Raw genomic sequence first — 85,620 nt, 5'->3', positions numbered from 1 at the left:
CGGATGGTCGAACACACGCGCACAGGCCCCAGACTCTACAACCTTCCCAAGATAAAGAACAAGCACATCGTCCGAAATCAAGCGGACAACCGATAAGTCATGGCTGATGAAGATCAACGTGAGCCCAAACTCCTTCCGAAGCTTGCGCAGCAGTGTGATCACCTGGCCCTGGATCGACACGTCGAGGGCCGAAACCGGCTCGTCGCAGATGATCAGCTTGGGCTTGGTTACCACGGCGCGAGCGATACCGATGCGTTGTGCCTGCCCGCCGGAGAATTCGTGCGGATAGCGGTTGATCATTTCCGGGACGAGACCCACCGCTCCCATAATCTCCTGCACCCGCTCGGTCCGTTGTGTCTTTGTGAGCTTCGGCTCGAAGACGGTCAGCGGCTCGGCGATGATATCGCCAACCGTCATGCGTGGATCGAGCGAGGCGATCGGATCCTGAAAAATGATCTGCATGTCGCGGCGCGTGGCGCGCATCTCCTCCTCGGTCAGGTCGAGCAGGTTGCGGCCTTGCCAGAGGATGCGGCCCTTGTGTGACTTCAGCAGCCTCAGGATCGAGCGCCCGAGCGTGGATTTGCCGCAGCCGGACTCGCCGACGATACCGAGCGTCCGGCCCTCGGCGAGATCAAAGCTGACGTCATTGACCGCCGTCAGGATCAATGGCGGTTTGAAAAAGCTCTTTGAGGGAAGCTCGAACTGTGTCGTCAGATTCTCGACCCTGAGAAGGGAGCGCTCAGCCATGGTTCAGGACCTCCTCGAGGCGGGGGAATGCATGGAAGCAGGCGGCGGCATGGCGCGGCGCCAGCGTTTCGAGAGGCGGAGCAGCTTCGATGCAGTCATCCTGGACCATCGGACAGCGCGGCGAGAAGCTGCAGCCCTTTGGCAGGTGCTGCAGGTTCGGCGGCCGGCCGGGAATGACGGCCAGCTGGTCAACGTCCTGGTCCGGCCGCGGAATGGAGGCATGCAGTGCTGCGGTATAGGGGTGCGCCGGATTGTCGAACAGCTCGTCAACCGGTGCCTCCTCGACAATCCGGCCCGCGTACATGACCGCGACGCGGTCGGCCAAACCCGCGACCACCCCGAGATCGTGCGTGATCATGACCAGTGCCGTATTCATCTCGGCCGTCAGGTCGTTGAAGAGATCGAGGATTTGCGCTTGGATGGTGACGTCGAGCGCCGTCGTCGGCTCGTCCGCAATCAAGAGCTTCGGCTTGGTGAGCAAGGCCATAGCGATGACGATGCGCTGGCGCATCCCCCCCGAAAGCTCGTGGGGGTAAAGATTGAAGCGCCGCGCCGGGTCGGGAATCCCGACCCGCTTCAGCATATCGAGCGCTTCGGCGGAAGCGGCGCGTGCGGTAAAGCCGCGATGGACCTCCAGCTGCTCCGTCAGCTGCCGTGAGATCTTGAGCGAAGGGTTCAGCGCAGTCATGGGATCCTGGAAGACCATGGCCATGTCCTTGCCGCGGACGTGGTCGAGTTCGCGCGATTTCAGCGAGAGGACGTCCCTGCCTTCCAGGAGAGCCTGGCCCGTGGTCCTGCCGTTTCTTGCAAGGAGCCCCATGACGCCGAGAAAGGTCTGGCTCTTGCCGGAACCGGATTCGCCGACGATCGCGATCCGCTCGCCGCGCTTGATCGAGAGGTTCATGCTGGACACCGCCTTCACCTCGCCATCCGGCGTTCGGAAGGTGATCGAGTAGTCCTTGAGTTCCAGCAGCGTGTCGCTCTTTGGGTCAGTGTGCATCGTCAGCGATCCTTCGGGTCGAACGCATCGCGCAGGCCGTCGCCGATGAACAGCAAGCTCATCAGCAGGGCAACGAGGAAACAGGCGGGGAAGATCAGCAGCCAGGGCATGCTTTCCATGGCATCGGTGCCTTCGGCGATCAGTGTGCCGAGAGAGGTCAATGGCTCCTGGACCCCGAAGCCGAGATAAGAGAGAAAGCTCTCCGTTGCGATGATCTCGGGGACGGTAAGCGCCGCAAAGATCACGACCGGACCGATAAGGTTCGGAATGATATGCTTGAGAATGATCTTGAACGGCCTTTGGCCGGAGGCGCGTGCTGCCTCGATGAATTCGCGCTGCTTGATCGACAGGGTCTGCCCGCGCACGATGCGCGCCATCGTCAGCCACTCCAGCGCCCCGATCGCCGCGAACAGCAGATAGACGTTACGGCCGAAGATGACCATCAGCAGAATGACGAACAGAATGTAGGGCAGCGCGTACATGATATCGACGAAGCGCATCATGATGGCATCCAGCCTGCCGCCGATATAGCCCGAAACGGCGCCGTAGAGCACGCCAATGACGACGGAGACCAGCGTTGCCGTGGCCGCCACCGCAAGTGAAACTCGTGTGCCGTACAGAACGCGGGCCAGCAGGTCGCGGCCGTTTGGATCTGTTCCGAAATAGTGGCCGCTCGCGAAGTCGGGCGCCATCCGGAATGCTTCCCAATCCGGCTCCTCGTAGTCGAAGGGGATCAGATACGGTCCGATGAAGGCCGCGAGAATGAGACAGAGCAGAACAGCAATGGCGACCACCGCTGCCTTGTTGCGCGACAGGCGACGCAACGCATCGCCGGTCAGCGATCGACTCTTGTGGGTCAGTCCTTCGGCTTCAAGAAGTTCGGCCGCAAGCAGCTCACGCTTTGCAGGATTGAGGATCATCGGCTTCTCACTTTCGGGTCGAGCCACGCATAGGCGATGTCGACAAGGAGATTCAGAACGACGATCAGCACCATGTAGAAGATCACCGTTCCGAGAACCATGCCGTAGTCGCGGTTCAGTGCCGCGTTGATGAAATAGCGGCCGATACCGGGCAATCCGAAGATGCTTTCGACAACCAGCGAGCCGGTGAGAAGATAGCTTGCGGCCGGCCCGAGATAGGACACCACCGGCATCATGGCTGGCTTCAGCGCATGTCGCATGACGGTGAGCCGCGGACCGATCCCCTTGGCTTTGGCCGTGCGGATATAGTTCTGCCCCATAACTTCGATCATCGATCCACGGGTCATGCGCGAGATACGGCCCGCATGCGGCAGGGCCAGGACCACGACCGGTATGATCAGATAGCGGATGGAACCATCCCCCCATCCACCAACCGGCAGCCAGCCGAGATGGATGCCGAAGATCAGCTGCAGGATCGGCGCAATCAGGAAGTTCGGAAGGACCAGACCGATGAGAATGAGGAGACCGAGCAGATAATCGGGCGCTTTATTCTGATAAAGCGCCCCGAGACAGCCGACGAATACACCGATCACGATCGAAAGGATAAAGGCGGCGCCGCCGATGGTGAAAGTGTAGGGCAGGCCTAGCAGGAGCTGCTGGGTAACGGTGAAATCCTGATTGGCGAAGGAGGGACCGAGGTCGCCCTTCAGCACATCGAACATGTAGATGAGGTACTGCTCGATCAGCGGCTTGTCGAGATTGTAGTGGGCTGCAAGGTTTTTCAGAATCACCGGCGGCAATGGCCGTTCGCCATCGAATGGGCCGCCGGGGGCAAGGCGCAAGACAAAGAAGCTGAGCGTCACGGCGATCCATAGGACCGGAATCGTCGAGAGCAGGCGACGGAGTGCGTATTTGATCATGGGCGCGGACCGGCCCTTCCCTCAGGCGGAGGAAGGGCCGATATCCCTATTCTTTGACAGACAGCCAGCGCGTGCGGTGGATGTCCTGGATATTGTCCTGGAAGCCCTGGACCTTCGGTGACACCACGTTCTTCGAGACGTAGTAGTAGAGCGGGATCGCGGCGCTGTCATCGAGTGCCAGCTGCTCCGCCTTCTTGAATATCTCGGCGCGCTTCTTCAGGTCAGTCTGAGCGTTCGCTTCCTTGACCAGCTTGTCGTAGTCGGCGTTGCTCCAGCGACCGTAGTTCATGGAAACGCCGGAGACGAGGAGGCCCAGGAAATTGTCAGGGTCGTTGTAGTCGGCGATCCAGCCGGCTCGGCCGATCTCAACCTGACCATGTTGCATTTCGTCGTAATGCACCTTCGTCTCGGTGTTGTAGAGCTCGATCTGGACGCCAAGCGGCTTCCACATGGAGGCGATCGCGACGGCGACGCGCTTGTGATTGTCGTTGGTGTTGTACCGCAGCTGAGCTTTCAGCGGGTGGTCAGGGCCGAAACCTGCTTCCTTCAGGAGCTTCTTCGCCTCTTCCACCTTTTCCTTGTAGGGCATGTCCTTCCAGCTCACATAGGCGGGCTCGCCATAGTTTGCCGTGCCCGGCGGCACCCAGGAATAAGCCGGCAGTTCACCCGTGCCGAGGATCTTCGGTCCGATCACTTCACGGTTCACGGCCATGGAAAGCGCCTGGCGCACGCGCTTGTCGTTGAACGGCGGCTTCTGAGCATTCAGCACGTAGTAGTAGCTGGCGAGAAACGGCGTGACATGCGCCTGCCCGGGCAGGTTCTTCTTCATCCATTCGTACTGGTCGGTCGGGAAGTCCGTCATGATATCGAATTCGCCGGCGCGGTAGCGCTTCAAGGCGGCTTCCTGATCCTCCAGGGTGAAGAACTTGACGCCGTCGATCTTCAGATCCTTGGTGCCATAATACTGGTCGTTCTTGACTGTCGTGACAGATGCACCCGGGATCCACTCGGTCGGCTTGTAAGGGCCATTGGTAACGATGTTCCCGATCTTCACCCAATCATTGCCCTTCGCCTCGACAACGTGCTTCGGCAGCGGATAGGCCGTGTAGTGCATCAGCGAATTGATAAAATAAGGGGTCGCGTTCTCTAGCGTGATTTCGAGCGTCTTGTCGTCGATCGCCTTGACGCCGAGCTGGCTGAAATCCGTGATTTCGCCCTTGTTGATCTTTTCCGCGTTCTTGATGGTGAACTGCAGATAGGCATATTCGGCTGCGTTCTTCGGATCGAGGAGGCGCTGGAAAGCGAAGACGAAGTCGCCGGCCGTCACAGGCTGGCCATCAGACCATTTGATTCCGTCGCGCAGCTTGAAGGTATAGACCTTGCCGTCGTCCGAAACTGTCCAGCTTGCGGCCTGTCCAGGGATCGGGTCGTCCTTCGCGTCTTCCGTTACTAGCCCCTCGAAAATGTCACCCGCGATGCGGTTCTCATAGTCGCTCGAGAGCTTCTGTGGATCGAGCGACTGCGGATCACCACCATTGTGGATGTTCAGGGTCGCCGCGTGCGCGGAAACGGCGAGCAGCGAACCAAACACTGCCGTCGCTAGAATTTTTTTCGTAAGGAAGTTCATGATGGGGGCCACCTTTCCCAGCTTTTCGCTTTTTTTAGTCGTTTGTTCCCGTGCTTGACCTGTTACGTTCAGGTCAATGAGCAGCCTAGCGAAAAGAAATGCCGTTGCAACCCCCTTTGAATGTCGCGATTTGACACTCGCCCATTCGCGCCTAGATTGGTTTTGACAATCAAGGAGATGACAATGAGCGACCAAAACCCGCCTTGGGAAGGTGGATGCCGCTGCGGTCAGGTACGGTTGAAGATCACGGCCAAACCGCTGCTGACCATGGCGTGCCATTGCACCGGCTGCCAGAAGATGTCGTCAAGCGCATATTCGCTGAGCGCTGCCATCCCTGCGGAGGGGTTCGAAGTAACCTACGGCGAGCCTGTCATAGGCGGGCTGCACGGCGCCTCGCGCCACTATTTCTGCTCGCACTGCATGACCTGGATGTTTACCCGGCCGGAAGGAATGGACTGGTTCGTCAACCTTCGTCCCACGATGCTCGACGATCCGCGCTGGTTCGCGCCTTTCATCGAGACGTGGACGCGTGAGAAGCTGGCCTTTGCCGAGACCGGCGCGGTCCACAGCTATGAGGCTCTTCCGGAGATGGATGCCTATGAGGGGCTGGTGAAGGAATACATGGCCTGCAGCTGAGGCAGCCCATAAAATTCGGCCCGGCCATGCGCTTGCACGACCGGGCGGAATGAATGTTGCTACTCGTCGCCCATCTTGAGCGCGGCGATGAAGGCTTCCTGCGGAATCTCCACCTTGCCGAACTGGCGCATGCGCTTCTTGCCTTCCTTCTGCTTGTCCAGAAGTTTGCGCTTGCGGCTGGCGTCGCCGCCGTAGCACTTGGCCGTCACGTCCTTGCGCAGAGCCGAGATGGTTTCGCGGGCAATGACGTTGCCTCCGATCGCGGCCTGGATCGGGATCTTGAACATGTGCTTCGGAATCAGGTCCTTAAGCCGTTCGCACATATCGCGACCGCGCTTTTCGGCCGACGCGCGGTGGACGAGCATGGAGAGCGCATCAACCGGCTCGCCGTTGACGAGGATCGACAGCTTGACGAGATTGCCTTCACGGTAACCTTCGAGGTGGTAGTCGAACGAGGCATAGCCCTTCGAGATCGACTTCAGCCGATCGTAGAAGTCGAAGACGACTTCGTTGAGCGGCAGCTCGTATGTGACCAGCGCGCGGGTGCCGACATAGGTGAGTTCGGTCTGGATGCCGCGGCGATCCTGGCAGAGCTTGAGAATACCGCCGAGGTAATCGTCCGGCGTCATGATCGTCGCCTTGATCCACGGTTCGCGGATCTCGTCGATCTTGACGACGTCGGGCATGTCTGCCGGGTTGTGCAGTTCGCGCTGGCTGCCGTCGGTCATCGTCAGCTGGTAGACGACGGAAGGTGCGGTGGCGATCAGGTCGAGATCGAATTCGCGCTCCAGGCGTTCCTGGATGATTTCGAGGTGCAGGAGGCCGAGAAAGCCGCAGCGGAAGCCGAAGCCGAGCGCCGCGGACGATTCCATCTCGAAGGAGAAGGAGGCGTCGTTGAGGCGAAGCTTGCCCATTGCGGCGCGCAGGTCTTCGAAGTCCGCGGCATCAACGGGGAAGAGGCCACAGAAGACGACCGGTTGCGCCGGCTTGAAACCGGGCAGGGCTTCAGCCGTCGGACGCTTGTCCTCGGTAATTGTATCGCCGACGCGCGTATCGGCAACTTCCTTGATGGAGGCCGTGATGAAGCCGATTTCGCCCGGACCGAGGCTGTCGACATTGACCATCTTCGGCGTCAGCACGCCAACGCGTTCCACCTGATACTTGGCATCGGTCCCCATCATGCGGATCGTCTGGCCCTTGGACAGCACGCCGTCGATGATGCGCACGAGAACCATGACGCCGAGATAGGTATCGTACCAGCTGTCCACGAGCAGCGCCTTCAGCGGTGCCTTTTCGCCGCCGGGGCTCTTCGGAGCCGGCAGCTTCTCGACAATCGCTTCCAGGACATCGGGGATACCGAGGCCGGTCTTCGCTGAAATCAGGACCGCTTCGGAGGCGTCGATGCCGATCACTTCCTCGATCTGTTCCTTGATGCGGTCCGGTTCGGCCGCCGGCAGGTCGATCTTATTGAGGACGGTGACAAGCTCGTGGTTGTTGTCGATCGCCTGATAGACGTTGGCCAGCGTCTGAGCTTCCACGCCCTGCGACGCGTCCACGACCAGCAGCGAACCTTCGCAAGCCGAGAGCGACCGGGAGACCTCGTAGGCAAAGTCGACGTGCCCGGGGGTGTCGATCAGGTTCAGAATATAGGTTTCGCCATTCTTCGCCTTGTAGTGCAGGCGAACGGTCTGGGCCTTGATGGTAATGCCGCGCTCACGCTCGATATCCATGTTGTCGAGCACCTGTTCGGACATCTCGCGCTCGGCAAGGCCGCCGGTCGATTGGATCAGGCGATCAGCAAGGGTCGATTTGCCGTGGTCGATGTGGGCCACGATCGAGAAGTTGCGGATATGGGAAAGCGGAGTTGTCGGATTGGTGCTCATCCGCGCCATATAGCAGCGCATCCCCTTGCAGCAAAGCGGAAAAGCAGCGTTTCGTTTACGATAAATCGCGATGGCGCCGCCGAAAAGATTGGGCTTGATTCCAGCATCGGACTATGCATTTCTATTATAGTGGAAATGACGGACACGATGATGGAACAGGAACTTGAAACGGCGATCGGCATTCGCATCCGCGGCCTCAGGATGGACAAGAGCCTGACGCTGGACGATCTTGCGAATGCTTCCGGCGTTAGCCGGGCAATGATCTCGCGCATCGAGCGCGGCGAGGCCAGCCCGACGGCCTCCTTGCTGGCGCGGATCTGCGCGGCCCTCGGCCTCTCGCTTTCCGCCTTCTTTGCCGAAAAGGGAGAGGCGTCGCCGCTGGCTCGCCGCCAGGACCAGCAGGTCTGGCGCGACCCGGAGACGGGTTACATGCGCCGCTCTGTTTCGCCGCCGGGTACCGGCTCGGATGTCGATATCGTTGACGTCGAGTTTCCGCCCGGGGCGCGCGTCAGTTTTCCGCCGCACGCCGCAAGCAGCGGTATGACCCAGCACATCTGGCTCTTTGATGGCGAGATGGAGATGACGGCGGGGGAAACGGTTTACCGTCTCCTGCCCGGCGATTGCCTGTTCATGCCCGTGTCCGAAGGCCACGTTTTTCACAATCCCGGCAATACGCCGGCACGTTACTGCGTCGTGCTTGATCGGCGCGGGCGCTAATTTCATCCCAGGAGTAGACCATGACCACCATTCGCCTTCTCGATGCGGCGCAAGCCCGCGCGGCCATTCCAGACCTTTGCGACGTGCTCGTCGATTGCGTCAACGGCGGCGCATCCGTCGGCTTCATGCAGCCCTATGGGGTAGGGGACGCGGAGCCGTATTGGCAGGGCGTTGCGGACGCAGTCGCGGCCGGCGCCACTTTGCTATTCGTCGCGGAACTGGAGGGAAAGGTTGTCGGTACCGTCCAGATCGGTGCGGCCCAGATGCCGAACCAGCCGCATCGCGCCGACCTGAAGAAGCTGCTCGTCAATCGGTCTGCCCGAGGCAAGGGATTGGCGCGTCTGCTGATGGATGCCGCGGAACGAGAGGCTGCGAGCCGTGGCAAGACGATTCTCGTGCTGGATACCGCAACGGGCAGCGATGCCGAAGCGATTTACCCGCGTCTCGGTTGGGAACGTGTTGGCGTCATTCCGGATTATGCGCTCTGGCCGGAAGGCGGCTTTTGCGCCTCGACCTTCTTCTACAAGCGGGTTGCCTGAGCACAGCTCAGGCCGGTTTGCGCTGCGGATCGTCCATCGCCGGATTGTAGAACAGCGATAGCGTCAGGCTCTTGGCGATCCGTTCAGCGGTCGCCATGAACCAGGCTTTCGCTTCGGCATTCGGCGCGATGTCGTCGAGCGTGTCCGAAAACAAGGCCAGCCATTGCGGAAAAAGCGCCGGCGTCAGATCGGCAACGCCGGTATGGGCCTGCACAGGCTTGCCGCCATAGGCGCCGCTGCGGAAGGCGACGGACGACCAGAAGCTCTTCATCTTTGCCATGTGTTCCGGCCAGCGTCCTGAAAGCTTGGCATCGAACACCGGGCCGAGAACGGGGTGCTTGAGCACGCGTGCATAGAATGTCTCGACCAGCAGATCGATAAACGCCGCATCGACGCCCATCGCCCTCATGTCGGCCTCGGCACGCTCGCGTATTGCCGCCACGTGGGCGGCTCGCCCCTGTATCTCAGTATTCATCGTCCGCTCCCGGGCGTCGCAATCCATCCGTATCCCATTTAGGCGCGAGCCGGCAATGGTTTAAGCCCAATGGCGACATGGATCGCCATTAATTGGTTCTGAGAACAGGGCTCTACGTCTTGGTGCGGCTTGCCTTCGCGCGCTTTGGCGGAGCTTCCGCGCCATCGGTCGCGGTTTGTTGCAAGCGCAGCGCTTTGAGCATTTCGGTCTTCTTTTCCCTCGCCTTGGCCTCTGCGGCCACAATTTCCCGCGCGGCCTGATCGGTCGCGTCGGCTTTGTCGCGCGCAGAAAGCCTGCCGGCATTGGAGGGTTCACTATTGGAGCTTGTCACCGCTTGTCCCTTTCTGGGCGCGAAGATCGCATAGTCAAAAGGTTAGGCGCCGGGATCAGCGGGCACGTACGAGCTTCTTCGGCATAGGCAGAAGACCCTCGCGCTGAAGCTTCTTGCGCGCAAGCTTGCGCTGGCGGCGAATTGCTTCCGCCTTTTCGCGCGCGCGCTTCTCCGATGGCTTTTCGTAGGCGCTACGCGCCTTGATTTCGCGGAACAGGCCTTCACGTTGCATCTTCTTCTTAAGCACGCGAAGTGCTTGATCGACATTGTTGTCTCTGACGAGAACTTGCAAAATTTTATCCTTTCGGCGGCGGTTAAGACGAATGGTTGTGGTCGGCAAAACAAAAAGCCGGGCTCGACCCGGCATCTCTTGTCATTCAGCGTCTTGCTGGCAGCACATCCGTGGTCAGGAAACGCGAATGGCCATTGGCAAAGCACGTATGGCGTTTGATATGCTCGGCTTGGAACTGCAGTCGCGAGCAATTCTATAAGGCGAATATAGACTTATCGCAGGATGGGGCAATGGCGGGATCGGAAATAACTTTCTTGCCATCCGCAGCCCCACGGCTTAGCTCTCTGCGGTCAAGAATCCGGATAAAGCATGCCGCACAAGGTCTCATTGTCTCGCCTGAAGCTGACTGACTTTCGCAATTACGCGTCGGTCACGCTGCCGCTTGACTGTCGGCATGTCGTGCTGACTGGCGACAACGGTGCCGGGAAAACGAATCTCATGGAGGCGGTCTCCCTGCTTTCACCGGGACGTGGTCTGCGTCGCGCCACCTATGCGGATATCACGCGCGTTGGCGCCGCTGCCGGCTTCTCGATCTTTGCCGAGGTCGAAGGCATGGAAGGCGAAGTGGAGATCGGTACCGGTGTCGAAACCACCGATGACACCGCCACGCGCCGGCTGCGCATCAATGGAACGCCGGCGAAGACGGCCGATGAGCTGACCGACCATCTGCGCCTGCTCTGGTTGACGCCTTCCATGGACGGCCTGTTCACTGGCGGATCATCCGATCGCCGACGCTTTCTCGACCGTCTCGTGCTGTCGCTTGACCCGGCCCATGGCCGTCGCGCCAGTGATTTCGAGCGTGCCATGCGCAGCCGCAACAAGCTGCTTGACGAGCGGCGCTTCGACCCGTCCTGGCTTGCCGGCATCGAGGAGCAGATGGCGAGCCTCGGCATCGCCATGGCCTTGGCGCGTCAGGAAATGCTCGGCCTTCTTGCCCGGCTTATCGACGAGGCCCGGGAAACCTCTCCGTTCCCATCCGCCTCGCTTGAACTCTCCGGCTTCATGGATGGACAGTTTGGTCGGCCCGCCGTCGACCTCGAGGATGAATATGCGGCGATGCTGGCGGAAAGCCGGTATCGCGATGCCGCTGCCGGTCGCACGCTCGACGGTCCGCACCGCGTCGATCTCTTGGTCCGCCACCGCGACAAGCAGATGGATGCCGCCCGCTGCTCGACCGGAGAACAGAAGGCGCTGCTGGTAGGTCTCATCCTCGCCCATGCGCGCCTCGTCGCCAATCTGACCGGCCATGCCCCGATCCTGCTGCTGGATGAAATCGCAGCGCATCTCGACGAAGGACGGCGCGCAGCCCTGTTCGACCTCATCGATGCATTGGGCGGTCAGGCCTTCATGACCGGCACGGATCGCAGCATGTTTTCTGCCCTCGGTGACCGGGCGCAGTGTTTCACCGTTGCCGATGGAAAGGTTTTCGAATGACGGATCCGGCTTTTCCTGTTCACGAAAGCCATGTTAGCATCGCGCCCATGGAACCCTTGAGCCCTGAAGAGATCGCACGATACCAGCGTCATATCCTGCTTCCTGAAATCGGCGGCGCAGGGCAGCAGAAGCTGAAAGCAGCGCGTGTTCTGGTCATCGGCGCGGGTGGCCTCGGAGCGCCTGTCCTTCAGTATCTCGCGGCTGCCGGCGTCGGCACCGTCGGTATTGCAGACGACGACCGGGTGTCGCTTTCCAATCTGCAGCGCCAGGTGATCCACGATTCCGGCACGATCGGCGAGTTGAAGACGGAAAGTGCTGCCTTCGCGATCGCCAGGCTGAACCCGCATGTGAAGGTGATCCGATTCGAAGAGCGCTTCTCGGCAGAGTCGGCCAGACGTCACCTTTCCGGCTTCGACCTTCTGATCGATGGCTCGGACAATTTCGACACGCGCTATACGGCTGCCGATGCGGCCGAAGCGGCGCGGATCCCGCTTGTGACCGGTGCCGTCGGCCGCTTCGATGGCTCGGTCACGGTCGTGAAGCCCTACGAGACCGGGCCGGATGGAACGCTGAATCCGAGCTATCGCGATCTTTTCCCGGAAAAGCCGCCAGCCGGTCTCATTCCGGTATGCGCCGAAACCGGTGTCATCGGCGCGCTGACCGGCGTCATCGGCACATTGATGGCGATGGAGGCGATCAAGCTTGTCACCGGCACCGGCGAGCCCCTGGTCGGTCGCCTGTTGCTTTACGACGCGATGTCGGCGCGTTTCGATACCATCCGCTACAGGCGCCGGCGTCCGAAACAAAACCAGGCGTCATGAATATCCGGCGCATCGATTCCGGCTTCGATCGTTGGGATGATCTGCTGGCGCTGATCCTCTCGTCGTTCGCCTACATGAACTGTCGGATCGATCCGCCGTCATCCGCGATCGCCTTGACCCCGTCCTCGCTTGCAACGAAGGCGCAAGCCGAGATTGCCTTTCTGGCGCTGGAGGGTGAGATGCTGGTCGGCTGCATCTTTCTTCGGCCGGAAACTGATTGCCTCTATATCGGCAAGCTCGCCATCAGGCCCGACGCACAGGGGCAGGGCATCGGCAGGCGGTTGCTGGAGGTTGCCGAAGAGACGGCGCGGTCCCTGAAGCTATCGACGCTGCGGCTTGAGACGCGAATCGAGCTCGTCGAAAATCACGCCACCTTCGCGCACTGGGGCTTTGCCAAGACAGCGGAAAACTCCCATGCGGGCTTTGCCAGGACGACATCGATCGAGATGCGCAAGATGCTTCCGGCCTAGCGGCCCGGCAACACCCGGTTCGGTGGACGATGGCCGTCGATGAAGGCGCGGATATTGATGATCACCTTCTCGCCCATATCGATGCGGCCCTCGATCGTTGCCGAGCTCATGTGCGGCAGCAGCACGACCTTGCCCTCGTTGGCGAGCTTTATCAGCTTTGGATTGACCGCCGGTTCGTTCTCGAACACATCGAGCCCGGCGCCAGCAAGCCTGCCTTCGCGCAGGCTCTTGATCAGTGCTGCTTCGTCGATCACGTCGCCGCGGGCGGTGTTCACGAGGTAGGCTGTCGGTTGCAGCAGCGCCAGGCGCCGCGCCGACAGAAGGTGGAACGTCGCGGGCGTCGACGGGCAGTTCACGGAGACGATATCGACGCGGGCAAGCATCTGGTCGAGGCTTTCCCAATAGGTCGCCTCGAGTTCGTCTTCCGTGGCCGGGCTGACGCGCTTGCGATTGTGATAGTGGATCGAAAGGCCGAAAGCCTTCGCGCGGCGGGCGACCGCGGTGCCGATGCGGCCCATGCCGACGATCCCGATGCGCTTGCCGTGAATGCGGCGGCCCAGCATCCAGGTCGGCGACCAGCCGGCCCATTCGCCGGGATGGTCGGTCAGTACACGCGCACCTTCGCCGAGACGTCTCGGCACGGCAAGAATGAGCGCCATGTTCATGTCGGCAGTATCTTCGGTCAGGACGTTCGGCGTGTTGGTGACCGTGATCCCCTTGCGGGCAGCAGCCTCGACATCGATGTGATCCGTGCCGTTCGAGAAGCTGGCTATGAGCTTGAGTTGCGGCCCTGCTTCTTCGATCAGGGCGGCATCGATCCGGTCGGTAACCGTCGGAACCAGCACGTCGGCCGTTTTCATGGCTGCCGAGAGTTCGGGCACGGAGCGCGGTGTATCATCGATATTGAGTTCGGCATCGAAGAGTTCGCGCATGCGCGTCTCGACCGCATCCGGCAATTTGCGTGTGATGTAGACCTTCGGTTTTTTCTTCGTCGTCATGCTGCCGGGGCTGCCTTGTTCAGAGGTCCTTAACCAAGACGCGGGATAATTTTCCCGTTCCGGGCAATTTCTACCAGACCCGTGCGCGAAGACAAACAAAACTCGTCCAGCGTGCGTCCGAATGTCGAAGTCCGGAAATCAGGCAGCAGAACTGCCCTGAATTCGAGCGAACGGAAGTCCCCATGCGTAGCACAGTCCTGAAATCATGCCTCGCCCTCGCGATCGGTTTTGTGCTTTCGGCGGGAACCGCCGATCTGGGCCACGCCCAGGCGGCAAAGGGTCCAAGTGGCCTGCCGCTGCCGCGGTTCGTCACGCTGAAGTCCAAGCGCGTCAATCTGCGCATCGGTCCCGGGACCGACTATGCGGCCTCATGGATGTACCTGAAGGCCGGTCTGCCAGTCGAGATCATCCAGGAATACGATAACTGGCGGCAGGTTCGCGATGCCGATGGCACCGAGGGCTGGGTCAATCAGTCGCTGCTCTCAGGCACACGCGCCGCGATCGCGGCGCCGTGGATGAAGGGCAAAGGCAAGGGCGTCTTCGTCAACATGCGCCGCGAGGCGCTGTCGTCGGCAAGCGTGGTTGCCAAGCTCGAGCCGGGTGTGATGATGAACATCGGCGAATGCAACGGTGACTGGTGCTTCGCCAAGACCGACGGCGCCGAAGGTTGGGTGGCGCAGTCGGAAATTTGGGGCGCCTATCCAGGCGAAGCCTTCAAGTAAGGCTTGCCTTCTTCCCGGCGTCAGCAAGCGACACCATCGGCCGTGGGCCGATCTGCTGGATCACGATGCCGGCGGCGAGGCAACCGAGCTTGCCGCAGTCTTCCAGAGTCCGGCCCTGAGTGTAGCCGTAAAGGAAGCCGGCCGCGAAGAGATCGCCGGCACCTGTGGTATCAACGAGCTCGCGGATCTCGATCGCATCGACGTAGTAGCGCTCGCTTCCCTTGAGAATGACGGCACCGTCTTCGCTCATCGTGACAGCTGCGATCTTGCAGTCCTTGGCGATGCTGACGAGCGCCTGCTCGAAATCATCGGTTTCGTAGAGCGCCAGCGCTTCCTGACGGTTGGCGAATACGATATCGACCGTGCCGGAACGCATCAGCTCCAGAAATTCGCCGCGATAGCGGTCGACGCAGAAGCTGTCCGACAGTGTCATCGACATTTCGCGACCGTTCTCGTGGGCAATGCGAGCGCAATCGCGGATCGCTTCCTTGGCCCGCGGCGGATCCCAGAGATAGCCTTCGAAATAGGTGACCTTGGACTGGGCAACGACGTCGGGCTCGACGTCTTCCGGCCCGAGCTCGACGCAGGCGCCGAGATAAGTATTCATCGAGCGCTCGCCGTCTTCCGTCACGAAGATCATCGAGCGTGCCGTCGGCGGGAACTTGCCCTTCGCCGTCGTCTGGTAGTGAACGCCCTGCGCCCGGATGTCGTGCGCGAAGATCTCGCCCAGCTGGTCTTCCGCAACCTTGCCGAAATAAGCGGCCTTGCCACCGAAGCTCGCGACACCGGCGGCCGTGTTGCCGGCGCTGCCGCCCGACGCTTCGAGTGCAGGTCCCATATGGGCGTAAAGCAGCTCGGCGCGCTCGGCATCGATCAGGTTCATCGCTGCCTTGGTGATCTTGTGATCGATGAGGAACTGGTCGTCGCAACGCGCAATGATATCAACGATAGCGTTGCCGACAGTCAGAACGTCGAATTTGGTCATGAAAGGGAAGGTCCCGGTTTTGGTGATAGCCGGTAGTCGGTCTTAGCGAATTTTCACCGCATGGGAAGCAGAAATGCCAGTTCCGCCGCTCTTCTCTTCGCAAAAATGCCCTGGCCACGTCATGCACCTGTCATTTTGGATGGCTATAACGGCGTCAACGAGATTGGCATATGCAGCGTCTACGCTGCAGCCAATTGAGAAGGGATGATGCCCTTCGACGATACCGGAGCGACGCTGACCACGGATGAACTGGCAGCTTTGCAGACCGGCTATCCGGCAGGACCGGATGCGGAAAAGCGGGCATGGCCCGCTTTTTTTGTCCTTGCGATAAGCCTTTGGCGTCATTCACGTTTGTCAGGCCCGCCGATTTGCTGTTAGACCTTTGCTATCAGCATGCAAGGCGCCGCTTTCCGATGTCAGCCATCATTTTCGACGTGCTTCCCATCTTCATCATGATCCTGATCGGCTGGCTGATCGTCAAATCGGGATTGATGAAAGCCGAGATCGGTGATGCGCTGAGCGAATTCGTCTTCAAGATTGCCGTTCCGCTCTTGCTCTTCCGCACGATTGCGCAGGCTGATTTTCACGGGGCGTCGCCCTTTCGGCTCTGGATCGCCTATTTCTCCGGCGTTGCGGTCACATGGTTTGCTGCTCACATTGCTGCGACGCGTTTCTTCGGGCGCGACGACCGTATCGGCGTTCTGGCAGGTGTTTCGTCGGCCTTCGCCAACACGATCTTCATCGGCCTGCCTCTCGTGCAACGAACCGTTGGAGACAAGGGGCTTGTGCCGCTTTCGATCCTGATTGCAATCCATCTGCCGGTGATGATGATCATCGGCACGATCCTGATGGAGCGGGCCGAGCATAAGATTGCTGGCGGGCACGAGCGGAGCATCGCCAAAGTCATCCGGCAAATTGTGCAGAACCTGATCCGCAATCCGCTGGTGATTGGGCTCGCAGGCGGCGCGGTCATGCATATGTTGGGGCTGACAATGCCGGGGCCGGTCGAGATGATCGTGAACCAGATCGCAGGAGTGGCCGGTCCGGTCGCCCTCATCTCGCTTGGCATGGCGCTGCAGAAATACGGCATCTCCGGCAATGTCGGAATTGCCAGCGTCACCTCCGCTTTCAAGCTGCTGCTGCTGCCTGCCTGTGTCTGGACCGCGAGCCATCTTGTGGGGCTCGCGAGCGACTGGACGGCCGCGCTCGTGTTGATTTCGTCTGTCCCGACGGGCGTCAATGCGTGGCTGATCGCCAATCGCTTCGGCGTCGGTCATGGCCTCGCCGCATCCACGATAACGGTGACGACCGCGCTCGGTGCGATTTCCGTATCCTTCTGGGCCTATCTGCTTGGGCCGTGACAAACAAAAAGCCCGGCTTGTGGCCGGGCTCCCGTCATTTTCATGATGCTGTAAAGCTTACTGCGTAGCCGAATCCGGCGCATTCGGGTCCGGCAGCGGAACCGGCGAATCGGCCAGCGTGTGCAGGTAAAGGATGACATTGGCGCGGTCCGCGTCCTTCGGCAGGCCGGCGAAGCCCATCGCCGTGCCGGCAACGTACTTCTTCGGAGCTGCGAGGAAGTGGCTCAAGTGGTCGAACGTCCACTTCTCGCTGCCACCCTTGGAGAAGTCCTTCATGGCCGAAGAGTAGGCGAAGCCTTCATGCGAGGCTATCGGACGATCTACGACACCAAAGAGGTTCGGCCCGACCTTGTTCGGTCCCCCTTTAGTGCCGTCATGACAGGCCTGACACTTCTTGAACACAGCCTCGCCAGCCTTCGCATCGGCCTTGGCGAGCAATTGCGCGATCGGAACGGCTGCGGCCGGTGCGGCCTCACCACCGCCAGCGGCTGATGCTTCTTCCGCAACGATTGCGAAGCCTTCCTTCTCCGGCTTCTCGGAATGAAAGATTCCCTCCGACGCGATGGAGACCGTCATCAGAACGAAAATCGTCCCTAGCAGCGCCCCCACTGCCGTATTCACGTATGAATTCATCTGCAATGCTCCCCTCGCAGCCGGCAGACATAAAACCGGACCATCTTGAAATCGCGCGGAACCTATGTCTTTTGGCTATCTGTTGCAACAGTCTAAATGGTCTACTGCGTGAGACTTTTTGACACTTTTCCGCCCGGATTTGAAGGCCTGAACAATGACCAGTCCAAATTTAGATAACGTCCTCGTGCTCATCCCCGCGCGCTTGGCGTCGACCCGCCTTCCGGGCAAACCGCTTGCCGATATCTGTGGCCTGCCGATGATCGTGCAGGTGGGCTTGAGAGCCAAGGAAGCCAATATCGGTCGCGTCGTTGTCGCGGTTGATGATCAGCAGGTTTTCGACGTTGTGTCCCAAGCCGGCTTCGAGGTCGTCATGACCAGCAAGGATCACCAGTCCGGGTCGGATCGCATCTACGAAGCGCTGATGAAGATCGACCCTGAGGGCAAGGCGCAGTACATCGTCAATGTTCAGGGCGATCTGCCGACCATCGAGCCGGAAACCGTACGTGCATCGTTGCGTCCGCTGGAAGACGAGCGCGTCGATATCGCCACGTTGACCATCGAGATCGACAACGAGGCAGACAAGAAGGCGCCGCATATTGTCAAGATCGTCGGTTCTCCACTTTCAGAAAACCGCCTGCATGCGCTCTATTTTACCCGTGCGACCGCACCCTATGGCGAGGGCCCGCTCTACCACCACATCGGCCTTTATGCCTATCGGCGCAGCGCCCTAGAGCGCTTCGTCTCGCTCGGCCCCTCGGTTCTGGAAAAGCGTGAGTCGCTCGAGCAGCTGCGGGCCCTGGAAGCCGGCATGCGCATCGATGCCGAGATCGTTGACACGGTTCCGCTCGGTGTCGATACTCCCGCCGACCTTGAAAAGGCGCGGCGCATACTCTCCGCAAAATCGAACTGACGAGTTTCCTATGAACATCAAGACCAACAGGATCGCCTTCCAGGGCGACTTCGGCGCGAATTCGGACATGGCGTGCCGCGACATGTTCCCGACGATGGAGCCGCTGCCCTGCCAGACGTTTGAGGATGCCTTTGTCGCCGTCGATAACGGCGAGGCCGATCTCGCGATGATCCCGATCGAAAACACGATCGCCGGCCGCGTCGCCGACATTCATCATTTGCTTCCGGAATCGCGCCTGCACATCATCGGCGAGTACTTCATGCCGATCCGCTTCCAGCTGATGGTGCTGCCCGGCGTCACCAAGGACGAGATTCGTACGGTTCACAGCCATATTCATGCTCTCGGCCAGTGCCGCAAGATCGTGCGCGCCAACGGCTGGAAGGCTGTTGTAGCGGGCGACACGGCCGGTGCCGCAAAGCTGGTGCAGGAAACCGGCGATCGCTCGATGGCCGCCCTTGCCCCGCGTCTTGCCGCGGATCTCTATGGCCTCGATATCGTTGCCGAAAATGTCGAAGACACGGAAGACAACGTTACTCGCTTCGTCATCCTCTCGCGCGATGAAGAATGGTCGCATCGGTCCTCGGACGAGGAGAAGCTGGTAACGACTTTCGTCTTCAATGTCCGGAACATCCCGGCGGCGCTTTACAAGGCGCTCGGCGGCTTTGCCACCAACGGCATCAACATGACGAAGCTTGAAAGCTATCAGCTGGGCGGACGGTTCGTCGCAACCCAGTTTTATGCCGATATCGAAGGTCATCCAAACGACGCCAATGTCCGGCGAGCCCTGGAAGAACTGCGGTTCTTCTCCGAAAAAGTCCGCATCCTCGGCGTCTACAAGGGCCACCCGATGCGTGGCCAGCTGCAGAAATAAGATGGGGCGCCAGTGGCGCCCTTTTTGTTACTTGTCCGGCTCACAAACCCGTAGCCGATGCCCGTCCGGATCGAGAACGACGAAGGTCGGCCCGAAATCCAGGTCGGTCAGGTCCTGCGCGATCGGCAGGTGGCGGCTGCGCCAATCTTCGTAGAGGCGCGAGACACCGTTTTCTCCGGGAACCATGAAGGCGATCTCGGCCCGGCTGCCGGTGGCCGAGGGTTGAGGCGCGACCTTGCTCAGCCGCCAGAGGCCGAGGGTGAAGCCCCCGTCGAGCGCGAAGGCGACGAAATTCGGCGCGGCCGCCACCGGTTCGCGGCCAAGCAGGCCCCGATAGAACGTCGCGCTTTCGGCGGGATCCTTGACGTAAAGAATAATCAGGTTCGGACTGTTCATCATTTTTCCCTCTCAGTGTTAATTGGTCGCAATGTCGCGGAGGCCGCTGCGGCCGCAGTCGAATGCGGCCCGGATCGGTGTCGGGAGCGATGCTATTGAGCTATCGTTCGGCGTCGCAGAGACGCCAATCCGTGAAGCCGAATTCGCGCCTCATGTTCTCGGATATCGTCCGCGGATCGAGGTGCGGATGGTGGTTTCTGGCCATCCGGCGCGAGGCGTTCATCATCATCCGCAGCATCAGGGATTGCGGATATCCGACCTCGCTGGAAGCGTCTTCGGCGAGTCGGTTGCCGCACTTTGCTTCTGTGTGGTTCAGGCTCGTCATATCAGTTCCTCCTGTTTGGATGAGACTGATATTAGCGCTACATGCTGTCAGTTTATGGCAGTAGTGTTTGGCGTTCTGGCGGAATGTGTTCCCGGTCACGCCACTCCTGCAGAAGCACCGCGCGGCGTCGCGGATACCGCACGTCCTGCGTCGTCATTTCAACGATACGGTCTGTGCGGAAGTGGCGATAGTCTTGCCGTAGCTCGCACCATGCCACCACCATGCGGACCTGCTCGAGGTAGCTGATCGCAAACGGCCAGACATTGCGGATCGAGACGGTGCCGCCCTCGTCCGTATAGGTCAGCTTCAGAACCCGCTCGTTGCGGATCGCTTTTCGAATGATGCTGAGATCGGCCTTGCTGGCGATGGGTGGGCGCATATGGATCAGAAGCGGCGAAGTTTCGATCTCGTCACGGATCTCGCGCGGCAGCACGTCGGCGATTTTTGCCAGGGCATCGGCGCCGGCTGCCGCCAGGCGCGGATCGGCTGCACGCGCCACCCAGCGGGACCCCAGAACCAGTGCTTCGATCTCGTCTTGCGAGAACATCATCGGCGGCAGCATGAAGCCCGGCTTCAGGATGTAGCCGAGCCCGGGTTCGCCCTCGATCAGCGCACCCTGCGCCTGCAGGCTGGCGATGTCGCGATAGAGCGTGCGGATGCTGACGCCGGTCTCTTCCGCCAGAACGGCACCACTGACCGGCCGCCGGTAGCGGCGCAACGTTTGCAGCAGGGTCAGCAGGCGTTCGGAGCGCGCCATGGCACGAGCCTATCGGTTTTTCCACTCCACCCAGTCACGCATCAGGCGGTGGGCAATGGCGCCCTTCGGTGGCGGTGCCTTGCCTGTGCTGCCCGGGCGTTCGAGCATCTCGAGCGTTTCCTCGCGCGTGAACCAGCGGCAGTCTTCCAACTCCTGCTCGTCGCGCTTGATCTCGGTCGACTTGGCTTCCGCATAGCAGCCGATCATCAGCGTATGCGGCATCGGCCAGGGCTGCGAGGCGTGATAGCGGATCCGTGCCGTGTGGATGCCCGATTCCTCAAGCGTCTCCCGGCGAACCGCGTTCTCGATCGTCTCTCCCGGCTCGACGAAGCCGGCGAGACAGGAATACATCCCCGGCGCAAAATGCGGGCTGCGGCCGAGCAGGCAGAGATCACGCTCCTCGTCCACCGCCAGCATGATCACGACGGGATCGGTACGCGGAAAGATCGTGTGTTCGCAGGCGGTGCAAATACGCTTGTAGCCGCCGATGTGGATCTCCATCATCGAGCCACAGCGACCGCAGTACTTGTTGTCCCGGTTCCATCGGATGAGGCTTGCCCCCTGGGCGAATTCGCCCAGCAGGACCTCGTCGATCAGCATTTCTCGAAACAGCGAGCGGCCGTCGGCCGGCTTGTACTGGCTGGCTAGCTCTTCTTCGGAGACACCAACGGGAACGGCAAGGCGCGGCTCTCCGGTCTTACGGTAGCCGAGCAGAACGGTCTCGTCCCAGTTGGGTTTCAGGTCCTTCAGTTCGTAGCGCGCAAACAGCGGATCAAGCACCTGTCCGTCGTGCTTCAGAACCAGCTTGTCTCCGGTGAAGGCAAAGATATGCGTGCCTTCCTTGGCAAGCGCGGCGTCCACGGACGTCTCGTCACGGTGCTCGGAGTCGCGGATCAGGTCATTGGCGGCAAAGGCGGTCAGATTGCTGGGTTCCGGATGTGGGACATCCGAATCGAAAAGCGAACGGCTCATGATGAAAGGGCTTCCCGCAACGTCTCTATGAATTCATCTCTCTTTGCGTCTTCGTAGGCTTCCGCCTTGCCGAATCCCCAGACGGGACCCGGCCAGTTGGCATCGCCTTCGAAGCGGGCAATGACATGAACATGAAGCTGCCGAACGATGTTGCCAAGGGCCCCGATATTGATTTTCGTCGCGCCGGTGATCTTCTTCAATGCCGTTGCCGCAAGCTCCGTCTCGAAGGTCAGCATCACCTGGTCGAGAGGCGTCAGCTCGAAGACCTCGGTGACATCGGCCCGCCGAGGCACCAGAATCAGCCACGGCCAGCGGGAATCCTTGGACAGGCGGATGTCACAGAGCCCCGTCCGCATGACACTGACGCTGTCGTTTTGAAGCCGATGGTCGAGCGTGAAGACGTCCAACAGGTATTCCTCCAGAGTTTTCCAAAGGCTAGCAGTTTTTTTTGAGCTTGGCTTGCTTTTGATGACGATATTGCCGATATGTGCATCCGGGAGGTTGGTGGTGGACGAGCCACTCGCCAACCGGGTCAGGTCCGGAAGGAAGCAGCCCTAACGAGCCCGGCACGGGTCATCGTGCCAGCCTCCCACCCTTCTCTCCATTCTTTGCCCGAGCAGTCCGGGCGCTAAGCAGGGCGATGAGCGACACCGAGCGACAATCACAAGATGCCGCCTCGACAGGCACCGGATACCGGGTGCTGGCACGCAAATACCGCCCCAAGGATTTCACGGATCTGATGGTCGGCCAGGAGCCGATGGTCCAGACCCTGACCAACGCCTTCGAGACCGGCCGCATTGCCCAGGCCTACATGCTGACCGGCGTCCGCGGGGTCGGCAAGACGACGACGGCCCGCATTCTGGCGCGTGCGCTGAACTACAAGACCCCAGAGATCGACAAGCCGACGATCGACCTCCGCATCCCCGGCGAACACTGCCAGGCGATCATGGAAGGCCGCCATGTCGATGTCATCGAGATGGACGCCGCCTCTCACACCGGTATCGACGACATCCGCGAGATCATCGAGCAGGTGCGCTACCGGCCGGTGTCGGCGCGCTACAAGGTCTACATCATCGACGAAGTGCACATGCTCTCGACGCAGGCCTTCAACGGCCTGCTGAAGACGCTTGAAGAGCCGCCGGAACATGTGAAGTTCATCTTCGCCACCACCGAAATCCGTAAAGTTCCGATCACGGTTCTGTCGCGTTGCCAGCGCTTCGATCTGCGCCGCATTAGCGCGTCTGATCTCGTCGGCCTGTTCACGACGATTGCTTCGAAGGAAGGGATCGACGCACAGCCCGATGCACTTGCGATGATCGCCCGCGCTGCCGAAGGCTCCGCCCGTGACGGCCTCTCGCTGCTCGACCAGGCCATCGCCCATGGCGGTGGTGCCGTGTTGACGGAAGCCGTGCGCGGAATGCTCGGCCTTGCCGACCGCGCCCGCATCGTCGATCTTTTCCAACATGTCGTCAGAGGCGATGTCGCTGCCGCGCTTGGCGAGTTTGGAAGTCAGTATGAAGCAGGCGCGAACCCTGTCGCGGTCCTGACCGATCTGGCTGATTTCACGCACTTGGTGACCCGCCTGAAGTATGTCCCGGATGCGGCCAACGATCCGTCGCTCAGCGAAATCGAACGCACCAAGGCGGCGGAATTCGCAAAAGGCATCGCCGTCACGACGTTGTCGCGTATCTGGCAGATGCTTTTGAAGGGCATTCCCGAGGCCGAGGCATCGTCGAGACCTGCCGGTGCTGCTGAAATGGTGCTGATCCGTCTGGCCCATGCCGCGCACCTGCCGGCGCCGGAAGATGCCGCGCGTCGTCTCGCCGAGTTCTCCGAAAACAATGGTGGCGGTGGTCGCTCTCCCGCACCATCAGGAAATGGTGGCGGCGCCACGGTCAATTACCAGGGCAATGTGATGGCCCGCGCCACGGAAGCCGCGCCGCCGCGACCGCAGGCACCGGGCCCGACCGCCATGCTTCGCGCGGTCCCCAACCTCGATCCGCAGTCGATGCCTGTCGGCCGTATCGAAGCGAAGCCGGCCGAGGCGCCGAAGCCGCTGGTGTCGGTCAATTCCGTCAGCGACATCGTCGATCTCGCCGGCGAGAAACGCGACGTGAAGATCAAGGCGCTGGTGCGCAACTTCGTGCGGCCCGTGCGCGTCCAGCCCGGTATCCTCGACGTCAACCTGACGGAAGGCGCGCCTGGCACGCTGCTCAATGAGTTGGCGGTCAAGCTCAAGGAATGGACTGGTATCCACTGGATCGTCAGCCTCAGCCGCGAAGCCGGCCAGCCGACCATGGTCGAGGCGGAAGCCCGCGCCAAGGAGCAGCAGGTCAGCGATGCCCGGCAGGACCCCGATGTTGCCGCGATCCTCGCGCAGTTCCCCGGCGCCAAGATCATCGACGTTCGCGTCAGGGCGCCGGAGCCTGAAGAGGAGGAGGTCAAGGCACCCGCTGCCGCCGAATCCGAAGAGGGCGATATCCTGCCCGGCGACGACATAGAATTCTGAGAGACCAAGAAGGAGCAAGACGATGCGCGACATCATGGGCATGATGGGCAAAGTCAAGGAAATGCAGGCCAAGATGGAGCAGATGCAGGCGGAAATCGCCGAGCTCACGGCCGAAGGCAAGTCCGGCGGCGGTCTGGTGACCGTTGTTCTGAGTGGCAAGGGCGAAATGAAAAGCCTGAAAATCGATCCGTCGCTGTTCAAGGAAGACGATGTCGAAATCCTCGAGGACCTGATCGTCGCGGCTCACAAGGACGCCAAGGACAAAGCTGAAGCCGTCGCGGCCGAAAAGACCAAGGCGCTCACAGCCGGCCTGCCGATTCCGCCCGGCTTCAAGATGCCGTTCTGAGATCGCGCAGGGCTTCAGCGCAGGGGAGGCGATATGAGTCTGACGACATTGCTGGTCTTCGCCGGCGCGCTGTTCATTGCCGCCGCGACGCCGGGGCCGAGTGTGGCCGCGCTGGTCGCTCGGGTCCTGTCCAAGGGGCCGCGCGACGTCCTCCCGTTCATTTTTGGCCTGTGGAGCGGCGACGCGATCTGGCTGACCTTTGCCGTGGCTGGCCTCTCCGCGATCGCCACGACCTTCTACCACGCCTTCCTCGTCATCAAATGGCTCGGCGTGCTCTATCTTCTCTATCTCGCCTGGAAAATGTGGTTCGCGAAGCCCGACGCTGAGGCAGAGACGCTGCCGGAGGCCAAATCTCCTGGCCGGCTTTTTCTCACGGGTCTGGCGATTGCGCTAGGCAATCCGAAGATCATGATGTTCTACGTCGCGCTGCTGCCGTCGATCATCGACATCCGTTCCGTGTCGATCCTGGGATGGGTCGAGCTGGTAGCCACGCTCTTCCTCGTGCTTGCAGTCGTCGATCTCAGCTGGACGTTTCTTGCTGCCAAGGCCCGTAAGTTCCTGAAGAGCCCGCGCGCCGTTCAGATTGCCAACCGCGCCAGCGCAGGGACGATGGCCGGCGCGGCGGCGGCGATTGCCATGCGATGAAGACTGGCGCTTGCCGGTCCGCGCCTCGTACCTCGATTTCCTCTGACGGCGTATGGTGTGCGTCCGCCCGCCGGGCTGAGCGGTCCGCTGAAATGCGTCAGCGCGCCCGTGCGAGCCGCAGCAGGTCGCGTCCGATAGCTTTCACGGGCTCGCTGCGCAACACCAGTGACGTGGTCACCGCGCCATAGCGGGCAATGCTGTCCACGATGATTTCAAGCTCTGAAGGTGTTGGCACCAGCACCTTCAGAATGAAGCAGTCCTCGCCGGTCAGACGCAGCACCTCGATAACCTGCGGCATTTCCGAGAACTGCTTCAGGCACGCCCGGATATGCTCATGGGTCGTCCGCAAGCGGATGACCGCCATCATCCCGAGGCCAAGCGCTGCAGCGCTGATCCGCGCGCCGTACCCTTCCACGATCCCGCGTTCTTCCAGCCGTTTCAGTCTCTCCGACGTTGCCGGTTGGGAGAGGCCGACCTGCCTGCCGAGCTCCGAAACGGAGATGCGACCATCGCGCTGGAGGATCTCGATGATCATCACATCGGTGGGGTCGAGTTGGCGTTCGCCGAAATCATTCATCAAGCATCACCTTTAATCTATCGGCTTCGGATGATTTTTTCCGATGCTTTCCCATGTCTGTCGGCGACTGTCTCATGCAGTTTGCAGCGCTGGCAACAGGAAAGGAGATGCTATGAGGGATGTGATCGTGCTGCCCGGGATCGGCGGTTCGGGCGAGGCGCATTGGCAATCGCACTGGGAGAAAGCCGAGACCAGAATGCGCCGATTTTCACCGCCGAGCTGGGATCATCCGGTGCTTGATGATTGGATCGAAGCGCTCGATCGCGAGGCGGGCAAATCGGCCGAGCCGCCGTTGCTCGTCGCCCATAGCCTTTCCTGCCTGCTGGTTGCACACTGGGCTGAACAATCTCGGCGTGCCGCTGCCGGCGCTGTGCTGGTTGCGCCTCCCGATCCGACATCTTCTGTTTTCCCGGGCGAGGCGGTGAGTTTCGCCAATCCGCCCACGGCAGCGTTGCCGTTCGCGTCTCTCGTCGTCGCGAGCAGCAATGATGACTATGGTTCACTCGCATATGCGCGTACCTGTGCCAGCCAATGGGGAAGCGCATTCCTCGACGTCGGTGCCTATGGTCACCTCAACGGCAGCAGCGGTCTCGCCGATTGGCCGCAGGGACGTGCCGCTCTGGCGGCTTTCGAGGCAAGCCTCGGTCAGGCTTCTTCCTCGAGAGCCCTGCGCAGCTTGTAGTGGATCGGTGCCGCGAGGTATCGGGTTCGATCGTCGACCGAAAGCCGCCTGCCGAAGGTTGCCATCATTTCCGGTAGCATCACTCTCGCGCCGCTGAACGAGCGAAGCTCGATGCTCTCACCCGCGGTGACCGTGCCGCTTCGAATGACCCGGCAATAGACGCCGGGTCGCGCTACTTCGGTATAGCGCTTGACGAACTGGGGATCGCCCATCCGGGCAGCGAAGGTCGCGCAGGGAATGCGGGCCGCGGTCACCTCGAGCTCGATATCGCTGGCGACAAATCGGTCACCGACTGCCACCTCTCTGTTGTCCAGCCCGCTGACCACCAGATTTTCGCCGAAGGTGCCGGGTTCTAGTGGATGCCCCAATTGCTTCGACCACCAATCCAGCGTGAGCGAGCCCTCCAGGTAGACGGCCTGATCGACGCCGCCGTGGTGCTTGCGATTGCAGATCGCATCCCCGACCAGCCCTTCGGCATCGACCAGCACACCGCCGCGAAGCGGGTGTTTGTTGATGCCGGTCTTGTAGCTTTTGCCGGGCAGCCTTTCGGCATTGCCAATGCACACGGCGAGGATTTTCATGCGGTCCGTGGTCCTTGCGTGTTTCCGTTTTCGCAACATATGGGCTAAGAACCGCTCATGGCAAAGCGAGTCACCGGCCCCGAAATCGAAAAACTCATCCAGCTCCTGGCGAAGGTGCCGGGCCTTGGCCCGCGCTCCGCGCGCCGCGCCGCCCTGCATCTGATCAAGAAGAAGGACCAGTTGCTCGGACCCCTGTCGAACGCGATGGGCGAGGCCTACGACAAGGTCAAGATCTGTTCCCGTTGCGGCAACGTCGATACCGTTGATCCGTGCACGGTCTGCACGGACGAGCGGCGCGATCAATCCCTCATCATTGTCGTCGAGGACGTCTCCGATCTATGGGCGCTGGAACGCGCCGCCGCGCTCAACGCTGCCTATCACGTTCTGGGCGGCACGCTGTCGCCGCTCGATGGCGTCGGGCCGGATGATCTCAACATTCGAGGTCTGATCGAGCGCGTGAGCGCCGGCGGCATCCGCGAGCTGATCATCGCCGTCAACGCCACTGTCGAGGGGCAAACGACAGCACACTATATAACTGACCAGCTGTCCGGCCTCGACGTGAAGATCACGCGATTGGCGCATGGCGTGCCGGTCGGCGGCGAACTTGATTATCTCGACGAAGGCACGCTGACGGCCGCGCTGAGAGCCCGAACCGTCATCTAGGGGGAAGCATGAGCAAGCGTATGTTCGGCCGTCTTTTTGGTCTGAGCGCGGCATTTCTGGCACTCTCATTTTTTCCTGCCTTGTCCGCCTCGAAAGCCGATGTCGAAGCGCAGTTCGAAAAATGGATCCGGGCCGATCTATGGCCGGAGGCACAGAAGAACGGCATCTCCGAAAGGGCGTTTCGTGCCGCGTTTGCGGGCGTCGAGCTGAACTGGAACCTGACAGATCTTGCACCTCCCGGCTTCCCGCCGCCGAAGGAGCAAAAGCAGACGCAGGCCGAATTTTCTTCGCCGGCGCCTTATTTCAACGATGACCGACTGAAGCGCCTGGCCACCACGGGTCGTGGCTTTGCCTCGCAATACGCCTCGACCTTGAAGAAGATCGAGAAGACCTATGGCGTGCCCGGCTCGATCGTGCTGGCCGTTTGGGGTCGCGAAACCGGCTTCGGCGCTGCGAAGCTCCCCAACTCGGCGATCGAGGTGCTGGCCACCAAGGCATTCATGTCGACCAGAAAGGAGATGTTCCGCACCGAGCTGCTTGCGGCCCTGCACATCATCGATCGCGGCGACTCCACCCCGGCCGAATTCAAGGGCTCGTCTGCCGGCGCGCTTGGCCAGCCGCAATTCATGCCAACCAGCTACCTGAAATATGCGGTCGATTTCGACGGCGACGGTCACCCCAACATCTGGACGTCCGTGCCGGATACGCTGGCGTCCATCGCCAATTTTCTGGTCCAGAAGGGCTGGCAACGCGACCGTGGCTGGGGTTACGAGGTAACCATTCCCGAGCAGGTCTCCTGTGCGCAGGAAGGGCCGGATCTTGGTAAGCCGATTTCCCATTGGGCTTCGCTGGGAATCGATCGCGTCACTGGCAAGGCTTTTCCGTCGGATGAGAAGAAGGCAAAGGGCATGATGCTGGTGCCGGCTGGTCGCGACGGCCCGGAATTCATCGTCACGCCGAACTTCTACGTGATCAAGGAATACAACAATTCCGATCTCTATGCGCTCTACATCGGCAACCTCGCGGACCGGATCGCCTATGGTTCCGGCGCGTTCCAGGGGCCATGGGGTGACGTCGGCAAGATGCTGCGCTCGGACGTCGCCAGCATGCAGAAGGCGCTGGAGAAAAAGGGATATGATGTCGGTGGCACGGACGGATTGCCGGGCTACAAGACCCGCCGCTCCATTGGCCAGTGGCAGGAAAAGGCCGGCATGAAACCGACCTGCTATCCCGAAGCCTCGATGATCGGCAAGCTCAAGTAGCTTCAGAGAGGACGCTTCAGGCCTTCGTGGCTCGCCACGAAGCCAAGCTTCTCGTAGAAGCGGATCGAACCCGGCCGGCTCTTGTCCGAGGTCAGCTGCACGAGGCCGCAGCCGCGTTCGACGCATCGTTCCACCGCCCATTCGATGAACCGGGACCTGAGCCCTGAACCGCGAGCATGTCTGGCGATGCGCACGCTTTCGATCTGGCCTCGCCACATGCCCGTCCGCGAAAGGCCCGGAATGAAACTCAGCTGCAGAACGCCGGCAACGCTGTCGGCTTGATCCACCGCGACACAAAGCAGCTGGTTGGCATCTGCCTCGATGGCGGCAAACGCGGCGAGGTAGCGCGCGTCAGGTGGATCGGAGACGATTTCGCGCGTTTTCCCGAGATCGTCGTCGGCAAGCAGGTCGATGATGGCTAAGAGGTCGGAACGGTGGGCTGCCCGGAAGGTGTACATGCGTGCCTCAGTGGTGCAGGTCGATCGGTGCCTTGTAGAAGACATCGTCGTTTGGCGGAATGGCCAACCGCTCGATCAGGCGATGGACGGCAGGCGTCGTGTCGCCCTGGTGGAGGGCTCGAAGCCGATCGGTGTTTTCGGCATCGGACTGCGTGCGCCGCTGGTTGTGTCTGATGTATTCGACCCATGTCGGCGTGTGATAGGTCTCGGTCCAGCAACCGGGCTTTTCCAGATCGCGCATCAATGCCCAGTTCCTGGCGCCGTCGCGGATGCGGATGCGACGCCGTTCCCCCATCAACATGAGAAATTCGGGCAGGTCGTCGTCACCGATTTCATAATCGACCTGAATGACGATCGGGCCGCTCCGTGGCGTGATGTCGAGGCTGAGTGCCGGTTCGGTGAAACGGTTCAGCGGATCGAGATTGAGGGATTCGAAAGCAGGCATGGAAAAGCGCAGACCGACGACAATGCCGAAGAGCATGACGACGGCGGAAATCAGCAGCGCGTTGGCCACCCCATAGCGGTCGGCGGCCAGGCCCCAGAGCCAGCTTCCGCCGGCAATGCCGCCGAAGGTAACGGTCTGGTAGAGCGACAATGCCCTGCCGACGACCCAGCGCGGTGTCGAAAGCTGCACGATCGTATTGAAGAGCGATAGGGCAAGGACCCAGCAGGCGCCGGAGATGACGAGCCCGGCGCAAGTCAGGGCGGCGATCGGGCTCATTGCGGCAATTGTGGCGCTCAGCGCGAAACCGGCAAATGAAAGGCGCACGATGGTTTCGCTCGAAAATCGCTCCCGCAGGCGCGCGTTCAGCACGGCGCCGCCGATTGCGCCGATCCCGAACGAGCCAAGCATCAAGCCGTAGGTCAGGGGTCCGCCCACGACGAGTTCCAGTGCCACGATCGGCAGCAATGCGAGAACGGAGCTGGCGCTGATGCCGAAGATCAGGCCGCGCAGCATGACCTTCTGCAAGTTCGGAGACATGGAGATATAGCGAAGGCCGGCAAAGATGGCGCTTCCGAGCGACTCGCGCGGCAGTGTTGCAACGGGAAACGCCGGCTTCCAGCGGATCAGCGCAAAGATCAGCGCGAAATAGCTGAGCGTGTTCACCGCAAAGGCGGCCGCAGCCCCAGCCGCAGCCACGATCACACCCCCGAGCGCGGGACCGACGCTGCGAGTGATGTTGAAGCCGACGCTGTTGAGCGTCACCGCATCCGGCAGATCCGCACGAGGCACCATGTCGCCGACGGAGGCCTGCCAGGACGGGTTGTTCAGCGCGGTACCGCAGCCGATCAGGAAGGTGAAGAATAGCAGCAGCCAAGGCGACAGCCAGCCGAAATAGGCACACACGCTGAGAAGCGCCGACACCGCAAGCATGAAGAACTGCGCCGTCAGCATCACCCGCCGTCGGTCGAAGCTGTCGGCCAGCGCCCCCGAGACAAGCGAGAACAGCATGATCGGGAGCGCCGTCGAGGTCTGCACTAGCGCGACCATGTCTCCTGACGAGGTGATCACCGTCATCATCCACGCCGCGCCGACGGCCTGAATGAGGCCACCGAAATTGGAGGCGATACTGGCGATCCAGATTGTCCGGTATGTCGCATGCCGCAGTGGCGCCAATGTTGAAGACGTATACGCCACGGTCCCTCCCGAACGATGCTCTACGCTGCCTGAGTCACTATAAGCGGAATGGCGGCACTGGCCATATGCTCGTTCCCATACTCTGGCCCTTGGCGATGGACCTTGCTATTTTATGGAAACCGGCCTATATGGCTCTCAAATCTTGATCGCATTGATGAAGAGTGGGCCGCAAGGACCCGCTCTTTTTTATTACCGCGATCATCCGAAATGCATGACATTGCTAGGAGCGCATCGCTTGTCGGATCCGACGAACGCAGACAATGAACTTGAGCCGCGGCTGATCACCGAGACTGGCCTTGACCAGCGCCTTGCCGCGATCGTCGAGCCCGTGCTTATCGATCTCGGTTACCGCCTGATCCGTGTCCGCATGCTGAACCAGAACGGCGCCACCATGCAGATCATGGCCGAGCGCAACGACGGAACCATGGACGTCGAAGGCTGCGAGGAGGTCTCGATGGCCGTTTCTCCGGTTCTCGATGTGGAAGATCCGATCGATAAAGAGTATCATCTGGAAGTGTCGTCGCCCGGCATCGATCGCCCAATGGTGCGCAAGTCCGATTTCGTGCGCTGGCAGGGCCATCTCTTGAAGTGCGAAACGTCGATCATGGTCGGCGGCCGCAAGCGTTTCCGCGGCAAGATCGTTTCCAGCGACGTCGATGGCTTTACGCTCGAGCGCGACCAGGTTTCCGAGGGCGAAGAACAGAATATTGTCATTCCGTTCACGGCTCTTGCCGATGCGAAACTCATTCTGACCGACGATCTGATCCGTGATGCACTGCGCGCCGACAAGCTGGCGAAGGCAGAGGCCGCGAACCAGAACGAAGCGGAAGACGAAGAATAACCGATCAACTTGTGGCGCCAGGGAAGGGAACCCGGGACGCCTAGACGGAGAGAAAAGACAATGGCAGTCAGTGCGAACCGGCTCGAACTTCTGCAGATCGCAGATGCAGTGGCCCGCGAAAAGGTCATCGACCGCGAGATCGTGCTTGCCGCAATGGCAGACGCGATCCAGAAGGCAGCGCGCTCCCGCTACGGCACCGAGTCCAACATCCGCGCCGACATCAACCCGAAGACCGGCGAAATCCGTCTTCAGCGTCTGCTCGAAGTTGTCGACAAGGCCGAAGATTATTCGACGCAGATTCCGCTTGAGCTGGCCCGCGACCGCAACCCGGACGCAGCCCTTGGCGATTTCATCGCCGATCCGCTGCCGCCGATGGATTTCGGCCGCATCGCCGCCCAGTCCGCCAAGCAGGTTATCGTCCAGAAGGTTCGTGAAGCCGAGCGTGACCGCCAGTTCGACGAATTCAAGGATCGCGTCGGCGAAATCGTCAACGGCACCGTCAAGCGCGTCGAATACGGCAACGTCATCGTCGATCTCGGCCGTGGCGAAGGCATCATCCGCCGCGACGAAATGATTCCGCGCGAAAACGTCCGCTATGGCGATCGCGTCCGTGCATACGTATATGACGTTCGTCGTGAACAGCGCGGCCCGCAGATCTTCCTGTCGCGCACGCATCCACAGTTCATGGTCAAGCTCTTCACCATGGAAGTGCCTGAAATCTACGACGGCATCATTCAGGTGAAGTCGGTTGCCCGCGATCCGGGTTCGCGCGCCAAGATCGCCGTGATCTCGAACGATAGCTCGATCGATCCGGTCGGCGCCTGCGTCGGTATGCGTGGTTCACGCGTTCAGGCCGTCGTCGGCGAGCTCCAGGGCGAAAAGATCGACATCATTCCGTGGTCGCAGGACCCGGCGACCTTCGTCGTCAACGCCCTGCAGCCGGCTGAAGTCGCCAAGGTCGTTCTCGATGAAGACGCAGAGCGCATCGAAGTCGTGGTTCCGGACGAGCAGCTTTCGCTGGCCATCGGCCGCCGCGGCCAGAACGTTCGCCTGGCATCGCAGCTGACCGGCTGGGATATCGACATCATGACGGAAGCCGAAGAGTCGGAACGCCGCCAGAAGGAATTCAACGAGCGCACCAACCTGTTCATGGATTCGCTCGACGTTGACGAAATGGTTGGTCAGGTTCTGGCGTCGGAAGGCTTCGCAGCTGTTGAAGAACTGGCTTACGTCGATCTCGACGAAATCGCTTCGATCGACGGTTTCGACGAGGATACGGCACAGGAAATTCAGACCCGCGCTCGCGAATATCTCGAAAAACTCGAAGCCGAGATGGACGAGAAGCGCAAGGCGCTCGGTGTATCCGACGAACTGCGCGGCATCGACGGCATGACGGCCCAGATGATGGTTGCGCTCGGCGAAGACGGTATCAAGACGATGGAAGACTTCGCAGGCTGCGCCGCGGACGATCTCGTCGGCTGGAGCGAGCGCAAGAACGGCGAGACCAAGAAGTTCGAGGGCCTCTTCTCGAAGTTCGACGTTTCCCGCGTCGAAGCCGAACAAATGGTCGTTCAGGCGCGCCTCGCGGCTGGCTGGATCACCGAAGAGGACCTTGCGAAGGAAGCGGAAGCTGAAGAAGCTCCCGAGGCCGAGCAGGAAGTTTAATGTCTACGCGTGAGCCTACCGTTTCTCCTGAGGACGACGATCTTGCAGGTTATGACGTGAATGGTCGCATGTGCATCGTGACGCGCGAAAGCGGATCGCCGGATGAGCTGATCCGCTTCGTCGCTGCTCCCGATGGAACGGTTGTCCCCGATCTGAAGCGCCAGCTTCCGGGTCGCGGCTGCTGGGTGAAGATCGACCGTGCTTTGGTCGACAAGGCTGTGGCGAAGAAGTCCTTCGCCCGTGCCTTGAAAGCGGATGTAAAGGTGGCGGCCGACCTCGGCGAGGCCGTCGACAAGCTGCTGCTGCAGCAGGTCATGCAGATGATGAACATGGCTCGCAAGGCCGGACAGTTCATCACCGGCTCCTCGAAAGTGGATGCCGCGATTAGAAGTGGCGCCGCCATCGCGGTGTTCCACGCGACGGACGCCGCGGCCGACGGCGTGAGAAAGATCGACCAGGCCCGCAAGGCCTGGCACCTCGGAATGGAGACCGAGGAGGAAATACCTTCCTACCAGCTCTTCTCGGAGGGCGAAATGGAAGGCCTGATGGGCCAGAACGCTTTTATCCATGCTGCAGTGCTTGCAGGGCAGGCGGGTGAGGGTGTAGTGAAGCGCGCAAAGATGCTTGAGCAGTACCGCAATGGCGGTCAGTCCCGGGCAGCGGGCGGCGCTGGCCGGCAAAAACAATGATACGGTCACCGGCTTGCCCGGTCCCAACATCATTGATCGACATATTTGATTGACAGGGCCTGATGACGTCATCGCTCCCTGTCCGAAGGAACGGGAACGAATGACCGATAGCAATGACGACAAGACACTGAACGGACCGGGCAAGAAGACTCTGACCCTGAAGCCGTCGGGCGTGAGCCAGGGCACCGTGCGCCAGGATATGGGCCGCGGCCGCACCAAGGCGGTCGTTGTCGAAACCCGCAAGCGGCGCCCGATGCGCCCCGAGGACGAACGTCCAATCACACCGGTAGCAGCACCGGCAGCGCCCGTGCGCGTCGCTGAACCTGCCCCCGCAGCAGCGCAGGCACCTGTTCAGGCGCGTCCGCAGCAGCCGCAGCAGCAGCGCCCCTACCAGGGTGGCCAGCCGTCGCGTCAGCAGCCTTCTTCGCAGCCGCAGCGCCAGCAGGACCGTCCGCGTCCTGTCGTGCTGAACCATCTTTCGCCGGAAGAAATGGACGCTCGCCGTCGCGCCTTGGCCATGGCCCAGGTTCGTGATGCCGAAGACGCCGTTCGTCGCGCCGAGGAAGAAAAGCGCCGCGCAGCCGAAGAGGTAGCCCGCCAGGCCGCTGAAGCCGAAGAAGCCAAGCGCCGTGCAGCCGAAGAGGCCGCCCGTGCTGCTGAAGCTGCTGCTCCGCCGGCACCTGCCGCACCGGCTCCGTCGGAAACACCCCGCGTTCAGTCGGCTGCGCCGTCCGTCCGCCGTACCGACAATGCTCCGTCGCCTTCGCAGGCCCGTCCCGCGCCTGGCGGCGCGCCTGGCGCCCCCGGTGTTCGCCGCCGTGAAAACGACGAAGACGACCGTGGCGCGCCGCGTGGCGGTGCTCCGGCCCGTGGCCGCGTCGTGCGTCCGGAACCGGCAAAGCCCGTTACCACGCGTCCGAAGGGCGACGATGGCCGCCGCCAGGGCAAGCTGACGATCACCGCTGCGAGCACCGACGACGACGGCAACGCCCGCGGCCGCTCGATGGCCGCCATGCGCCGCCGTCAGGAAAAGTTCCGCCGCAGCCAGATGCAGGAAACGCGCGAAAAGGTTATTCGCGAAGTCATCCTGCCTGAGACCATCACCATTCAGGAACTGTCGCAGCGCATGTCTGAGCGCGCCGTCGACGTCATCAAGTACCTGATGAAGGAAGGCCAGATGATGAAGCCGGGCGACGTCATTGACGCCGACCTCGCGGAACTCATCGCCAGCGAATTCGGCCACACCGTCAAGCGCGTTTCGGAATCCGACGTTGAAGAAGGCATCTTCGACAAGGCCGACGATGCCGGTGAAATGGTGTCGCGTCCGCCGGTCGTGACCATCATGGGTCACGTCGACCACGGCAAGACCTCGCTGCTCGACGCCATCCGTCAGGCAAACGTCGTCTCGGGCGAAGCCGGTGGCATCACCCAGCACATCGGTGCCTATCAGGTCGAACAGAACGGTCAGAAGATCACCTTCATCGACACCCCCGGCCACGCCGCCTTCACGGCCATGCGTGCCCGTGGTGCGCAGGCAACCGATATCGCGATCCTCGTGGTCGCGGCTGACGACAGCGTCATGCCGCAGACGATCGAATCCATCAGCCACGCCAAGGCGGCCGGTGTTCCGATCATCGTGGCGATCAACAAGATCGACAAGCACGAAGCCAACCCGGACAAGGTCCGTCAGCAGCTTCTGCAGCACGAAGTGTTCGTTGAATCGCTCGGCGGTGAAGTGCTCGACGTCGAAGTTTCGGCCAAGAACAAGACCAACCTCGACAAGCTGCTCGAAGCCGTCCTGCTGCAGGCCGAAATCCTCGACCTCAAGGCCGACCCGAACCGCACCGCGGAAGGTATCGTCATCGAAGCCCAGCTCGACCGTGGTCGTGGCGCGGTTGCGACCGTCCTCGTCCAGAAGGGTACGCTGAAGCCCGGCCAGATCATCGTTGCCGGCGATCAGTGGGGCCGCGTTCGCGCGCTCGTCACCGACAAGGGCGACCATGTCAAGGAAGCGGGCCCGGCCATGCCGGTCGAAGTGCTCGGCCTGTCCGGCACGCCTGCTGCGGGCGACAAGTTCGCCGTCGTCGAAAACGAGAGCCGTGCGCGCGAGATTTCCGAATATCGCCAGCGTCTGGCCCGCGACAAGGCGGTTGCCCGCCAGACCGGTCAGCGCGGTTCGCTCGAACAGATGATGAGCAAACTGCAGAACACCGGCTTCAAGGAATTCCCGCTGCTCATCAAGGGCGACGTGCAGGGTTCCATCGAAGCGATCATCGGTGCTCTCGACAAGCTCGGCACCGACGAAGTGCGGGCACGTATCGTCCATTCGGGCGCCGGTGCCATCACCGAGTCTGATCTGGCGCTTGCCGAATCCTCCGACGCCGCGATCATCGGCTTCAACGTCCGTGCCAACGCACAGGCACGTGTCGCCGCCGAACGCGCAGGCATCGAGATCCGCTACTACAACATCATCTACGATCTAGTGGATGACGTTAAGGCAGCGATGTCGGGTCTGCTCACGCCGGAGCGCCGCGAAACCTTCCTCGGCAATGCCGAGATCCTCGAGGTGTTCAACATCACCAAGACCGGCAAGGTTGCGGGTTGCCGCGTTACCGAAGGCAAGGTCGAACGTGGTGCGGGCGTCCGCCTCATCCGCGACAACGTCGTCATCCACGAAGGCAAGCTCAAGACGCTCAAGCGCTTCAAGGACGAAGTATCGGAAGTTCCTGTCGGTCAGGAATGCGGTATGGCCTTCGAGAACTACGAAGACATCCGCGCCGGCGATGTCATCGAATGCTTCCGCGTCGAGCATATCACCCGTACGCTCTGATCGTGCGAGACTAGAGTTGTGGACGGGCGCCGGATCATATGAGGCCGGCGCCCGAACCTTTTGAGGCAAAGAACAATGGCAACAAAAACCTCGACAGCACAGTCGCAGCGCATGCTGCGCGTCGGCGAGCAGGTGCGCGCCGCGATCACCCAGGTCCTGCAGCGCGGCGAAGTGCGCGACGACCTCCTGGAAAAGACCGTCATATCCGTGTCCGAAGTGCGTATGTCGACCGACCTCAAGGTTGCGACCGCCTTCATCACGCCGCTCGGCGTGTCGGATCACGAGACGGTCCTCACGGCGCTCAACCGCCACGCCAAATTCATCCGCGGCCGTCTCGGCCCGCATCTCCGGCAGATGAAATTCATGCCGGAAATCCGTTTCCGCGACGATACGAGCTTCGACAATTACAAGAAGATCGACGAGCTGCTGCGCTCGCCCGAGGTCATGCGCGACCTTGAGGACGGCAATACCGACGAAAAGTAACAGAAGAGCCTTATGTCCAAACCACGCAAGCCCAAAGGCCGCCCGATCTCGGGCTGGCTTATCCTTGATAAGCCTGTCGACTTCGGCTCGACGGAAGCGGTCTCCAAGATCAAGTGGCTTTTCAAGGCCCAGAAGTGCGGCCATGCCGGTACGCTTGATCCGCTCGCTTCCGGTATGCTGCCGATTGCGCTCGGCGATGCGACCAAGACCGTTCCCTACGTCATGGATGGCCGCAAGATCTACGAATTCACCGTGACCTGGGGCGAAGAGCGCGCCACCGACGACCTCGAAGGTGAGGTGACACAGAGCTCAGACAAGCGCCCGACCGAGCAGCAGATCCGCGATCTCCTGCCAGGCTACACTGGTGTGATCAATCAGATCCCGCCACAATTCTCCGCCATCAAGATCTCGGGCGAGCGCGCCTACGATCTCGCCCGCGAAGGTGAAACGGTCGAGATTCCGTCGCGCGAAGTCGAGATCTTCCGCCTGACGCTGCTCGAATGCCAGGACGAAAACACCGCGCATTTCGAAGTCGAGTGCGGCAAGGGCACCTATGTCCGCGCGCTCGCGCGCGATTTCGGTCGCGAACTCGGCTGCTACGGTCACATCTCCGGTCTGCGCCGCAGCTACGTCGCGCCGTTTGCCGAAGAGACCATGATCCCGCTCGCTGATCTCGTCGCACTCGAAGCGATCGAGGACAATGACGAGCGCCTGGCCGCCCTCGATGTGCTCCTGATCGACACCAGCGAGGCGCTCTCCGCGCTTCCGCATCTGATCGTCAACGACGATCAGGCTCACCGCCTGAAGATGGGCAATCCCATCCTCGTGCGTGGTCGCGATGCCCCCGTCGCCGAAAGCGAAGCCTATGCGACCGCCCGCGGCAAGCTGATCGCCATCGGCGAGATCGGCCAGGGCGAGTTTCGCCCCAAGCGCGTTTTCGGCTGATTTGCAATGCGCGCGGCGTGATCCGCGCGCACCTTTCTGCAATCAGATCAGGCCTTCGGCCTTCATAGCAGCCTGAACCGACGGACGAGCGCCAACGCGGGCGACGTAGTCCTTCAGCTTCGGCCACGCTTCAAGCGAAACGCCCGTCACGTTCGACCAGTTGGTCACGACGAATGCATAGGCGTCCGCAACGGTGAAGTTGGAGCCGGTGAGGTAGGCACGACCGTCAGCCAGCCGTGATTCCAGCCATTCGAATTTCTTCTGCAAGACCTCGCGCGCCGCGTCCTTTTCCGCATCGGTCTTGCCGGGGTGAAAGAGCGGGCTGAATGACTTGTGCAATTCGGACCCAATGAAGCTCAGCATTTCCTGAACGCGGGCGCGAGCAAGCGTGCCGGCCGGCGGCGCGAGATCCGTCGCACCGTTGGTGTCGGCGATGTATTGCAGGATTGCCGAACCTTCGGTCAGGACTTCGCCGCCGTCGAGCTCGAGAGCAGGCACCGCGCCCTTGGGATTGATCGCCCAATAATCGCGGCCGCTTTCCATGACTTTCGTCTTGGTGCTGACCTTCTCGATCTCGAACGGCTTGCCGATTTCATGGAGGACGACGTGAGACGCCATGGAGCAGGCGCCGGGGGAATAATAAAGTTTCACTCAATTTCCTTTCTGGAAATATCCTTGGGACGCGCAGGTGATAGCCAATTGGCTTTTTCGTGTAATCAACATTCTCGTGATCAACGCGCTGCAACGTTCGATACATGAGGCCAACAAGTGCCAAACGTGGGCGAGCAGGCGGCGAAAACTCCGCTCTTCCATTCATACGCCGGATATTGTATAGGCAGCGCCAGCATCAGGCTTTGCTTGAATGCATTCGCGGCCAAAGCTGGACGACATCCCGGCTTTTGGCGACCTTATCTCCTCTCATCGAAAGGAACATCCGATGTCGATTACTGCTGAGCGCAAGACGGCACTTATCAAGGAATACGCAACGTTCGAAGGTGACACCGGTTCGCCGGAAGTACAGGTTGCGATCCTCACCGAGCGCATCAACAACCTCACGGAACACTTCAAGGGCCACAAGAAGGATAACCATTCCCGCCGTGGCCTGCTGACGATGGTTTCGAGCCGCCGCTCGCTTCTTGACTACCTCAAGAAGAAGAACGAAGGCCGTTACACCAAGCTGATCACCAGCCTGGGTATCCGCCGCTAAGGCTTTTTCGGCGGGCGCTCCTTGTGGACGCCCGCCGCATTTGTTTCCGGGGAACGTTTCTCCGACACCGCAGGACGCCGTAGCGTTTGCGGGACTGCCCGCGGACCCGGATGGGCCGGATCCGCAAAACCAACCGTTGACCTGTCATGGGGCAGGATTGCCGGATGCTTTCGGCCAAGGCGCACACCTTGGCCCGGCGTTCTCGAAAGGGAAGCCGAAGATGCAAAGCCTCCCGTTGTCTTGCCCATGATGCGTCATCAACAATTGCGGTCGTCTGCGCCGCGCCCTCGGGCCAATGGCGCGCCTCCGCATTGAAGGACAAGACATATGTTCGACACTCATTCCGTGGAAATCGAGTGGGCAGGCCGCCCGCTGAAGCTCGAAACCGGCAAGATCGCCCGTCAGGCTGACGGCGCCGTTCTCGCGACCTACGGCGAAACCGTGGTTCTCGCCACCGTCGTTTCCGCCAAGGCGCCGAAGCCTGGCCAGGACTTCTTTCCGCTGACCGTCAACTACCAGGAAAAGACCTACGCAGCCGGCAAGATCCCCGGTGGCTACTTCAAGCGCGAAGGCCGTCCGTCGGAAAACGAAACGCTGGTTTCGCGCCTGATCGACCGCCCGATCCGCCCGCTCTTCCCTGAAGGCTACAAGAACGACACGCAGGTCGTCGTCACGGTTATCCAGCACGACCTGGAAAACAACCCCGACATCCTGTCGATGGTTGCTGCTTCGGCTGCCCTGACGCTCTCCGGCGTTCCCTTCATGGGCCCGGTCGGCGGCGCACGCGTCGGCTACATCAACGGCGAATACGTCCTGAACCCGCATCTAGACGAGATGGACGAGTCGATCCTCGACCTCGTTGTCGCCGGTACGCACGACGCCGTTCTGATGGTTGAATCCGAAGCCAAGGAACTGAACGAAGAAATCATGCTCGGCGCCGTCATGTTCGGCCATCGTGGTTTCCAGCCGGTTCTCGACGCGATCATCAAGCTCGCCGAAGTGGCTGCCAAGGAGCCGCGCGACTTCCAGCCGGAAGACTTCTCCGAACTCGAAGCCGAAATGCTGAAGCACTTCGAAGCCGAGCTGCGCACCGCCTACAAGAACACGCAGAAGGCTGAACGCTACGCTGCCGTCGACGCCGTCAAGGCAAAGGTCAAGGCGCACTTCTTCCCGGAAGGTGAAGAGCCGAAGTACACCGCCGAAGTCATCGGCGCGATCTTCAAGCACCTGCAGGCCAAGATCGTTCGTTGGAACATCCTCGACACTAAGAGCCGTATCGACGGCCGCGATCTCGAGACCGTTCGCCCGATCGTCTCGGAAGTCGGCCTCCTGCCGCGCACCCACGGTTCAGCTCTCTTCACCCGCGGTGAAACGCAGGCGATCGTCGTTGCCACGCTCGGCACCGGCGAAGACGAACAGTACGTCGACAGCCTCACGGGCATGTACAAGGAGCGCTTCCTGCTCCATTACAACTTCCCTCCCTACTCGGTTGGCGAAACCGGCCGCATGGGTTCTCCGGGCCGTCGCGAAATCGGTCACGGCAAGCTCGCATGGCGCGCTATCCGCCCGATGCTGCCGACAGCCGAGCAGTTCCCCTACACGCTGCGCGTCGTCTCTGAGATCACCGAGTCCAACGGCTCGTCCTCGATGGCAACCGTCTGCGGCACCTCGCTCGCTCTGATGGACGCTGGCGTTCCGCTCGCTAAGCCGGTTGCCGGTATCGCCATGGGCCTGATCCTCGAAGGTGACCGTTTCGCGGTTCTCTCCGACATCCTCGGCGACGAAGACCACCTCGGCGACATGGACTTCAAGGTCGCCGGCACCGCCGACGGCATCACCTCGCTGCAGATGGACATCAAGATTGCCGGTATCACCGAAGAGATCATGAAGGTCGCGCTCAGCCAGGCAAAGGGCGGTCGCAACCACATCCTCGGCGAAATGGCAAACGCCATCACCGAGAGCCGTGGCCAGCTCGGCGAATTCGCTCCGCGCATCGAAGTCATGAACATCCCGGTCGACAAGATCCGTGAAGTTATCGGCTCCGGCGGCAAGGTCATCCGCGAAATCGTCGAAAAGACCGGCGCGAAGATCAACATCGAAGACGACGGCACCGTGAAGATCGCATCTTCCTCGGGCAAGGAAATCGAAGCGGCCCGCAAGTGGATCCACTCGATCGTTGCCGAGCCTGAAATCGGCGTGATCTACGAAGGCACCGTTGTGAAGACCGCCGATTTCGGCGCCTTCGTCAACTTCTTCGGCGCCCGCGACGGCCTCGTCCACATCTCGCAGCTCGCTTCCGAGCGTGTTGCCAAGACCCAGGACGTCGTCAAGGAAGGCCAGAAGGTTTGGGTCAAGCTCCTCGGCTTCGACGAACGCGGCAAGGTCCGCCTGTCGATGAAGGTCGTTGACCAGGCAACCGGCCAGGAAATCCCTGCCGACAAGAAGAAGGAAGAAGCTGCAGCCGAGTAAGCTGCGCCTTCCCGAGACTTCATGGGCGCGGGGTAGTTTCCGCGCCCTTTTTGTATTCAAGAACGAGATAGAACCATGAGCAGCGAGACGCTGAAGACACTGTTCCACCCCTTTGTAAGCGGCATCGTTGAGGCGCCCGGCGAGGGCGAGCGCGTGCTCTTCCTCGGCGCCCAGGCGGGCTTTGCCCTGCCGGAAGTCTTTGCCGCCTCGCTGAGCGCCGTACAGGGCTTTCGGTCGCTGTACCGGCAGTTGCTCGCCCAGCGCATCGAAACCACGCCTGAGGTCGAAGGCGAGGATTATGATGCCGTTCTGGTTCTCTGCAACAAGCACAAGGGCGAGAACGAGGCGAATATCGCCGAAGCACTCACCCGCGTGAAGATGGGCGGGCTCGTCGTCGTCGCCGGCGGCAAGGAAGACGGCATCCAGCCGCTGCGCAAGCGCATGGAAGCCTTCGGCCTGTCGCTCGAGCACATGCCGAAATACCACGGCGTCGCATTCTGGTTCGGCGCGCCTGCCGATTCCAGCGAGATCATTGCCAAGTTCGCCAAGCCGCCGGTGCGTGTCGATGGTCGCTTCGAGGCCGCTGCCGGCATGTTCTCGCACGACCGCATCGACGATGGCTCGGAGCTGCTGGCCTCGCGCCTGCCGGTCGATTTCACCGGCGACGTCGCCGATTTCGGCGCCGGCTGGGGCTATCTCTCCGTTGAGCTGGCCGAGCGGTCCCCCGGCGTCAGCCGTCTCGACCTCTACGAGGCCAATCACGCCGCTCTGGAGGCCGCCAAGGCCAATATGGCGGAAAACTGCCCTGGTGTGCCCGCGCGTTTCTTCTGGCACGATCTGGCCGGCGAGCCGGTCAAGGACAAGTATGATCTCATCATCATGAACCCGCCGTTCCACGAAGGCCACGCGGCGGAGCCGTCACTCGGCCAGGCGATGATCAAGACAGCCGCTTCGGCGTTGCGTGGCGGCGGACGCCTGCTATTGGTCGCCAACCGTGGTTTGCCCTACGAGCCGGTCCTTGCCGCAAACTTCAAGGAAAGCGGCGAGACCTGCCGCAACGCCCGCTTCAAGGTGCTCTGGGCGAAGAAGTAACCTCCGGCATAGGCAGATCTTTCAGATCTGCTAGACTTCCCCCAGCACGCCTAGTGGAGGGGGAAGCCATGGACGCAGAAGCCAACAAGGACCTCGTCAGAGCCTATGTCGAGGCATTCAACCGCTTCGACATGCCAGCGCTGCGGGCGCTATTTGCCTCGGACGCGCGGATCTACGGTGTTCTGGGATATGGCGGGCTCGACGATGTCGAACCCATCTGGCACGAGCTCCACGAGGGTATGAACATAAACCTCGAGATCCTCGATATCGCTGCCGAAGGGCAGAATGTCGTCGCCCGCTACCGGGAGACAGGTCGCTATACCGGTTTCTTTCGCGGTCTCGTCGGTCATGACCCGACCGGGAAAAGCTACGATATCACCGCAATAGAATGGTTTGTCATCGAAGACGGGAAGATTGCGACCCGTTGGGGCGCTCGCGACTCAGCGGCAATCCTGCGGCAAGTCATGCATCCCTAGCGGATGCGCCTAAAGGAAAAGCCGGGCTTGGAGCCCGGCTTTTTGTCTTATTCCACGTCTGCCTTGCGCAGCGCCTCGAGCGCCGGCATCGAGGTTATGTTGAACCCGGCATCGACGAAGTGGATTTCGCCGGTCACGCCTGCCGCCATGTCGGAGAGCAGGTAGAGGGCCGAATTGCCGACGTGATCGATGGTTACGGTCTTGCGCAGCGGCGAGTTCTGCTGGTTCCAGGAAAGGATAGCGCGCGCGTCGGAGATGCCGGCGCCGGCAAGCGTGCGGATCGGGCCAGCGGATATCGCGTTGACGCGAATGCCGCGCGGACCGTAGTCAGCCGCCAGATAGCGCACGGAGGCCTCGAGTGCTGCCTTGGCAACGCCCATGACGTTGTAGTTCGGAATGACGCGCGTCGAGCCGTTATAGGTCAGCGTCAGCATCGAGCCGCCTTCGTTCATCAGCGGCGCAAGGCGCTTGGCGATTTCCGTGAAGGAGAAGCAGGAGATGACCATCGTGCGGCTGAAATTGTCGCGCGTGGTGTCGGCGTAAAGGCCCTTCAGCTCGTTCTTGTCGGAGAAGCCGATGGCATGCACGACGAAGTCGAGCGTGCCCCAGCGTTCCTTGATCGCTTCGACCGTGGCGTCGACCGAGTCAATGTCTTCAACGTCGCACGGCAGGACGAAGTCTGATCCGACCTCGGCCGCCAGCGGCTTGACGCGTTTGCCCAGTGCGTCACCCTGGTAGGTGAAGGCAAGTTCTGCACACTGTGCGGCCAGCGCCTTTGAAATTCCCCAGGCGATGGAATGGTTGTTCGCAACGCCCATGATAAGCCCGCGCTTACCCTGCATGATTCCCGTCATATTGTTATCCGTTGTAGCGCTGGAAGACGAGCGTGGCGTTGGTGCCGCCGAAGCCGAAAGAGTTGGAGAGCGCGATGTCGATCTTGGCGTCGTCGATACGCTTGCGAACGATCGGCACGCCGTCGAATTCCGGGTCGAGCTCTGTGATGTGAGCGCTTTCGCCGATGAAGCCAGCCTGCATCATCAACAGAGAGTAGATCGATTCCTGTACGCCGGCAGCGCCCAGCGAGTGACCGGTCAGCGACTTGGTCGACTGGATGTGCGGCATCTTGGCGCCGAATACTTCGCGGATCGCGCCGATCTCCTTGCTGTCGCCGACAGGCGTCGAGGTGCCGTGCGTGTTGACGTAGTCGACATCGCCCTTCACCGTCGAGAGCGCCTGGCGCATGCAGCGCACCGCGCCTTCGCCCGACGGAGCGACCATGTCGTAACCGTCGGAGGTCGCGCCGTAGCCGACGATTTCAGCGTAGATCTTGGCGCCGCGCGCCTTGGCGTGTTCCAGTTCTTCAAGAACCAGAACGCCAGCGCCGCCGGCGATGACAAAGCCGTCACGGCTGACATCGTAAGCACGCGAGGCCGTTGCCGGCGTGTCGTTGTACTTGGAGGACATCGCGCCCATGGCATCGAACAGGTTCGACATCGTCCAGTCGAGGTCTTCGTGACCGCCGGCGAACATGATGTCCTGCTTGCCCCATTGGATCATCTCGGCGGCGTTGCCGATGCAATGTGCCGAGGTCGAGCAGGCCGACGAGATCGAGTAGTTGACGCCGTGGATCTTGAACCAGGTCGCGAGCGTGGCGGAGGCCGTCGAAGACATCGCCTTCGGCACGGCGAACGGGCCGATGCGCTTCGGGCTGTTGTTCTTGATGGTGATCTCGGCAGCTTCGATCAGGGTACGGGTCGAAGGACCGCCCGAACCCATGATGATGCCGGTGCGCTCGTTGTTGCTGATGTCGCTTTCTTCGAGGCCCGAATCGGCGATCGCCTGCTTCATCGCAACGTGATTCCACGCACCGCCCTGGGAGAGGAAGCGCATGGCACGGCGATCAACGAGATCCGTCGGATCAAGCGTCGGACGACCCCAGACCTGGCACTTGAAGCCATGCTCGGCAAAATCGTTGGAGAAGGAAATGCCGGACTTGGCATCGCGCAGCGAAGCGGTGACCTCGGCGGCATCATTGCCGATCGAGGAAACAACGCCCAGACCCGTGACAACTACCCGTCTCATGTGTTTCGACCTTTTCGTTTTTTCTAACTTGGAGAACCGGGCACGAGTGCCCGGCGAAATCAGGCTTCTTTATCCTTGGACAGGCCGACGCGCAGGTCGGTTGCCTGATAGATGGTTTCGCCGTCTGCCTTCAGCCAGCCATCGGCGGTGCCGAGCACCAGGCGGCCGCGCATGACGCGCTTGAAATCGATGCCATATTCGAGAAGCTTCGTGGTCGGGCGGATCATGCCCTTGAACTTCACTTCGCCCGTCGAGAGCGCCATGCCGCGTCCGGGCTCGCCCAGCCAGCCGAGGAAGAAGCCGGTCAGCTGCCACATGCCGTCAAGGCCGAGGCAGCCAGGCATGATCGGGTTGCCCTGGAAGTGGCAGGGGAAATACCAGTCATCCGGCTTCACGTCGTATTCGGCGCGGATATAGCCCTTGTCGAAGGCGCCGCCGGTTTCGGAAATATCGGTGATGCGATGGACCATCAGCATCGGCGGCAGCGGCAGCTGCGCATTGCCCGGGCCAAACAGCTCTCCGCGGCCGCAGGCCAGGATTTCCTCGTAGTTGTAGCTGGATTGTTTCGTCGCCATGAAAACTCTAATTCCCCCCGCAACTATGCCGATGGATGTGAACGTTTAGTCCAAGTACAGCAGAAAATGAAGCATAAGCATGGCTGAGCTTCCCCACCAACAAGGACCGGCTGTGCGCCTTATTTGGTGGTCGCATACAGGAAGGCCAAGCCCTCGGCCAGAGGTATTTGCTCGAAAAGCCCGATTTCGCGGCCTTTTCGCACCTGTTGTCCCCATTGAAGCTATTGAAAGGCTTTTGCGCAAAAGTTATATGGCTAAGGAAACCTGATTGCTGGACGCTAGATTAAACGGAGTTCGTCGAATGGCGGCTGAAGCCCCGCTTACCATCGAAGCAAGGCTGCGTAGCGCAGGCTTGCGACCGACGCGACAGCGTGTGGCCCTGGGTGATCTGCTCTTTGCAAAGGGCGACCGGCATCTGACGGTCGAAGAGTTGCACGACGAAGCGGTGGAGGCCGGCGTGCCGGTTTCTCTCGCAACGGTTTACAACACGCTGCACCAGTTCACCGAAGCCGGCATGATTCGTGTGCTCGCGGTGGAAAGTGCGAAGACCTACTTCGACACCAATGTCTCCGATCACCACCACTTCTTCATTGAGGGCGACAACGACGTCCTCGACATCCCGGTAAGCAACCTGACGATCGCCAACCTGCCGGAGCCTCCCGAGGGCATGGAAATCGCCCATGTCGACGTGGTCATCCGGCTGCGGCCGAAGCAGCGCTAAGCTACATCACATCATCGGGATGGCGGCCAGGCTTGGCCTTGTAGGTCGGGATCGTCCAGCCGAAATGGAGCGCACCGCCACGAACGGCGAATGCCGCAAGAACACCCACGGCGGACGCCGAGTAGATGGGTAGATCCAGTCCATTCGCGACCGTGAAGATCCCGGAGCCGATCAGCGCTGCGGTGATATAGATTTCCGGCCGCAAGAGCACCGACGGCTCGTTGGCAAGCAGATCGCGCAGGATCCCGCCGAACGTCGCCGTCAATGTGCCGGTGACGATGGCGATCGTTGGCGAACCGGTTGCCGCAAGGCCCTTGGCGGCGCCCATGACGCAATACGCCGACAGTCCGACGGCATCGAGCCATATCAGCAAGCGATAGCGTGACTCGACCAGATGCGCCGTGAAGAAGACGATGATGCCGGCGGCGCAGCAAACCAGGATATAGGTCGGGTTTAAGACCCAGAATACCGGTACACGACCGAGCACCATGTCGCGCACCGTGCCGCCACCCGCTCCAGTCACGATCGCAAAAAACAGGAAGCCGACCAGATCGAGCTGCTTGCGCGATGCTGCGAGCGCACCAGTCGCTGCAAAAAGCGCAACGCCGGCATAATCCAGATAGACGAACAATGACATGCGGTGCTCCGGAGACCGACAGGATATCCTGATGAATGAATCATGGCGGCAAGGGCGGCGCAAGGCGGCTCTGCCAAAGTCGTCGATTGATAGCCCCCTATTCGGCCAAAAGAGAAACCCGTGAAAACGCTCCTGATCACCCTGAACCTTCTCGCATTCCTCGTGATGCCCGTTGCCGCCTTTGCTCAGCAATCGTTGCTTTCCGATCCGGAGATCTACGAGAAGAAGCACTTTCAGGAGCAGTGCACCAAGGCTGAGTTCTCGGACGCCTTCGTAACGCATCAGGACATCAACAATGACGGCCTGATCGATACGGTGGTCAATGAAGGGGAGCTCACCTGTGATGGCGAGAAGGGGCCGGGCTGCAACGACGATGGTTGCACCTACAACTTCTACCTCCAGGTCGCCGAAGGCGGCTACTTCATGATCGCGACCGCGCAGATCTACGGCTACGACTTCGTCCAGCGCTTTGGCAACATGGTCCTAGCCATGAAGATGCATCCGCGCTTCTGCGACCGCCCGGATGCCGACCCGACAAAGGAGCAGTGCACGGTCACCGCCCGGGTGCGTGGCACGAAGTTCGTGACGATCTCCAAGAAATAGATTGCGTTAGCCCGGATAGAGCGCCGACGTGCGCCCGGCAAAATAGTACCCGACCAGCCCGAACCACTCGCGAATGGCCGTTGCCATGTTCTGCGAGTTCCGGTTCGGCTGGGTGAAGTCGATCCCGAGGACCTCATGTCCGTCGGTCCGGTAATCGGTCGGCCAGGGCACGATATTGATTCCCTGCTTGCGAAAGATGCCGACCGAGCGCGGCATGTGGTAGCCGGACGTGATCAGCAGGCAGTCCGACAGCCCCTGGCTTGCCAGCAGTTCCTTGGTGTTCGTCGCGTTTTCAAAGGTGGTACGCGATGTCGTCTCTTCGACCAGGCGCTCTTTTCCGACGCCGAACAGCGGGAAGAAGCGGGCGGATATCACCGCATCGCCTTCGTAGATGCCCGACATCGAGCCGTCGCCGCCTGAAATCAGGATGCGAGATTGCGGGTACTTCTGAGCAAGACGCAGCGCTTCGATGAAGCGGTCTCCGCCGGCGTTGAATTCGATGCCGTGCCGCGCCGTATTGACTTCATTTTCGAAGGCACCGCCGAGCACGATCATGCACTGCAGGTTTTCGGGGTCCTGCGGCTTTGGAAAGCGCTCCTCCAGTCCCTGCAGAAGATAGGTACCGACGCTCGTGTAGAGCGTGACGAAAAGGATGAGCGCTCCAAGTGCCGCGCTTGCGATACCCGTTTTGCGCCACCGGATGCAGCTCAGAAGCACGGAGAGCACGGCGAAAAGAAAAGCGAGAGAGAGCGGCTGTCCAAAAACCCAGACAAGTTTTGAAAAGAGAAACAAAGGCAACGCCCTCCCTGGATTTCGATCGACCGCTTTATCCGATGCGATAATGAAGGAAGCGCGACATGGTCAACCGCGCCAGCCGCAATTGCACGCGTTTTTACCGTAGTTGGAGCTGCGATGCCCGTTCCCCTTGCATGCGCCGAAATGACGCTTTGTCAAAAGAAGGCCGGGCGATAGCTACCTCCAAGCTGGCAACAAGACTGCCAGTCCTACCGAACGGAGGAATGCGATGATCAAGAAAACAGCTTTGACTATTGCGATCCTGGCAATTGGCGCCGTTCCAACGATGGCGGCCACCCATTATTACGTTGTGCATCCTCATGACAGTGCGAAATGCAGCGTGGTTTCCAAGCATCCAGACGGCAAGATGGAAATGATGGTCGGCGGCGCACACAAGACGAAAGCGCTGGCTGAATCTGCCATGATGTCATCGCCGGCTTGCAAGTCGTGAGCTGATAAGTACGCCTGATACGCGCCCGCCGACCGGCGGGCGTTTGCGAATCCGATTGCCGCTAAATCACCGAGTAGGCGAACAGGACCCCGATTCCGACGATTGCGACAAGGCCCAGCAGGAAACATTGATCTGCGAACAGTTCCAGCCGTCTGCTCGCCACCACATTGTCCTCCATCCGCAACGACAAATATGAGCTCATTGCGCTGGCGAGGAACACTAGTGTCGCGAGGGCGGCATATTCGTCGACATGACTGCTTTGCCCTTTGAGCTCCGTGACCTTCACCAGGCCGATCAATGTCATGCAGATGCCGATCATCGTACCGGAGGTCGGCAGGATATGATGGGAAAGAGCGATTTTCCGGCCATGCGTATCTTGTGACATTGCGCGCCTCCGCAGCTAGCCAGCGTACAGTCTGGAGGTCAGCCTCCGCATTTGCGGCAGCGTTAAACGGCGCGAACTGGGCGAAATTACTGGCAGGCGAAGCTTCACCGCGCTGCAAAGTGACGCACCAGGCGATCAAATTCAGGTGATGCGGAACGTCACAAAGGATCGAGCATCGGACTAGAATTCAGAATAAGGAAGATTTGGTGGAGCTAAGCGGGATCGAACCGCTGACCTCTTGCATGCCATGCAAGCGCTCTCCCAGCTGAGCTATAGCCCCATCAGGGTGGTCCGGTTTGTGGCCGGGCCTGGGATGCTTCGCGAAGCGCTTTGCCTCGGGAAGTGGCGGCTTATTACTTCCGGTTTTCGGAGATGGCAAGCCCAAAAAAATAGGCCCGGCGAAATTTTCTCGTCCGGGCCGATAGTTATCGGATCAGACTTCGTCTTCGTCGCCGGTCACGCCGATGATGTCGCTCATATCGTCGTCATCGTCGTCTTCATCGGCTTCGAGGAAGGTATCGTCGTCATCGCCTTCGATTTCAACGTCGTCATCGCCCATATCGGGAATGTCGTCTCCGGATGCGCCTTCATCGGCGTCCTCGAGCGAAACCAGTTCGACTTCCGTGCTTTCGGCATCGACTTCCGCGACCTCTTCTTCGTCCTGGGCTTCTGCGGCAGCAGCAGCCGAGGTTTCCTCGAAGTAGGAGAGGGGGTAGGACTTGCCTGTGTAAGGAGAAACGATCGGATCCCGGTTCAGGTCGTAAAATCGCTTGCCGGTTTCTGGATCGGTACGCTTGGTTCCAAGTTCCGCTTTCGCCACTGTTAGCCTCGTGAGAATGGCCGAACCTAGATTCGGCAAATGCCGTTAAAACCGGCGTTCTGTTCGGAATTTATAAGCCGGTCCCCATAATCGTTGCAGCCTTACATGTCAAAGCCAAACTTCATGCTTTGCTCATGCGCGTTACGCAACGACTGGATGACCGGCACCGTCCTTTGTGTTAGTGACCCGGATATTGTTCATTTGCAAGGGAAAGCCGGCATTGCCCCGGCACCCGAATGGATCGCCCGATGTATCAGCCCCCGCATTTCAGAGAAGACGATCTCGACACCCAACATGCGCTGGTTCGCGCCCATCCACTTGGCCTGCTCATCACCGCGGGCGAGTCGGGCCTGATCGCCAACCCCGTGCCCTTCCTTCTGGATGCTGCCGCCTCGCAAAAGGGGACGCTGCGCCTGCATGTCGCCAGAGCCAACGGGCAATGGCGGGATATTGGGGCCGGCGCCGAGGTGCTCGCCGTGTTCCAGGGCGCCAATTCATACGTCACGCCGTCCTGGTACAAGACCAAGCAGGAGACCGGCAAGGTCGTGCCTACGTGGAACTATGCCATCGTGCAGGCGAAGGGCTCAGCGCGGGTGATCGAGGACGCGAACTGGCTTCTCGCGCAAATCACCGCCATCACCCGTCAGCAGGAAGGGGCGCGGGAGAAGCCGTGGGCGGTCGGCGACGCACCGGACGATTTCATCCGTGCGCAGATGAAAGGCATCGTCGGCATCGAAATCGAGATTTCCTCGATCGAAGGCAAGTGGAAGGTCAGCCAGAACCGACCGGTTGCCGATCGGCAAGGGGTCGCGGTTGGCCTTGGTGAAATGCCGGATCAGGCCGAGATGATCGACCTCGTTCGCCATTACGGCGGATTGACCACGGAATGAGTGCATCCATGACCATGCAGAACTTTACGATCGCCATCGATGGTCCGGCCGCGGCCGGCAAAGGCACGTTGTCGCGCCAGATTGCGGAGGCCTACGGTTTCCATCATCTCGATACCGGCCTGACCTATCGAGCAACGGCGAAGGCGCTGCTCGACACCGGCCTGCCCCTCGACGATGAAATAATCGCCGAAAAGATTGCTCGCGAGGTTGAACTCGGCGGCCTGGATCGCGACATACTCTCGAAACACGAGATCGGCGAAGCTGCGTCGAAGATTGCTGTCATGCCGTCCGTGCGTCGCGCGCTGGTGGAAGCACAGCGCCGGTTTTCGGAAAAGCAGCCGGGCACCGTGCTCGACGGCCGCGACATCGGAACCGTGGTCTGCCCGCAGGCGCCGGTGAAGCTCTACGTGACGGCCTCGCCGGAGGTGCGTGCCCGACGCCGCTATGACGAGATTGTCGGCAGGGGAGGCCCGGCCGACTACGCGGAGATTTTCGAGGACGTCAAACGGCGCGATGAACGCGACATGGGACGGGCCGACAGTCCTTTGAAACCAGCGGGAGACGCGCACTTGCTTGATACGTCGGAAATGAGTATAGAAGCCGCGTTTCAAGCCGCGAAATCGATCATCGATGCGGCCTTGAACCGAAATACATGAATTGAGGCGTTTGCTCAGGGCTTTGCCCGACTCGCCTTGCAAGACAGCTTGAAATTCCGTCCAAGCGCCGGATTGCCTTCGATGAGAGGGCGGACGGGGATCAGGCTCATTCAACACGAACCAACCGGCGCATACGTGTCCAGAAATCCGGACACGCAGGAGATTTCATGTCAGTAGCTACTCCCTCTCGCGAAGATTTCGCGGCCCTTCTGGAAGAATCCTTTGCCAAGAACGATCTGGCTGAAGGCTATGTAACCAAGGGTATCGTAACGGCAATCGAGAAGGACTCCGCCGTTGTCGACGTTGGCCTCAAGGTCGAAGGTCGCATTCTGCTCAAGGAATTCGGCGCCAAGGCCAAGGACGGCACGCTCAAGGTCGGCGACGAAGTCGAAGTTTACGTTGAGCGCATCGAAAACGCTCTCGGCGAAGCTGTTCTGTCGCGCGAAAAGGCTCGCCGCGAAGAGAGCTGGGTCAAGCTCGAAGCCAAGTTCGAAGCTGGTGAGCGCGTTGAAGGCGTTATCTTCAACCAGGTCAAGGGCGGCTTCACGGTTGACCTCGACGGCGCGATTGCCTTCCTGCCGCGTTCGCAGGTCGACATCCGTCCGATCCGCGACGTTACCCCGCTGATGCACAACCCGCAGCCCTTCGAAATCCTCAAGATGGACAAGCGTCGCGGCAACATCGTCGTATCGCGTCGTACGGTTCTGGAAGAATCCCGTGCCGAGCAGCGTTCTGAAATCGTTCAGAACCTCGAAGAAGGCCAGGTTGTTGACGGTGTCGTCAAGAACATCACCGATTACGGTGCGTTCGTTGACCTCGGCGGCATCGACGGCCTGCTGCACGTCACCGACATGGCATGGCGCCGTGTGAACCATCCGTCGGAAATCCTGTCCATTGGCCAGCAGGTCAAGGTTCAGATCATCCGCATCAACCAGGAAACCCACCGCATCTCGCTCGGCATGAAGCAGCTCGAGTCGGATCCGTGGGATGGCATCCAGGCCAAGTATCCGGAAGGCAAGAAGATCTCCGGTACCGTCACGAACATCACCGACTACGGTGCGTTCGTCGAGCTGGAGCCGGGCATCGAAGGCCTGATCCACATCTCGGAAATGTCCTGGACCAAGAAGAACGTACACCCCGGCAAGATCCTGTCCACGAGCCAGGAAGTCGAAGTCGTCGTTCTCGAAGTCGATCCGTCCAAGCGTCGTATTTCGCTCGGCCTCAAGCAGACCCTGGAAAATCCGTGGGCGGCATTCGCTCGCAACCATCCGGCCGGCACTGAAGTCGAAGGCGAAGTCAAGAACAAGACCGAATTCGGCCTGTTCATCGGCCTTGACGGCGATGTTGACGGCATGGTGCACCTCTCTGACCTCGACTGGAACCGTCCGGGCGAACAGGTCATCGAAGAATACAACAAGGGCGATGTCGTTAAGGCTGTCGTTCTTGATGTAGACGTCGAAAAGGAGCGCATCTCGCTCGGCATCAAGCAGCTCGGCAAAGACTCGGTCGGCGAAGCTGCCGCTTCCGGCGACCTGCGCAAGAACGCTGTTGTTTCGGCTGAAGTCATCGCCGTCAACGACGGTGGCATCGAAGTGAAGCTCGTGGATCACGAAGACATCACCTCGTTCATCCGCCGCGCTGACCTCGCTCGCGATCGCGACGACCAGCGTCCGGAGCGCTTCTCGGTTGGCCAGACGGTTGACGCTCGCGTCACCAACTTCTCGAAGAAGGACCGCAAGGTCATGCTTTCGATCAAGGCTCTGGAAATCGCTGAAGAGAAGGAAGCCGTTGCTCAGTTCGGTTCGTCCGACTCTGGCGCTTCGCTCGGCGACATCCTCGGCGCGGCTCTGAAGAACCGCGGCGAATAATCGCCAGCCGTCAAGGCTTGAAGAATGAAAGAACCCGCCGGAGCGATCCGGCGGGTTCTTTGTTTTGGTTCGTTGAAAGCCGATTTATTCCCAGCCGACCATGCGGCGGTAAAGGGCATAGGCCTCCTCGGCCACCGGCGGCATGGCGAGGCCTGGTGCCGGAAGAAGCTGCATCGACGTATCGTTCCGTGGCGCGATCGGTGGGGGAACATCGTCGGCATCTGCAAGCATCATCGCCGGCTCGTCTGCAGCACCATCCGCCGGAGCGTCGGAATCGCCTTCGTCTTCCTGCTCGTCGGATTGTGGTCCGGCGTCGTGGTCTTCCCGGTGCATTTCCCTGGAGCCGCTATCGTCCGCCTCATCCTTGGCGAACTGATAGGGCTGCGGCGCATACGGCACGCCTTCGACGATCTTCATCAGCACGGGCGCGTAGGCCATGTCGATCGTCGGCGCATCAGCGGGGCGCGGATCTGCTTCGTGCGTTGTCTGTCGGTTCGCGGCTGCATTGATCGCCGCCGCATCCAACGCCGGTTGGGCCGTGAGCGGAGACGCCTGACGGGCAACCACTGCCTGCAATACCGGCTGATCGGATGGCCGGATCAGCTCGTCGGGAATGTCGCCAATCAGGGCGTCATCGAGAATGACGTCGATGTCCACTGCGGGATCGATATCGGCCGCCTCCAGCAAGGTCTCGCTCTCCTGATCGCGGATGATAGCAACGATCATATCCGTTGCGTCCTCCGACAAGGAGGCGGGAATGCCGGCCCAGCTCTTCGGGATGACGGGATCAGCCTTCGCTGCCACCGGCGCTGGTTCCGGTTCTATCGGCGCTGTGCTTCCAGCGGTGTCGGCAATGATGCGATCGGCATCTTCCGGTTTGAAGGCGGCACTGTTCGCCTCGGGGGGCTGCTGCCCTTCCTTCATGATAGCGGTCGAAATCTTCGCGCCCAGGCGGGCATCTGCGGCGTTGGCCGCCTGACCGGTCGACACGGGCTTTTCAGCCGACTTAATGTCGCTGGTGGCCGCCGCCGCGATTGTGGTCTTTGCCGGCGTCTCGCTCGCGCGTTCGCTCTGCGCCGGGACCGTTGCTTTGTTGGTGGCGGGAAGGTTCTCTCGCTGGATACTGATTTCCGCACGTTGTTCCTGGCGCGGCGCGGCGTCATTCTGGCCATAGGAACGGTTGACGGCCCGCGCTACGAGATCGCGGTCCTTGTAGCGCATGGTTTCGAGATAGGCGACAACACGAGCGGCTTCCGGGCCGGTCGGATTCTTGAGCGCCTCGACAAGAAGGCGCACCGGGATATCGTGACCTTGCGCGACAAGCTGCCGTTCGATCTGCGCAATCTTCGATGCCGGAAGCTTCTGGATGGCCTCGGCGAGGCGTGAGGCAAAGACAAGATTGGTCTCCGCATCATCACGCGGCACGACAAGAGCATCGCCGGTCGTCTTGAGAGCGTCGAGCAGTGCCTCCACCATCCGTTCGCGGACAGCGAGCAGCAGAATGCTCAGCCTGCCTGCGATCGCCGAATTCAAATCCGTCGTTTCGACTTGTTGAACCGGTGCAATCGCCGTTGCGGCGCGCACCAGGCTGTCGGCATTTAGGGACGCGCTCTGTCCCTGAGCCGAAAAACTTGCATTTGACGCTGCACGAACCGGAGTCAACATGGCATGCTCCTTCCATCGTAAAATGCTGTGAAAAGCAGGTTACAGGAGAGCCGCGCTCATCGGGCCCCTCGCATTCCGGCAGGTCCTCCCGCCTGTGTGACGCTGCATCGCGTCGTCGAATGCTTAAAAATTGATGAGTATCTTAATTAAGCTGTCTTAAGAAATTGCTAATCGCCGGCGCGCGGAGGCCGCGCCCGGTTTCGATTTCGACAGAGCAGCAGGAACGCTAGCTGTGGGCGAAGATGTCCGTCTCGTCCCATCCAAGCAGGTCGAGTTTCGCGCGGGTCGGCAGGAATTCAAAGCAGGCTGTCGCGTGCTCCATGCGGCCATCGCGCACGAGGCGGGCGGTCAGCTTGTCACGCAGCGCGTGGAGATAGAGCACATCCGAAGCCGCGTATTCGAGCTGCGCCTGGGACAGGGTCGCCGCCGCCCAGTCCGACGACTGCTGTGCCTTTGAGACGTCGACGTCCAGCATCTCTTTCAGATTGTCCTTAAGGCCGTGCCGGTCCGTATAGGTGCGGCAGAGTCGGGAGGCGATCTTGGTGCAAAAGACTGGCTGCGCGGTCACGCCGAAGGTGTGAAACAACACGGCAATGTCGAAGCGGCCGTAGTGGAAGATCTTCTGACGTCCGGTATCGGCGAGCAACGCCACGAGGTTGGGAGCATCCTTCTGGCCGGAGGCGATGCGGATGACATCGGCCGATCCGTCGCCCGGCGAAAGCTGCACGACGCAGAGACGGTCGCGTCGCGGCACCAGCCCGAGCGTCTCGGTATCGATCGCGATTGCGCCGGTGTAGCGGCCGGCATCGGCCGCGGAGATATCGCCTTCGTGATAACGTATGGTGGCCGCCATCGGTCTCGTCTTTCGTTCAAATGCTATTGTGGCGCTATAGCGCAAAGTCGGACTGGGCGATACCGCTTTGGACGTCAGAACGTCGGCGGAGTGTTGATCCAGATGAGAATCGTCTCACCGTCATGGCGATTGCGCCAGGAGTGATAACGACGGCTTTCGAAGTAGAGCGAGTCCCCCGGGCCGAGGTCGAAAAACTGATCGGAATCGAGCACCAGCTCGAGACGCCCGGAGAGCACGTGCATGAACTCCTCGCCATCGTGGCGGTAGGCGCCTTCGCTGGCAGCGCCAGGTGCCAGCACGAACCTGTGGCAGTCCATCATGGTGCGGCCCTCGGCAAGCAGCTGCACGGTGACCCCCGGCGTCGTTTCCGGCCAGGCGCGCCACTCGCCAGCGCGAACGACGCCCGGCAGGTCGTCAGTGTCTTCGCCGGACAGGCGCGAGACGGTCGTTCCGTAATATTCGGCAAGGTCATGCAGCGTCTTGAAACTGACACCCTGTGATGTCCGCTCCAGCGTGGAGAGCGTCGAAGCGGTGATGCCCATGTCGCCTGCGACCTGGTCCAAGGTTTTACTGCCAGCGTGCCTCAAGCTGCGCAACCGTCGCCCGATGTCCGAAATCACGCTTGTTTCGGAGAGATCCGAAGGCTCTTCGCTCTCCAGCGCCTCGCGGATTGCTGCCGGGTTGAGGCCGCGTTCCACCCGGTAGAATGAAATCCGCTTCAGTCGCGCCACGTCCTCGGCGCTATATTGCCGGTGGCCGGTATCCGAGCGGCTCGGGACGACAAGGCCTTGGCTTTCCCATAGGCGCAGTGTCGAGGCGGAGACGCCTGCCAGTTTCGCAGCCTCGGCCACCTTGTAGCGCACGGGCGCCTCGTTGTTCATAAGCCAATATTCCTGGTTTCGTTGTCTTTGGCGGGGAAAGGTCCCGCTGTTTTTTTGCCGTGAACCATTGCTGAAAACGCCAGCGGTTTGAAGCGGAAAATGACGCTTGCGTTCTTGCAGAAAAAATGTAGGTATTTTCTATAAGTCTTGCAGAAGTTATGCAAGATAATTCCGGATTCTCTAACGCAGGAACGCAAAGATGACCGCGACCACCCTCACAGACCGCAAGAATGCCGCCATTTCCCGTGGTGTTGGCATGACCACGCAGATCTATGCCGACCGCGCCGAGAATTCCGAGATCTGGGACAAGGAAGGCCGCCGCTATATCGACTTTGCAGCTGGCATCGCCGTTCTCAACACCGGCCATCGCCATCCGCGCGTGATTGCTGCGGTAAAGGACCAGCTCGATCATTTCACCCACACCTGCCATCAGGTCGTGCCCTACGAAAGCTATGTGCATCTTGCTGAGCGCCTCAACGCACTGACGCCCGGTAATTTTGAAAAGAAGACAATTTTCGTCACGACCGGCGCTGAAGCCGTCGAAAACGCCGTCAAGATTGCCCGCGCTGCCACCGGCCGTTCCGCTGTCATCGCCTTCGGTGGCGGCTTCCATGGCCGTACCTTCATGGGCATGGCATTGACCGGCAAGGTCGTCCCCTACAAGGTTGGCTTTGGCGCGATGCCGGGCGATGTCTTCCATATCCCGTTCCCCGTCGAGCTCCACGGTGTCACTGCCGACCAGTCGCTGACCGCTCTGAAGAAGCTGTTTGCCGCCGACGTCGACCCGCAGCGCGTCGCCGCGATCATCATCGAGCCTGTGCAGGGCGAAGGCGGTTTCTATCCGGCGCCCGTTTCCTTCATGAAAGCGCTGCGCGAGCTGTGTGACCAGCACGGCATCCTGCTCATCGCCGATGAGGTCCAGACCGGCTTTGCGCGCACCGGCAAGATGTTCGCCATGGATCACCATGAAGTCGCGCCGGACCTGATCACGATGGCAAAGAGCCTGGCTGGCGGCTTCCCGCTTGCAGCCGTCACCGGTCGTGCCGAAATCATGGATGCGCCAGGCCCAGGCGGCCTCGGCGGTACCTATGGCGGCAATCCGCTCGGCATCGCCGCCGCTCATGCCGTTCTTGATGTGATCAAGGACGAGGATCTCTGCGGCCGCGCCAACCAGCTCGGCGGCCGGCTCAAGCAGCGCCTGGAATCGCTGCGCGAGAAGGTGCCGGAGATTGTCGATATCCGTGGTCCCGGCTTCATGAATGCCGTCGAGTTCAACGACAAGACGACGAAGCTGCCGAGCGCCGATTTCGCAAACAAGGTGCGCCTGATCGCTCTTGAAAAGGGCCTCATCCTGCTCACCTGCGGTGTCCACGGCAACGTCATCCGTTTCCTGGCTCCGATCACCATTCAGGACAACGTCTTTGGCGAGGCACTCGACATTCTTGAAGCCTCGATTCTGGAAGCAAGCGCCGGCAAGTAAGCCGGCACTCGCCGACCCGTGCCTCTGGAGTACATGACATGGCATTCACGACTGCACTGACAAAACACGTTCGCTTCTCCTCTCCGTTCCTTCGCGACGCCGGCTACATCAACGGCGTCTGGACGGCGGGCAGCGCGACCGAAACCTTCGACGTCCTGAACCCCGCGACCGGCGAAGTGCTGGCATCGCTGCCGGACATGGGCGCCGCTGAAACCAGGGAGGCGATCGACGCCGCCTACGCCGCGCAGCCTGGCTGGGCCGCCCGTCCGGCCAAGGAACGCGCCAACATCTTGCGCAAGTGGTTCGATCTGATGGTCGCCAATGCCGATGAGCTGGCTGCCATCCTGACGGCCGAAATGGGCAAGCCCTTTGCCGAAGCACGGGGTGAAATCCTCTATGCCGCCGCCTACGTCGAATGGTATGCCGAGGAAGCAAAGCGCATCTACGGCGAGACCATTCCCGCGCCGTCGAACGACAAGCGCATGATCGTCATCAAGCAGCCCGTGGGCGTCGTCGGAACGATCACGCCCTGGAACTTCCCGGCGGCGATGATCACGCGCAAGATCGCCCCGGCGCTGGCCGTCGGCTGCACGGTGGTTTCCAAGCCGGCCGAACAGACGCCGCTTTCGGCACTGGCGCTTGCCGTTCTCGCGGAGCAGGCAGGCATTCCCGCCGGTGTCTTCAACGTCATCATCGGCCAGGACGGCCCGGCGATCGGCAAGGAGCTCTGCGGCAACGACAAGGTCCGTAAGATCAGCTTCACCGGTTCGACGGAAGTTGGTCGCATCCTGATGCGCCAGTGCGCTGACCAGATCAAGAAGGTCAGCCTCGAGCTCGGCGGCAACGCGCCCTTCATCGTCTTTGACGATGCCGATCTCGACGCCGCCGTCGAGGGCGCACTTGCCTCGAAGTACCGCAACGCGGGCCAGACCTGCGTCTGCGCTAACCGCCTCTATGTGCAGTCTGGCGTCTATGACGCCTTCGCCGCCAAGCTGGCAGCGAAGGTCGAGGAGATGTCGGTCGGCGATGGGTTCAAGGCAGGTGTGACGATCGGCCCGCTCATCGATGCGCAGGGGCTTGCGAAGGTCGAGGGTCATGTTACCGACGCTGTCTCCAAGGGCGCGAAGGTCCTGACCGGCGGCAAGCGTATCGACGGTGCGGGCACATTCTTCACGCCGACCGTCCTGACTGGTGTCACGCGCGGCATGAAGGTGGCGCGCGAGGAAACCTTCGGTCCGGTGGCGCCGCTCTTCCGCTTCGACACCGTCGAAGATGTGATCCAGCAGGCGAACGATACCGAGTTCGGCCTGGCAGCCTACTTCTTTGCCGGCGACATGAAGAAGGTCTGGCGGGTCGCAGAAGCGCTGGAGTACGGTATGGTGGGCATCAACACCGGCCTGATGTCGACGGAAACCGCCCCGTTCGGCGGCATCAAGCAGTCGGGCCTCGGCCGCGAAGGCTCGCGTCACGGCGCCGATGACTATCTGGAAATGAAGTATCTCTGCATGGGCAACGTCTGAGCATCAGGCGCCTTGCTTGCCAATCAATGGGATCGCCGGAAACGGCGGTCCCATTTTTCGTTGGAAGCGTTAGCCTTGAGACGCATCCGCCGCTATCTGCCAGTCCGGCAACGGGAAAACGCGGTCGTAAACCCAATTGAAGACGAAGGCATACACCATGTAGAAAAGGGCGAACGATACGTCCATCATCAGGGCCTGCAGCAGGCTGACGCCGAGATACCAGGCGATCAGCGGCAGCAGGACAAGCAGCAATCCGCCTTCGAACAGCGCGGCATGGGCGACCCGGATGGCGACAGTCTTTTGCGTGCCGCCGGTCAGGCGCTGCATGAGATGGTCGAAACCGAGATTGTAGAGATAGTTCCAGCCGGTCGCGATCGTGGCGCTCGCAACGCCGATCACGCCGATGTCGGCCATCGGCATGCCGAATGCCAAGGCGCCGAGCGGCGTGATGAGCGCCAAGCCGATAATTTCGAAGCTGATAGCGTGACGGATACGGTCTGCGGTCGATCGCATGTATAACCCCTATGGGATGGTCGGGTCGTCCCGAGTTTTATGCCCATAAGGGGGAGGTCGTCCTCACGACCATATTATAGGGATCCCGACTGCCCCGGACAAGGGTCAGTAGTGTGGCGGCCGCGTGATTGCGGGCGCTTCCAGCGATTGTTCTTCCAGCGAGAGAAAGCGTTCCGCCAGCCGATCGAGCTTGGCGCGGGTCTGTTCGACGACCTTCCACTGCTCTGCCAACTGATCGGAGAGCTCCTCGATAGTCTTCGTCTGATGGGCAATGATCTCTTCAAGCTGGGTGAGGCGGTTCGTCTCGTCGGACATCGGATTCTCCTTGCCGCAACCGATCTTCTTCGGCCCTCTCGAAAGCGGAAATAGGCCGCGCCGTCAATCGTTTCGAGGTCGATGCCAAACGTATCACAAAGTGAACCGTTTGGTTACTAAAAGCCCTTGCCGCGTCTTTTGTTGTAGGGTAGGGCGGTAATCCTCAGGGAGGAAATCTGATGGATGTTGGTAATGGCTTTCTTCATCCGGACCGGCTTTTTCCGGCCGATCCGACGACTCGCACGATCGCGCGGGACCTCTATGAGACTGTCCGTGGCCTCCCGATCGTAAGCCCCCACGGCCACACCGAGCCTTCCTGGTTTGCCGATGACAAGCCGTTCGAGGACGCATCGTCGCTGCTGGTCATTCCCGATCACTATCTCTTCCGGATGCTGCACAGTGTCGGTGTTTCGCTTGACGATCTCGGCGTGCCGAGGCTAGACGGAAAGCCGGTGGCTGCCGGCCGCGCGATCTGGCGCGCTTTTGCGGCCCATTATCATCTCTTTCGTGGCACGCCGTCGAGCCTGTGGGTCGACCATGCGATGTCCGCAGTCCTCGGCTGCACCGAGCCGCTGACGCCCGAGAACGCCGATACCCTCTACGATCACATCAACGCACAGCTGGCGCGTCCGGAGTTTCGTCCGCGCGCCCTGCACAAGCGCTTCGGCATTGAGACGATCGCCACCACGGAAGGCGCGCTCGACCCGCTGGTGCACCACCAGAAGCTCGCGGCCGATGGCTGGATCGGCCGCGTTCGCACCACCTATCGTCCTGACAGCGTCACCGATCCCGATGCTGTCGGCTTCCGCGACAATCTCATCCGCCTTGGCGAACTCACGGACTCCGATGTGACGAAGTGGGATGGCCTGATCGACGCACACCGCAAGCGCCGCGCTTATTTCCGCCAATACGGTGCAACCGCGACCGATCATGGCGTACCGACGGCCTTTACCGCAGATCTGCCGCTGGCCGATAAGCAAAGGCTGCTCGACAAGGCGCACAAGGGCACATTGAGCGCCGATGAGGCCGAACTCTTCCGCGGCCAGATGATGACCGAGATGGCGGGCCTGTCCGCCGAAGATGGCATGACGATGCAGATCCACGCCGGATCGCGCCGCAACACCGATCGCGAGCTGTTTCGGACGCGCGGCCCGAACATGGGCGCCGATATTCCGGGGCCGACGGACTGGGTTGGCGGTCTCTCAGCGCTGCTGTCGAAATATGGCCACGCGCCGGGTCTGCGCGTCCTGCTCTTCACCCTCGATGAAACCACCTATGCCCGCGAGCTGGCGCCAATGGCGGGCCATTGGCCCTGCCTGATGATCGGTCCGCCGTGGTGGTTCCTCGACAGCCCTGCCGGCATCCGCCGCTATCTCGATCAGGTGGTCGAGACGGCTGGCTTCGCCAACATGGCCGGGTTCAACGACGATACGAGGGCGTTGCTGTCGATTCCCGCGCGTCACGATGTCTGGCGCCGCGAGGTCTGCGGCTTCCTCGGACAGCTGACGGCGGAGCACCGCATCTCCCGCAAGGACGCCGAGATCGTTGCCGGCGAACTTTCCTATGGCAACGCGAAGAAGGCCTACAAGCTGTGACCGAACGACTGACGAGCCTTGTAGGCCTTGCGCCGACCGCCAAGCTTCCCGACTATGACCGCAATCTGCTGAAGGCCGGCATCCTGCACCTCGGGCCTGGTGCCTTCTTCCGCGCGCACTTCGCGCCGTTCACCGATGCCGCACTCGCCGCGGCCGGCGGTGATTGGGGAATAGAGGTGGCAAGCCTGCGCTCCGCTGATGTCGCCGATCACTTGAACCAGCAGAACGGTCTTTATTCGATGCTGGTTCGCGATACCTCGGACACGAAGGCCGAGATCATCGGGCCCATTCTTCGTGCGCATGTCGCGACGCGCAATCCTGGCGATCTCCTTCAGCGGCTAGAAGATCCCGCGATCCGGATCGTCAGCCTGACCGTGACCGAAAAGGCCTATGGCTTTGACGCGGCGAGCGGCGGTCTCGATCTCAATCACCCCGATGTCGCCGCCGATCTGGCCAATCCGCATGCGCCACGTGGCGTCATCGGTTATCTCGTCGAGGGCCTGTCACGCCGGCGCGCGAAGGGTATTGTGCCCTTTACGGCGCTCAGCTGCGACAACCTGCCGAGCAACGGTGCCGTGCTGAAACGGCTGGTGGTTGATTTCGCGGAGCGCGTCGATCCGTCGCTACGGCAGTGGATCGAACAAAACGTACCGTTTCCCTCAACCATGGTCGACCGCATCACCCCGGCCAGCACGGAAGCGACCTATCGCGACGCCGAAACGCTGACCGGCCGGACGGATCTTGCCGCGATCGAGACCGAACCTTTCGCGCAGTGGGTGATCGAGGACCATTTCGTCAACGACCGCCCGCAATGGGAGAAGGCCGGCGCCCTGATGGTCGAGGACGTCTCCGCCTATGAGAAGATGAAGCTTCGCATGCTGAACGGAGCGCATTCGCTTCTCGCCTATCTCGGCTACATAGGCGGCTATGAATTCATTCGGGATGTGATGGACGATGCTGGCCTTGCCGGTCTTGCGCGTCGCCAGATGAACGCCGCGGCGGCCACGCTCGATCCGGTTCCCGGCATCGATCTCGAAGCCTACGCGGACGAGCTGATAGCCCGCTTTGCAAACAAGGCCATCGCCCATCGCACCTACCAGATCGCCATGGACGGCACCCAGAAACTGCCGCAGCGCCTGTTGGAACCGGCGACGGAAGCGCTCGCCAATGGCAGTAGGGCGGAAACCTACGCGATCGCCGTCGCCGCCTGGATGCGCTATGCGCTCGGCATCGACAGGAACGGCCAAACCTATGAGCTCCGCGATCCGCGTGCTGGCGAGATTGCCGCCCTGCTTGCCAATGTGCCGCGTAACGGCGGCGCAGTCTCGGCGGCGCTCTTTACACTGCCGGGCTTGTTTCCTCCCGCGTTGACCAGGAATGTCGCATGGTCTGAAGATGTGGCCAACAAGCTCGAGATCCTCATCCAGGATAACAGGCTGCCACTGATCCGGGGTCCGTAAACAAGGGTTCCAGGTGTTCGAGGCCACCGGGACCCAAGACGCTGGAAGGTCCGCGCTCGGTAGAGCGCAGACACCAGCTCGGGTAAAGCTGCCTGCAGCTACGCTTTGATCCGCTTCATCTCAGGATCATAAAGCGGCTTCAATGACACACGGCAGGGAACACGTTCCCGGGCGACGTCGAGTTCGTAAGTGCCTGACAGCACGAAATCTTCGGTCACCCCTTCCGGATTGCGCACATAGCCATATCCGATCGGCTTGCCGATGGTGTAGCCGAAGCCGCCGCTGGAAAGCCAGCCGACTCGCTTGCCATCGCGGTAAATCGTTTCGCGACCGAGCAGAACGACCTCCGGATCGTCGGGCACGAAGCAGGCGAGCATCTTCTTGACGCCCGACGCCAGCTGCCGCTCGATCATCTCGCGCCCACGGAAGGGCGTGGCTTTCCTGGTCTTCACCGCCCAGCCGAGCCCCGCTTCGATCGGGGTGTGATCCGGCCCGATGTCGGAGCCCCAGGCGCGATAGCCCTTTTCGAGCCGGCAGCTCTCGATTGCGCGGTAGCCCGCATTGGTCAGATGAAACTCGCCTCCCGCAGCCATCAGCGCATCGTAGACCGCCGTCGCATATTCGACCGGAACATGCAGCTCGTAGCCGAGTTCGCCGACATAGGTGATGCGCAGTGCCCGAACCGGGCAGCCGGCGATGCCGATCGTCTTCACCCGTCCGAAGGGGAAGCCGGCGTTGGAAACATCGCTATTCGTCACCTTCTCCAGCACCGCCCGGGCATTCGGCCCCATGAGCGAAAGGACGGAATAGGCGGAGGTCACGTCGACCAGTTCGGCATGCATATCCTCAGGAATATTGCGTGCGATCCAATCGAAATCATGGGTCGCGAAACCGGTGCCGGTGACGATGTAATATTCATCCTCGGCAATGCGGGCGCAGGTCAGGTCGCATTCGATCCCGCCCTTGTCGTTCAGCATCTGCGTGTAGATGAGCGACCCCACCGGCTTGGCAACGTCGTTGGAAGCGATCCAGGACAACGCGGCTTCCGCATCGCGACCCTTGAGCGCGAACTTTGCAAAGGATGTCTGGTCGAAGATGACGGCAGCCTCGCGCACGGCCCGATGCTCACGCCCGACGGCGTCGAACCAGTTCTGCCTGTTGTAGCTATAGATGTCCTTCGGCTCTTCATTGGCGAAAAGATCCGCAAACCAGTTCGGGCGCTCCCAGCCGAGTTTTTCGCCGAAGCAGGCGCCCTGTGCCTTAAGCCGGTCGTAGAGCGGGGACCGGCGGCAAGGCCTTCCGCTCGCATATTCCTCGAAGGGAAAGGCGAGTGTGTAGTGCTTGCCATAGGCCTCGAGCGTGCGTGTGCGCACCCAGTCGGTGTCGAAATGCGGGCGGCCGAACCGGCGAATGTCCACCGGCCAGAGATCGTAAGGCGGTTCGCCTTTGGCCACCCATTCGGCCAGCGCCATGCCGGCGCCGCCGCCCGAAGCGATGCCGAACGCATTGAAACCGGCGCCGACGAAGAAGTTCTTCAGCTCCGGCGCCTCGCCGAGGATGAAGTTGCCATCCGGCGTAAAGCTCTCCGGCCCATTCAGCAGCTGCTTGACGCCGACATTCTCCAATGCGGGCACACGGCCGAGCGCCTGCTCCATGATCTGCTCGAAGTGGTCGAAATTGCTGTCGAGCAGCGTGTGGTGGAATCCCTCCGGAATGCCGTCCTTTGCCCAGGCAATCGGGTTCGGCTCGTAGCCGCCCATGACGATGCCGCCGACCTCCTCCTTGTAATAGGTCAGTCGATCGGGATCACGCAGCGTCGGCAGATTGGAGGGAACGCCGAAGGATTCGGTGATGATGTATTGATGCTCGACGGAAACCAGTGGCACGTTGACACCGAAACGCGCCGCAAAGCTCCTCGTCCACTGGCCGGCGCAGACGACAACGCGCTCACACTCGATGCGGCCATGCCCGGTGATGACGGCGCGGATCTTTCCCTTGTCGATCTCGAGATCGATCACCTCGGTGTCTTCGAAGATGGAGACGCCGGACATGCGCGCACCACGCGCCAGCGCCTGGGTGATATCGGAAGGGTTGGCCTGACCGTCGGTCGGGAGGTAAGCGGCGCCGACGAGGTCGTCGATCGTCATCAGCGGCCAGAAATCGAAGGCCTCCTGCGGCGTCAGCAGCTGCATGTCGAGGCCGAAGGATTGCGCCGTCGTCGCCTGCCGCTTCACCTCCGTCCAGCGTTCCTCGTTGCACGCGAGGCGTAGGCCGCCATTCATCTTCCAGCCGGTGCCGAGCCCGGTCTCTGCCTCCAGTGTTTTATAGAGCTCGACGGAGTAACCGAGCAGCTGCGTGATGTTGGCGCTGGTGCGTAGCTGCCCGACGAGGCCGGCGGCGTGAAAGGTGGTACCGGAGGTCAGCTTCTTGCGCTCGAGCAGCACGGTGTCCGTCCAGCCGAGCTTACCGAGATGATATGCGGTCGAGCAGCCGATGATGCCACCACCGATGACGACGACCTTTGCGGTCTTGGGCAATTCCTTGGTCATGCAGTGTCCTGTTCGAAAGCGTCATAGGCGCGCTCGAAACGCGCGCGGTTTTCTGCGGTATAGCCGACATAGTCGAAGTCTATGGTGGAGTGTATTTCAGAAACCATGCTCCAGAGCATTTCGCGCAGCAACGAAGCGCATTTCATGGCGCGGTATCGTTGCCAGAGATCGGGTGTGAGCGATCGCTGATAGTAAGCCTCAAGCAACGATCGCTCCGCGTCGTCGGCAAGCTCGTTGTTGGATGCAAGGCCGCCGAGGTCGAACAGCGGCGTGTTGAAGCCGGCATAATCCCAGTCGATCAGCCACAGCCGCTTGCCGTCGTCGAGAAAGTTCGCGGCCAGCATGTCGTTGTGACCGAAGGCGATCTCGAAGGGACCTGCCGCCGCTTCCAGCCTCTCGGCTTGCGCCAGCAGGCTGGGAAACAACGGGCGGTAGGGGCTGTTTGCCGCGTCCAGGTTGGCGATGTAATCGCGGATGACATGAAACACCCAGAAGATCGCTGCCGCACCACGGAACTCACGGGCGATATCATAGTGACAGGCGCGCACCAGCGGAATCACGCGCGCCAGCGTCTCGGCGTTCCTGATGTCATCGGGCGAAAGCGCCTTGGCCTCGATATAATCCAGGACGAGGATACCCGGCGCATGATGCACCACCTCGGGCGATAGCCCAGCCGCGTGGGCGGCCTGGCTTGCGGCAAGCTCGTTCTGCCGGATGATGTGGTGAACCGGGATATCCTCACCCAGCCTCACCACGCGTCGCGTCGTGCGGTCGCGCACCAGATAGTTCCGGTTGGTGATGCCGCCGGTGATAGGCGTGATGTCGATCGGACCGTGCCAGATGCCAAGCGAGCGTATCCGATCTTCAGGCGTCACGATTTCCCCCTGGTGGCCTATCCTATTGAAATCTTGGCCAGAAGGGGGAGCGCTGTCAAGCGTGCTAGATAGCGGCCCCCGAGGCGTCGAAGACGTGACAGCGGGCCGGGTCGAAGGAGGCCTTCACATTGGTGCCGCGTTCCACCTTCTGCTGCCCATCGAGCGCGACCGTCAGTTGCTGATTGTCTGGCGTCGTCGTGTAGAGCATGGTTGCGCCGCCGAGGTTTTCGACGAGGTCGACGTTGACGGTCGCAAGCGCGATGCCGCCTGTGTCGAGAACGGAGAGGTGCTCTGGGCGAATGCCGAAGGTGACGCTCTGGCCCGCTTCTGCCTTCAGGCGCCGTGGTAGGCGTACGGAATTGCCGCAGACGTTGATCGTCATGTCTGCATCGCCCGTCGTTTCGATCCGACCCTGCAGGAAGTTCATCTTCGGGCTGCCGATGAAGCCGGCGACAAAGCGGTTTGCCGGATTGTTGTAGAGATCGAGCGGCGCGCCGACCTGCTCGATACGGCCGGAATTGAGCACCACGATCTTGTCGGCCATCGTCATCGCTTCGACCTGATCGTGCGTGACGTAGATCATCGTGTTGCCGAGGCTCCGATGAAGCCGGGAAATCTCGACGCGCATCTGCACGCGCAGCTCGGCATCGAGGTTGGACAGCGGCTCGTCAAAGAGGAAGATCCGGGGTTCACGCACGATGGCGCGTCCGATCGCCACGCGCTGGCGCTGCCCGCCCGAAAGCGCTTTCGGCTTACGCTCCAAGAGCTTCTCGATCTGGAGAATCTCGGCCGCGCGCTTCACCTTCGGCTGGATGTCCGCCTTCTTGTAGCCCGCCGTTTCAAGCCCGAAGGCGAGGTTCTTGTAGACCGACATGTGAGGATAGAGCGCATAGGACTGGAACACCATGGCGATGCCACGCTTGGCTGGCGCCACTTCGTTCATCCGCTCGTTGTCGAGCATCAGGGCGCCGCCGGTGATCTCTTCCAGCCCCGCAATCATGCGCAGCAGCGTGGACTTTCCGCAGCCCGACGGGCCGACGAAAACCACGAATTCGCCTGGTTCGATTTTAAGATCGATGCCGTGAATGACATCCAGCGCGCCATAGCGCTTTTCGACCTTCTGAAGAACGACGCTCGTTGCCATCTCTCAAATTCCTCTCTGGTCCGTTATTTCGTTCTTGCGCGCCAATCGGCGTATTTGGGGCTATCCGGTCCAACCGGCAGAACAACTTCGCTGCCGCTGTCGGATGATTGGTAGATCGCCGTGACGAGTTCCAATGCGCGCCGCGCATCGCCGGTGGTCACCGGCAGTGGGCTGCGACCACTGAGATAGGCATGAAAATGCTCCATCTGCGTCGTGAAACGCGGGGCGACCGGCTGCCAGTCGCCGATGATGGCGTCGATCTTCGCCTGCACGTCATCATTCGCGGCAATGATCCTCCAGGGATCTTTGCCCGGCGAATAGGGTTCGTGGTTGCTTTCGAATGTGACGTTCTCGAAGTGCAGTCGAAGGCGGCTGATCTGCTCCTGCGAACCCAAGGTGCAGGACAGTGAAACGAACGCGCCGCTCTCCATCAGCAGGCTGGCCGATGCGCAGTCCTCGACCTCGATGTCGTTGACGCGGGTCATGACCCGGCCGAAGACCTTCGCAGCCGGCCCCATGAGATGCAGCAGCATGTCGTGCAGATGCAGCGCATGCGTTACCAGCACGCCGCCGAGCTCGGTCGCCCACTTTCCACGCCAGGGGACCGAATAATACTCGGCGGTTCGCAGCCAGAAGGTCTCGACGGACCCCATGTAGGGCTTGCCTGCGATGCCGGCCTCGATGATGCGCTTTGCCTTTTCGACGCCGTCGCCGTAGCGATACTGGAAGATCGGCATCAGCACGCCTTTGGCGGTCTTTTCCGCTTCCATGATCTGGTCGACACCGGCAAGCGAACCCGTCAGCGGCTTCTCGCAGATGACGTGCTTGCCGGAGGCCAGCGCGGCGATCACTTGTTCAAGATGGATCCCCGGCGGCGTGCAGATGTCGACGATATCGATGCCGTCATCCGCGAGAACCTCGGCAAATGACGTCGTGCGCTTTTCGATGCCGAACTCGTCGCCGACTTCCTTCAATCGCTCCTCGTTCAGGTCGCAGAGCGTCACCACCCTGAACTTGTCCGGATGCGGCAGGTAGCCTTCGACGATGTGGGAACGGCCGATGCCGCACCCGATGATCGCAACTGTCTTGATGGTCATGTCATTCATCCGGTGTCGTAGCCATCAACGCTTCATGCCTGTCGTGGCGATGCCGTCGATGAGCAGTCGCTGGAAGAACAGGAAGAAGAAGAAGACCGGCACGAGCGTCAGCGTGGACATGGCGAACAACCCGCCCCAATCGGATGCACTGGTGGAGTCGACGAATGTGCGAAGACCAAGCTGGATCGTGTAGGTGTTCATGTCGTTGAGGTAGATCAGCGGCCCGAAGAAGTCGTCCCAGGTCCAGATGAAGGAGAAAATCGCGGCCGTCGCCAGAACCGGGAGCGACAGCGGCAGCATGATCTTCCAGTAGATGCGCCAGGCGCTGCAGCCATCCATCATCGCTGCTTCGTCAAGTTCGCGCGGGATGCCGCGGAAGAACTGCACCATCAGGAAGATGAAGAAGGCATCACTTGCCAGGAACTTCGGTACGACCAGCGGCAGGATGGTGTTGACCCAGCCGAGGTTGAGGAACAGCACGTACTGCGGGATCAGCGTCACGTGGTACGGGATCATCAGCGTGCCGAGCATGATCGCGAACCAGAAGTTCCGGCCTGCGAAGCGCAGACGGGCAAAGGCGTAGGCGGCCAGCGAACAGGCGACCACGTTACCGATGACCGTCAGCACGGAGATGACGAGCGAATTCCAGAAGAAGCGGCCGAACGTGACGTCGAGACCGACCCACCCGCGAAGATAGGATGAAAAGTCGATCGACGACGGAATCAGCGACGTCGACGAGAAGATCTCGCTTTCCGGCCTGACCGAGGCCGAGACCATCCAAAGCAACGGATAGAGCATCAAAAGCGAGGCGAGGATCAGCAGTGTATGGATGATGATCGACGCTGGCCGGCTGCGCTTGGTGATGTCGGAGGGCGGTGCCGAGACGGCGGTGGTGATACCGTTAGTCATCGTAGTGTACCCAGTAGCGCGAGGACAGGAACGAGAAGGTGGTGAACACGGCAATGATGAGCACCAGGATCCAGGCGAGCGCCGAGGCGTAGCCCATGCGGAAGTTCCCGAAAGCCTCCTGATAGAGGTAGAGCGTGTAGAACAGCGTCGAATTGATTGGCCCGCCGGATCCGCCGGAGATGATGAAGGCCGGCGTAAAGGCCTTGAAGGCGTCGATCGTCTGGACCACCGCATTGAAGAAAATGACGGGCGTCAGCAGCGGCAGGGTGATCTTGTAGAACTGCCGGAATTTCGAGGCGCCGTCGAGGCTGGCAGCCTCATACATGTCGGTCGGAATCTGGCGCAGCCCGGCAAGGAAGATGATCATCGGAGAGCCGAACTGCCAGACGCTGAGCGCCACCAGCGTGTAGATGGAATAGCTCGGATGCGAGATCCAGCTCGGACCCTGTATGCCGACCTGCGCAAGCGCGGCATTGACGAGGCCGTCACCGGCAAACAGCTGCCGCCAGAGAACGGCGATGGCAACACTGCCGCCGAGCAATGACGGAAGGTAGAAGATCGCACGATAGAACGGGAGGCCGCGAACGCCCTTGTTGAGCGCCATCGCGACAAGCAACGCAAAGGTCAGCTTGAACGGAACGGACAGAACCACATAGGTCAGTGTGACCCGCATCGCGGCAGCGAACTTGGGATCGGCGGTTGCGATGCGCACGTAGTTCGCTGAGCCCACCCACTCCGGCGACCTGATCATGTCGAAGTCGGTGAATGACAGGTAGAGCGAGATCAGGGCTGGTCCGAGCGTCAGCCCGAAGAAGCCGATGAGCCACGGCAGGAGAAAAAGATATCCGGGTGCATTGGCAGCCCAGAGGCGTTTGAAACGCCCCTCGGCTGCCGCGCCCTTGCCGCTTTCGACAGCGGTCGCGCGCATCACATTGCTCATTGCACTAGCCCCGCGCGAGAAGTCGCGTGATTTCGTCAACAAGCTGCTTGGCACCGTCGCCCGCCGAAAGCTGGCCGAAGGCAACCTGCTCGGAGATGGTGCGGAGGGTTACCTGACCTTCGCCGGCTCCTGATGGAGGCGGCGGGGGCAGCTTGCCGGCGAGGTCGCCAAGTCCGCTGACATATTCAAGCGGGATCTTGCCGGTCTCATCCAGCTTCGCGGCCACGACGTCGCGCATCGCCTTCGATTCCGGGATGCCGCGTTCGACGTCGAGCGCCACGGCCGCATCGGGATTGGTGACGAAGAAGTTGACGTAGTCGACGGCCTGATCGAGCACCTTCGATTGCGACGAAACCGAGAAGAACATGGACGGCTTGCGGTAGTGGCCACCCTTGGAATCCGGCTTGATACGCATGTAGTTCGTCAGTGCCAGCTTATCCTTGCTGATCGCCTGGAAGCCGACAAACTGGTTGCTGTGCGCGTAATCGGCGGCAGCCTTGCCGAGCGTGACGGGGCTGGTGTCGATCGTGTCCTTGTAGAGAGCCTGAACGTCAGGCGGAACGCAGGCTCCGGCTTCGCGGAACTTGCTCCACATGTCGAACCATTCCGATGCATCGTCCACGCCGAACGCAATCTTGGAATCAGCCGTATAGAGCGCCTTGCCGCGCTGGCGCAGGTAATTTTCCAGAAGCGGCTCGTTGCCGCTGCCGTCGGCAAAGCCGAACATGCCCTTGCGCTTGCCGGCCTTGGTGATTTCGGCGCCAATCTTGCCGAACTCTTCCCAGGTGGTCGCCTGCGTGGGCAGATCGACGCCGGCTTCCTTGAAAGCGGTCGTGTTCAAAACGGTTGCCGCTGCATTGGCGCCGAGGCTGACGCCGTAAAGGTGGCCATCAACGCTGCCGCCCTCGACCTGCGCGGGATCGAAATCGCCGAGGCTGAGCTTGGCGGGCATATAGCTCTCAAGCGGAGCCAGCGCGCCGCGCCGGGCGTATTCGACGATGTAGCGATAGTCCATCTGGATGACGTCGGGGGCGTTGCGACCGGCGACCTGGGTCGCGAGGCGCGGCCAATAATCGTTCCAGCCCAGGAATTCCCCGGTGATTGAGATGCCCGGGTTCTTCGTCTGGTAAAGCTGGGATACCTTGTTGGTGCGGTCTGCGCGCGGTTGCGATCCCCACCAGAGAAGCCGCAGCCGAGCGTCCGCAGCGAATGCAGCCGACCCCAAGGCCGACATCGAAAGAAGCGTCGCTCCCCCCGCCAGAAAATGACGTCTGTTTACGCGTAGTGTCATCTGTTTTTCCTCCTCCTTGGGGAGCGCCTCCACACGCTCCTTGCTGGTTTCTCTTGCAACAAATAACTAATTGGTTACAAGCTATGGAGAAGGACCGAACCTGTCAAGCGCTGATGTCGCGGGCTCCATGTGGAATTCGTTTTTACATTATCATCGCGAAATATTATGAGCGCAGCGGGGATCAAAGGAAGGTAGGGCCAATGGATAGCGCCGACGGCAGTGGGGAAAAGAAGACGGCAAGGCGCCGCTCGTCCGAGCGTGTGCTGCAACGCGATCCGGAACGGACGCGCGCCGCGATCCTTGAGGCGGCAACGAAAGAGTTTGCCGAGAATGGCATGGGCGGTGCCCGGGTGGATGCGATTGCAGAGCGGGCAGGCACCAACAAACGCATGCTCTACCACTATTTCGGAGACAAGGAGCGGCTTTACCTGCACGTGCTGGAGGAGGCCTACGTCGCCATCCGCACGGCGGAGCGCGAATTGCATATCGGCGATCGCAGCCCGAAGGAGGGGATCGGCGAACTGGCGCTGTTCACTTGGCGTTATTTTCTCAAGCACCCTGAATTCCTCAGCCTGCTCGGCACCGAAAACCTTCATCGTGCACGCTGGCTGCGCCAGTCCGTGCGGCTGAAGGAGCTTCATTCTCACCTGATCGGTGAGCTTTCTCAGGTCATCGCCCGCGGTAAGGCGGAAGGTGTCTTCGCCGAAAACGCGGATCCGTTGAACGTCTATCTGACGATCGCTTCGCTCGGATATTTCTATCTTTCCAATCAATACACACTCTCGACGATCTTCGGCCGAGAGCTCGCCACACCCGAGAATCTGGATGCCTGGGAGCGCCACATCGTCCACGTGACGCTAGCCTCCATCGCCGCCTGATTTCTGAAATTTGGTTTTGTCTATTGACAGCCGCGCTTTTCGTCTGTCATCAAGTAACTGTTTAGTTACTGGCCGGGAGGAGCCGTGCAGTATGCGCCACCGGCCTCGCAAAGCTTTTGCAGGGAGAGAAACATGGCTCGTCTAGGGATTATTTTGCACGGCGTTACAGGCCGTATGGGCTACAACCAGCATCTCGTCCGATCGATCCTGGCAATACGCGATCAGGGTGGATTGGTGCTGAAGTCTGGCGAGAAGCTTGAGATCGATCCGATCATCGTCGGCCGCAATGGCGCCAAGATGGAAGAACTGGCGCGCAAGCACAACATCAAGCGCTGGTCCACGGATCTCGACGCGGCTCTGGCAAATCCTGCAGACCAGATCTTCTTCGATGCCGGAACGACCTTGATGCGAGCCGAGCTGCTCTCGAGGGCGTTGGACGCCGGCAAGCACGTCTACTGCGAAAAGCCGATCTCGGATGACCTGCAGGTGGCGATCGATCTCGCCAGAAAGGCGCGCGCTTCGGGTCTCAAGCACGGCGTCGTGCAGGACAAGCTGTTTCTGCCGGGCCTGCGCAAGCTGGCGCTCCTGCGCGATTCCGGCTTCTTCGGCAAGATACTCTCCGTGCGCGGCGAGTTCGGCTACTGGGTCTTCGAAGGCGACTGGGGCGTTCCGGCCCAGCGGCCCTCCTGGAACTACCGCAAGGCCGATGGCGGCGGCATCATTCTCGACATGCTCTGCCATTGGCGCTACGTCCTCGACAATCTCTTCGGAGAGGTGAAGGCCGTTTCGTGCCTGGGAGCAACCCATATCGGCACGCGCATCGATGAGCAGGGCAAGCCTTACCATTGCGACACCGACGATGCCGCCTATGCGACGTTCGAGCTGGACGGCGGGGTCGTTGCCCATATCAACTCGTCCTGGGCCGTGCGCGTTCGCCGCGACGATCTGGTCACATTCCAGGTGGATGGCACGCATGGCTCAGCGGTCGCCGGACTGACCAAGTGCTGGACGCAGCATCGCGTCAATACGCCGAAGCCGGTCTGGAACCCTGATCAACCGCAGACGATCGATTTCTACAACACCTGGGACGAAGTGCCGGATACTCAGTCGTTCGACAACGGCTTCAAGGCGCAGTGGGAAATGTTCCTTCGCCATGTCGCCGAAGATGCTCCGTGGCCTTACGGCCTGGAGGCAGGCGCCAAGGGCGTCCAGCTCGCCGAACTGGGATTGAAGTCATGGGCAGAGCGCCGTTGGCTCGACGTTCCAGCACTGGAGTTCTGAGCCGTGACCACGATCAACCTTCCTATCGACGGCAAGATAGTGCCCTATGAGTTGACCGGTTCTCCGATCGAGCTCAAGAAGCGCGACGCCAAGGACTTCTCCCGCATTGCCTATGCCGCCGCCCATGTCGTTGCGGACCCTCTTGCGGACAACGACCCATGGATTGCGCCCGCAATCGATTGGGACCGGACGCTGGCGTTCCGCCACCGGCTTTGGGACCTCGGCCTCGGCGTCGCCGAGGCCATGGATACCGCCCAGCGCGGCATGGGACTTGGCTGGCCGGAGGCGCGGGAGCTCATTCGGCGCGCGCTGGGGGAAGCCGCTGGCCGAAAAGATGCTCTCATCGCCTGTGGCGTCGGCACCGATCATCTCGTTGCAGGGCCTGATGTGACGATCGATCAGATCATCAGGGCTTACGAAGAGCAGATGGAGACCGTGGAGGCCGCGGGCGGGCGTATCATCCTGATGGCGAGCCGCGCGCTGGCCGCGGCAGCAAAGCATCCAGATGATTATGTCAGGGTCTACGATCGAATACTCAGGCAGGCGAAGCAGCCCGTCATCATCCACTGGCTTGGCGAGATGTTCGACCCGGCTCTTGAGGGCTATTGGGGTAACGTCGATCACATGAAGGCGATGTCGACCTGCCTGCAGGTGATCGAAGCCAATGCGGCGAAGGTTGAGGGCATCAAGATCTCGCTCCTCTCCAAGGAAAAGGAGATTGCCATGCGCCGGCAGCTGCCGGACGCTGTGCGCATGTTCACCGGCGATGATTTCAACTACGCGGAATTGATAGCCGGCGATGAACAGGGGCATTCGGATGCATTGCTCGGTATCTTCGATGCCATTGCGCCGGCCGCGTCCGCAGCCCTGGAGGCGTTGGGGGCCAATCGGGATAAGGAATTCTTCGAGCTGCTTGAGCCGACGGTTCCGCTCTCTCGTCATATCTTCAAATCGCCGACCCGCTTCTACAAGACGGGTGTCGTCTTTCTCGCTTACCTCAACGGTCTGCAGGATCACTTCGTCATGGTCGGCGGCCAGCAAAGCGCGCGTTCGCTTTCGCATCTCGCCGAGCTTTTCCGTCTCGCCGACAAGGCCCGTGTGCTTGCCGACCCAGACCGTGCGGTCGCTCGGATGAAGAATGTGCTGGCCGTGCACGGCGTCGTCTGAAGCGGGAGGATCAGAATGGTAGAAGGACTTTCGATCAATCTCGCGACAATCCGCGAGCAATGTGGCTTTGCCGCTGCCGTGGATGTTTGTCTGAAGCACGGCATCACCGCCATCGCGCCATGGCGCGACCAGGTGGCGGCGGCCGGCCTTGATGAGGCGGTGCGTATTGTCCGTGCAAATGGACTCAAACTGACGGGGCTATGCCGCGGCGGGTTTTTCCCCGCAGTGGATGCGGATGGTCGCCAGAAGGCGATTGACGACAACAAGCGCGCGGTTGACGAGGCTGCGGCGCTCGGCGCGGATTGCCTCGTGCTTGTCGTCGGCGGCCTGCCCGGCAGCTCGAAGGATATCGGCGCCGCCCGCCAGATGGTAGCCGATGGCATCGCGGCGACCCTGCCGCATGCGCGCGCCGCCGGCGTGCCGCTGGCAATCGAACCGCTGCACCCGATGTATGCCGGCGATCGCTCCTGCGTGAATACGCTCGGCCACGCTCTCGATATCTGTGAGCAGGTCGGTGAGGGCGTCGGTGTCGCGATCGATGTCTATCACGTCTGGTGGGATCCCGATCTTGCAAACCAGATCGCACGCGCCGGTCGCATGGACCGCATCCTCGCTCACCACATCTGCGACTGGCTCGTGCCCACCAGGGACATGCTGACCGACCGCGGCATGATGGGCGATGGCGTCATCGATCTGAAAGGCATACGACGGATGGTCGAAGGCGCGGGATTCTTCGGCGCCCAGGAGGTCGAGATTTTCTCGGCGGACAATTGGTGGAAGCGCCCGGCGGATGAGGTGATTGCCACCTGTGTCGAGCGCTACCGGAGTTGCTGCCAGGCATAGGCACGGAATTTCGTTTCAGCACGCATGAAGGAGGATCATCCGATGGAGAAACGCCGCTTTGCACTCATAGGAACAGGCAACCGCGGAACCACGATGTGGGGCAAGGAACTGCTCGCCGGTTGGCGGGAGCACGTGGATCTTGTCGCCATCGTGGATACCAATTCGCTTCGCGCCGAACGCGCGCGAACGATGATTGGCAGCAACGCGCCGATTTACGAGAACATCGATGCGATGCTGGCCGAGCAGCAGGTCGACATGGTCATCGTCTGCACACCCGACTATACGCACGACGAGATTGTCGTCCGGGCACTTGAAGCCGGCATCGACGTCATCACCGAAAAGCCGATGACGACTGCCGTCGACAAGATCCGTCGCATCCTCGACGCCGAGAAGAGGACCGGAAAGCGGGTCGATGTCTCCTTCAACTACCGCTATGCGCCGACGGCCGCGAAGATCAAGGAACTGCTCAACGCAGGCGAGATCGGCAGGGTCACTTCCGTGGATTTCCACTGGTACCTCGATACCAAGCATGGCGCCGACTACTTCCGCCGCTGGCACGCCTACACCGAAAATTCGGGAAGTCTCTTCGTTCACAAGGCGACGCATCATTTCGATCTGTTGAACTGGTACCTGGACAGCGATCCCGAGGCGGTCACGTCATTTGCCGATTTGCAGAACTATGGTCGCAAGGGCCCGTTCCGCGGCCCGCGCTGCAAGCTCTGTCCGCACACGCAAGAGTGCGACTACTATCTCGATCTGGAGGCCGATCCGTTCCTCGATGCGCTCTACGAGGATCCCTCGGAGATTGACGGCTACTTCCGTGACGGCTGCGTCTACCGCGAAGACATCGACATTCCCGATACCATGGTCGTCAGCATTCGCTACAAGAACAATGTCCATGTCTCCTACTCGCTGAATACATTCCAGCCGATCGAGGGACATCACATCGCCTTCAACGGCACCGAGGGACGCATAGAATTACGCCAGTTCGAAAAGCAGCCCTGGGAAACGCCGGATGAAGATACCATCCTTCTTATCCGCAATTTTCCGAAGGGCAGGGATGCCGTTGAACGCATCGTCGTGCCGCATTCGGCCGGCGGCCACTACGGCGGCGACGACAGGATGCGCAACATGATCTTCAAGCCCGGTATGGAGGACAAGCTCGGTCAGCGCGCCGGAACCCGCGCCGGCGCCATGTCGGTCCTCTGTGGCATTGCGGCTCTCAGCAGTTCGCGCAGTGGCAAAGTCGTGAAGATCGCCGATCTGATGCCGGAATTGGTAGGCAATTCAGCGGCAAGCTTGAAAGCTGGCTAAGGATAACCCTCTCCCGTCGATGAAAATGACGAGCGGCTCCCATCAGGAACCGCTCGTTTTCGTTTGCGGATCCTGCCGCAACCGTCTCTCAGCAAGAAACAAGATTTGAATGAGAAAACCTTTTCTCACTTGACGAACAGGAAGAGAAAAGGTTTTCTCACGAAAAATACGGGAGAGCGCGGTGGATATCGCGGGAGGAAAAAAAGGGCGGACCACGATCCACGATGTCGCGGCGGCGGCAGGGGTCAGCATATCCACGGCGTCGAAGGCGCTGAACGATACGGGCCGCATGAGCGCCGAGACACGGGAGCGTGTGAAGCGGGTCGCCGGAGATGTGGGTTTTCGCCCCAATGCGCTCGCTCGCGGCCTGCTGAGCAAGCGCAGTTTCACCATCGGCCTTCTGACGAACGACACCTACGGTCGTTTCACCTTGCCGCTGATGGCGGGCATTTCGGAAGCGCTTGTCGACCACGGCGTCTCGGTCTTTCTCTGTGCCATCGAGGATGATCCGGCGCTTGGCCAGGTTCACGTCGAGGCGATGCTGGAAAAACAGGTGGACGGCATTATTGCGTCGGGCAAGCGTCTGGATCGGCAGTTGCCGGTCGATCTTTCGAATGTGCCCGTGCCGGTCGTCTACGCCTTTACCGAAGGCGCACCGGATAGCGTCACGTTCCGTTCCGACGATGCGCAGGGCGCGCGTCTGGCGGTGGAATGGCTGGTGAAAACCGGTCGCCGCCGAATTGCGCATGTGACGGGTCCCGAAAGCTTCTTCTCGGTTCGCGAGCGTACCGGCGCCTATCGCGACGTGATCGGCGATGAGGGCCTGGTTCTTTACGGCCAGTGGGCCGAGGCCTGGGGGCACGAGGCAGTGGCCGAGATCTGGGCCGGGCAGGGCGAGCGGCCGGATGCGCTCTTCTGCGGCAACGACCAGATTGCGCGCGGGGCCGTCGATGCCTTGCGTGAGCGCGGCATTCGTGTGCCGGAGGATGTGTCGGTCGTCGGCTTCGACAATTGGGAGATTGTCGCCGCACAGACCCGCCCGCCGCTGACGTCGGTCGATATGGAACTCAAGGAGCTGGGACGACAGGCCGGTTTGACGGTTCTGGCGCTGGCGGAAGGGCGTGCGGTGGAAGCCGGCGTCAGGAAATTGCCGTGCCGTCTTGTGGTGCGGCAGTCATGCGGGGGAAACCCCACGGGTTGAGGAACCGGCGCGGAGGAGAGCGCCATTTTGGGAGGAAAGCCATGATCAAGCGTCTATTGGCAGCGACAAGCGTTGCTACCCTGTGCCTGGTGACAGGTGCATCGGCCGCCGAAAAGGTGGAAATGTGGGTTCGTTCCGGTATCGGCGAATCGTTCAAGAAGGTGGTGGAGGCCTATAACGCCAGCCACGAGAACCAGGTCGTTGCGACTGAAGTTCCGTTCTCCGAACTCGTCCAGAAATATGCCACCGCCATTGCCGGCGGTCAGGCGCCCGACGCGCTGTCGATGGACCTGATCTATACGCCGGCCTTTGCCGCAGCCGGCCAGCTCGAGGACCTGACCGACTGGGCGAAGAAGCTGCCCTATTTCAACTCGCTGTCGCCGTCGCACGTCCGACTGGGCACCTATCAGGATCACATCTACGGCCTGCCGTTGTCGGTCGAAACGTCGGTCTTTGCCTGGAACAAGGATCTCTACAAGAAGGCCGGACTTGACCCGGAAAAGGCGCCCGCGACCTGGGAAGAGATCACCGCTAACGCCGAAAAGATCCGCAAGCTCGGTGACGACACCTACGGCTTCTACTTCTCCGGCGGCGGTTGCGGCGGCTGCATGATCTTCACCTTCACGCCACTCACCTGGGGTGCCGGTGCCGATATCCTGTCGGCCGATGGCAAGACCGCGACGCTCGATACGCCGCAGATGCGCAAGGCGGTCGGCTACTACCGTGACATGGTCAAGAAGGACTTGGTGCCGGCTGGTGCTGCGAGCGACAATGGCGCCAACTTCCTGAGCTTCACCAACGGCAAGATCGGGCAGCAGAGCCTTGGCGCCTTTGCAATCGGCACGCTGGTCACCGAGCACCCCGACATCAACTTCGGCGTGACGCTGATCCCCGGTGTTGACGGCCAGCCGTCGTCCTTCGCCGGTGGCGATAACTTCGTCATCACCAAGGGCACCAAGAAGATCGACGCCGTGAAGGACTTCCTCGAATACATCTATTCGATGGACGGCCAGAAGACGATGGCGAAGTACGGCAGTCTGCCGACGCGCGGCGACATCGCCGACAAGGTGCTTGAAGGCCTCGATCCACGCCTGCAGGTCGGCCTGAAGGCCATCAGCGTTGCCAAGACGCCCTACACGCTGCAGTTCAACGATCTGATCAACAGCGCCAACGGTCCGTGGGCAACCTTCACCAACGCCGCGATCTTCGGCGACGATGTGGATGGTGCCTTCTCGACCGCGCAGTCCGAGATGCAGTCGATCATCGACAGCGGCCAATAATCTCCCAAAAGGCCGCGGCCGGAGGATTGTGGCAGTCCTCCGGCCGGTTTTCCCAGAAATGATGCGGAGTGTTTCGATGACCGTTACAGGTCAAGTGCAGCGATCATGTGTGCGCAGGCGGACTACCAGACCGGAATGGACCGGCCTTCTCTATATCGCTCCGGCGATGCTTCTCGTCATTGTCTTCTTTGTCCTGCCGGTGATCTTCACAGGCTGGATGAGCTTGCACAACTGGCCCCTGATGGGCGCCCAGCGCTGGATCGGTTTCAACAATTACTTCCGCATGTTCAACGACAGCCGTTTCGTGGCGGCGCTGAACTTCACAGCCTACTATACTGTTATCGTTACCATCGTGATCTTCGCCGTTGCCTTTCCGCTCGCGCTGTTCGTCGAGCGTGAACGAGCCTTCGTCAGTACTTACAGGACGATCATCTTCCTGCCCGTCGTCGTTGGGCTGGCGTCCGCCTCGCTGCTCTGGGTCTGGCTCGCCAATGTCGACAGCGGCTTCATCGGCCCGGCCTTGAAGGCACTCGGCCTTGTCGAGAGAAGTCCCAATTTGCTGGCGACCTTCGACAGTGCGTTTCTCACCATCATCGTTATGGTCGTCTGGAAGATTGCGGGCTTCACCATGATCATTCTTCTGACCGGACTGCAGGCGATCCCGGCCGACCTGACCGAAGCCGCCGTCGTCGATGGCGCGTCGTGGTGGCAGCGTTTTCGCTTCATTACCCTGCCGCTGATGCGCCGCACGATCGCGCTGGCGCTGATCATTTCGGTCACCGGCTCCATCCTGGCCTTCGACCAGTTCTACATCATGACCGCCGGCGGCCCACAGAACCGCATGATCTCGGTCGTCTATTACATCTTCAACCAGTCCTTCGTGTCCTTCAATCTCGGCTACGGTGCAGCCTTGTCGATCGCGCTTCTCGCCATTTTGGTGGTCATCAGCGTTGCGCAGCTCTGGTTGCTCAAAGTCGGGGAGGAGCGCGCATGAGCCGCGTAACTGGACGGCCGAGAAGCAGGGAGCTGCGGGCGCAAACGGCCTACCACGGCACCGGACTGGCCATTACGATCTTCTTCCTGGCCCCTTTTGTCATCACGTTGCTGGCCTCGCTCCGCCACGGCACCGAAGCCCGCTTGCCACCGCTGCCGCCGTGGCCGACGACAGGGATCAGCTTCGATTCCTATCATTCGCTCGACAGCTTTGGCGCCGGCATCTGGCAGCATACGATCAATTCGCTGATCGTCTCGCTGGCGACCGTGGTGTTGACCGTCGCCATCAGTCTGCTCGCCGGCTATGGCTTCTCGCGCTATCGCTTCCCGCTCAAGAACGTCTTCTTCGTGCTGATCATCGCGACTCTGATGATCCCGTTTCAGTCGATCCTCACGCCGCTCTTCATCATCCTGGCGAAGCTCGGCCTCAACAATTCGCTGTTCGGGCTGACGCTCGTCTACGTGACACTGCAGCTGCCCTTCTCCGTCTTCATGATGCGAAATGCCTTCGACGCGGTCCCGAAGGAGATCGAGGAAGCCGCGCGCATTGATGGTGCGCAGGACATGAAGATGCTGGTCATGGTGCTGCTGCCGCTCGTGCTGCCGGGTGTAGCGACGGTGGCGATTTTCGCCTTCCTCAATGCGTGGAACGAGTTTCTGGCAGCACTCGTGCTCCTCTCCAGCAATGAGAAATACACGCTCCCTGTTCTGATGATGGCGGTTCGCGCCGGTCGTCTTGGAGCGATCAACTGGGGCGCCGTGCAGGCCGGCGTCGCCGTGATGACCATCCCCTGCCTGATCGTCTTCCTGCTTTTGCAACGCTACTACATGCGCGGGCTCATGGCCGGCGCAGTGAAATAACCTCCCGAGAGAAATGGATTAAGCCATGAACAAGCTGAAAAGAGATCGCCAGTTCCGTCCGCTCCCCGTTCCCAACGTCGATGTGCATGGGCTCTTCGGTGATCGCCAGGATGCGATTTGTGATTCCACCGCCGAAACCCTGCTCGACCGCTGCGTGGAAGCCGGCATGGTGCGCGCCATCGATGTCGACCAGCCGAGCGATGGCGTCGTCATCCCGATCGGTCCATGGGGTGGCTCGACGCAGATGTTCTGGGATAGCGATCTCGGCAAGTCGATCGAGACGGTGGCCTATTCGCTCTACCGGCGCGCCAATCCGGCGCTGGAAGCCCGCGTCGACGCCATCGTCGATATGTACGAGAAGCTGCAGGACAAGGATGGCTATCTGAATGCCTGGTTCCAGCGCGTCCAGCCCGATCGCCGCTGGACTAACCTGCGCGACCATCATGAACTCTATTGCGCCGGCCATCTGATCGAAGGCGCGGTCGCCTATTACCAGGCCACCGGCAAGCGCAAGCTGCTGGATATCATGTGCCGCTTTTCCGACTACATGATCACCGTCTTCGGCCATGGCCCGGGCCAAATCGCGGGCTATTGCGGCCACGAGGAAGTGGAGCTGGCGCTGGTCAAGCTCGCCCGCGTGACGGGTCAGAAGAAGTATCTGGACCTCGCCAAGTTCTTCGTCGATGAACGCGGGACCGAGCCGAACTTCTTCACCGAAGAGGCGATCCGCGACGGCCGCAGCGCCGAAGATTATCACCAGAAGACCTACGAGTATGGCCAGGCCCATGAGCCGGTCCGCGACCAGAAGAAGGTCGTCGGCCACGCCGTTCGCGCCATGTACCTCTATTCGGGCATGGCCGACATCGCGACCGAGTACAGCGATGACAGCCTGACCAACGCTCTGGAGACCTTGTGGGACGATCTGACGACCAAGCAGATGTACGTGACCGGCGGCATCGGTCCGGCGGCTGCCAACGAGGGCTTCACCGACTACTACGATCTGCCGAACGAGAGTGCCTATGCCGAGACCTGCGCTTCCGTCGGCCTCGTCTTCTGGGCGAACCGCATGCTCGGCCGCGGCCCGAACCGCCGCTACGCCGACATCATGGAGCAGGCGCTCTACAACGGCGCGATGTCCGGCCTGTCGCTTGATGGCAAGACGTTCTTCTACGAGAACCCGCTGGAAAGCGCTGGCAAGCACCATCGCTGGGTTTGGCACCATTGCCCCTGCTGCCCGCCGAACATCGCCCGTCTGCTCGCCTCGATCGGCTCCTACATGTATGGCGTCGCGGAAGACGAGATCGCGGTTCATCTCTACGGCGAAGGCAAGGCTCGTTTCGAGATCGCCGGCGCATCGGTCGAACTTGCGCAGCAGACCCGCTATCCGTGGGACGGCGCCATCCACTTCGATGTGACCACCGAAAAGCCGACGCGTTTTGCCGTGTCGTTGCGTATTCCGGAGTGGGCCGATGGCGCGAAGCTCCGGGTCAACGGCGAGCCGGTTAACCTCGCATCGGTCGAGATCGATGGCTATGCTCGCATCGAGCGCGAATGGAAGAGCGGCGACCAGATCGATCTCGAGATTCCGCTTGCCACGCGTGCGCTCTGGGCAAATCCGCTCGTACGCCAGGATGCCGGACGGGCTGCTTTGATGCGCGGGCCGCTGGTCTATTGCGTGGAGGCAACCGACAACGGTTCAGGTCTGAACGGGATACAGCTCAAGGGTGGCGTCTCGACCGCGAAGACGGCGGAAATCGCCGAACTCCGCGGCGCCGTCGCGCTGGATATCCCTGCAGTCAGGGAAACGGAGGAATGGGGCTCGACGCTCTATCGTACCACGCCGCCCGCGGCGAAGGAGACCACGGTTCGATTCGTGCCGTACCACCTCTGGGACAACCGTACTCCCGGCGAAATGCTCGTCTGGATCAGGTCAGAAGGGTAACGAGAGACGGGCGGCATCGCTTGGTGCCGCCCTTATCCCTGGGCGACCTTCCCACATGTGAGCTTGGGCTTATCCGGAATCGCTACGGCTGTGACGGTCGCGGAGCCGCAGATCCTCGGCGAAGGGCCGAGGATGATCGGCGGCATCTCACCTTAGGCGCTGGCGACAAGTTGCTTGTCGGCCGTGGCAACATCGATCAAGCGCACCCAGTTGCGCGCGATCGTCAGCCCCGTCACATCGGCCTTTTCGGCGTGTTCTGCCGCAAGCGCCGGATAGCGCTCGAGCCAGTCCGGCTCCATGCGCCTGATCGAGGCCTCGAAGTCCACCGTCCAGTCGGCGACGACGCCGGAGCTGGCCTCGAAGTGAAACTGCGTGCCGTAGGCCGCGCGCCCGACACGAAACGCCTGGTTTTCCACCAGTGTCCCGGTCGCCAGGCGGGTGGCCCCAGCAGGCAGCGTGAACGTGTCGCTGTGCCATTCGAAGGTCGTG

88 protein-coding genes, 1 tRNA gene and 1 other RNA gene (1 of these 90 running past the window's edge) are annotated in these 85,620 nt (G+C 61.0%); 47 read left to right on the top strand and 43 right to left on the bottom strand.

What is annotated here, in order from left to right:
- The 5 genes from QTL94_RS04675 to QTL94_RS04655 all read right to left on the bottom strand — a co-directional run.
- A partial coding sequence (locus tag QTL94_RS04675) for an ATP-binding cassette domain-containing protein (protein WP_289800754.1) occupies nucleotides 1–747 on the bottom strand: 747 nt, incomplete at its 3' end.
- Entirely contained in the window at nucleotides 740–1,747 is a 1,008-nt protein-coding gene (locus QTL94_RS04670) for an ABC transporter ATP-binding protein (RefSeq protein WP_289800753.1), read from the bottom strand. The genes QTL94_RS04670 and QTL94_RS04675, both read right to left, overlap by 8 nt.
- A gap of 2 nt (nucleotides 1,748–1,749) precedes the next feature.
- The gene (locus QTL94_RS04665) at nucleotides 1,750–2,667 is read right to left on the bottom strand and encodes an ABC transporter permease (RefSeq protein WP_289800752.1); all 918 of its coding nucleotides are present in this window, start codon (nucleotides 2,665–2,667) and stop codon (nucleotides 1,750–1,752) included.
- Complete coding sequence (locus QTL94_RS04660; RefSeq protein ID WP_289800751.1) at nucleotides 2,664–3,587, bottom strand: ABC transporter permease subunit; 924 nt, start codon at nucleotides 3,585–3,587, stop codon at nucleotides 2,664–2,666. Before QTL94_RS04660 ends, QTL94_RS04665 begins: the two co-directional genes overlap by 4 nt.
- 46 nt (nucleotides 3,588–3,633) lie before the next feature.
- On the bottom strand, nucleotides 3,634–5,214 hold the full coding sequence (locus tag QTL94_RS04655) for a peptide ABC transporter substrate-binding protein (protein WP_289800750.1): 1,581 nt from the start codon (nucleotides 5,212–5,214) through the stop codon (nucleotides 3,634–3,636).
- 183 nt (nucleotides 5,215–5,397) lie between these two features.
- Between QTL94_RS04655 and QTL94_RS04650 the strand changes: the two genes are divergently transcribed.
- Nucleotides 5,398–5,850: a GFA family protein gene (locus tag QTL94_RS04650; RefSeq protein ID WP_289800749.1), complete on the top strand. Its 453-nt coding sequence runs from the start codon at nucleotides 5,398–5,400 to the stop codon at nucleotides 5,848–5,850.
- Nucleotides 5,851–5,909: 59 nt separating this feature from the next.
- Here QTL94_RS04650 and lepA read toward each other — a convergent pair whose 3' ends face one another.
- On the bottom strand, nucleotides 5,910–7,742 hold the full coding sequence (gene lepA, locus QTL94_RS04645; protein ID WP_065691540.1) for a translation elongation factor 4: 1,833 nt from the start codon (nucleotides 7,740–7,742) through the stop codon (nucleotides 5,910–5,912).
- Nucleotides 7,743–7,883: 141 nt separating this feature from the next.
- Here lepA and QTL94_RS04640 point away from each other — a divergent pair, with 141 nt between their 5' ends.
- Together QTL94_RS04640 and QTL94_RS04635 are read left to right on the top strand one after the other, a co-directional pair.
- Nucleotides 7,884–8,450: a helix-turn-helix domain-containing protein gene (locus QTL94_RS04640; RefSeq protein WP_289800748.1), complete on the top strand. Its 567-nt coding sequence runs from the start codon at nucleotides 7,884–7,886 to the stop codon at nucleotides 8,448–8,450.
- Between the two features lie 20 nt (nucleotides 8,451–8,470).
- The gene (locus tag QTL94_RS04635; RefSeq protein ID WP_289800747.1) at nucleotides 8,471–8,989 is read left to right on the top strand and encodes a GNAT family N-acetyltransferase; all 519 of its coding nucleotides are present in this window, start codon (nucleotides 8,471–8,473) and stop codon (nucleotides 8,987–8,989) included.
- Nucleotides 8,990–8,996: 7 nt separating this feature from the next.
- Here the strand turns inward: QTL94_RS04635 and QTL94_RS04630 are convergent, their stop codons facing one another.
- From QTL94_RS04630 to rpsU, 3 genes are all read right to left on the bottom strand, one after another.
- Nucleotides 8,997–9,464, bottom strand: a complete 468-nt coding sequence (locus QTL94_RS04630) for a group III truncated hemoglobin (protein WP_289800746.1) — start codon at nucleotides 9,462–9,464, stop codon at nucleotides 8,997–8,999.
- A gap of 112 nt (nucleotides 9,465–9,576) precedes the next feature.
- Nucleotides 9,577–9,795, bottom strand: a complete 219-nt coding sequence (locus QTL94_RS04625; RefSeq protein ID WP_113520638.1) for a hypothetical protein — start codon at nucleotides 9,793–9,795, stop codon at nucleotides 9,577–9,579.
- A gap of 55 nt (nucleotides 9,796–9,850) precedes the next feature.
- Nucleotides 9,851–10,087, bottom strand: coding sequence for a 30S ribosomal protein S21 (gene rpsU, locus QTL94_RS04620; protein ID WP_065691522.1), 237 nt, complete (start codon nucleotides 10,085–10,087; stop codon nucleotides 9,851–9,853).
- A 309-nt stretch (nucleotides 10,088–10,396) separates the two neighbouring features.
- Here rpsU and recF point away from each other — a divergent pair, with 309 nt between their 5' ends.
- From recF to QTL94_RS04605, 3 genes are read left to right on the top strand one after another with little or no spacing between them, the layout of a single operon-like run.
- Nucleotides 10,397–11,521, top strand: coding sequence for a DNA replication/repair protein RecF (gene recF, locus QTL94_RS04615; protein ID WP_289800745.1), 1,125 nt, complete (start codon nucleotides 10,397–10,399; stop codon nucleotides 11,519–11,521).
- Nucleotides 11,518–12,342 carry a molybdopterin-synthase adenylyltransferase MoeB gene (locus QTL94_RS04610; RefSeq protein ID WP_289800744.1) on the top strand — a complete coding sequence of 275 codons (825 nt, stop codon included), beginning with the start codon at nucleotides 11,518–11,520 and terminating at the stop codon, nucleotides 12,340–12,342. Before recF ends, QTL94_RS04610 begins: the two co-directional genes overlap by 4 nt.
- Nucleotides 12,339–12,812 (top strand): GNAT family N-acetyltransferase, encoded by a 474-nt coding sequence (locus QTL94_RS04605; protein ID WP_289800743.1) that lies wholly within the window; start codon nucleotides 12,339–12,341, stop codon nucleotides 12,810–12,812. Before QTL94_RS04610 ends, QTL94_RS04605 begins: the two co-directional genes overlap by 4 nt.
- Here the strand turns inward: QTL94_RS04605 and QTL94_RS04600 are convergent.
- On the bottom strand, nucleotides 12,809–13,810 hold the full coding sequence (locus QTL94_RS04600; RefSeq protein WP_289800742.1) for a 2-hydroxyacid dehydrogenase: 1,002 nt from the start codon (nucleotides 13,808–13,810) through the stop codon (nucleotides 12,809–12,811). The two genes, QTL94_RS04605 and QTL94_RS04600, sit on opposite strands and share 4 nt — an antisense overlap.
- Nucleotides 13,811–13,992: 182 nt before the next feature.
- On the opposite strand from QTL94_RS04600, the gene QTL94_RS04595 reads away from it, so the two are divergent.
- Complete coding sequence (locus tag QTL94_RS04595; RefSeq protein WP_065691517.1) at nucleotides 13,993–14,532, top strand: SH3 domain-containing protein; 540 nt, start codon at nucleotides 13,993–13,995, stop codon at nucleotides 14,530–14,532.
- Here the strand turns inward: QTL94_RS04595 and QTL94_RS04590 are convergent.
- Nucleotides 14,525–15,517, bottom strand: coding sequence for an adenosine kinase (locus QTL94_RS04590; RefSeq protein ID WP_065691516.1), 993 nt, complete (start codon nucleotides 15,515–15,517; stop codon nucleotides 14,525–14,527). The genes QTL94_RS04595 and QTL94_RS04590 overlap by 8 nt on opposite strands.
- Nucleotides 15,518–15,930: 413 nt before the next feature.
- Between QTL94_RS04590 and QTL94_RS04585 the strand changes: the two genes are divergently transcribed.
- Nucleotides 15,931–16,878 (top strand): AEC family transporter, encoded by a 948-nt coding sequence (locus QTL94_RS04585; protein ID WP_289800741.1) that lies wholly within the window; start codon nucleotides 15,931–15,933, stop codon nucleotides 16,876–16,878.
- A 57-nt stretch (nucleotides 16,879–16,935) separates the two neighbouring features.
- On the opposite strand, the gene QTL94_RS04580 is transcribed toward QTL94_RS04585, so the two are convergent.
- Nucleotides 16,936–17,511: a c-type cytochrome gene (locus QTL94_RS04580; protein ID WP_065691514.1), complete on the bottom strand. Its 576-nt coding sequence runs from the start codon at nucleotides 17,509–17,511 to the stop codon at nucleotides 16,936–16,938.
- Nucleotides 17,512–17,665: 154 nt separating this feature from the next.
- On the opposite strand from QTL94_RS04580, the gene QTL94_RS04575 reads away from it, so the two are divergent.
- On the top strand, nucleotides 17,666–18,421 hold the full coding sequence (locus QTL94_RS04575; protein WP_289800740.1) for a 3-deoxy-manno-octulosonate cytidylyltransferase: 756 nt from the start codon (nucleotides 17,666–17,668) through the stop codon (nucleotides 18,419–18,421).
- Nucleotides 18,422–18,431: 10 nt separating this feature from the next.
- Nucleotides 18,432–19,292 carry a prephenate dehydratase gene (locus QTL94_RS04570; protein WP_113520630.1) on the top strand — a complete coding sequence of 287 codons (861 nt, stop codon included), beginning with the start codon at nucleotides 18,432–18,434 and terminating at the stop codon, nucleotides 19,290–19,292.
- 27 nt (nucleotides 19,293–19,319) lie between these two features.
- Here QTL94_RS04570 and QTL94_RS04565 read toward each other — a convergent pair whose 3' ends face one another.
- From QTL94_RS04565 to QTL94_RS04545, 5 genes are all read right to left on the bottom strand, one after another.
- A complete protein-coding gene (locus QTL94_RS04565) occupies nucleotides 19,320–19,688 on the bottom strand; it encodes a VOC family protein (protein ID WP_065691511.1) in 369 nt (122 codons plus the stop codon).
- A gap of 100 nt (nucleotides 19,689–19,788) precedes the next feature.
- Nucleotides 19,789–20,013 (bottom strand): hypothetical protein, encoded by a 225-nt coding sequence (locus tag QTL94_RS04560; RefSeq protein WP_289800739.1) that lies wholly within the window; start codon nucleotides 20,011–20,013, stop codon nucleotides 19,789–19,791.
- A 52-nt stretch (nucleotides 20,014–20,065) separates the two neighbouring features.
- Complete coding sequence (locus QTL94_RS04555) at nucleotides 20,066–20,770, bottom strand: helix-turn-helix transcriptional regulator (RefSeq protein WP_289800738.1); 705 nt, start codon at nucleotides 20,768–20,770, stop codon at nucleotides 20,066–20,068.
- Between the two features lie 9 nt (nucleotides 20,771–20,779).
- Entirely contained in the window at nucleotides 20,780–21,742 is a 963-nt protein-coding gene (gene nudC / locus QTL94_RS04550) for an NAD(+) diphosphatase (RefSeq protein ID WP_065691508.1), read from the bottom strand.
- Entirely contained in the window at nucleotides 21,739–22,149 is a 411-nt protein-coding gene (locus tag QTL94_RS04545; protein WP_289800737.1) for an HIT domain-containing protein, read from the bottom strand. The genes nudC and QTL94_RS04545 overlap by 4 nt, the downstream gene beginning before the upstream one ends.
- A gap of 89 nt (nucleotides 22,150–22,238) precedes the next feature.
- Here QTL94_RS04545 and ffs point away from each other — a divergent pair.
- From ffs to QTL94_RS04525, 4 genes are all read left to right on the top strand, one after another.
- Nucleotides 22,239–22,335, top strand: an RNA gene (gene ffs, locus QTL94_RS04540) — signal recognition particle sRNA small type.
- 47 nt (nucleotides 22,336–22,382) lie between these two features.
- Nucleotides 22,383–24,251: a DNA polymerase III subunit gamma/tau gene (locus QTL94_RS04535; RefSeq protein WP_289800736.1), complete on the top strand. Its 1,869-nt coding sequence runs from the start codon at nucleotides 22,383–22,385 to the stop codon at nucleotides 24,249–24,251.
- Between the two features lie 22 nt (nucleotides 24,252–24,273).
- Nucleotides 24,274–24,597 (top strand): YbaB/EbfC family nucleoid-associated protein, encoded by a 324-nt coding sequence (locus QTL94_RS04530; RefSeq protein ID WP_065691506.1) that lies wholly within the window; start codon nucleotides 24,274–24,276, stop codon nucleotides 24,595–24,597.
- Between the two features lie 33 nt (nucleotides 24,598–24,630).
- The gene (locus QTL94_RS04525) at nucleotides 24,631–25,242 is read left to right on the top strand and encodes a LysE family translocator (protein ID WP_289800735.1); all 612 of its coding nucleotides are present in this window, start codon (nucleotides 24,631–24,633) and stop codon (nucleotides 25,240–25,242) included.
- 97 nt (nucleotides 25,243–25,339) lie between these two features.
- On the opposite strand, the gene QTL94_RS04520 is transcribed toward QTL94_RS04525, so the two are convergent.
- Nucleotides 25,340–25,819: an Lrp/AsnC family transcriptional regulator gene (locus tag QTL94_RS04520; RefSeq protein ID WP_289800734.1), complete on the bottom strand. Its 480-nt coding sequence runs from the start codon at nucleotides 25,817–25,819 to the stop codon at nucleotides 25,340–25,342.
- 112 nt (nucleotides 25,820–25,931) lie between these two features.
- Here QTL94_RS04520 and QTL94_RS04515 point away from each other — a divergent pair, with 112 nt between their 5' ends.
- Nucleotides 25,932–26,501: an RBBP9/YdeN family alpha/beta hydrolase gene (locus QTL94_RS04515; protein WP_289800733.1), complete on the top strand. Its 570-nt coding sequence runs from the start codon at nucleotides 25,932–25,934 to the stop codon at nucleotides 26,499–26,501.
- Here the strand turns inward: QTL94_RS04515 and QTL94_RS04510 are convergent.
- Nucleotides 26,465–27,082, bottom strand: coding sequence for an MOSC domain-containing protein (locus QTL94_RS04510; protein WP_289800732.1), 618 nt, complete (start codon nucleotides 27,080–27,082; stop codon nucleotides 26,465–26,467). The genes QTL94_RS04515 and QTL94_RS04510 overlap by 37 nt on opposite strands.
- Nucleotides 27,083–27,139: 57 nt before the next feature.
- Here QTL94_RS04510 and recR point away from each other — a divergent pair, with 57 nt between their 5' ends.
- A complete protein-coding gene (gene recR, locus QTL94_RS04505) occupies nucleotides 27,140–27,745 on the top strand; it encodes a recombination mediator RecR (RefSeq protein WP_289800731.1) in 606 nt (201 codons plus the stop codon).
- Nucleotides 27,746–27,753: 8 nt separating this feature from the next.
- Complete coding sequence (locus QTL94_RS04500; RefSeq protein WP_289800730.1) at nucleotides 27,754–29,007, top strand: lytic murein transglycosylase; 1,254 nt, start codon at nucleotides 27,754–27,756, stop codon at nucleotides 29,005–29,007.
- Nucleotides 29,008–29,009: 2 nt separating this feature from the next.
- On the opposite strand, the gene QTL94_RS04495 is transcribed toward QTL94_RS04500, so the two are convergent.
- Both QTL94_RS04495 and QTL94_RS04490 read right to left on the bottom strand, forming a co-directional pair.
- Nucleotides 29,010–29,465: a GNAT family N-acetyltransferase gene (locus QTL94_RS04495; protein ID WP_289800729.1), complete on the bottom strand. Its 456-nt coding sequence runs from the start codon at nucleotides 29,463–29,465 to the stop codon at nucleotides 29,010–29,012.
- Between the two features lie 7 nt (nucleotides 29,466–29,472).
- Entirely contained in the window at nucleotides 29,473–31,104 is a 1,632-nt protein-coding gene (locus QTL94_RS04490; protein WP_289800728.1) for an MFS transporter, read from the bottom strand.
- Nucleotides 31,105–31,339: 235 nt separating this feature from the next.
- On the opposite strand from QTL94_RS04490, the gene rimP reads away from it, so the two are divergent.
- The 6 genes from rimP (at nucleotide 31,340) to truB (ending at nucleotide 38,557) form a co-directional block, all read left to right on the top strand.
- Complete coding sequence (gene rimP, locus QTL94_RS04485) at nucleotides 31,340–31,945, top strand: ribosome maturation factor RimP (protein ID WP_113520618.1); 606 nt, start codon at nucleotides 31,340–31,342, stop codon at nucleotides 31,943–31,945.
- Nucleotides 31,946–32,005: 60 nt separating this feature from the next.
- Nucleotides 32,006–33,610, top strand: coding sequence for a transcription termination factor NusA (nusA, locus tag QTL94_RS04480; RefSeq protein ID WP_065691497.1), 1,605 nt, complete (start codon nucleotides 32,006–32,008; stop codon nucleotides 33,608–33,610).
- A complete protein-coding gene (locus QTL94_RS04475) occupies nucleotides 33,610–34,299 on the top strand; it encodes an RNA-binding protein (protein WP_113520617.1) in 690 nt (229 codons plus the stop codon). The genes nusA and QTL94_RS04475 overlap by 1 nt, the downstream gene beginning before the upstream one ends.
- Before the next feature lie 100 nt (nucleotides 34,300–34,399).
- Nucleotides 34,400–37,129: a translation initiation factor IF-2 gene (gene infB, locus QTL94_RS04470; RefSeq protein ID WP_289800727.1), complete on the top strand. Its 2,730-nt coding sequence runs from the start codon at nucleotides 34,400–34,402 to the stop codon at nucleotides 37,127–37,129.
- Between the two features lie 75 nt (nucleotides 37,130–37,204).
- Entirely contained in the window at nucleotides 37,205–37,612 is a 408-nt protein-coding gene (rbfA, locus tag QTL94_RS04465; protein WP_289800726.1) for a 30S ribosome-binding factor RbfA, read from the top strand.
- Between the two features lie 12 nt (nucleotides 37,613–37,624).
- Complete coding sequence (gene truB, locus QTL94_RS04460) at nucleotides 37,625–38,557, top strand: tRNA pseudouridine(55) synthase TruB (protein ID WP_289800725.1); 933 nt, start codon at nucleotides 37,625–37,627, stop codon at nucleotides 38,555–38,557.
- Between the two features lie 42 nt (nucleotides 38,558–38,599).
- Here the strand turns inward: truB and gstA are convergent, their stop codons facing one another.
- Complete coding sequence (gene gstA, locus QTL94_RS04455; protein WP_289800724.1) at nucleotides 38,600–39,208, bottom strand: glutathione transferase GstA; 609 nt, start codon at nucleotides 39,206–39,208, stop codon at nucleotides 38,600–38,602.
- A 286-nt stretch (nucleotides 39,209–39,494) separates the two neighbouring features.
- Here gstA and rpsO point away from each other — a divergent pair, with 286 nt between their 5' ends.
- From rpsO to QTL94_RS04435, 4 genes are all read left to right on the top strand, one after another.
- Complete coding sequence (gene rpsO / locus QTL94_RS04450) at nucleotides 39,495–39,764, top strand: 30S ribosomal protein S15 (RefSeq protein WP_026283114.1); 270 nt, start codon at nucleotides 39,495–39,497, stop codon at nucleotides 39,762–39,764.
- Between the two features lie 327 nt (nucleotides 39,765–40,091).
- Nucleotides 40,092–42,233 carry a polyribonucleotide nucleotidyltransferase gene (gene pnp / locus QTL94_RS04445; protein ID WP_065691491.1) on the top strand — a complete coding sequence of 714 codons (2,142 nt, stop codon included), beginning with the start codon at nucleotides 40,092–40,094 and terminating at the stop codon, nucleotides 42,231–42,233.
- A gap of 75 nt (nucleotides 42,234–42,308) precedes the next feature.
- The gene (locus QTL94_RS04440) at nucleotides 42,309–43,325 is read left to right on the top strand and encodes a class I SAM-dependent methyltransferase (protein ID WP_289800723.1); all 1,017 of its coding nucleotides are present in this window, start codon (nucleotides 42,309–42,311) and stop codon (nucleotides 43,323–43,325) included.
- A gap of 68 nt (nucleotides 43,326–43,393) precedes the next feature.
- Nucleotides 43,394–43,801, top strand: a complete 408-nt coding sequence (locus QTL94_RS04435) for an ester cyclase (RefSeq protein ID WP_065691489.1) — start codon at nucleotides 43,394–43,396, stop codon at nucleotides 43,799–43,801.
- A 47-nt stretch (nucleotides 43,802–43,848) separates the two neighbouring features.
- Here QTL94_RS04435 and fabI read toward each other — a convergent pair whose 3' ends face one another.
- From fabI to fabA, 3 genes are read right to left on the bottom strand one after another with little or no spacing between them, the layout of a single operon-like run.
- Nucleotides 43,849–44,655 (bottom strand): enoyl-ACP reductase FabI, encoded by an 807-nt coding sequence (fabI, locus tag QTL94_RS04430; RefSeq protein WP_065691488.1) that lies wholly within the window; start codon nucleotides 44,653–44,655, stop codon nucleotides 43,849–43,851.
- A 4-nt stretch (nucleotides 44,656–44,659) separates the two neighbouring features.
- Nucleotides 44,660–45,883 (bottom strand): beta-ketoacyl-ACP synthase I, encoded by a 1,224-nt coding sequence (gene fabB / locus QTL94_RS04425; RefSeq protein WP_065691487.1) that lies wholly within the window; start codon nucleotides 45,881–45,883, stop codon nucleotides 44,660–44,662.
- Between the two features lie 59 nt (nucleotides 45,884–45,942).
- On the bottom strand, nucleotides 45,943–46,458 hold the full coding sequence (fabA, locus tag QTL94_RS04420; protein WP_065691486.1) for a 3-hydroxyacyl-[acyl-carrier-protein] dehydratase FabA: 516 nt from the start codon (nucleotides 46,456–46,458) through the stop codon (nucleotides 45,943–45,945).
- Between the two features lie 301 nt (nucleotides 46,459–46,759).
- Between fabA and irrA the strand changes: the two genes are divergently transcribed.
- A complete protein-coding gene (gene irrA, locus QTL94_RS04415) occupies nucleotides 46,760–47,179 on the top strand; it encodes an iron response transcriptional regulator IrrA (RefSeq protein ID WP_065691485.1) in 420 nt (139 codons plus the stop codon).
- A gap of 1 nt (nucleotide 47,180) precedes the next feature.
- Here the strand turns inward: irrA and QTL94_RS04410 are convergent, their stop codons facing one another.
- Nucleotides 47,181–47,816 (bottom strand): trimeric intracellular cation channel family protein, encoded by a 636-nt coding sequence (locus tag QTL94_RS04410; protein ID WP_065691484.1) that lies wholly within the window; start codon nucleotides 47,814–47,816, stop codon nucleotides 47,181–47,183.
- Between the two features lie 120 nt (nucleotides 47,817–47,936).
- Here QTL94_RS04410 and QTL94_RS04405 point away from each other — a divergent pair, with 120 nt between their 5' ends.
- Complete coding sequence (locus tag QTL94_RS04405; RefSeq protein ID WP_065691483.1) at nucleotides 47,937–48,419, top strand: hypothetical protein; 483 nt, start codon at nucleotides 47,937–47,939, stop codon at nucleotides 48,417–48,419.
- Between the two features lie 6 nt (nucleotides 48,420–48,425).
- Here the strand turns inward: QTL94_RS04405 and QTL94_RS04400 are convergent, their stop codons facing one another.
- Nucleotides 48,426–49,211 (bottom strand): YdcF family protein, encoded by a 786-nt coding sequence (locus QTL94_RS04400; RefSeq protein WP_289800722.1) that lies wholly within the window; start codon nucleotides 49,209–49,211, stop codon nucleotides 48,426–48,428.
- A 232-nt stretch (nucleotides 49,212–49,443) separates the two neighbouring features.
- Here QTL94_RS04400 and QTL94_RS04395 point away from each other — a divergent pair, with 232 nt between their 5' ends.
- On the top strand, nucleotides 49,444–49,665 hold the full coding sequence (locus QTL94_RS04395) for a hypothetical protein (protein WP_289800721.1): 222 nt from the start codon (nucleotides 49,444–49,446) through the stop codon (nucleotides 49,663–49,665).
- Nucleotides 49,666–49,726: 61 nt separating this feature from the next.
- On the opposite strand, the gene QTL94_RS04390 is transcribed toward QTL94_RS04395, so the two are convergent.
- From QTL94_RS04390 to QTL94_RS04380, 3 genes are all read right to left on the bottom strand, one after another.
- Nucleotides 49,727–50,050 (bottom strand): hypothetical protein, encoded by a 324-nt coding sequence (locus QTL94_RS04390; protein WP_065691480.1) that lies wholly within the window; start codon nucleotides 50,048–50,050, stop codon nucleotides 49,727–49,729.
- A 204-nt stretch (nucleotides 50,051–50,254) separates the two neighbouring features.
- Nucleotides 50,255–50,330 (bottom strand) — tRNA-Ala (locus tag QTL94_RS04385).
- Nucleotides 50,331–50,483: 153 nt separating this feature from the next.
- Entirely contained in the window at nucleotides 50,484–50,870 is a 387-nt protein-coding gene (locus tag QTL94_RS04380) for a TIGR02300 family protein (protein WP_065691479.1), read from the bottom strand.
- 248 nt (nucleotides 50,871–51,118) lie between these two features.
- Here QTL94_RS04380 and QTL94_RS04375 point away from each other — a divergent pair, with 248 nt between their 5' ends.
- The 3 genes from QTL94_RS04375 (at nucleotide 51,119) to rpsA (ending at nucleotide 54,284) form a co-directional block, all read left to right on the top strand.
- Nucleotides 51,119–51,760: an FMN-binding negative transcriptional regulator gene (locus QTL94_RS04375; protein ID WP_289800720.1), complete on the top strand. Its 642-nt coding sequence runs from the start codon at nucleotides 51,119–51,121 to the stop codon at nucleotides 51,758–51,760.
- An 8-nt stretch (nucleotides 51,761–51,768) separates the two neighbouring features.
- Entirely contained in the window at nucleotides 51,769–52,416 is a 648-nt protein-coding gene (gene cmk / locus QTL94_RS04370) for a (d)CMP kinase (protein ID WP_289800719.1), read from the top strand.
- 167 nt (nucleotides 52,417–52,583) lie between these two features.
- The gene (rpsA, locus tag QTL94_RS04365; protein ID WP_018899132.1) at nucleotides 52,584–54,284 is read left to right on the top strand and encodes a 30S ribosomal protein S1; all 1,701 of its coding nucleotides are present in this window, start codon (nucleotides 52,584–52,586) and stop codon (nucleotides 54,282–54,284) included.
- 84 nt (nucleotides 54,285–54,368) lie between these two features.
- Here rpsA and QTL94_RS04360 read toward each other — a convergent pair whose 3' ends face one another.
- From QTL94_RS04360 to QTL94_RS04350, 3 genes are all read right to left on the bottom strand, one after another.
- Nucleotides 54,369–55,949: a hypothetical protein gene (locus QTL94_RS04360; RefSeq protein ID WP_289800718.1), complete on the bottom strand. Its 1,581-nt coding sequence runs from the start codon at nucleotides 55,947–55,949 to the stop codon at nucleotides 54,369–54,371.
- Between the two features lie 226 nt (nucleotides 55,950–56,175).
- Nucleotides 56,176–56,802: a ribonuclease D gene (locus QTL94_RS04355; protein WP_289800717.1), complete on the bottom strand. Its 627-nt coding sequence runs from the start codon at nucleotides 56,800–56,802 to the stop codon at nucleotides 56,176–56,178.
- Between the two features lie 74 nt (nucleotides 56,803–56,876).
- The gene (locus QTL94_RS04350; protein WP_289800716.1) at nucleotides 56,877–57,683 is read right to left on the bottom strand and encodes a MerR family transcriptional regulator; all 807 of its coding nucleotides are present in this window, start codon (nucleotides 57,681–57,683) and stop codon (nucleotides 56,877–56,879) included.
- Nucleotides 57,684–57,882: 199 nt separating this feature from the next.
- Between QTL94_RS04350 and QTL94_RS04345 the strand changes: the two genes are divergently transcribed.
- Both QTL94_RS04345 and QTL94_RS04340 read left to right on the top strand, forming a co-directional pair.
- Nucleotides 57,883–59,163: a 4-aminobutyrate--2-oxoglutarate transaminase gene (locus QTL94_RS04345; protein ID WP_289800715.1), complete on the top strand. Its 1,281-nt coding sequence runs from the start codon at nucleotides 57,883–57,885 to the stop codon at nucleotides 59,161–59,163.
- Between the two features lie 38 nt (nucleotides 59,164–59,201).
- Nucleotides 59,202–60,683: an NAD-dependent succinate-semialdehyde dehydrogenase gene (locus tag QTL94_RS04340; protein WP_289800714.1), complete on the top strand. Its 1,482-nt coding sequence runs from the start codon at nucleotides 59,202–59,204 to the stop codon at nucleotides 60,681–60,683.
- 69 nt (nucleotides 60,684–60,752) lie between these two features.
- Here the strand turns inward: QTL94_RS04340 and QTL94_RS04335 are convergent, their stop codons facing one another.
- Nucleotides 60,753–61,196 (bottom strand): PACE efflux transporter, encoded by a 444-nt coding sequence (locus QTL94_RS04335; RefSeq protein WP_289800713.1) that lies wholly within the window; start codon nucleotides 61,194–61,196, stop codon nucleotides 60,753–60,755.
- Nucleotides 61,197–61,301: 105 nt separating this feature from the next.
- A complete protein-coding gene (locus QTL94_RS04330; protein ID WP_065691471.1) occupies nucleotides 61,302–61,511 on the bottom strand; it encodes a SlyX family protein in 210 nt (69 codons plus the stop codon).
- Between the two features lie 179 nt (nucleotides 61,512–61,690).
- Between QTL94_RS04330 and uxaC the strand changes: the two genes are divergently transcribed.
- Both uxaC and QTL94_RS04320 read left to right on the top strand, forming a co-directional pair.
- Entirely contained in the window at nucleotides 61,691–63,106 is a 1,416-nt protein-coding gene (uxaC, locus tag QTL94_RS04325; RefSeq protein WP_065691470.1) for a glucuronate isomerase, read from the top strand.
- The gene (locus tag QTL94_RS04320; protein WP_065691469.1) at nucleotides 63,103–64,566 is read left to right on the top strand and encodes a mannitol dehydrogenase family protein; all 1,464 of its coding nucleotides are present in this window, start codon (nucleotides 63,103–63,105) and stop codon (nucleotides 64,564–64,566) included. The genes uxaC and QTL94_RS04320 overlap by 4 nt, the downstream gene beginning before the upstream one ends.
- A gap of 98 nt (nucleotides 64,567–64,664) precedes the next feature.
- Here QTL94_RS04320 and QTL94_RS04315 read toward each other — a convergent pair whose 3' ends face one another.
- The 7 genes from QTL94_RS04315 to QTL94_RS04285 form a co-directional block, all read right to left on the bottom strand.
- Nucleotides 64,665–67,115 carry a GcvT family protein gene (locus QTL94_RS04315; protein WP_065691468.1) on the bottom strand — a complete coding sequence of 817 codons (2,451 nt, stop codon included), beginning with the start codon at nucleotides 67,113–67,115 and terminating at the stop codon, nucleotides 64,665–64,667.
- Nucleotides 67,112–67,990 carry a choline/ethanolamine kinase family protein gene (locus QTL94_RS04310; RefSeq protein WP_065691467.1) on the bottom strand — a complete coding sequence of 293 codons (879 nt, stop codon included), beginning with the start codon at nucleotides 67,988–67,990 and terminating at the stop codon, nucleotides 67,112–67,114. The genes QTL94_RS04315 and QTL94_RS04310 overlap by 4 nt, the downstream gene beginning before the upstream one ends.
- Before the next feature lie 64 nt (nucleotides 67,991–68,054).
- Nucleotides 68,055–69,134: an ABC transporter ATP-binding protein gene (locus tag QTL94_RS04305; RefSeq protein ID WP_289800712.1), complete on the bottom strand. Its 1,080-nt coding sequence runs from the start codon at nucleotides 69,132–69,134 to the stop codon at nucleotides 68,055–68,057.
- A gap of 23 nt (nucleotides 69,135–69,157) precedes the next feature.
- Nucleotides 69,158–70,231 carry a Gfo/Idh/MocA family protein gene (locus tag QTL94_RS04300; protein ID WP_289800711.1) on the bottom strand — a complete coding sequence of 358 codons (1,074 nt, stop codon included), beginning with the start codon at nucleotides 70,229–70,231 and terminating at the stop codon, nucleotides 69,158–69,160.
- Between the two features lie 24 nt (nucleotides 70,232–70,255).
- Complete coding sequence (locus QTL94_RS04295) at nucleotides 70,256–71,140, bottom strand: carbohydrate ABC transporter permease (RefSeq protein ID WP_289800710.1); 885 nt, start codon at nucleotides 71,138–71,140, stop codon at nucleotides 70,256–70,258.
- Nucleotides 71,133–72,080: a carbohydrate ABC transporter permease gene (locus QTL94_RS04290; RefSeq protein ID WP_289800709.1), complete on the bottom strand. Its 948-nt coding sequence runs from the start codon at nucleotides 72,078–72,080 to the stop codon at nucleotides 71,133–71,135. Before QTL94_RS04290 ends, QTL94_RS04295 begins: the two co-directional genes overlap by 8 nt.
- Nucleotides 72,081–72,084: 4 nt before the next feature.
- A complete protein-coding gene (locus QTL94_RS04285; protein ID WP_289800708.1) occupies nucleotides 72,085–73,371 on the bottom strand; it encodes an ABC transporter substrate-binding protein in 1,287 nt (428 codons plus the stop codon).
- 200 nt (nucleotides 73,372–73,571) lie between these two features.
- Here QTL94_RS04285 and QTL94_RS04280 point away from each other — a divergent pair, with 200 nt between their 5' ends.
- The 10 genes from QTL94_RS04280 (at nucleotide 73,572) to QTL94_RS04235 (ending at nucleotide 85,131) form a co-directional block, all read left to right on the top strand.
- Complete coding sequence (locus QTL94_RS04280; RefSeq protein WP_113520587.1) at nucleotides 73,572–74,249, top strand: TetR/AcrR family transcriptional regulator; 678 nt, start codon at nucleotides 73,572–73,574, stop codon at nucleotides 74,247–74,249.
- Nucleotides 74,250–74,381: 132 nt separating this feature from the next.
- The gene (locus tag QTL94_RS04275; RefSeq protein WP_289800707.1) at nucleotides 74,382–75,530 is read left to right on the top strand and encodes a Gfo/Idh/MocA family protein; all 1,149 of its coding nucleotides are present in this window, start codon (nucleotides 74,382–74,384) and stop codon (nucleotides 75,528–75,530) included.
- Nucleotides 75,531–75,533: 3 nt separating this feature from the next.
- Entirely contained in the window at nucleotides 75,534–76,697 is a 1,164-nt protein-coding gene (locus QTL94_RS04270) for a dihydrodipicolinate synthase family protein (RefSeq protein ID WP_289800706.1), read from the top strand.
- A gap of 15 nt (nucleotides 76,698–76,712) precedes the next feature.
- Nucleotides 76,713–77,540, top strand: a complete 828-nt coding sequence (locus QTL94_RS04265; protein WP_289800705.1) for a sugar phosphate isomerase/epimerase family protein — start codon at nucleotides 76,713–76,715, stop codon at nucleotides 77,538–77,540.
- 42 nt (nucleotides 77,541–77,582) lie between these two features.
- Nucleotides 77,583–78,854 carry a Gfo/Idh/MocA family protein gene (locus tag QTL94_RS04260; RefSeq protein WP_289800704.1) on the top strand — a complete coding sequence of 424 codons (1,272 nt, stop codon included), beginning with the start codon at nucleotides 77,583–77,585 and terminating at the stop codon, nucleotides 78,852–78,854.
- A gap of 181 nt (nucleotides 78,855–79,035) precedes the next feature.
- Nucleotides 79,036–80,055 (top strand): LacI family DNA-binding transcriptional regulator, encoded by a 1,020-nt coding sequence (locus QTL94_RS04255; RefSeq protein WP_289800703.1) that lies wholly within the window; start codon nucleotides 79,036–79,038, stop codon nucleotides 80,053–80,055.
- 41 nt (nucleotides 80,056–80,096) lie between these two features.
- Nucleotides 80,097–81,335, top strand: coding sequence for an ABC transporter substrate-binding protein (locus tag QTL94_RS04250; protein WP_065691456.1), 1,239 nt, complete (start codon nucleotides 80,097–80,099; stop codon nucleotides 81,333–81,335).
- 76 nt (nucleotides 81,336–81,411) lie between these two features.
- Complete coding sequence (locus QTL94_RS04245; RefSeq protein WP_065691533.1) at nucleotides 81,412–82,329, top strand: carbohydrate ABC transporter permease; 918 nt, start codon at nucleotides 81,412–81,414, stop codon at nucleotides 82,327–82,329.
- Nucleotides 82,326–83,189, top strand: a complete 864-nt coding sequence (locus QTL94_RS04240; protein ID WP_289800702.1) for a carbohydrate ABC transporter permease — start codon at nucleotides 82,326–82,328, stop codon at nucleotides 83,187–83,189. The genes QTL94_RS04245 and QTL94_RS04240 overlap by 4 nt, the downstream gene beginning before the upstream one ends.
- Before the next feature lie 25 nt (nucleotides 83,190–83,214).
- Entirely contained in the window at nucleotides 83,215–85,131 is a 1,917-nt protein-coding gene (locus QTL94_RS04235) for a glycoside hydrolase family 127 protein (RefSeq protein ID WP_065691454.1), read from the top strand.
- Nucleotides 85,132–85,283: 152 nt separating this feature from the next.
- Here QTL94_RS04235 and QTL94_RS04230 read toward each other — a convergent pair whose 3' ends face one another.
- Nucleotides 85,284–85,620, bottom strand: partial view of a type 1 glutamine amidotransferase gene (locus QTL94_RS04230; protein ID WP_289800701.1) — the 3' end only. It continues 401 nt past the right edge of the window; the window shows 337 of its 738 coding nt (coding positions 402–738); its start codon lies off the right edge, out of view — the gene reads right to left on this strand; it ends in the stop codon at nucleotides 85,284–85,286.

The organism is Rhizobium sp. S96, assembly GCF_030382195.1.
In the GTDB taxonomy this organism is placed as follows: Bacteria; Pseudomonadota; Alphaproteobacteria; order Rhizobiales; family Rhizobiaceae; genus Rhizobium.
This window is presented reverse-complemented; position numbering and strand designations above follow the sequence as displayed.

Coding starts and splice junctions, on each gene's coding strand:
- QTL94_RS04670 (WP_289800753.1), bottom strand. CDS start 1,747: ATGCACACTGACCCAAAGAGCGACACGCTGCTGGAACTCAAGGACTAC.
- QTL94_RS04665 (WP_289800752.1), bottom strand. CDS start 2,667: ATGATCCTCAATCCTGCAAAGCGTGAGCTGCTTGCGGCCGAACTTCTT.
- QTL94_RS04660 (WP_289800751.1), bottom strand. CDS start 3,587: ATGATCAAATACGCACTCCGTCGCCTGCTCTCGACGATTCCGGTCCTA.
- QTL94_RS04655 (WP_289800750.1), bottom strand. CDS start 5,214: ATGAACTTCCTTACGAAAAAAATTCTAGCGACGGCAGTGTTTGGTTCG.
- QTL94_RS04650 (WP_289800749.1), top strand. CDS start 5,398: ATGAGCGACCAAAACCCGCCTTGGGAAGGTGGATGCCGCTGCGGTCAG.
- lepA (WP_065691540.1), bottom strand. CDS start 7,742: ATGGCGCGGATGAGCACCAATCCGACAACTCCGCTTTCCCATATCCGC.
- QTL94_RS04640 (WP_289800748.1), top strand. CDS start 7,884: ATGGAACAGGAACTTGAAACGGCGATCGGCATTCGCATCCGCGGCCTC.
- QTL94_RS04635 (WP_289800747.1), top strand. CDS start 8,471: ATGACCACCATTCGCCTTCTCGATGCGGCGCAAGCCCGCGCGGCCATT.
- QTL94_RS04630 (WP_289800746.1), bottom strand. CDS start 9,464: ATGAATACTGAGATACAGGGGCGAGCCGCCCACGTGGCGGCAATACGC.
- recF (WP_289800745.1), top strand. CDS start 10,397: ATGCCGCACAAGGTCTCATTGTCTCGCCTGAAGCTGACTGACTTTCGC.
- QTL94_RS04610 (WP_289800744.1), top strand. CDS start 11,518: ATGACGGATCCGGCTTTTCCTGTTCACGAAAGCCATGTTAGCATCGCG.
- QTL94_RS04605 (WP_289800743.1), top strand. CDS start 12,339: ATGAATATCCGGCGCATCGATTCCGGCTTCGATCGTTGGGATGATCTG.
- QTL94_RS04600 (WP_289800742.1), bottom strand. CDS start 13,810: ATGACGACGAAGAAAAAACCGAAGGTCTACATCACACGCAAATTGCCG.
- QTL94_RS04595 (WP_065691517.1), top strand. CDS start 13,993: ATGCGTAGCACAGTCCTGAAATCATGCCTCGCCCTCGCGATCGGTTTT.
- QTL94_RS04590 (WP_065691516.1), bottom strand. CDS start 15,517: ATGACCAAATTCGACGTTCTGACTGTCGGCAACGCTATCGTTGATATC.
- QTL94_RS04585 (WP_289800741.1), top strand. CDS start 15,931: ATGTCAGCCATCATTTTCGACGTGCTTCCCATCTTCATCATGATCCTG.
- QTL94_RS04580 (WP_065691514.1), bottom strand. CDS start 17,511: ATGAATTCATACGTGAATACGGCAGTGGGGGCGCTGCTAGGGACGATT.
- QTL94_RS04575 (WP_289800740.1), top strand. CDS start 17,666: ATGACCAGTCCAAATTTAGATAACGTCCTCGTGCTCATCCCCGCGCGC.
- QTL94_RS04570 (WP_113520630.1), top strand. CDS start 18,432: ATGAACATCAAGACCAACAGGATCGCCTTCCAGGGCGACTTCGGCGCG.
- QTL94_RS04565 (WP_065691511.1), bottom strand. CDS start 19,688: ATGAACAGTCCGAACCTGATTATTCTTTACGTCAAGGATCCCGCCGAA.
- QTL94_RS04560 (WP_289800739.1), bottom strand. CDS start 20,013: ATGACGAGCCTGAACCACACAGAAGCAAAGTGCGGCAACCGACTCGCC.
- QTL94_RS04555 (WP_289800738.1), bottom strand. CDS start 20,770: ATGGCGCGCTCCGAACGCCTGCTGACCCTGCTGCAAACGTTGCGCCGC.
- nudC (WP_065691508.1), bottom strand. CDS start 21,742: ATGAGCCGTTCGCTTTTCGATTCGGATGTCCCACATCCGGAACCCAGC.
- QTL94_RS04535 (WP_289800736.1), top strand. CDS start 22,383: ATGAGCGACACCGAGCGACAATCACAAGATGCCGCCTCGACAGGCACC.
- QTL94_RS04530 (WP_065691506.1), top strand. CDS start 24,274: ATGCGCGACATCATGGGCATGATGGGCAAAGTCAAGGAAATGCAGGCC.
- QTL94_RS04525 (WP_289800735.1), top strand. CDS start 24,631: ATGAGTCTGACGACATTGCTGGTCTTCGCCGGCGCGCTGTTCATTGCC.
- QTL94_RS04520 (WP_289800734.1), bottom strand. CDS start 25,819: ATGAATGATTTCGGCGAACGCCAACTCGACCCCACCGATGTGATGATC.
- QTL94_RS04515 (WP_289800733.1), top strand. CDS start 25,932: ATGAGGGATGTGATCGTGCTGCCCGGGATCGGCGGTTCGGGCGAGGCG.
- QTL94_RS04510 (WP_289800732.1), bottom strand. CDS start 27,082: ATGAAAATCCTCGCCGTGTGCATTGGCAATGCCGAAAGGCTGCCCGGC.
- recR (WP_289800731.1), top strand. CDS start 27,140: ATGGCAAAGCGAGTCACCGGCCCCGAAATCGAAAAACTCATCCAGCTC.
- QTL94_RS04500 (WP_289800730.1), top strand. CDS start 27,754: ATGAGCAAGCGTATGTTCGGCCGTCTTTTTGGTCTGAGCGCGGCATTT.
- QTL94_RS04495 (WP_289800729.1), bottom strand. CDS start 29,465: ATGTACACCTTCCGGGCAGCCCACCGTTCCGACCTCTTAGCCATCATC.
- nusA (WP_065691497.1), top strand. CDS start 32,006: ATGGCAGTCAGTGCGAACCGGCTCGAACTTCTGCAGATCGCAGATGCA.
- QTL94_RS04475 (WP_113520617.1), top strand. CDS start 33,610: ATGTCTACGCGTGAGCCTACCGTTTCTCCTGAGGACGACGATCTTGCA.
- infB (WP_289800727.1), top strand. CDS start 34,400: ATGACCGATAGCAATGACGACAAGACACTGAACGGACCGGGCAAGAAG.
- rbfA (WP_289800726.1), top strand. CDS start 37,205: ATGGCAACAAAAACCTCGACAGCACAGTCGCAGCGCATGCTGCGCGTC.
- truB (WP_289800725.1), top strand. CDS start 37,625: ATGTCCAAACCACGCAAGCCCAAAGGCCGCCCGATCTCGGGCTGGCTT.
- rpsO (WP_026283114.1), top strand. CDS start 39,495: ATGTCGATTACTGCTGAGCGCAAGACGGCACTTATCAAGGAATACGCA.
- pnp (WP_065691491.1), top strand. CDS start 40,092: ATGTTCGACACTCATTCCGTGGAAATCGAGTGGGCAGGCCGCCCGCTG.
- QTL94_RS04440 (WP_289800723.1), top strand. CDS start 42,309: ATGAGCAGCGAGACGCTGAAGACACTGTTCCACCCCTTTGTAAGCGGC.
- QTL94_RS04435 (WP_065691489.1), top strand. CDS start 43,394: ATGGACGCAGAAGCCAACAAGGACCTCGTCAGAGCCTATGTCGAGGCA.
- fabI (WP_065691488.1), bottom strand. CDS start 44,655: ATGACGGGAATCATGCAGGGTAAGCGCGGGCTTATCATGGGCGTTGCG.
- fabB (WP_065691487.1), bottom strand. CDS start 45,883: ATGAGACGGGTAGTTGTCACGGGTCTGGGCGTTGTTTCCTCGATCGGC.
- fabA (WP_065691486.1), bottom strand. CDS start 46,458: ATGGCGACGAAACAATCCAGCTACAACTACGAGGAAATCCTGGCCTGC.
- irrA (WP_065691485.1), top strand. CDS start 46,760: ATGGCGGCTGAAGCCCCGCTTACCATCGAAGCAAGGCTGCGTAGCGCA.
- QTL94_RS04410 (WP_065691484.1), bottom strand. CDS start 47,816: ATGTCATTGTTCGTCTATCTGGATTATGCCGGCGTTGCGCTTTTTGCA.
- QTL94_RS04395 (WP_289800721.1), top strand. CDS start 49,444: ATGATCAAGAAAACAGCTTTGACTATTGCGATCCTGGCAATTGGCGCC.
- QTL94_RS04390 (WP_065691480.1), bottom strand. CDS start 50,050: ATGTCACAAGATACGCATGGCCGGAAAATCGCTCTTTCCCATCATATC.
- QTL94_RS04375 (WP_289800720.1), top strand. CDS start 51,119: ATGTATCAGCCCCCGCATTTCAGAGAAGACGATCTCGACACCCAACAT.
- cmk (WP_289800719.1), top strand. CDS start 51,769: ATGACCATGCAGAACTTTACGATCGCCATCGATGGTCCGGCCGCGGCC.
- rpsA (WP_018899132.1), top strand. CDS start 52,584: ATGTCAGTAGCTACTCCCTCTCGCGAAGATTTCGCGGCCCTTCTGGAA.
- QTL94_RS04360 (WP_289800718.1), bottom strand. CDS start 55,949: ATGTTGACTCCGGTTCGTGCAGCGTCAAATGCAAGTTTTTCGGCTCAG.
- QTL94_RS04355 (WP_289800717.1), bottom strand. CDS start 56,802: ATGGCGGCCACCATACGTTATCACGAAGGCGATATCTCCGCGGCCGAT.
- QTL94_RS04350 (WP_289800716.1), bottom strand. CDS start 57,683: ATGAACAACGAGGCGCCCGTGCGCTACAAGGTGGCCGAGGCTGCGAAA.
- QTL94_RS04345 (WP_289800715.1), top strand. CDS start 57,883: ATGACCGCGACCACCCTCACAGACCGCAAGAATGCCGCCATTTCCCGT.
- QTL94_RS04340 (WP_289800714.1), top strand. CDS start 59,202: ATGGCATTCACGACTGCACTGACAAAACACGTTCGCTTCTCCTCTCCG.
- QTL94_RS04335 (WP_289800713.1), bottom strand. CDS start 61,196: ATGCGATCGACCGCAGACCGTATCCGTCACGCTATCAGCTTCGAAATT.
- QTL94_RS04330 (WP_065691471.1), bottom strand. CDS start 61,511: ATGTCCGACGAGACGAACCGCCTCACCCAGCTTGAAGAGATCATTGCC.
- uxaC (WP_065691470.1), top strand. CDS start 61,691: ATGGATGTTGGTAATGGCTTTCTTCATCCGGACCGGCTTTTTCCGGCC.
- QTL94_RS04315 (WP_065691468.1), bottom strand. CDS start 67,115: ATGACCAAGGAATTGCCCAAGACCGCAAAGGTCGTCGTCATCGGTGGT.
- QTL94_RS04305 (WP_289800712.1), bottom strand. CDS start 69,134: ATGGCAACGAGCGTCGTTCTTCAGAAGGTCGAAAAGCGCTATGGCGCG.
- QTL94_RS04300 (WP_289800711.1), bottom strand. CDS start 70,231: ATGACCATCAAGACAGTTGCGATCATCGGGTGCGGCATCGGCCGTTCC.
- QTL94_RS04295 (WP_289800710.1), bottom strand. CDS start 71,140: ATGACTAACGGTATCACCACCGCCGTCTCGGCACCGCCCTCCGACATC.
- QTL94_RS04290 (WP_289800709.1), bottom strand. CDS start 72,080: ATGAGCAATGTGATGCGCGCGACCGCTGTCGAAAGCGGCAAGGGCGCG.
- QTL94_RS04285 (WP_289800708.1), bottom strand. CDS start 73,371: ATGACACTACGCGTAAACAGACGTCATTTTCTGGCGGGGGGAGCGACG.
- QTL94_RS04280 (WP_113520587.1), top strand. CDS start 73,572: ATGGATAGCGCCGACGGCAGTGGGGAAAAGAAGACGGCAAGGCGCCGC.
- QTL94_RS04275 (WP_289800707.1), top strand. CDS start 74,382: ATGGCTCGTCTAGGGATTATTTTGCACGGCGTTACAGGCCGTATGGGC.
- QTL94_RS04265 (WP_289800705.1), top strand. CDS start 76,713: ATGGTAGAAGGACTTTCGATCAATCTCGCGACAATCCGCGAGCAATGT.
- QTL94_RS04260 (WP_289800704.1), top strand. CDS start 77,583: ATGGAGAAACGCCGCTTTGCACTCATAGGAACAGGCAACCGCGGAACC.
- QTL94_RS04250 (WP_065691456.1), top strand. CDS start 80,097: ATGATCAAGCGTCTATTGGCAGCGACAAGCGTTGCTACCCTGTGCCTG.
- QTL94_RS04245 (WP_065691533.1), top strand. CDS start 81,412: ATGACCGTTACAGGTCAAGTGCAGCGATCATGTGTGCGCAGGCGGACT.
- QTL94_RS04240 (WP_289800702.1), top strand. CDS start 82,326: ATGAGCCGCGTAACTGGACGGCCGAGAAGCAGGGAGCTGCGGGCGCAA.
- QTL94_RS04235 (WP_065691454.1), top strand. CDS start 83,215: ATGAACAAGCTGAAAAGAGATCGCCAGTTCCGTCCGCTCCCCGTTCCC.